Origin of the sequence: Cribrihabitans neustonicus (assembly GCF_048820895.1) — a bacterium.
GTDB classification, from domain to species: domain Bacteria; phylum Pseudomonadota; class Alphaproteobacteria; order Rhodobacterales; family Rhodobacteraceae; genus Cribrihabitans_A; species Cribrihabitans_A neustonicus.
This window is the reverse complement of the sequence record NZ_JBMERQ010000011.1, coordinates 1-88,155: the sequence shown is the minus strand read 5'-3', so window position 1 is coordinate 88,155 and position 88,155 is coordinate 1. Positions and strand designations below refer to the sequence as shown.

General features: G+C 68.4%; 64 protein-coding genes. 31 read left to right on the top strand and 33 right to left on the bottom strand.

What is annotated here, in order from left to right:
• Positions 1–369, bottom strand: a 369-nt coding sequence (locus ACOHWE_RS17310; protein WP_420667985.1) for a hypothetical protein, incomplete at its 3' end; no start/stop codon positions are given.
• A 961-nt stretch (positions 370–1,330) separates the two neighbouring features.
• Between ACOHWE_RS17310 and ACOHWE_RS17305 the strand changes: the two genes are divergently transcribed.
• The 4 genes from ACOHWE_RS17305 to purN all read left to right on the top strand — a co-directional run bounded on the left by ACOHWE_RS17305 (position 1,331) and on the right by purN (position 4,833).
• The gene (locus tag ACOHWE_RS17305; protein ID WP_420667984.1) at positions 1,331–2,179 is read left to right on the top strand and encodes a phytanoyl-CoA dioxygenase family protein; all 849 of its coding nucleotides are present in this window, start codon (positions 1,331–1,333) and stop codon (positions 2,177–2,179) included.
• 103 nt (positions 2,180–2,282) lie between these two features.
• The gene (locus ACOHWE_RS17300; RefSeq protein WP_420667983.1) at positions 2,283–3,104 is read left to right on the top strand and encodes a phytanoyl-CoA dioxygenase family protein; all 822 of its coding nucleotides are present in this window, start codon (positions 2,283–2,285) and stop codon (positions 3,102–3,104) included.
• Positions 3,105–3,157: 53 nt separating this feature from the next.
• A complete protein-coding gene (locus ACOHWE_RS17295; RefSeq protein ID WP_420667982.1) occupies positions 3,158–4,159 on the top strand; it encodes a hypothetical protein in 1,002 nt (333 codons plus the stop codon).
• 2 nt (positions 4,160–4,161) lie between these two features.
• Positions 4,162–4,833 carry a phosphoribosylglycinamide formyltransferase gene (purN, locus tag ACOHWE_RS17290; RefSeq protein WP_420667981.1) on the top strand — a complete coding sequence of 224 codons (672 nt, stop codon included), beginning with the start codon at positions 4,162–4,164 and terminating at the stop codon, positions 4,831–4,833.
• 149 nt (positions 4,834–4,982) lie between these two features.
• On the opposite strand, the gene ACOHWE_RS17285 is transcribed toward purN, so the two are convergent.
• From ACOHWE_RS17285 to ACOHWE_RS17260, 6 genes are all read right to left on the bottom strand, one after another.
• Complete coding sequence (locus ACOHWE_RS17285; RefSeq protein WP_420667980.1) at positions 4,983–5,273, bottom strand: hypothetical protein; 291 nt, start codon at positions 5,271–5,273, stop codon at positions 4,983–4,985.
• A gap of 217 nt (positions 5,274–5,490) precedes the next feature.
• A complete protein-coding gene (locus ACOHWE_RS17280; protein ID WP_420667979.1) occupies positions 5,491–6,177 on the bottom strand; it encodes a YjbF family lipoprotein in 687 nt (228 codons plus the stop codon).
• The gene (locus ACOHWE_RS17275) at positions 6,174–8,546 is read right to left on the bottom strand and encodes a YjbH domain-containing protein (RefSeq protein WP_420667977.1); all 2,373 of its coding nucleotides are present in this window, start codon (positions 8,544–8,546) and stop codon (positions 6,174–6,176) included. The genes ACOHWE_RS17280 and ACOHWE_RS17275 overlap by 4 nt, the downstream gene beginning before the upstream one ends.
• 239 nt (positions 8,547–8,785) lie before the next feature.
• Positions 8,786–10,663: a polysaccharide biosynthesis protein gene (locus tag ACOHWE_RS17270; protein ID WP_420667976.1), complete on the bottom strand. Its 1,878-nt coding sequence runs from the start codon at positions 10,661–10,663 to the stop codon at positions 8,786–8,788.
• A gap of 337 nt (positions 10,664–11,000) precedes the next feature.
• On the bottom strand, positions 11,001–11,612 hold the full coding sequence (locus ACOHWE_RS17265) for a sugar transferase (protein ID WP_420667975.1): 612 nt from the start codon (positions 11,610–11,612) through the stop codon (positions 11,001–11,003).
• The gene (locus tag ACOHWE_RS17260; protein WP_420667974.1) at positions 11,609–12,565 is read right to left on the bottom strand and encodes an NAD-dependent epimerase/dehydratase family protein; all 957 of its coding nucleotides are present in this window, start codon (positions 12,563–12,565) and stop codon (positions 11,609–11,611) included. The genes ACOHWE_RS17265 and ACOHWE_RS17260 overlap by 4 nt, the downstream gene beginning before the upstream one ends.
• Before the next feature lie 88 nt (positions 12,566–12,653).
• Between ACOHWE_RS17260 and ACOHWE_RS17255 the strand changes: the two genes are divergently transcribed.
• Positions 12,654–13,772, top strand: coding sequence for a polysaccharide biosynthesis/export family protein (locus ACOHWE_RS17255; RefSeq protein WP_420667973.1), 1,119 nt, complete (start codon positions 12,654–12,656; stop codon positions 13,770–13,772).
• A 96-nt stretch (positions 13,773–13,868) separates the two neighbouring features.
• Here the strand turns inward: ACOHWE_RS17255 and rfbA are convergent, their stop codons facing one another.
• The 4 genes from rfbA to rfbC form a co-directional block, all read right to left on the bottom strand.
• Positions 13,869–14,795, bottom strand: a complete 927-nt coding sequence (rfbA, locus tag ACOHWE_RS17250) for a glucose-1-phosphate thymidylyltransferase RfbA (protein ID WP_420667972.1) — start codon at positions 14,793–14,795, stop codon at positions 13,869–13,871.
• Positions 14,792–15,643: a dTDP-4-dehydrorhamnose reductase gene (gene rfbD, locus ACOHWE_RS17245; protein ID WP_420667971.1), complete on the bottom strand. Its 852-nt coding sequence runs from the start codon at positions 15,641–15,643 to the stop codon at positions 14,792–14,794. Before rfbD ends, rfbA begins: the two co-directional genes overlap by 4 nt.
• A 61-nt stretch (positions 15,644–15,704) precedes the next feature.
• Positions 15,705–16,757, bottom strand: coding sequence for a dTDP-glucose 4,6-dehydratase (rfbB, locus tag ACOHWE_RS17240; protein WP_420667970.1), 1,053 nt, complete (start codon positions 16,755–16,757; stop codon positions 15,705–15,707).
• Positions 16,758–16,760: 3 nt separating this feature from the next.
• On the bottom strand, positions 16,761–17,315 hold the full coding sequence (gene rfbC / locus ACOHWE_RS17235; protein WP_420667969.1) for a dTDP-4-dehydrorhamnose 3,5-epimerase: 555 nt from the start codon (positions 17,313–17,315) through the stop codon (positions 16,761–16,763).
• A 158-nt stretch (positions 17,316–17,473) separates the two neighbouring features.
• On the opposite strand from rfbC, the gene ACOHWE_RS17230 reads away from it, so the two are divergent.
• Positions 17,474–18,715, top strand: coding sequence for a glycosyltransferase family 4 protein (locus ACOHWE_RS17230; protein WP_420667968.1), 1,242 nt, complete (start codon positions 17,474–17,476; stop codon positions 18,713–18,715).
• Between the two features lie 559 nt (positions 18,716–19,274).
• Here ACOHWE_RS17230 and ACOHWE_RS17225 read toward each other — a convergent pair.
• Positions 19,275–19,952 (bottom strand): helix-turn-helix transcriptional regulator, encoded by a 678-nt coding sequence (locus ACOHWE_RS17225; RefSeq protein WP_420667967.1) that lies wholly within the window; start codon positions 19,950–19,952, stop codon positions 19,275–19,277.
• 709 nt (positions 19,953–20,661) lie between these two features.
• Here ACOHWE_RS17225 and ACOHWE_RS17220 point away from each other — a divergent pair.
• From ACOHWE_RS17220 to ACOHWE_RS17210, 3 genes are all read left to right on the top strand, one after another.
• Positions 20,662–21,747, top strand: coding sequence for a helix-turn-helix transcriptional regulator (locus ACOHWE_RS17220; RefSeq protein ID WP_420667966.1), 1,086 nt, complete (start codon positions 20,662–20,664; stop codon positions 21,745–21,747).
• Positions 21,744–22,400, top strand: a complete 657-nt coding sequence (locus ACOHWE_RS17215; RefSeq protein WP_420667965.1) for a hypothetical protein — start codon at positions 21,744–21,746, stop codon at positions 22,398–22,400. The genes ACOHWE_RS17220 and ACOHWE_RS17215 overlap by 4 nt, the downstream gene beginning before the upstream one ends.
• Positions 22,401–22,581: 181 nt before the next feature.
• Complete coding sequence (locus ACOHWE_RS17210) at positions 22,582–24,912, top strand: calcium-binding protein (protein ID WP_420667964.1); 2,331 nt, start codon at positions 22,582–22,584, stop codon at positions 24,910–24,912.
• A 51-nt stretch (positions 24,913–24,963) separates the two neighbouring features.
• Here ACOHWE_RS17210 and ACOHWE_RS17205 read toward each other — a convergent pair whose 3' ends face one another.
• Positions 24,964–25,131: a hypothetical protein gene (locus ACOHWE_RS17205; protein WP_420667963.1), complete on the bottom strand. Its 168-nt coding sequence runs from the start codon at positions 25,129–25,131 to the stop codon at positions 24,964–24,966.
• On the opposite strand from ACOHWE_RS17205, the gene ACOHWE_RS17200 reads away from it, so the two are divergent.
• The 3 genes from ACOHWE_RS17200 (at position 25,130) to ACOHWE_RS17190 (ending at position 28,848) form a co-directional block, all read left to right on the top strand.
• A complete protein-coding gene (locus ACOHWE_RS17200) occupies positions 25,130–26,830 on the top strand; it encodes a type I secretion system permease/ATPase (protein WP_420667962.1) in 1,701 nt (566 codons plus the stop codon). The genes ACOHWE_RS17205 and ACOHWE_RS17200 overlap by 2 nt on opposite strands.
• Positions 26,827–28,248 carry an HlyD family type I secretion periplasmic adaptor subunit gene (locus tag ACOHWE_RS17195; protein ID WP_420667961.1) on the top strand — a complete coding sequence of 474 codons (1,422 nt, stop codon included), beginning with the start codon at positions 26,827–26,829 and terminating at the stop codon, positions 28,246–28,248. The genes ACOHWE_RS17200 and ACOHWE_RS17195 overlap by 4 nt, the downstream gene beginning before the upstream one ends.
• Positions 28,249–28,635: 387 nt before the next feature.
• Positions 28,636–28,848: a hypothetical protein gene (locus ACOHWE_RS17190; RefSeq protein WP_420667960.1), complete on the top strand. Its 213-nt coding sequence runs from the start codon at positions 28,636–28,638 to the stop codon at positions 28,846–28,848.
• A gap of 350 nt (positions 28,849–29,198) precedes the next feature.
• Here ACOHWE_RS17190 and ACOHWE_RS17185 read toward each other — a convergent pair whose 3' ends face one another.
• Together ACOHWE_RS17185 and ACOHWE_RS17180 are read right to left on the bottom strand one after the other, a co-directional pair.
• Positions 29,199–30,221: a replication initiator protein A gene (locus ACOHWE_RS17185; RefSeq protein WP_420667959.1), complete on the bottom strand. Its 1,023-nt coding sequence runs from the start codon at positions 30,219–30,221 to the stop codon at positions 29,199–29,201.
• Between the two features lie 148 nt (positions 30,222–30,369).
• Positions 30,370–30,588, bottom strand: coding sequence for a hypothetical protein (locus tag ACOHWE_RS17180; protein WP_420667958.1), 219 nt, complete (start codon positions 30,586–30,588; stop codon positions 30,370–30,372).
• A 106-nt stretch (positions 30,589–30,694) separates the two neighbouring features.
• Here ACOHWE_RS17180 and ACOHWE_RS17175 point away from each other — a divergent pair, with 106 nt between their 5' ends.
• The 3 genes from ACOHWE_RS17175 to yghX all read left to right on the top strand — a co-directional run bounded on the left by ACOHWE_RS17175 (position 30,695) and on the right by yghX (position 34,425).
• Positions 30,695–32,110, top strand: coding sequence for an AAA family ATPase (locus ACOHWE_RS17175; protein ID WP_420667957.1), 1,416 nt, complete (start codon positions 30,695–30,697; stop codon positions 32,108–32,110).
• 74 nt (positions 32,111–32,184) lie between these two features.
• Positions 32,185–33,339 carry a ParB/RepB/Spo0J family partition protein gene (locus ACOHWE_RS17170; RefSeq protein ID WP_420667956.1) on the top strand — a complete coding sequence of 385 codons (1,155 nt, stop codon included), beginning with the start codon at positions 32,185–32,187 and terminating at the stop codon, positions 33,337–33,339.
• A gap of 171 nt (positions 33,340–33,510) precedes the next feature.
• The gene (yghX, locus tag ACOHWE_RS17165) at positions 33,511–34,425 is read left to right on the top strand and encodes a YghX family hydrolase (RefSeq protein ID WP_420667955.1); all 915 of its coding nucleotides are present in this window, start codon (positions 33,511–33,513) and stop codon (positions 34,423–34,425) included.
• A 196-nt stretch (positions 34,426–34,621) separates the two neighbouring features.
• On the opposite strand, the gene ACOHWE_RS17160 is transcribed toward yghX, so the two are convergent.
• Together ACOHWE_RS17160 and ACOHWE_RS17155 are read right to left on the bottom strand one after the other, a co-directional pair.
• Positions 34,622–35,974: a UDP-glucose dehydrogenase family protein gene (locus tag ACOHWE_RS17160; protein ID WP_420667954.1), complete on the bottom strand. Its 1,353-nt coding sequence runs from the start codon at positions 35,972–35,974 to the stop codon at positions 34,622–34,624.
• Positions 35,975–36,233: 259 nt separating this feature from the next.
• Positions 36,234–37,244: an NAD-dependent epimerase/dehydratase family protein gene (locus tag ACOHWE_RS17155; protein WP_420667953.1), complete on the bottom strand. Its 1,011-nt coding sequence runs from the start codon at positions 37,242–37,244 to the stop codon at positions 36,234–36,236.
• Positions 37,245–37,420: 176 nt separating this feature from the next.
• Between ACOHWE_RS17155 and ACOHWE_RS17150 the strand changes: the two genes are divergently transcribed.
• Positions 37,421–38,512, top strand: coding sequence for a glycosyltransferase family 2 protein (locus tag ACOHWE_RS17150; RefSeq protein WP_420667952.1), 1,092 nt, complete (start codon positions 37,421–37,423; stop codon positions 38,510–38,512).
• Positions 38,513–38,555: 43 nt separating this feature from the next.
• Here the strand turns inward: ACOHWE_RS17150 and ACOHWE_RS17145 are convergent, their stop codons facing one another.
• Positions 38,556–39,413 carry an ABC transporter permease gene (locus tag ACOHWE_RS17145; protein WP_420667951.1) on the bottom strand — a complete coding sequence of 286 codons (858 nt, stop codon included), beginning with the start codon at positions 39,411–39,413 and terminating at the stop codon, positions 38,556–38,558.
• A gap of 92 nt (positions 39,414–39,505) precedes the next feature.
• On the opposite strand from ACOHWE_RS17145, the gene ACOHWE_RS17140 reads away from it, so the two are divergent.
• The 6 genes from ACOHWE_RS17140 (at position 39,506) to glf (ending at position 47,539) form a co-directional block, all read left to right on the top strand.
• Entirely contained in the window at positions 39,506–41,134 is a 1,629-nt protein-coding gene (locus ACOHWE_RS17140) for a KpsE/RkpR family capsule polysaccharide export protein (protein WP_420667950.1), read from the top strand.
• A gap of 124 nt (positions 41,135–41,258) precedes the next feature.
• Positions 41,259–41,912 (top strand): ABC transporter ATP-binding protein, encoded by a 654-nt coding sequence (locus ACOHWE_RS17135; protein ID WP_420667948.1) that lies wholly within the window; start codon positions 41,259–41,261, stop codon positions 41,910–41,912.
• A gap of 219 nt (positions 41,913–42,131) precedes the next feature.
• Positions 42,132–43,973 (top strand): glycosyltransferase, encoded by a 1,842-nt coding sequence (locus ACOHWE_RS17130; protein WP_420667947.1) that lies wholly within the window; start codon positions 42,132–42,134, stop codon positions 43,971–43,973.
• Positions 43,974–44,089: 116 nt separating this feature from the next.
• Positions 44,090–45,250 (top strand): hypothetical protein, encoded by a 1,161-nt coding sequence (locus ACOHWE_RS17125; RefSeq protein ID WP_420667946.1) that lies wholly within the window; start codon positions 44,090–44,092, stop codon positions 45,248–45,250.
• Positions 45,247–46,335: a hypothetical protein gene (locus tag ACOHWE_RS17120; RefSeq protein ID WP_420667945.1), complete on the top strand. Its 1,089-nt coding sequence runs from the start codon at positions 45,247–45,249 to the stop codon at positions 46,333–46,335. Before ACOHWE_RS17125 ends, ACOHWE_RS17120 begins: the two co-directional genes overlap by 4 nt.
• 40 nt (positions 46,336–46,375) lie before the next feature.
• Entirely contained in the window at positions 46,376–47,539 is a 1,164-nt protein-coding gene (gene glf, locus ACOHWE_RS17115) for a UDP-galactopyranose mutase (RefSeq protein WP_420667944.1), read from the top strand.
• On the opposite strand, the gene ACOHWE_RS17110 is transcribed toward glf, so the two are convergent.
• Together ACOHWE_RS17110 and ACOHWE_RS17105 are read right to left on the bottom strand one after the other, a co-directional pair.
• A complete protein-coding gene (locus tag ACOHWE_RS17110; protein WP_420667943.1) occupies positions 47,523–49,562 on the bottom strand; it encodes a glycosyltransferase family 2 protein in 2,040 nt (679 codons plus the stop codon). The genes glf and ACOHWE_RS17110 overlap by 17 nt on opposite strands.
• Positions 49,559–50,095, bottom strand: a complete 537-nt coding sequence (locus ACOHWE_RS17105; protein WP_420667942.1) for a hypothetical protein — start codon at positions 50,093–50,095, stop codon at positions 49,559–49,561. The genes ACOHWE_RS17110 and ACOHWE_RS17105 overlap by 4 nt, the downstream gene beginning before the upstream one ends.
• A 132-nt stretch (positions 50,096–50,227) precedes the next feature.
• Between ACOHWE_RS17105 and ACOHWE_RS17100 the strand changes: the two genes are divergently transcribed.
• The gene (locus ACOHWE_RS17100; RefSeq protein WP_420667941.1) at positions 50,228–51,802 is read left to right on the top strand and encodes a glycosyltransferase family 4 protein; all 1,575 of its coding nucleotides are present in this window, start codon (positions 50,228–50,230) and stop codon (positions 51,800–51,802) included.
• A gap of 74 nt (positions 51,803–51,876) precedes the next feature.
• Here ACOHWE_RS17100 and ACOHWE_RS17095 read toward each other — a convergent pair whose 3' ends face one another.
• Positions 51,877–53,172 carry a hypothetical protein gene (locus tag ACOHWE_RS17095; RefSeq protein ID WP_420667940.1) on the bottom strand — a complete coding sequence of 432 codons (1,296 nt, stop codon included), beginning with the start codon at positions 53,170–53,172 and terminating at the stop codon, positions 51,877–51,879.
• Positions 53,173–53,556: 384 nt separating this feature from the next.
• Here ACOHWE_RS17095 and glmS point away from each other — a divergent pair, with 384 nt between their 5' ends.
• Both glmS and ACOHWE_RS17085 read left to right on the top strand, forming a co-directional pair.
• Positions 53,557–55,374 carry a glutamine--fructose-6-phosphate transaminase (isomerizing) gene (glmS, locus tag ACOHWE_RS17090; protein WP_420667939.1) on the top strand — a complete coding sequence of 606 codons (1,818 nt, stop codon included), beginning with the start codon at positions 53,557–53,559 and terminating at the stop codon, positions 55,372–55,374.
• A gap of 79 nt (positions 55,375–55,453) precedes the next feature.
• Positions 55,454–56,275, top strand: a complete 822-nt coding sequence (locus ACOHWE_RS17085; RefSeq protein ID WP_420667938.1) for a hypothetical protein — start codon at positions 55,454–55,456, stop codon at positions 56,273–56,275.
• Positions 56,276–56,335: 60 nt separating this feature from the next.
• Here the strand turns inward: ACOHWE_RS17085 and ACOHWE_RS17080 are convergent, their stop codons facing one another.
• From ACOHWE_RS17080 to glmM, 5 genes are all read right to left on the bottom strand, one after another.
• Entirely contained in the window at positions 56,336–58,393 is a 2,058-nt protein-coding gene (locus ACOHWE_RS17080; RefSeq protein ID WP_420667937.1) for a hypothetical protein, read from the bottom strand.
• Entirely contained in the window at positions 58,368–63,317 is a 4,950-nt protein-coding gene (locus tag ACOHWE_RS17075) for a glycosyltransferase (protein ID WP_420667936.1), read from the bottom strand. The genes ACOHWE_RS17080 and ACOHWE_RS17075 overlap by 26 nt, the downstream gene beginning before the upstream one ends.
• Positions 63,318–63,403: 86 nt before the next feature.
• Positions 63,404–66,865, bottom strand: coding sequence for a glycosyltransferase family protein (locus ACOHWE_RS17070; protein WP_420667935.1), 3,462 nt, complete (start codon positions 66,863–66,865; stop codon positions 63,404–63,406).
• A gap of 126 nt (positions 66,866–66,991) precedes the next feature.
• Entirely contained in the window at positions 66,992–68,524 is a 1,533-nt protein-coding gene (locus tag ACOHWE_RS17065) for a glycosyltransferase family 4 protein (protein ID WP_420667934.1), read from the bottom strand.
• A 29-nt stretch (positions 68,525–68,553) separates the two neighbouring features.
• Positions 68,554–69,894 (bottom strand): phosphoglucosamine mutase, encoded by a 1,341-nt coding sequence (gene glmM, locus ACOHWE_RS17060; RefSeq protein ID WP_420667932.1) that lies wholly within the window; start codon positions 69,892–69,894, stop codon positions 68,554–68,556.
• Positions 69,895–70,109: 215 nt separating this feature from the next.
• On the opposite strand from glmM, the gene wecB reads away from it, so the two are divergent.
• The 3 genes from wecB (at position 70,110) to ACOHWE_RS17045 (ending at position 74,063) form a co-directional block, all read left to right on the top strand.
• Entirely contained in the window at positions 70,110–71,213 is a 1,104-nt protein-coding gene (gene wecB / locus ACOHWE_RS17055) for a non-hydrolyzing UDP-N-acetylglucosamine 2-epimerase (RefSeq protein WP_420667931.1), read from the top strand.
• Between the two features lie 34 nt (positions 71,214–71,247).
• Positions 71,248–72,507, top strand: coding sequence for a UDP-N-acetyl-D-mannosamine dehydrogenase (gene wecC, locus ACOHWE_RS17050; protein ID WP_420667929.1), 1,260 nt, complete (start codon positions 71,248–71,250; stop codon positions 72,505–72,507).
• Positions 72,508–72,626: 119 nt separating this feature from the next.
• Positions 72,627–74,063: a mannose-1-phosphate guanylyltransferase/mannose-6-phosphate isomerase gene (locus tag ACOHWE_RS17045; protein ID WP_420667928.1), complete on the top strand. Its 1,437-nt coding sequence runs from the start codon at positions 72,627–72,629 to the stop codon at positions 74,061–74,063.
• Between the two features lie 33 nt (positions 74,064–74,096).
• Here the strand turns inward: ACOHWE_RS17045 and ACOHWE_RS17040 are convergent, their stop codons facing one another.
• Positions 74,097–75,281, bottom strand: coding sequence for a DUF2793 domain-containing protein (locus ACOHWE_RS17040; protein ID WP_420667927.1), 1,185 nt, complete (start codon positions 75,279–75,281; stop codon positions 74,097–74,099).
• Positions 75,282–75,557: 276 nt separating this feature from the next.
• On the opposite strand from ACOHWE_RS17040, the gene ACOHWE_RS17035 reads away from it, so the two are divergent.
• Complete coding sequence (locus tag ACOHWE_RS17035) at positions 75,558–77,840, top strand: hypothetical protein (protein WP_420667926.1); 2,283 nt, start codon at positions 75,558–75,560, stop codon at positions 77,838–77,840.
• A 190-nt stretch (positions 77,841–78,030) separates the two neighbouring features.
• Here the strand turns inward: ACOHWE_RS17035 and ACOHWE_RS17030 are convergent, their stop codons facing one another.
• Positions 78,031–78,558, bottom strand: a complete 528-nt coding sequence (locus ACOHWE_RS17030; RefSeq protein WP_420667925.1) for a hypothetical protein — start codon at positions 78,556–78,558, stop codon at positions 78,031–78,033.
• 732 nt (positions 78,559–79,290) lie between these two features.
• On the opposite strand from ACOHWE_RS17030, the gene ACOHWE_RS17025 reads away from it, so the two are divergent.
• On the top strand, positions 79,291–80,895 hold the full coding sequence (locus tag ACOHWE_RS17025) for a plasmid recombination protein (protein WP_420667924.1): 1,605 nt from the start codon (positions 79,291–79,293) through the stop codon (positions 80,893–80,895).
• A gap of 606 nt (positions 80,896–81,501) precedes the next feature.
• Positions 81,502–82,176, top strand: a complete 675-nt coding sequence (locus ACOHWE_RS17020; RefSeq protein ID WP_420667923.1) for a LuxR C-terminal-related transcriptional regulator — start codon at positions 81,502–81,504, stop codon at positions 82,174–82,176.
• Positions 82,177–82,569: 393 nt separating this feature from the next.
• Here the strand turns inward: ACOHWE_RS17020 and ACOHWE_RS17015 are convergent, their stop codons facing one another.
• The 5 genes from ACOHWE_RS17015 to ACOHWE_RS16995 form a co-directional block, all read right to left on the bottom strand.
• Positions 82,570–83,421, bottom strand: coding sequence for a glycosyltransferase (locus ACOHWE_RS17015; protein WP_420667922.1), 852 nt, complete (start codon positions 83,419–83,421; stop codon positions 82,570–82,572).
• Positions 83,418–84,734, bottom strand: a complete 1,317-nt coding sequence (locus ACOHWE_RS17010) for a lipopolysaccharide biosynthesis protein (RefSeq protein ID WP_420667921.1) — start codon at positions 84,732–84,734, stop codon at positions 83,418–83,420. The genes ACOHWE_RS17015 and ACOHWE_RS17010 overlap by 4 nt, the downstream gene beginning before the upstream one ends.
• Positions 84,731–84,937, bottom strand: coding sequence for a hypothetical protein (locus ACOHWE_RS17005; RefSeq protein WP_420667920.1), 207 nt, complete (start codon positions 84,935–84,937; stop codon positions 84,731–84,733). The genes ACOHWE_RS17010 and ACOHWE_RS17005 overlap by 4 nt, the downstream gene beginning before the upstream one ends.
• A 141-nt stretch (positions 84,938–85,078) precedes the next feature.
• Complete coding sequence (locus ACOHWE_RS17000; RefSeq protein ID WP_420667919.1) at positions 85,079–86,527, bottom strand: DegT/DnrJ/EryC1/StrS family aminotransferase; 1,449 nt, start codon at positions 86,525–86,527, stop codon at positions 85,079–85,081.
• A 415-nt stretch (positions 86,528–86,942) separates the two neighbouring features.
• A partial coding sequence (locus tag ACOHWE_RS16995; protein ID WP_420667918.1) for a M10 family metallopeptidase C-terminal domain-containing protein occupies positions 86,943–88,155 on the bottom strand: 1,213 nt, incomplete at its 5' end.

The following is an 88,155-nucleotide window of genomic DNA, read 5'->3' as shown; positions in this document are numbered from 1 at the left end:
GTCGCTGACCCAGACGTTGGAGATCTCGTAGCCGTCGGACGACCCGGCCACCCGCAGCGCGTCCCAGGCCTGGGAGACCCGCATGTCGTAGATGTCGGCGTCCAGGGTGTCGCGCACCATCACCGCCGCCGAGTTGGTGTAGAGCTGCAGCCATTCGCCGGTCAGCGGCACGGTGCCGTTGATCGTGGTGCCGTAGATGTCGATGCCGGTTTTGGCGTCGTCCACCAGGAAGGGGTAGAGGTTGGTCGGGCTGCCGGTGTTGGCCACGGTCCAGCTGGCCTGGGTGGCGTCGATCGCTTCCGCATCGCCGCCGTTGTAGCGGTAGGCGTCATAGCCGTAATCGCCGGTCAGGGTAATTTTCGAAACCATGCTCGTTAGTCCTTTTGGATTATTCCACTCGAAGGTTCGGGTTGTTTTCTGGTCCGGGGAAATGCTGTGCCGGCGGGCCTGAGGCAAGCGCAGGCCCCTGTGCCGGGCGGAACTGGCGGGCCTCCGCCATGGGCGGGGTCTTGCCCGGCCCCGGTTCCGCAATGACCTCCGGTTGAAAGGCTCCGGAACTCATTGGCTTGCGGGGCGGAGGCCGGGCCCGCCCCGCTGCCGCCGCCGGGCGGCGGGATTCCTCTGCGGCATTATGTCCACTTGCATTCACGGTTTTGAATTTAAACGCGGCGCAATATATATTGGGCAGCAAGGAGTTAACCCTGTCCGGCGGGGCGGGCAGAGCCCGGCGCCGCCCTCCGGCAAATTGCCGCTACGTCATCCTTGCAGCCCGGATTTCCCTCTGTCCCGGGCCGGAGCCGCCGCCCTGCCGGCCCTGTGCCGCGACCGGGCGGCGCGCCCCTGCCCGCCCCCTGGCCGCCCCTGGCCGCCCCCTGCCCGCCCCGGCGCCGCGGCTCAACTGCAGCGCAGCGGCGCCGCGGCTGCGCGCCGACTCCGCACCGAACCCGCCCGGGGGCCGGCGGCTGCCGCCCCATCGGCCGCCTACTCCTTCCGGGCGAGGGCCGGCCTACTCCCAAATGGGGCGCGCGCTCCAGTTGCCAGGATGCGGGGCCAGGACTACCCTCAACTTGCACAGCCTGTGCTGCGGCCGGATTTTGTATTGGAAAGCCGCATGGGAGGCCGATGGGGGGACCGCTGAGGGGGCCGCGGTTTGCACGGCCGTCCGCAGGCAGGCGTGTGAAGCAGAACGGCTTATTGGTGGAAAATGCCTTCTGCCCCGAACTCCTGAACAGGCGCGGCCGCCGGTGCCCGGAAGGTGCCAGGACCGCGCTCCGGGGGCGTGCGGGCGCATGGCCGGGAATGGCCGGGGCATGTCAGTACGAGGGATATTATGGATCAGACCGTTTCTCCGGCCGCTGCCGGCACAGATGCCGCAGCCGCCATCGACAAAATCGAAAAACACGGGTTTGCCCGCCTGCCGCAGGTGTTCAGCAAGGACACGGTGGCGGAGGCGCTCGAACGCGTCCAGTACTGGTTCGACAAGACGCTGAACGCCCAGTCCGACCGCATGCCGCGGCTGAACAAGGCGCAGCCGATGGTCTACAACCTGCAGAGCAAGGACATCTTCTTCTCCAAGCTGATCCTGGACACGCCGGTGATCGAGGGCGTGCTCAAGCATTTCCTCAATGACAAGTGGTTCTCCTCGCTGCCGGCGGAGGATCCGAACTACATCCTGCGCTCCTTCCTCGCGCGCAGCAGCAACCACCGGATGCCGATGCACATCGACTCCTTCGTGCCCTATACCGGCGACTTCCCGTTCATCATGCAGTGCTCGATCCTGCTGGAGGACCAGACCAAGGAGAACGGCTGCACCGTCATCGTGCCGCGCTCGCACAAGACCGGCCAGTATGCCGATCCCGACTCGCATGAGACCGCGGTGCCGCTCGAGGCGCAGGCCGGCGACCTGATCTTCTGGGACAGCCGCATCTGGCACGGCGCCGGCGAGAATACCAGCGGCGGCACCCGCTGGTCGATCATCGCCACCTTCTGCCGCTGGTGGATCAAGCAGGCCTTCGACATCCCCGGCAACCTGCCGCAGGAGATCTACGACCAGCTCTCCCCCCGCGAGCGGGCGGTGATGGGCTACTGCTCGGTGCCCTATGACGACGAGACCCGCGGCATCGACATGAAGCGCAACTACGGGCTGCTGCCGGAAAAGGTCGAGGACTACCGGTTCTGACACCCGGCCCGGCGGCCCCGGCAGCCCGGGGCGCGGGCGCACGGAAAAGACACGCGGACAAAGGCGCCCGGGGCGGCGCAAAAGCAAAAGGGATGGGGGTTCCATGCAAAGATTTGACATCGGCGATATCCGCCAGCTGATACCGGAGGCCGACTCCAGCACCTTCGCGCCGGAGATCTACCGGCAGACCGGCTACTTCGTGCTGCGCGGCGCGGTGCCGCAGGACCAGGTCCGGGCCTGGCAGCAGGAATGGCAGGCCTTCAACGCCAAGGTGCTGGCGGGCAAGCGCAAGGTCGATCCGTTCAACCCGGTGCACGTGCACGAGGCGACGCCCGACGCGCTGGCGCAGATCCACGCCAATCCGGCGATCCTGGATGTGATGGAGCGGCTCTACCCGGATCTGGCGCTGTTCATGCAGCGCTTCGTGATCAAGGACAGCAGCAGCCGCAAGCCGGTCTTCCCGCACGGCGACTTCGCCTATGACTACGGCTGGCCCGAGAAGACCACCGTGTTCATTCCGCTCAGCCCGTCGAACAAGGACAACGGCGGCATCTCCTTCTACCCGGGCACCAACCACTTCGGCTATATGGGCGATGCGGGCGAGGTGAACACCGATATCCTCGCGCCCGGCTGGCCGCTGATCTGCCCGGAGCTGGAGCCCGGCGACATCGCCCTGTGCCACACCTGCACCTGGCACTGCTCGCCCGCCTATTCCAGCGGGCCGGACCGGATCCTGGTGCAGGCCACCTACCAGCCCGCCTCCGATCCCAGCAGCACCCGGCTGCTGCGCGGCGAGTGGAAAACCCGCTACCGGCTCTCCGACCTGCCGCGCGAGCGCTTCTTCACCCGCTGCCGCTCGAGCCGCCTGAAGGAGCTGCAGGCGCAGGTCGACCAGCAGCAGGCGGCCGAGCGTGCCGCCGGCTGAACCGCCTCCCCCGCCGGCACCCGCCGGCACCCGCCGACAGAGGAGGCCTGCCCATGGATGCGCCCGTGGAACTGCCTGAAGACGCGCCCCGGGACCTGGCCGGGGCCGCGGCCGGACACTTGCCCGCTGGCCCGCAGGCGGTCCCGCCCGCCTGCGCCGCGCCCGGCTACCGCAGCGCGGAATACGCCGCCGCCTTTGCAGGCCTCGGCCGCCCGCTGCAGCTGCCGCAGAGCGGCGGCTGGCTGCTCGAGCGGGAGATCCCCGGCTCCGCCTTGCGCGATGCGATGGGGCTCTACCCGCTGCTCTGCTGCGCGGACTGGACGGCGCTGCCGCAGGACCTGGAGGCGGCCGGCGCCGCCGGCCTGGTCAGCGTCACCGCGGTCACCGATCCGCTGGGGGCCTATGACGAGGCGCTGCTCAAGGACTGCTTTTCCCGGGCCGCGCCCTACAAGGAGCATTTCATCGCCGACCTGAGCCAGCCGCTGGAAAGCTTCGTGTCGAAATCCCACCGCCAGAACGCGCGCCGGGCGCTGCGCAAGCTCACCGTCGAGGTCTGCGAGGAGCCGCTGCGCTATCTCGACGACTGGGTCGAGCTTTACGGGGTGCTGGCCCAAAAGCACGGCATCACCGGGCTGCGGGCGTTTTCCCGCGAGTCGTTTGAGCAGCAGTTCCGGGTCCCCGGCATGGTGATGTTCCGCGCCGCCGACGAGGACGGCACCGTCGGGCTCGACCTGTGGTACGTGGATGGCGATACCGCCCAGGGCCACCTCGCCGCCTTCAGCGGCCGGGGCTACGCCAAGAGCGCCTCCTACGCCACCAAGTGGACGCTGCTCAATCACTTCGCAGGCAAGCTCCGCTGGGTCAATTTCGGCGGCGTGGCGGGCACCGCGGGCGGCCAGGGCGGCGGGCTTGCGCATTTCAAGCAGGGCTGGAGCACCACCAGCCGCCAAACCTGGATCTGCGGCCGCATCTTCGATGAAGAGGCCTATCAGCAGCTGACGCGGGGGCTGCCGGAGACCGGCTATTTCCCCGCCTACCGCGGAGGAGAATTCTGAGCATGGCCAACGCAAAGCCCGCTTTCCTGTTTGTGCTGTCGACCACCGGGTCGGTGATGAGCCGGGTGCTGGAGACCGATACGGTGCGCCGCGCCGCCCATTCCGCCGTCGCCACCGCCGAGGGCCCGGGGCTGGAGGCGGCGCGCGCGCACGGGCTGCCCGCCACCGTGCTGCCCGGCCCCGGCAACGAGGATTTCTGCGGCCGCCTGCTGGATTACGTGCAGGCGCACGGCATCAGCCACATCCTGTCCTTCTACACCCGGTTCTACAGCGCGGAGTTCCGGCATGCGATGCAGGACCGGATCATCAACTTCCACCCCTCGCTGCTGCCCGCCTTCAAGGGGATGGACGGCTTTGGCGACGGGCTGCGCTACCACACCCCGGTCATCGGCACCACGGTGGAGCTGATCAAGGATGTGATGGACGAGGGCAAGATCGTGATGCAGTCGGCCTGCGCCAACGACCGCAGCCTGCCGGCGGAGGAGATGCGCCACCGCATCTTCGAACAGCAATGCAGGACGCTGGTGCAGGTGGTCGACTGGATCGTGCAGGGCCGGCTGTCGGTGGAGGGCGACCGGGTCAGCATAAGCGGGGCCCGCTATACCACCCCGGAGTTCTCGCCGGCGCTGGAAAACCCCGAAGCCCTGGCCTTCCGCGCCGGGCCGCGGCGGTAGCCGCCGCCCCGGCCAGCCGCAGCCAGAATCAGCCCGGCCCGCCGGCGCTCAGCCCGCTGGAGGCCGCGGATCCCGCAACGCAAAAACGGGCCCCGCCGGGCCCGTTTCCTGAACTCTTGCCCGCCACCGGCAGGCATCGCAGACCAGCCTTAGTTGGTGGTCGTGGTGCTGGAGGTGCTGCCGGTGCTGTTCGGGGTGCTGCCGGTGGTGTCGTCGTCGTCGCTGCCCACAACGCCAGCCACCACGGCGGCGGCGAGCACGCCCGCGCCGACGGCGCCGGCCATGCCCAGCCCGCCGAGGCCTGCGCCCAGGCCCGTGCCTGCACCCGCACCGGCACCGGCACTTGCGCCGCCTGCGCCGCCTGCGCCGCCGCTGGAGGTGGTGGTTTCAGCGGTGGTGGTGACGACGGCCTGGGCCGACAGGGCGGACGCCGAGGTCATGGCGGTCAGGGCAACAAGGGCGAAGAACTGCTTCATTGATCAAACTCCTTTGGAGATCTTGGCAAATGGATCCGTTGAGGCGACATTAGGGGAGCCACCTCCCCATTTCAACGCAAGGAATAGATGCAAAACCGTTGAAATCCGGTTTGCGCCGGCGATTTTCCGCAGCCGTTGCGGCAAAGCCTCTGCCCGCCTCCGCGCCCCGGCAGAAACCGGCTCACAGCCGCAGCTGGCGGATTCGCACATAGCCGGTTTCCGGCCCCGCCCATTGCCGCGACTGCCAGACCCGGCCCGCCTGCGCCCCGGTGCCGACCCAGTAGTCGTTGACGATGCTGCCGCCGCCGCCGCTGCACTGCTCCTGCAGGTGCCGGGTGGCATAGGCGAGCTCGACGATCTCGATCCGTTCCGGCCCCAGGTCCAGCAGCCGGCAGGCCATGCCGAGCCGCAGCTGGCCGTTGCCGCCGGCGCGCAGCACGTAGCTGCGGGCGCCGCCGCGGGCGGGCCCGGCGACGCCTTCAGCCGCGGGCACCTCCGCCGACAAGAGCCCGTGGCCCAGCCCGCGGGTGGCGGTCAGCATGCCCTGCCGCAGCGCGACCGAGACATTGTCGGCGGTGCGCCAGACCTCGATTTCGCCCGCAAAACCGTCGCGGCGGGTGAGCGCACGGGTCAGATAGGCCTTGGCGTCGCGGTTCTCGATCACCACTTCGATATAGGCCTGGGTCTCCCGGTCCAGCAGCGCCCGGCTCAGCTCCACGGCGGGCGGCACCGCGCGGCGGCGGGTGAACTGCTCGCCCACCGCCCGCAGCACCTGCAGCTCGGCCGAGGCGCGCTCGGGGCCGCGGGTGCAGCCCGCCAGTGCCGCCAGGAGCGCCAAAAGCGCCGTGGCTGTCCTGATCACGCTCATTCCCAGAACCTCGCGCGCTGTTCTTCCAGGCTCTTGCGGTGGGCGGCGCGGATCTGCCCGTACAGCCGGTCCGGCACAAAGACCCGCTGGCCGCCGTCGCGCTGGGTCGGGCGGATGGTGAGCCCGAGGCCGGAGCGCGAGGGCTTGCCCAGCAGCCAGTCAACCGGGATGCGGAAGCGGAAACCCTTGTCAAAGGAGCCTTCGCCGAACTCCTCGGCCGACACATCGGTGAGGGTGAAGAAGGCGCCGACCAGGAAGCCGTTGTTGAACTCGCGGGTCAGGCTGAAGGTGCCGCCGAGATCGCCCGCCAGGTAGCGCCCGGCATCGAGCTGCAGCAGATAGCCGCGGTCGAGCTCGAGATAGGCCGAGGCATGGCCGGTCAGCACCTCGTAATCGCGGAAGCCAAAGCGCTGGTCATAGTCGCGCTGCTTGACGTAATTGGCCTCCATCCCCAGGCCGAGGCGGCTGTCCGCGGGCTTCCACAGGATCTCACCCGAGACGCCGCCGAACATGGATTCGAACAGCCCCGCGCTGGTGCGGGCATACAGCGCCTCGCGCGGCTGCCACTGGCGGCTGGCGTAAAGCGACTGCAGCGTGGTGCCGAACTGGGCATATTCGACCTGGTCGGTGCGCACATGCGGCAGCACCGAGTTGGAGACCCGGCCGTTCCTCACGTTGCCCCAGATCCGCTGCCGCAGCGTGCCCGCCAGGCGCCAGCCCGGGGCCGGCGTGTAGGAGGCGGTGAGATCCGCGCCCAGGTCCAGGCGGAACGGCTGGTCCGGGTCGAAATAGGCGGGCGCGGTATAGGGATTGAGGGAGGTTCCGAAGGCCGGGTAGAGCCCCTCCGGGTGCAGCGCGCCGGCCGGCTCGGGCCCGGCTTCGGTGACCGCGGCGGCGGCAAACAGCGCATCCGCCGCCTCGGGAGCGAACTCCAGCGCCTCCAGATCCGAGCGCCGCACCACCATCGCGGCCGGCGCCAGGCCGCGGCGCAGCAGCACCAGCCGGAAGGTCTCCACCGAAGGCGGCATGGTCCGGGCAAGCGCCCGCGCGGCGCGCCCCGCAGCCTGGCCGGTGGAGCGGTAGCGCGGGTTGCGGTAGCGCAGCTCCACCACCCGCCCCGGGGCGCCCGCGGCATCGCTGGCAGGGCCGGCCGCGCCCGCGGGGAAGGCGATGCTTTCCAGCACCAGCCCGTCCGCCTTCAGCGCCTCCGCCGCCAGGTCGCGGAACGTGCGCCTCTTGCCCGCGCTCGCGGACCAGCCGGTGCCCCAATGGCTCTCCCCGGTGGCCCAGTGGCTGCGCGGCACGATGGGCTGCGGCGCGGGCACCGTCATCGGCGTCGGCGGATGGTGCGGATTCATCTGGATCTGCGCGGTGACGCCGACTTCCGAGCCGTAGAGGTAATAGGCGCCGAGCCGCACCCGCTCGGAATACTGGTACTCCACCCCGTAGTTGAGCGCGGATTTGCGCTCGAAGACATTGGGCGCGCCGGTCTCCAGCGTATAGGCGTCGGAGGAATATTCCGCCTTCAGGCTGAGCCGCTCGCCGGGCTGCCACTCGAAGCCGCCAAAGGGCGCCACCGGACCGCGGAACCACTGGTCGTAGGACAATTCCCCCCCGGTATCGCCGGCCACGAAGGAGGGCCGCCCGCCGCCGATGCTGGTGACCGCGCCATGCGAGCCCAGCCGCCCCCAGCCCAGGCCCGCCGTCAGCTTGAGCCGGCCGGCGGCGCGGCCGGCGGCGAGCGGCGGGGTGGTCAAGCGCTTGGTGGCGGTCAGGTATTCCGCCGCATAGATCCCGGTGCCCGCGAAGTCCTGCAGCCCCAGGGTCACCTCCGGGCGCCAGCGGCCTTCCCGCCAGAGCCGGGCGCGCAGGTCGAAGCCGCGGTCGTAATAAGTGGCAAAGCCGCCGATATCAGCGCCGTTGGTCTGGATGCCGTTGTAGCGGAAGGAGGCGGTGAGCCAGGGCAGCGCCTGGAAGGTGATGTTGTAGCGCGAGGTGCCGCCGAACCAGGAGTAGGTCACCGCATATTGCCCGTCCGGCAGCATCTCCGCGCTTGGCATGTCGATCAGGCCGGGGCTGCCGTAGAAGGAGAGGCTCGGCGGCGGCAGCGGTTTCAGCCGCGGCGCCGCGGCCTCGCTGCCCGGCGGCGGCGCCAGCACCCCGCCCGCGCCCGGGTCCGGCACCGGCAGCAGGGCGGCAGAGGGCTGCGCGGCGGTCTGGGAAGCGGTCTGGGCGGCGGGCGGCCCGGCCAGCGCCAGCCCGCCGAGGCAGAGCGCGGGCAGCAGGCCGAAGCGGCGGGCCCGGCCGGACAGGCTGCGGCGGGCACGGCGGGAAAGAGCCGGGCGGGAATGGATGTTGACTGCGCTCACCGGGGATCTGCCTTCTGCCCTGCCTCTGGCCGTATTCCGGGCCGGGATCTTCTGCCCCTGGCCCTGTTGCTGTGCTGCTTGCTCTGGCCCGTTTAGAGCATGGAACCGCGCGGCGGATCAATTGCGCGGGCGGCAGGCGGTGCCGGTTTTGCCGCCGGTGCAGCCGCGGCGCCGCACTCCGGCCCTGCCCTCTCCCGTTTCCGGCCCTGCTCCCGGCCGGTCTGCCGGTTTGCGGCGGCTCAGGAGCTGATGCGGCCGGCCTCGCGGACCTGCTGGAAGCCCTCGACCCAGCGCCCGATCACCTGGCGCGCGGCGGCCTCGTCGCCCGCCGCCACAGCCTGGCGCAGGCTGCGCAGGAGCACCGCCACCTCGATCTCCGACAGCACGCTTTCGCGGGCGCAGAGGATCTTCGGGTGGCGGGTGCGGATCAGCTCGCCCGAGAGGGTCAGCTCCTCCTCCAGCTTCTCGCCGGGGCGCAGGCCGATGATCTCGATCGCGATGTCGCCCTCGGGGTGGGCGGTATCGCGCACGCTGTAGCCCGCGCTCTCGATCACCTGGCGGGCAAGCTGCAGGATCGGCACCGGCTCCCCCATGTCGAGCACGAAGACCTCGCCGCCCTCGGCCATGTCGCCCGCCTGCAGCACCAGCTGCACCGCCTCCGGGATGGTCATGAAGAAGCGCTTCACCGCCGGATCGGTGACGGTGACCGGGCCGCCGCGGCTGATCTGCTCCTGGAACAGCGGCACCACCGAGCCCGACGAGCCCAGCACGTTGCCGAAGCGCACCATGGTGAAGACGGTGGCGCGGTGGCGGGTGGCGAGATCCTGCACGATCAGCTCGGCGATGCGCTTGGAGGCGCCCATCACGTTGGCCGGGTTCACCGCCTTGTCGGAGGAGATCAGGATGAAGCGCTCGACGCCTGCGCGGGCGGCGGCGCGGGCCAGGGTCTGGGTGCCGAGCACGTTGTTGGCCAGCCCCGGCAGCGGGTTGGCCTCGACCAGCGGCACGTGCTTATAGGCGGCGGCATGCAGCACCACCTGCACGCCGTGGCCCGCCAGCACCATGCGCATCTGGCGCGGATCGGTGACCGAGCCCAGCACCGGCACCAGCTCGACATCGGCCTCCGCCGCCAGCTGCGCGAGCTCCTGATGCACGGTATAGAGCGCAAGTTCGGAAAGCTCGAACAGCACCAGCTTGCGCGGCCGGCAGGACAGCACCTGGCGGCACAGCTCGGAGCCGATCGAGCCGCCCGCGCCCGAGACCAGCACCACCCGGTCCTGATAGGCCCCCGCCGCCGCCTTCAGCGGCACGTCGCGGGCGGCGCGGCCCAGGAAGGCCTGCGGCGCCACCGGGGTCAGCTTGTCGACCAGCGCCTCCTCGCCGATGAGCTGGGCAAAGGAGGGCAGCGCCTGCACCTCCAGCCCCAGCTTCTGCAGGCGCCGGGTGATCTGGGCCTGCTTCGGCTGGCTCTGCGACGGCATCGCCAGCAGCACCCGGCGGATCTGCCGCGCCGCGGCGATCTCGCCGATGCGGGCGGAGGCGTAGACCGGCAGGCCGACCAGCGTCATCCCCTGCAGCGAGGTGTTGTCGTCGGCAAAGGCAACCGGATCGATGCCGTCATGCGCCTTCAGCGCCTGCGCCAGCTGGGTGCCGGTGGTGCCGGCGCCGTAGATCAGCACCCGGCAGCGCGGCCGGGCGCGGCGGTAGATGCCCAGCACCAGCTGCAGCAGCACTGCCCGCGCCGCCACCATGGCGAGGAAATAGACGATGGCAAAGACCACATGGGTGCCCGAGGGCAGCGCCGGGCCGAAGCCGCGCGCGAGAAGCCCCAGCAGCAGCCCGCTGGCGGCCGCGAGCAGCGCGCTCTGCGCCGCGGCATGGCGCTCGTAGGCGTTGAGCTGCACATGCGGCAGCCCCAGCCACAGCGCCAGCGCCGCCGCCGCGGCAAGCTCGTAAGGCAGCACCGGCAGCAGCGCGCCGAGGGTGGCGAGGGCCGGGTCCGGCAGCGGCTGCACCGCCAGGGTGAACAGCAGCGACAGCGGCAGGAGCGCCAGGTCCACGGCCAGGAACACCCAGGCCTTCTGGCGCCGCGATAGCGCGCTGATCAGGTCAAACATACCCAGCTGCCCCTGCTGTCATCAAATTCTGTCCTGCCCGTTCCTGCCCGTGCCTGCCGTTTGCCGCAGTGTTTCCGGACAAGATAAATCATACGTAAAAGACCGGGGCCGCACCGCCGGACCGGCGGCTTGCCGCGCATAACATTGCGCGCCGCCTGCCGGCCGCCTGCCGTTTTGCACCCCTGCCGCGATCATAGCTGCTTTCCCCGCTATCACAAAACCGGCACCGGCAGAAACCCGCCGCCGCAGCGCTGCGCAAGAAAGCCCGCCACGCTTCAGCACACCATTGCAGCAAAGCCACAGCTGCGCGCCAAGGAAGAATCCTTAAAATTTGATTCTACCCGCGGCGGAACATACTGCCAATCGTCTGAAACACCAGATCAAAGTCGTAGCACATGCTCTGATGGCGCTGGTAAATCAGGTCGAGCCGCGCCTTGGCCGGCACGCAGCGCCGCAGGTAGACGGCATGGGTCTGCGCCGCGCTGCTGCAGCGCGCCAGAAGCGCCGCCTCGTGCCGGTGATAGGCCAGCGAGGCCAGCCCGGTGACCCCGGGGCGCGATTTCAGCACCTCGGCATACAGCGCAGGCTCCGCCTCGACATACTGCCGCAGCGGCGGCCGCGGCCCGACAAAGGAGATGTCGCCCCTGAGGATGTTCCACAGCTGCGGCAGCTCGTCGAGCCGCTTGGAGCGCAGCCAGGCGCCGGTGGGGGTGATGCGGGCCGCCTTGTCGCCGCCGGAGACCCCGGCGTCGCTCTCGGCCGCCGTCATCGTGCGCAGCTTCCACAGGGTGAAGGGCTGATCCACCGCCTTCATGCGCTCGCCGCCGTAAAACAGCGGCCGCCCCTCCTTCAGCAGCAGCCAGGCCAGCAGCAGCAGCAGCACGGGGCCGAGCAGCAGCACCAGGAGGCTTGCGAAGAAGAGGTCGAAAATCCGTTTGCGCCAGGTCATCCGCGGCTGTGTCCCATATTGTTCTGCCCCATATTGTTCTGCCCCATGCCGGTCTGTTCCGCGCTGGTCTGTTCCGCGCTGGTCTGCTCTGGCCCGGAATGCGGCTCCAGCGCGGCCCATTCCGCCGCCAGCCGGCCCGGGTCCGCGGGCGGCAGCGGCCCCGGCAGCAGCGCCTGCAGCCGGGCGGTGCCGAGTTCCACCGCCGGGATCGCCCCGGCCGGCGCCGCCTGCCAGCTGAAGGCGCGGCCCGCAGCGCGCAGCAGCGCGGCCATCTCCACCGCGCCGGGCTGGGCCAGGTTCAGCACCGCGGGCAGGCCGGGCTGCATCAGCAGCTCTGCCAGCACCCGGGCGAGGCACAGGGGCCCGATATAGCTGCGCCGCGGGCTCTGCCCGTCTGCAAAGCGGTCGAGCCGGAAGCCCGGCCGCCAGCCGCCGAGGATGGCATCGAACCCCGCCACATTGCCGATCCTGAGACTGGTGACCGCCACCCCCAGCGCCTCTCCCAGCGCTTGGGCGCGGGCCTCCATCTCCGCCTTGGCGGCGCCATAGGCATTGGCAGGCGCCAGCGGCGCCTCCTCGGTCAGGAGCCCCGGCCGGCTGCCATAGACCGCGGCCGAGGAGGCCAGCAGCACCCGCGCCCCCGGCGCCCCCGCGGCGGCGGCGGCGCGCACCGCGGCTTCGCCGAGGCGGATATGGGCCTCCATGCCGCCGCTGCCCCGGCCCGGCACCGGCCCGGCCAGGCACAAAAGCACCTGCGCCCCCGCGGCAAAGCGGGCGAGCGCCGCCGGATCGGCGAGCGGATCGAAGATGTGCCAGCCGGATCCGGGAGCCGGGGATCCGGGCTGCGGCGCGCGCGCCTGCAGCCGCAGATCCAGCCCCGCGGCCCCCTGCCGCTGCAGCAGCCGCCCGATGCGGCCTGTTGCCCCCAGAACCGCCACCGCGGGAAATGCCATGCCTGCCGCCCGTTGCTGTTGAACCATGCCCGCAAGCCCAGTATCCTCTGGGCAGAAAAAAATCAAAGCAGTTCCAGAGCAGGCTCCCATGCGCAAACTTTTCCTCTGTCTGGCAGCGGCCGGCCTCGCCCTTCTGCCCGCCGCCTGCAGCCGCCTGCCCGGCGGCGCCCCGGCGAGCGAGGAGCTGCTGCGCGGCGCCAGCTCGGCGGAGGCGGATTTTGCGCTCTACCAGGTGAACCGGGCGCTGCTGCCGCTGGTGGCCGCCTGGCCCGATACCGGCAAGCAGGAGCGCCTCGGCTGGCTGCCCGCGCACCAGGGCGCCCGCACCCAGATCATCCAGCCCGGCGACCGGCTTTCGCTCAGCATCTGGGACAGCAACGACAATTCGCTGCTGACCGCGCCGGAGCAGAAGATGGTGCAGCTGCAGGACATGATGGTGGCCGCCAACGGCACGATCTTCATGCCCTATGTGGGCGATGTGAACGTGAACGGGCTGACCCCGGATCTCGCCCGCGCCAGGCTGCAGGCGGCGCTGGAGCCGGTGGTTCCTTCCGCCCAGGTGCAGCTGGCGATGGCGGAGGGGCGCAACAACTCGGTCGACCTGGTCTCCGGCGTCGCCCAGCCCGGCACCTACCCGATGCCCGACCGCAACTACACGGTGATGGGGCTGATCTCGGCGGGCGGCGGCATCAGCCCGAACCTCAACAACCCGCAGATCCGCCTGGTGCGCGGCCGCCGGATCTATGGCACCTCGGTCGACAACCTGCTGAACAACCCGCATCTCGACACCCTGCTGCGCGGCGGCGACCGGGTCTTCGTCGAGGAGGATGAGCGCTACTTCCTGTCCTTCGGCGCCACCGGCAAGGAGGACCTGCACATCTTCACCAAGGACGAGATGTCGGCGATGGACGCGATGTCGGTGGCGGGCGGCTTCCAGGACGGCAAGGCCGATCCCAAGGGGCTGCTGGTGCTGCGCGAATACCCGGCCTCGGCGGTGGCGCCCGGGGTGCAGGGGCCGCGCCAGCAGCGGGTGGTGTTCTCGCTCGACCTCACGTCCGCCGACGGGCTGTTCTCGGCGCGCCAGTTCGGGATCAACCCGGGCGATCTGGTGATGGCAACGGAATCGCCGATCAACGACGCCCTCACCATCTCCAACATCTTCGGCAACTTCTTCGGCGTCTTCAGCCGCACCGGCATCATCGAGTGACAAGGGTGTGACCCGGGCCTGATCCGGGGCGCGCGCCTGCCGGGCAGGCCTGCCCCGCCTTGCGGGCCCGCGGCGCGGGGCGCGCGGCGCGGCGGCTTACTTCAGCAGCCGCTCCAGGTAGGCGCCATAGGAGTTCTTGGCAAACAGCTCCGCCCGCTCCTGCAGCTGCGCCGCATCGATCCAGCCCAGCTGCCAGGCGATCTCCTCGGGGCAGCCCGACTGCAGCCCCTGGCGCTCGTGCAATGTGCGCACGAAATTGCCCGCATCCAGAAGCGAGCCATGGGTGCCGGTGTCGAGCCAGGCATAGCCGCGGCCCATGGTCTCGACCGAGAGCAGGCCCTCGCTCAGGTACATCTGCAGCAGGTCGGTGATCTCCAGCTCGCCGCGCGCCGAGGGCTGCACCGTCCTGGCGCGCTCCGGCGCGCTGCCGTCGAGGAAATAGAGCCCGGTGACCGCGTAGTTCGAGGGCGGCTGGCTGGGCTTTTCGATGATCTCGCGCGCCCTGCCGCTGCCATCAAACGCCACCACGCCGTAGCGTTCGGGATCGGCCACGTGATAGCCGAAAACGGTGCCGCCGGTGGTCTTTTCATCCGCCGCCGCCAGCCGTTTCGGCAGCCCGTGGCCGAAAAAGATGTTGTCGCCCAGCACCAGCGCCGACGGCGCGCCGTCCAGGAAGTCCTCCGCCAGGATGAAGGCCTGCGCCAGCCCGTCGGGCGAGGGCTGCACCACATAGGTGAGCGACACCCCCCACTGGCTGCCGTCGCCGAGGAGCCGCTGGAACTGCTCCTGGTCCTGCGGCGTGGTGATGACGCAGATCTCGCGGATGCCCGCCAGCATCAGCACGCTGAGCGGATAGTAGATCATCGGCTTGTCATAGAGCGGCAAGAGCTGTTTCGACACTGCCATGGTGATCGGGTAGAGCCGCGTGCCCGAGCCGCCCGCGAGGATGATGCCCTTGCGGCCGCAGGCCGTGCCGGAAATTGTGCCGGAGACCGAGCCTCTGGCGGGCGTGCCGTCTGTCATGAAACCTCTCCCAGATCCTTCAGAATATCCCTCAATCCCTGCCGCCAGTCAGGCTGCGGAATGCCGAACACCGTCTCTAACGCGGAGCAATCGAGCCGGGAGTTCAGCGGCCGCGCCGCCGGTGTGGGATAGGCGGAGGTTGCTATATCCTCCACTTCGCAGGCAATCCCGGCCTGCGCGAAGATCTCGCGGGCAAAGCCCGCCCAGCTGGTCTCCGGCTGCCCCGCCAGGTGGTAGATCCCCGCCTTTTGCGGGTCTGCCTGCAGCTGCCACGCCAGCGTGAGGCAGGCGGCGGCAATATCGCGCGCAGGCGTCGGCGCGCCGATCTGGTCCGCGACGATGCTGAGCCGGCCGCGCTCGCGGCCTAAGCGCAGCATGGTCTTCACGAAGTTATGCCCGTGGGCCGAGACCACCCAGGAGGTGCGCAGCACCGCATAGGCGCCGCCCGCGGCCGCGGTCAGCGCCTCGCCCCTGAGCTTGGAGCGGCCATAGGCATTGACCGGCCCGGTGGCATCGCCGGGGTGCCAGGGCACCGCGCCGCCGCCGCCGAAGACATAGTCGGTGGAGACGGTGACAAAGGGAATGCCCAAGTCCGCGCACGCCCGCGCCATCGCGCCGGGGGCCGCGCCGTTGATCACGGTGGCCAGCGCCTCTTCCTCTTCCGCCTTGTCGACCGCGGTGTAGGCGGCGGCGTTGATCACGGCGGCGGGCGCCTGGGCGCGGATGGCGGCGGCGCAGGCCTCGGGATCGGAGAGATCCGCCTGACCGCGGCCCAGACAGGCGACGCCCTCATGCGCCGCCAGTTCGCGCGCCAGCTGGCCGGTCCTGCCGAAGACGAGGATGGTCATGGGTATTCTCCGAAGTCTCCCGCCGGGCCGGGCGCTGCCCTCAGTGGCACAATCACCGTTCTCACTTGCCGGTCCCCAGCCGCCGGCCGACGCCGTCGCGGTCCTGCAGCGCGCGCCACCAGCTCTCGTTGCCGAGATACCACTCTACGGTCTTCTCCAGCCCTTCCTCGACCGTGACCGAGGGCCGCCAGCCCAGTTCGTTGCGGATGCGGGAAGGGTCGATCGCGTAGCGCGCGTCATGGCCCGGGCGGTCGGTGACGAAGGTGATCTGCTCCTTGTAGGACCGCCCGTCTTCCCGCGGCCGCTTCTCATCCAGAATGGCGCAGAGCGTCTCCACCAGCTCCAGGTTGCTGCGCTCGTTCTCGCCGCCGATGTTGTAGGACCGTCCCAGCGCGCCCTTCTGCACCACCAGCAGGAGTGCCGCGGCGTGATCCTCCACGTAAAGCCAGTCGCGCACGTTGGAGCCGTCGCCGTAGATGGGCAGCGGCTTCCCCGCCAGCGCGTTCAGGATCACCACCGGAATCAGCTTCTCCGGGAAGTGGTAGGGCCCGTAGTTGTTGGAGCAGTTGGTCAGCACCACCGGCAGCCCGTAGGTCTCGTGCCAGGCCCGCACCAGATGGTCGCTCGCCGCCTTCGACGCGGAATAGGGCGAGCGCGGATCGTAGGCGGTTTCCTCGGTGAACATCACCGCCGGGTCGGCGGGCAGCGAGCCGTAGACCTCATCGGTGGAGATGTGATGGAAGCGGAAGCCCTCCGGCCGGCCCGCCTGGGTCCAGTACTTGCGGGCCGCTTCCAGCATGTTGAAGGTGCCGGTGATATTGGTCTCGATGAAATCGCCCGGCCCGTCGATCGAGCGGTCGACATGGCTTTCCGCGGCCAGATGCATCACCGCATCGGGCTGGTGGCGCTCGAAAACAGTGTCTAACGCGGCGCGGTCACGGATGTCGGCCTGCTCGAAGCTGTAATCCGGGCTGTCTGCCGCCTCGGCCACATTGCCGAGGCAGGCGGCATAGGTGAGCGCATCGAGGTTCACCACCTGATGGCCGCGCGCCACCGCCAGCCGCACCACCGCGGAGCCGATGAACCCCGCGCCGCCGGTCACCAGAAGCTTCATGGCTTATCCTTCCCAGGTGAAGGGGCTGTCGAACTCGCAGAACTTCGGCGCGGCGGCATCCTTTTCGGACAGCACCGGCGCGCCGGCAAAGCCCCAGTCGATGCCGCAGCTGTCCCAGGCCACGGCCCCGTCGCATTCGGGCGCGTAATAATCGGTGCATTTGTAGATGATTTCGGTGTCGGATGTCCTGGTAATAAAGCCATGCAAAAATCCCTTGGGCACCAGAAGCTGGCGTCCGTTTTCCGCCGTCAGTTCAATGCCGAACCATTTTCCATAGCTAGGCGAGCCCTTGCGGATGTCCACCGCCACGTCGAACATCGCGCCCCGGCCGCAGCGCACCAGCTTGTCCTGGGCATGGGGCGGGGCCTGATAGTGCAGCCCGCGCAGGATTCCCGGCGCCACCGACAGCGAATGATTGTCCTGCACGAAGTCGAGATCGATGCCGTGCTCCTGCATCCGGCGCCGGCTCCAGCTCTCGCTGAAAAAGCCGCGCGCATCGCCGTAACGCGCCGGGGTCAGCACCTTCAGCCCCGGCAATCCTGTCTCTTCCACCTTCATCGCGCCAGTCCCGCTTCCTGCTTGCGTATTTCCGCCCCCCTCCTACTCCCCGCAGGCCGCCAGCGCCAGTGGCCGCGCAGGCACAGGCGGGGCGCGGGCTGCAGAACCGGCACAGCGCCGCCTTGCATCCCGCCGGTCCGCGCGGCAACGATGGGGGCATGAAAATCCTGTTTGTGCATCAGAACATGCCGGGCCAGTACCGCGAGCTGGCGCCCTGGCTGGCGGCGCAGGGCGGCCATGAGATCGTCTTCCTGACCCAGCGCAAGGATGTGCATCTGGCGGGGATCAGGACGGTCATCTACACACCGTTCCGCACCCCCGCCAAGGACGCCTTCGGCCTGTCGAAGGACTGGGAGGCGGCGGCCGGTGCGGGCCTCGGCGCGGCGCTGGCGGCGCGGCAGCTGCGGGACGCGGGCTTCACCCCCGACATCATCATCGGCCACACCGGCTGGGGCGAGCTGTTGTTCATCAAGGACCCCTACCCGGATGTGCCCGTCATCGGCTTTTTCGAGTATTTCTACCGCACCTCCGGCGGTCTGGTCGGGTTCGATCCGGAAAACCCGCCCAACGACCAGGCCTATTTCTTTGCCGAGGCGCGCAACGCGGTGCCCTATGCCAGCATCGAGCTGGTCGACCAGGGCCATGTGCCCACCGCCTGGCAGCGCGGCCGGTTTCCGGAAAGCTTCCACGGCCGCATGTATCTCTGCCACGACGGCATCCGCACCGACAGGCTGGGCCCCGATCCCCGGGCCTCGGTCGGGCTGGGGCGGCTCGCGCGGCCGCTCACCCGCGGGGACGAGGTGGTCACCTACATCGCCCGCAACATGGAGCGCGCCCGCGGCTTCCACACCATGATGCGCGCCCTGCCGCGGATCCAGGCGCAGCGCCCCAACGCGCGCATCCTGATGATCGGCGGCAGCGAGACCTCCTATGGCGCCGAAAGCAAGCACCCCGGCGGATTGCGCGGCGAGATGGAGGCGGAGCTCGGGGACAGCGTCGACTGGAGCCGGGTGCATTTCCTCGGCAAGGTGCCGTATGACGATCTCTGCCGGATCATCCAGATCAGCCGCTGCCACATCTACCTGACCATGCCCTTCGTGCTCAGCTGGTCGCTCCTGGAGGCGATGGCGATGCAGGCCACCGTGGTGGCGGCCGACGTGGCGCCGGTGCGCGAGGCCATCACCCATGGCGAAACCGGGCTGCTGGTGGATTTCTTCTCTCCCGAGAAGCTCGCCGATCAGGTGGCGGAGGTGCTCGCCGATCCCGCCGCCCATGCCCATCTCGGCCCGGCCGCCCGCGCCCATGTGGTGGAGAAATACGATTTCCTCAGCCGCTGCCTGCCGGAGCACATCGCCCAGATCAATGCCCTCGTGCCGGAGGCACGGCGTATAAAACTCTAGCCGGAGGCACGGCGTATAAAACTCCAGCCGGAGGCACGGCGTATAAAACTCCAGCCGGAGGCACGGCGCATAAAACTCCAGCCGGAGGCACGGCGCATAAAACTCCAGCCGGAGGCACGGAACCTGAAATCCGGCCGCAGGCGCGGAAACCCCGACTCTGATACAGCCCGTCCCGCGCCGGAACCGCCTCAAAATGGCCAAGGCGTCTTGAGAGCCAGCCCTGCCGCTCAAAGCGCTTCCCAGCAAGAAAAGCACCCCGCCGGCGGCGCCCAAGGCTTTTTAAAAAGCCTTGGCAAAAGTTTTTGAAAACTTTTGCCCCGCACTGCACCGGCGGGATGCGGGCAGGCCCCCCGGTCCCGCCCGCATCCCGCCGGCGGCGCCTGCCGCCGCCCGCCTGTGGGGATCCCTGCCCCCCCGGCAGGATCGATCCGCAGGCCGGCCCCTGGAGGCCGGCGCCGGCAGTATGAGTTGCAGGCCGGCCCTGGAGGCCGGCGCTGGCAGGGTGAAACGCAGGCCGGCCCTAGAGGCCGGCGCTGGCAGGATGAAACGCAGGCCGGCCCTAGAGGCCGGCGCTGCCGCGGGCCGGGTCGGGCGCGGCGGGCGGCGGCAGCTTTTCCGAGGCCCAGAGCGCCGCCTGGGTGCGGTTCTTGGCGCCGATCTTGCGGAAGCAGGTGCGCAGATGCACTTTCACCGTCGCCTCGCAGATGCCGAGCTCATTGGCGATGCTCTTGTTGGTGGCGCCCTCGGTGAGCTTGGCCAGGATCAGCTGCTCGCGGTCCGACAGCCCGTGCTTGCGCGGCCGCGGCGCGGGGGCGGTTCCGGCCGCAGCCCCGGCCGCCGCGCCCGCCCCGGGCGGCGGGCCCGCGGCGCCATGCAGCACGATGCGGTAGCCGTCCTGCACCACCTGCAGCGCCGCGATCAGCGCATCGGCGGACTTGCGCTCCGGGATCACCGCCTCGGCATAGGCGCTGAGCCCGGCCTGGGTGGCGGCCGGGCAGCCGTCGCCGGTGACCAGGATCAGGAGCGCGCTGCCGTTGCGGGCGCGGAAGCCGCGCAGCGCGGCAAACAGCCCAGGCCCGGTGTCATGGCTGTAGTACAGCACCAGGTCGCTGCCGGGCAGTTCCGGCAGCTCCTCCAGGCTGCCGCGGCACAGGCCGGTCTGGTAATCATGCGCTTCACAGATGGCGAGAAACATGTCTCTGAGAAGCCTGCTCTCCCCCACGATATGCACAGGCATTAAATGAACTCCCTTACTCGTAACTGCCGGATGCATGCATCCGGCCTGTCCCCCGGGGCCTGTTTCCCAGGCGGCCGCACCCCTGCCGGCCGCCCTGCAGCGCTGCCACGCCCCATTCACACAACAACACCCTGCCGCCGCCCATCGGGCCCCGGCTGCGGCTGCAGCCGTGTCCTGATCATAAAAGCTAACAGTCGCGGCCCGGAAATCCGCCCGCGCCCCGCAATCCTGGGGCAAGGGCCTTGGGCCTGGCAGCGGCGGTTGGGTGTCAGACACTTCTGATGCGCACTGCTGAACCTAAAGCCTAGCGAATCCGCCCATACTTGTTAAGCAGCTTCCCCGTTCCGGCCTGCCCTTTCCGGCTGCCGGCCCCGGCCGCAGGCCGCCCGGCCCAGCCTAGCTGCTGTTTTGCAAGCATTAACTTACCATAAAATGTGCTACGCCGGATTGTATCCAGGTCCGAAACGCAGTGTTTCCAATCATTATCTTACAATTTTAAGAAAAGCTGTTTCGCGTTAAACGCAACCACAGGTTTTACGATTCGGCGCCCCCTGCCCCTCCCGCTTACGCCGATGGTGGTAAGGCGGCGCGCGCCGGCCCCGCCTCCGCGCCGCCGCGCCGCCTTTGGCGTACCCCCTCTGCCCGATTTGCCGCGCCCTGCGCCGTGCTACCTTGAAGGGCATTCATTGCGATATGCCGGGGGGCAATAATGGTTATGTTGGGCACGTCCGCCAGTCAGGCGGGCCGGTTACTATTCTCTCAGTCTCTTCAACGGCAAATCTCCTCTCTGAGCGCCAGCGCGCTGGTCCAGACCGGCAGCCGCCAGGCCCCGGTCCTCACCATTTCCGACAGCGCCCGCGGCGGCGCCGGGGCGGACCCGCGCCAGGCCAAGCTGCTGCGGCGCCAGCTGCGCCCCGGCGCGGCCTGCGGCCTGCGGCAGCGGCGGCGCCAGGGGGCGGCGGCGGCGCAGCTCGCCGCCTGCCTGCCAAAGGATCTGCAGCAGGAGTTCCTCGGGCAGGCAGGCTGGACGCTGTTCTCCTGCGCCTTCGAGGACGGCAGCGAGGACCTGATCGCCCTGAAGCTCGAGGGCGGCCCGCATGACGCCCATTGCGGCGACATCCTGCAGGCGATCTGGCCGGTGCTGCGCGAGGACGCCCTGCGCGAGCTCACCGGCGACACCCAGGCGGCGGTGACCAGCGCGCTTTTGTGGACGATCTCCGAGAAGACCGACAGCGCGGTGCTGGTGCTCTCGGCCGAGGGCGCGCTGCTGCATTGCAACGGCAGCGGCCGCGACGTGCTGAAGAGCGGCCACCTGCTGCAGGAGCGCGGCGGCCGGCTTGCCTGCGCCAGCCCCGGCGAGACCGCGGGCTTCTACGCCGCCGTCGCGGAATGCGCCCGCAGCCGCCGCGGCCGCCGCTCCCGGCCCGAACGCCCCCGCGAGCTGATCCTGTTCCTCGAGGACCGCGAAAGCGGCATGCGGCTGCCGGTGTCGCTGACCCGCTACCGCTGTGCCGGCGCCGATACGCCGCTGGTGGTGGTGATCCTGCCGCGCCAGCCCGACCGCACGCGGATCGAGATGCTGGCCCAGAAAATGGGGCTGTCGCCCGCCGAGGCGCGGGTGGCGGCGCTGATCCAGCTCGGCCTCTCCAACCGCGAGGCGGCGCATATCGCGGGCCTCAAGGAGCAGACCTTCAACACCTACGCCAAGCGGGTGTTGGCCAAGCTGCAGTCGGCGGGCCGCGCCGAGATGGCGCAGCGGCTGACCTGGCAGGCCTCGCTGGGGAGGGCGTCATGAACAAGCTGACGCTCGATGCCCCGGTGCAGGGCCCGCCCGCCCCGGCCGGCCGCCCCGGCGCGGCCGCGGCTGCGCGGCCAGCCCCCAAACCGGCCCCCAAACCCGCCCCCAAACCGGCCCCGGGCCGCCGGGAGGCGGGGAACCCGCGGGACAGCCGCGGCGCCCCGGGCCAAGCGGCGCAGCCGCCGCGGCTGAGCGCCGCGGTGCTGGCGCAGATCGCCAATGCGCTGCGCCAGGGCGGGCCGGACGCGCCGCCGCTGGCGGCGCAGGCCGATCTGGTGGCGCTGCACAAGCGCATTGCGGAGATGTTCACCACCCTCAACGAAGGCCTCGGCGCCCAGGCGGCGCAGAAGGCCGCCGCCGACCGCGAAGCACTCAGCGCCCGCATCGACCAGCTCGAGGCGGCGGTGGACCGGATGGAAGGCGCGCTCCGGATCGAGTTCGAGCCGGTGCTGAAGGCAGCCCTGGCGGAGGCGCTGGCCGCGGCCGCGCCGAAGCCGCGCCGCCGCTGGCGGGGGGGGCCGGCGGCGGCGCTTCTGACGGCAGTGGCGCTCGCCGCGCTCGCCGCCGGCGCCTGGGGGCACGCCCCCCTGCAGCAGGCGGCGCAAACCGCGGTGCAAAGCCTGGGCGGCTGGCTGGGAAGCGGAGGCTAAAGCGCTGATTTTGTCCCCATTTGGGGGCAGCGCGGCGCCCGGATCTGCGCTGCAATACGACCAGAAGGCATGACGACGCCTTTTGCGCCAGCCGCCTCAGGCGGCCGCGGCGCCGGCGGGGGCCTCACCCGGGCAGCAGGGGCTGCCCCGCCCCGAACAGTTAACGAGGAGGAAGTTTACCATGGGTAAAAAAGACCAGAACCCCGATTGGGAGGTCTGCGATCCGACCTGCGATATCCGCTACAGCGATAACAAGTTTGATCCGGACTACAACGACGGCACCACCGAATGGGGCGGCACCGACGGCAACGTGATCGATCTCAACGACCACGACGCCGGCGACAATGCCTCGGCCGGCCACGGCGATGACGCCATCTACGGCAACGAGCGCAACAACCGCCTCGACGGCGAAGAGGGCCAGGATTACATCGAGGGCCAGAACGGCCATGACGATATCCGCGGCGGCTCCGGCGACGACTACCTGTTCGGCGGCAACGCCGACGGCATCGGCAACCCGGCCGATCCCCGCGATGACGGCGACGACTGGATCGACGGCGGAGCCGGCTGCGATTACATCGACGGCGAAACCGGCGATGACACCCTCTTGGGCGGCAAGCACGGCGACAGCGTGTTCGGCGGCGACGGCGATGACCACATCTTCGGCGACGATGCCGACGGCGACTACAGCTATGCCGACGGCGACCGCGGCGACTACCTCTATGGCGAGCTCGGCGACGACTGCATGGACGGTGAAGGCGGCGACGACTGGATGTGGGGCGACATGGGCCAGTCCGGCGAGACCCGCTATGACGGCGACGACACCATGTACGGCCGCGACGGCAACGACCGCATGAACGGCCAGGGCGGCAACGACCGCATGGCAGGCGGCCTCGGCGACGACCTGGTGATCGGCGGCTCCGGCGACGACGAGATGTTCGGCGACGAGCGCCAGTCGCAGAACGACGACCTCGATTTCGGCGCCGACAGCGGCACCGGCAACAAGACCGAGCAGGTCGACGGCGACGACTGCATGCTGGGCGGTGACGGCAACGACACCATGGACGGCCAGGGCGGCAACGACACCATGTTCGGTGAAGACGACGACGACCTGATGCAGGGCGGCCGCGGCGACGACCTGATGGATGGCGGCGCCGGCCGCGACGACGTCAACGGCGGCGCCGGCCTCGACACCCTGCGCGGCGGCTCCAACAACGACGTGCTGGAAGGCGGCGCCCAGGGCGACCTGATCTTCGGCGACCACGGCGCCGTGCGGGGCTACAACATCGACTGGGACTGCTGCGACGGCGATGATGATGCAGAGGCCGCTGCCAAGAATGGCGTGAACGGGCTGAAGGAAGTCGACTGCCCGGACTGCGAAACGCCCTTCGATGACGGCCCGGAAGGCAATGACCGCATCCGCGGCGGCTCCGGCAACGACACCATGTTCGGCGAAGGCGGCGATGACGTGATCGTCAGCGGCCGCGGCGACGACCTGGGCTATGGCGGCGAAGGCAATGACCGTCTCTTCGGCAACCTCGGCAATGACACGCTGTTCGGCGAAAACGGCGACGACTGCGTGAATGGCGATGACGGCGACGACGTGCTGTTCGGCGGCAACGGCGACGACACCGTGAAAGGCGGCAACGGCGACGACACCATGTTCGGTGAAAGCGACGACGACCGCATGCTGGGCGGTGACGGCGACGACTACATGGAGGGCAACAACGGCCACGACTACATGGAAGGCGGCCAGGGCAACGACGTCATGAAAGGCGGCTCCGGCCAGGACACCATGAAGGGCAACGCCGGCGATGACTTCCTGGACGGCGAAAGCGGCAATGACCTGCAGAAGGGCAACCGTGGCGAAGACGTGCTCGAAGGCGGCATCGGCAATGACACGCTCTTCGGCAACAGCGGCAACGACTGCCTCTATGGCGAGGAGGGCGACGACCGCCTGGATGGCGGCCAGCACCACGACTTCCTGGATGGCGGGGCCGGCAATGACATGCTCTTCGGCGGCCGCGGCAACGACTTCCTGAAAGGCGGCGAAGGCAACGACTGGCTGACCGGCGGGGACGGCAAGGATGTCTTCATCATCGACCTGACCTGGGACGGCATGTCGTTCAGCTCCACCGACGGCAGCGACGATATCAAGGACTTCGATATCGACCAGGACCACGACGTGCTGCTGTTCCGTGTCACCAATGTCGGCGGCGGCCTCGGCACCTCGGCGCAGGATGCCTTTGCGGCGCTCGACGGCGGCGGCGCCACGGTCACCGACAACGGCTCCAAAACCACCATCGATGTGGGCGGCGCGACGGTGAAGCTGCTCGGCCTGACCGGCCGCGAGGCGCCGTTCACCTCGCTCGGCCAGGACGCCATCCCGATCGGCGGCGTCGGCATCAACGCGGTGTCCACCGGCGATGCGGGCTCCTACGAGGCGATCCGGGTGATCACATCCGACAGCGGCTTCGATGACAGCTTCGACAACGTCTGGGGCCACGCGATCTGAGCCATAGGAACGGCGGGCCCGGGGGCAGCCCCGGGCCCGTCCAGCCCTGGTTCAGGACAGCGATTTGGTCCCCGGCCAAGGATTGCCTCCTTGGACCAGGGCGCTGGACTCCAGATTCATCACTTCACCATCGTGCAGCCGGGGGGCTACGACAATGAAGGTAAGACGGGTATTTGACGGCCAGAGGGGGGTGATCGCCGCAATTTTCACGGCGAGCATGTTTGTCAACCTCCTGGTGCTGACAGCGCCGCTTTATATGCTGCAACTGTTTGCCCGGGTCATGGCCTCGGGCAGCATTCCCACATTGATTGCTCTGACCGCCGGCGCAGCCATTGCGCTGGCGTTTTTCTTTCTCTTCGACATGCTCCGCCAGCGCCTGGTGGCGCGGCTCGGCGCCCGCATCGAGGCGCGGCTGAGCCCGGCGGTGCTGGAAGGGCTGATCAGCGGCCCGCCCGCCCTGCGCGGCGGCGAGCCGATCCGCGACGTGCAGGAGCTGCGCGGCTTTGTCACCAGCCCGCTGTTCATCGCGCTCATCGACGCGCCCTGGGCGCTCCTGTTCCTGGCGCTGATCTTCCTGTTCAGCCCGGTGCTGGGGGTGGTGGCGCTGGTCGGGCTCACGCTGCTGTTCGGGCTGGGCCTGCTGAGCGAGCTGCTGGCGCGGGAGCCGATGGACGAGGCCGGCACCCGGGCCGCCGAGACCAATGCCGCGGTGGAGGAGATGCTGCTGAACGCAGGCCTGATCCGCGCCATGGGCAAGACAAGGGCGCAGATCGGGCGCTGGCAGCTGAAGGCGTTTTCGGCGCTCCTGTTCAACACCGCCGCCACCGACCGCACCGCGCTGATCTCCTCGCTCGCCAAGGCGCTGCGCATGGGGCTGCAGATCGCGGTGCTGGGCGTCGGCGTGGTGCTGGTGATCAACAGCCAGCTGACGCCGGGGCTGATGATCGCCTCCTCGATCCTGCTGGGCCGCGCCGCGGCGCCGGTGGAACAGTCGATCGCGGGCTGGCGCGGTTTCCTGAAGGCGCGCGCCGCGCACGGGCGGCTCAATGCCTTCCTGGCCCGGCTCGGGGAGACGCCCGAGCGCATCGCCCTGCCCGCCCCCGAAGGCCGGCTCTCGGTGGAGGGCGCCAGCGTGCTGCTGCCCGGCCGCCCCGAGCCGCTGCTCTTGGACATCACCCTGCAGCTGAAGCCGGGCCAGTCGCTGGGGCTGATCGGCCCCTCGGGGGCCGGCAAGACCACCTTCGCCCATGCGCTCGCGGGGCTGCTGCCGCTGGCGCGCGGCCATATCCGCATCGACGATGCCGCGCTCACCGACTGGGATCCGGAGCAGATCGGCCAGCACATCGGCTTCCTGCCGCAGCGGGTCGAGCTGTTCCGCGGCACCGTGGCGGAAAACATCGCGCTGATGGACCCCGATGCCAAACCCTCCGAGGTGGTGGCGGCGGCAAAACTGGCGCAGGTGCACGAGATGATCCTCGGCCTGCCCGGCGGCTACAACGCCGAAGCGGGCCCGCGCGGCGAGTATCTCTCCGCCGGCCAGCGCCAGCGCATCGGCCTGGCGCGCGCCTTCTTCGGCAGCCGCAAGCTGATCGTGCTGGACGAGCCCAACGCCAATCTCGACCCCGAGGGCGAAGAGGCGCTGGCCCGCGCCATCGACGCCGCCTGCAGCCGCGGCGCGGTGGTGGTGGCGGTGACCCACAGGCTCAGCCTGCTGCGCCGGGTCAGCCATGCGGCGCTGCTGCAGGAGGGCCGGCTGATGCGCTTCGGCGAGGCCCGCCAGGTGATCCAGGCGGCGCTGCCCGGCAGCGCCGCCGCCCACGGCGATCCCAAGATCGCGCCCTTCCGCCACCGCGGCGCCCGGACCGGAGACGGCGCCGGGAGCGGAAACGCGGCCGCCCGGAAAGGAGCCCAGGCATGACATTGCAGGAACATGATCCCGGGGCCCCGGCGTCCCAGCCCCCTGAAACGCCCTCCCGGCAGAGCGGCTTCCGCGACCTGATGCCCGCCGCGGCAGGCCCCGGCGTGGCGCTGCCCGCGCGGCCGCCGGAACGGGTGCGGCGGCTGGTGCTCTGGCTGGTGGTCTGCGGCTTCGGCCTGTTCGGCGGGCTGGTGGTCTGGGCCGCGCGCGCCGAGCTGACCAGCGCGGTGGTGGCGGGCGGCGCCTTCAACGTGGCGGGCGACCGGCTGGCGGTGCAGCATCTGGAGGGCGGCATCCTGCGCGAAATCAACGTCACCGAGGGCGCCCGGGTCGCCGAGGGCGCGGTGATCGCCCGGCTCGACGGCCGCCGCACCGCAGCGCAGCTGGCGATCCTGAACGGCCAGCTCGCCAGCCTTCTGGCGCAGCAGGCCCGGCTCGAGGCCGAGCTCGCCGGGGCCGCGCAGATGCGGATCCCGGCCGAGCTGGACGCGCTGACCGCCGCGGCGCCGGAACTGGCGCAGCTGGTGGCGGTGCAGCGCGATGTCTTTGCCTCCAACCAGGCGCTGCATGACGGCCAGATCGAGATCATCCGCGGCCGCATCAGCCAGCTCCGCGACCAGCTCGCGGGCCGCGCCGCCCGCATCCGCGCCACCGAAGAGCAGCTGGCGCTGGTGCAGGACGACCTCGCAAGCCTCACCGCGCTGTTCGAAAAGGGGCTGGTGCCGAAGACCCGCATCAGCGACCGGCGGATGCAGGAAAGCAGCCTTCTCGGCACGCTCGGCGCGCTGGAAAGCGACAGCGGCAACGTGCTCGAGCGCATCGGCGAGATGGAAGAGCGGCTGCTGCAGGCGGGCCGCGACCGCTCCGCCCGCATCGCCGCCGAAAGCCAGCAGGTGCAGGAAGCGCTCCTCGACCTGCGCCAGCGCATCGGCGCCATCCTCGACGTGCAGGAGCGGCTGGCGATCCGGGCGCCGCGCAGCGGCCGGGTGGTGGGGCTCAGCGTGAACACGCTGGGCCAGGTGCTGGAGCCCGGCCAGACGGTGCTCGAGCTGATGCCCGAGGGCACCGGGCTGATCCTGGAAACCCGGGTGCCGGTGGCCGATATCGACGAGGTCTCCGAGGGCAGCCGGGCGCGGGTGCAGCTCACCGCCTACAGCTTCCGCTCCACCCCGCCGGTCAAGGGCGAGGTGGTGATGGTGGCGGCGGGCAGCAGCGTGGATCCGCAGACCGGCCAGTCCTATTACCCGGTGCACATCCGCATCGATGACAGCGAGCTGGCGGCGCTGCCCAACGTGAAGACGCTGCCCGGCATGCCCGCCCAGGCGATGATCGAGACCGGCCGCCAGACCGTGGCCGATTACATCATCGGCCCGGTGCTGGCGGGCATGTCCCAGGCCCTGAAGGAGGGCCGCGGATAGAAGGCTTGAAGGAGGGCCGCGGCCAAGGGGGGATGGCCGCAGCCCGGCCCGGGCCCGCTCCAGCCGTGAACGGCCGGGGCGGGCCTGTTGGTATGCGCCCCCGCAGCTTTATGCCCGGCCCGGCCGGGGGTTTCCCGTCCCCCTGCCTCCGGCGCGGCGCTTTTCCCTGAATCCCCGCCTCCGGCCGCTCTCCGCGCGGACAGCCCGCCTGACCGGCCGAAGCAGCGCCCCTGCCTTCCGCACCGCCCGGCTATCCTTTTGATCAGGCGCGCCGGTCCGGAGCCGTTGCTATAAAGAAGACAGACAAGAGAACACGCAGACAAGAAGACAAGAAGACAGACAAAAAGACAGACCAGCCCCCAGCATCAGCCGAAGGAGAAACGTATCATGGCCTTTATCAGCGCAGTTTCCGGAGCCGCCGCCGCAGCCGCAGCCGCCACCGCCAGCTACTTTCTCCTCGCAGTGCCGCTGATCGCCCTGGTGGTGATCTACCCGCTGGTGGGCGAGCTGGTCAGCCGCGCCGTGCAATGGGCGCTCGACCGCAACGCCGCGGCAGGCCCCGGCCACGCCCCCCGCCTGCCCTGCCCCTACTTCGGCTGACCCGGCCGCCCTCGAAGCCGCCCCGCAGCAGCCCCTCCCGCCGAAGGCTCCCCGCCCAAGCCATCCTGCCAGACGCTCCCCAGCCTCTACCCGTCCTTCGCCCCTCTCCGGATCCCTCCCCCGGGTGCCCGGTCCGGCCCGCCGCCTCTTGCCCCCTTGGGCGGCCCGGCCGGACCGGCAAAAGGACCGCAGCGGACCCAATGTTTCGCGCGCGAAACATTGGGTCAACAATACTTACCTGAATTCAGAGAATCCCGGAACAGGCTCTAACAAGGGTCTTTCGCATCAATGCCCGCGCCGCGCTCAGGTTCTGACCCGAACCCCGCCGCTGCAGCCGGCCGCCGCACCCGCTATCCCGCGGCGCGCTTCCTGACCCAGCCGAGAAACGCCGCATCTGCCTGGCGCAGCCGCGGGCTGCCCGAGCGCAGCCACATCGCGCGCCATTCCGCCTCCAGCGCATAGGCATCGGCGCCGGGCATCAGGGCACGGGCGCGCTCCAGCGTCTCCGGCCGCAGCACCGGCAGGTTCAGCGCCGCATGTCCCCCGCCCGCCTCGGCCACCGCGTGTTTCTGCGAGAAGCGGATCAGATCGCCCGGCAGCTCCTCCATCGCGTAGCCCGGCAGCGGCTGCGCCGCGATCATGTCGCGCAGCATCTTGCGGAACACCCGCCGCGGGCTGGCGGAGCCGGATTTCTTCAAGAGCGTCTCGACCGAGATCTGCCAGCCCTCCTGGCGGCCGCAATGCTTGCGGGCGAGCTCGTAGATGCGCCGCTCCAGCGGTTTGCGCAGCCGGAAGTAATCGCGGCTGAGCGTCAGCACCGATTTCGACAGCACCGCGCGGTACAGCCATTCGGAAAGCGTCACCGCCACGCTGACCATGCGGCCGCCGCGGGCTTTCCGCACGATCTCCCAGCTCTCGATCAGCCCGAAACCGGTGGTGACCTCTTTTCCGCCGGTCACGATATTGGTGGTGATGCGGGTGCCCGCGAGCCGCTCGAAAGCCTCGCGCAACCGGCGGTAGGCATCGCCCGAGGTCTCGCGGTTGGTGGCGACCAGCAGATCATGCGCGGTCAGATGCAGCGTCCGGCTCACCTGGCGGCCGGCATTCAGCGCCGCCATCAGCTGGCTGATGCAGAAGATCAGGATGTCCTTGTCGTGGATCGTCGCCAGCCCCTTCACGCTCGGCGTGACGGTGATCTCGGCGCCATTGTGCTGGTAGCTGAGGATGCGCCGGTCCGGCCTTGTCGCGAGCGAGAACAGCGGATGCTCCATCGAGGCGAGGTCGTTCTTGGGGATCGCCCCGAAGATATCGCAGAGGAAGAAATCCCCCTGCCCCTCGGGAGGGATGCCCCCCGCCGTCAGCTCTGCCGCCATCTGCCTGCCCGTATCCTGCGCCGCGCGCCGCCGGATTTCTGTGGCTCCAGTCGACTCGGGCTTATCGTGGTTTTGATTACACTCACCCTAAAGTTATCCCCAGCGCCGCACAACGGGGGTTCGGAATCGCCGCTTCGGGGGTTCAGAGTCATTTGATCGGGGTTTCAGATTCACTGGCACGGAAAAGACGCAGCCCATCGCCAAGGAAAAAAGGGCTTTGCCGCCCCCGGTCCGCCCCTGTAACTAATAAATAACTCATAATTAACAGAGCAGAAAATTTTTCAGCGCTCTGGAGCCCGCCTTTCCGCCCCCCGCAACTGCTGGATTTGCTTAGAAAAAGCAGGCGATGTGCGCTTAATTCTTCCATGTGCTGCGTTTTTTGCTATTCTGCCCGAAACGCCGCACATCGAGGCGGGGCAAACAGTTTCAACAGGCCGGGCCGCAAGGACCGGAACAGCAGCGGGCAGATCCTCATGGCCAGAGATATCCTCAGGAAAGACCCCTCGAAGGGCAGCGGCAGCCTGCCGCCTTATTTCAACATCGACCCCGACGCGGCGCTTGCCGAACTGGGTTCCCCCGCCGACACCCAGGGCTTTGCCGCCATCGCCGAGGCCTGCGCCCGCGGCCGCGCCGATCTCGCCAGCCGCGGCCTCAACGAGGATGGGCGCAAAAGCTTGCGGCTGTTTTCCACCTGGGAGATCACCCGCTACCTGATCCCGGTGGCCCAGGCGCATTTCCGCCGGGTGCTGAAGGCCAACCCCGATCTGCCCCAGGGCCGTTCGGAGACCGAGGGCGGCGCCAAGTGGTTCACCCTGGACGAGGTGCTGCGCCTGCGCGCGCATTTCGCGGCGCAAGGATCGAAGGCCAAGGACTACCGCCCCTACCGCCCCGAAGGGCTGCCCGCCAAGATGGTGGCGGTGGCCAACTTCAAGGGCGGCGTCGGCAAGACGTCTACAGCTGCGCATCTGGCGATGTCGGCCGCGCTCGACGGCTACCGGGTGCTGGTGATCGACCTGGACTCCCAAGGATCCATGACCTCGATCTTCGGCGGCAAGGTCGAAGACGAATGGCAGACCGCCTTCCCGCTGCTCGCCCGCCACTACGGCACCCACCTCAGGCTGGAGAACCAGCGGCGGCTCGACCGCGGCGACCCACCCCAGCCGCTCGACGCCGCGCTCGATGCAGCGATGGAGATGACCGCGGCGGACGTGATCCAGAACACCCACTGGCCCAACATCGACCTGATCGGCGCCCAGCTGAACCTCTACTGGGCGGAGTTCCAGATCCCGGTCTGGCGCATGGCGGCGCGCTCGTGGAAGCTGTGGGATGCGCTCACCGAGCGGCTGGAGGCCGATGGGGTGCTGGAGCAGTACGACGTGATCTTCATCGACACGCCGCCGGCGCTTGGCTACCTGACCATCAACGGGCTCTCCGCCGCCGACATCCTGCTGGTGCCGATGGGCGCGTCTTTCCTGGAGTTCGACTCCACCGGCCGCTTCTTCGACATGCTGCATTCCACCTTTGCCTCGATCGAGGAAGGCGAGAACCTCGCCGCGCGCGCGCTCGGCCGCCCGGGGCTGGCGTTTGAATGGGACGCGGTGCGCACCGTCATCACCCGCTACGACAGCGCCCAGCAGGGCGAGCTGGCGGCGCTGATGCAGGCCTACATGGGGCCGGTGCTCTCCCCCCACAAGCAGGACTACACCGCCCTCATCGGCCAGGCGGGCGAGCAGGTCTCGGGCATCTACGAGGCCGATTACCGCGACTTCAACCGCGAGACCTACGCCCGCGGCCGCGAGACCTTCGACGAGACCTATGCCGCCTTCAAGCGGCTGCTGCTCGGGGTCTGGCGGCGCGAGGAGCTGCAGGAGCAGCGCGCGGCCGAGTAACGCGCAGGCAAGCCCGCTGCCGCAGTCTCGCGGCGGCCGGGCAGATGTGACGACAGGACAGGACGGACCCGAACATGGCAAAACGCAAACGGCTCACCCCGGCGCAGACCGGTTTTCTCGCAGCAGCGCCCGACCCCGGCCCCCTTGCCCCGGGCGTGCCCGGCAGCCGCAGCGCGGGCCTTGGCGCAGGCGCGGCGCCGATTGCCCAGGTGGCGTCCGAGGCCTCGGCCCAGGCCGCGCTCGAGGAGCTGAGCAGCGAGATGGAGCGCGCCCGCGCCCGCGGGCTGATGATCGCCGAGCTGCCGCTCTCCGCCATCGACGAAAGCCACCTGGTGCGCGACCGCATCGAGCAGGACGAGGGCGAGCTCGCCGCCCTGATGGCGTCGCTCAGCGCCCGCGGCCAGCAGACCCCGGCCGAGGTGGTGCCGCTGGAGGAGCCCGCGGGCGGCATGACCCACGGGCTGATCTCCGGCTGGCGCCGCCTCACCGCGCTGCGGCGCCTTTATGAGGAGACGGGCGATCCCCGCTTTGCCACCCTGAAGGCGCTGGTGATCCGGCCCGAAAGCGCCCAGGACGCCTACCTCGCGATGGTCGAGGAAAACGAGATCCGGGTGAACCTTTCCCATTATGAGCGCGCCCGCATCGCCGTGCGCGCCTGCAAGGAAGGGGTCTTCACCAGCCGCAAGTACGCGCTGCAGGGTCTGTTCGGCAACGCGACCCGGGCCCGGCGCTCGAAGATCGGCAGCTTCATCACCGTGGTCGAGGCGCTGGACGCGGTGCTGTTCTTCCCCACCGCGATCAGCGAGAAGCTGGGCCTGGCGCTGGCCCGGCTGATCGAGGCGGATGCGGGCTTTGCCGCCCGCGCCCGCGCCGCGCTGCAGGCCGCCCCCCGCCCCGATGCGGAGGCCGAGCTGGCACTGCTGAACCAGCTGGCGGAGGGTGAAGAACAGGCTCAAAAGCCCGTATTAGAGCCTGATACCGCCTCCCCTGCCCCCGAACCGGCCCCCGAGCCGACTCCGAAACCCGTATCTGAGCCGCCGCTCAGCCGCCCGCGGGTGCGCGGCACCAACGATTGGGACGCCGCCCAGCCGGGCGAGCGCATCGCGCTTTCCGCCCCCAAGGGTCTGAGCGCGGGCTATGTTCCCGGCGAGCAGCGCATCGAGATCCGCGGCGAGGGCGTCAACGCCGCCTTGGTGGAGGCGCTGCAGGACTGGCTGAAGCGGCTCTGAGCCGCACCAAACGCAGGGTCTTTGCAAAGGGGGGGCACGGCAGCCCCCCTTTTTCATGCGCGCTCCGGGGGCAAACCGGCGGTCCGGAAACGGCCCGTGCAGGACCGGGAATGCCAATGGCCGGGCCGCAGGCGCGGGCTACCTCTGGAGGACCTCACAGGGAGACGCATCATGCACGGACAGACGCCGCCGCGCCGCCTCACGGCCGCCGATTTCGACCAGGAACTCCTCGACCTCTACGACTACTACGCGCACGGAAAGATCTCGAAACGCGAGTTTCTCGACCGCGCCGGGAAATGGGCCGCCGGCGGGCTGACCGCCGCTGCGATCCTCGGGATGCTGGCGCCGGACTACGCCCTGGCCCGGCAGGTCGCGGAGGACGATCCCGCTATCCAGGGCGAGGAGATCACCTATCCAAGCCCGCAGGGCACCGGCGATATCCGCGCCTATCTGGTCCGGCCCGCGCAGGCTGACCCGGAGCGCCCGCCGGGGGCGGTGCTGGTGGTGCATGAGAACCGCGGGCTCAACCCTTACATCCGCGACGTGGTGCGGCGCCTCGCAAAGGCGGGGTTCGTGGCGATGGGCCCCGACGGGCTGTCCTCCCTGGGCGGCTACCCGGGCAGCGACGATGAAGGGCGGGAGATGCAGCGCAGCCTGGACCAGGAGGCCCTCCTGAACGACTTCTTCGCGGGCTTCGAGTACCTGCAGGCGCTTGGCGGCACCAACGGCAAGGTCGGCGCGACGGGGTTCTGCTATGGCGGCGGCGTGGTGAACAAGCTGGCCGTGGCCTATCCCGGAATGGCCGCGGGGGTGCCGTTCTACGGCGCCGCCCCCGACAGCGCGCAGGTGGCCCGGATCGAGGCACCGCTGCTGATCCAGCTCGCGGCGCTCGACCAGCGGATCAATGCGATGTGGCCCGCGTTCCAGAAAGCGCTGGAGGAACACGACAAGAGATATGAGGCATATATCTACCCCGGCGTGAACCACGGCTTCCATAATGACACCACACCGCGGTACGACCAGGCGGCCGCCGCGCTCTCCGAAGAGCGCATGGTGGCGTGGTTCCACACCTACCTCGCAGGCTGAGGCACGGCGCTGCCGGCGGCGGGCCGGCCCGGCCGGCAAAGGGATTGCAGACCCCCCTGCCCCTTCCTCCCGGCAGACAGACCCGGGCCGCCAGCCGCCATTCAGAGACTAACCCGGGCATGTGCGTGCCGCAGGAATTTAGGTCAGTATGAGTGACCAAATGTTTCGCGCGCGAAACATTTGGTCCGGAACGGCCCTATTTGCTGTCCGCCTCTCCTCCGGCGTCCAGGCTCTGCGGCGCGCGGCCGCGGCCGACGCCGGCATAGATCTCGAAGCCTGCGCGCTGCGCCGCTCTGGCGGAATAGATGTTGCGCAGATCCGCCATCCGCGGGCTGCGCATGGCGGCAGCCATCTTCTTCAGATCGAGCGCGCGGAACTCGTTCCACTCGGTCAGGATCACCACCAGGTCGGCGTCTTCCGCCGCGGCATAGGGATCGTCCTCCCAGATCACGCCCGGCAGCAGCGCCTCGCCCTCGGCCCGGCCCTGCGGGTCGACCACCCGCACCCGGGCGCCGCCGCCGATCAGCGCGGGCACGATGGTGAGGCTCGGCGCCTCGCGCATGTCGTCGGTATTGGGCTTGAAGGTCACCCCCAGCACCGCCACCGTCTTGCCGTTGAAGGAGCCCCCGCAGATGTCGCGCAGCTTCTCCACCATGCGCGCCTTCACCTCGTCGTTGACCCGCATCACGGTCTCGGTGATGCGCATCGGGAAGGCGTGGTCCTGGCCGATCCGCGCCAGCGCCGCGGTGTCCTTGGGGAAGCACGAGCCGCCATAGCCCGGCCCGGCATGCAGGAACTTGTTGCCGATGCGCCCGTCGAAGCCGATGCCGCGGGCGACTTCCTTCACATCGGCGCCGGTGCGCTCGCACAGTCCCGCGACCTCGTTGATGAAGGTGATCTTGGCGGCGAGGAAGGCATTGGCCGCGTATTTGATCATCTCGGCGCTTTCCAGCCCGGTGGTGAGGATCGGGAAGTCGCGCAGGTAGAGCGGCCGGTAGATCTCCGCCATCACCTCGGCGGCGCGTTCGCTCTCGACGCCGACGACCACCCGGTCGGGGCGCATGAAATCCTCGATCGCAGCACCCTCGCGCAGGAACTCCGGGTTGGAGGCGACATCGAAGGCGGCATCCGGGCGGACCCTGGCGATCAGCTCCTGCACCTGCCGGTTGGTGCCCACGGGCACGGTGGATTTGGTCACCACCACCGCGTAATCCGTGAGCGCCGCGGCGATTTCCCCGGCCGCCGCCATCACGTAGGTCAGATCGGCATGGCCATCGCCGCGCCGCGCCGGGGTGCCGACCGCAATGAACACCGCCTCGGCCCCGTCCACCGCGGCTGCCAGGTCAGCGGTGAAGCTGAGCCGCCCGGCGGCGACGTTCTTCTCCATCAGCGCCTCCAGCCCCGGCTCGTAGATCGGCACCTCGCCCGCGGTCAGCCGCGCCACCTTGCGCAGGTCCTTGTCGACGCAGACCACGTCATGGCCGAAATCCGAAAAACACACCCCCGAGACCAGGCCCACATAGCCCGTGCCAATCATCGCAATGCGCATGCGCTGTCCCTTTTCCCCGCAAGTTTTTCCGCCGCACCAAGGCGGGCGGCGGTTTCCTGTTGACGTAGAAGGATACAGGCGGCTGGAAAGGGCGGAAACCGGAATCTGACGCCGCGCTGCGCGGATCGGGGAAAGGTCCGGTCCGGACCAAATGTTTCGCGCGCGAAACATTTGGTCACGCGTGCTGACCTATTTCGCGCCGGCCTCGGGGGCAGGCTTCGAGGCCGGCGGGGCAGGCAGGGCAGGGCGCCCGGCACGCTCAGGCGCCGTAATACTCCCGGTACCAGGCGGCAAAGCGGGCAACGCCCTCCTCGACGCCGACCTGAGGGGTGAATCCGGTGAGCTGGCTGAGCAGGCTGGTGTCGGCCCAGGTGGCGGGCACGTCGCCGGGCTGCATCGCCATCATGGTCTTCTGCGCCCCGATCCCCAGCGCAGTCTCAAGTGCGGCGATATAGTCCATCAGCGCGGTTGGCCGGCCCGCGCCGATATTGACCACCCGGAAGGGGGCGACGGGGCTCAAGCTGTCCTGGTCCGAGACCGGCTCCGTGCCCGGCACCGCCCCGATCAGCCCGGTGATCCCCGCCACCAGGTCGTCGATATAGGTGAAGTCGCGCTGCATTTTCCCGTGGTTGTAGACCTCGATCGGGCGCCCCTCGAGCATTGCCTTGGTGAATTTGAACAGCGCCATGTCGGGGCGGCCCCAGGGGCCGTAGACGGTGAAGAAGCGGAACATGGTGACGGGCAGGGCATAGAGATGGGCATAGGAATGCGCCATCGACTCGGTGGCCTTCTTGGTGGCGGCGTAGAAGGACATCTGGTGGTCGGCCTGCTGCCGCTCGGTGAAGGGCATCGCCGTATTGGCGCCATAGGCCGAGGAGGTGGAGGCCATCAGGAGATGCCGGGGGGCATGCGCGCGCGCTGCCTCCAGCAGTTCGAAACTGCCCGCGAGGTTGGCCTCCAGGTAGTCGCGCGGCGCCTCGATCGAATGGCGCACCCCGGCCTGGGCGGCGAGGTGGATCACCGCCTGCGGCCGGTGGCGGGCCAAGAGGTCCATGAGCAGCCCCGGGGTTTCCAGCTTGCCGATCACCGGGGTGAAGCCTGCATCCTGCTCAAGCAGCGCATGGCGGCGCTGCTTCAGGGTGACGTCGTAATAGGGCGACAGGCAGTCGAGCCCCACGACCTGCCAGCCATCGGCCAGCAGCCGGGCGGACAGGTGATAGCCGATGAAGCCGGCCGAGCCGGTGACGAGAGCGGTCTGGGCAGTTTGCATGGGGTTCAGGTTGCGGTTTCCGGAGCGGCTGTCAAATGCTTCCTGCCGGGGCAGGGGAGAGGCAGGGGAGAGGCAGGGGAGAGGCAGGGGCCGGCAAAGGGTTTGACAGCGGCGGGCATTTGTGAGTTTTGCCCCAGCAATCCCGCAGGCCAGCCATCAGGAGCAGAGACCCCATCGTGAGCACAGCAGACGCACTGAGCCCCGCAGCGCAGCCGGCAGCCGCGGAGGCCGCCAGCGCCCCGGGCACGGCAGGACAGGGCACGGCAGGACAGGGCGCGGCAGGACAGGGCGCGGGCCGGCTGGTGGCGGTGGTGGTGACCCACAACCGGCTGGACAAGCTGAAGGTGACGCTGGCGCGGCTGCTGGAGAGTCCGGAACGCGAGCTGGCGGCGGTGGTGGTGGCCGACAATGCCTCCACCGACGGCACCGCCGCCTGGCTGGCGGCGCAGGGCGATCCGCGGCTCGATATCTGCACCTCGGGCGAAAACCGCGGCGGCGCCGGCGGTTTCGAGATGGGCATGCGCCGGGCGATGGAGCGGCACGCGCCGGACTGGCTGGTGGTGATGGATGACGACGGCCGCCCCGCGCCGGGGGCGCTGGCGGCATTTCATGATCTGCCGGCGGGGAAATGGGATGCGGTGGCGGCGGCGGTCTATTTCCCCGACGGCCGCATCTGCGAGATGAACCGCCCCTCGCGCAACCCGTTCTGGCACGCCCGCGAGTTCCTGCGCACCCTGTTCGGCGGCGGCCGCGCGGGCTTCCACGTGCGCCCCGCCGATTACGAGGGGGCGGGGATGCAGATCGATGTCACCTCCTTTGTCGGCTTCTTCATCTCAGCCGCGGCGGTGCGGCGCATCGGCTACCCGGATCCGGAGCTGTTCCTTTATGGCGACGACGGCATCTACACGCTGGGGCTGACCGCCGCGGGCGGCCGCATCGGATTCGAGCCCGGGGTGCGCTTCGAGCATGATCTCTCCACCTTCCAGGCCAAGGGCGGCGGCACGGAAGCGCAGCGCGGCCGCTTCGTGCCGCTGTGGAAGGCCTATTACTACCACCGCAACCTGCTGCTGCTGTACCGGATGGCGGCGGGCTGGCTGTTCTGGCCCGCGCTCTGCGTGGTGCTGCCGAAATGGCTGATGAAGGCGCGCCAGCACGGCGGCGACCGGCGCGCCTTCCTGCGGCTGATGGCGCAGGCGGTGCGCGACGGGCTGCTGCGGCGCACCGCGGTGCCGCATGCCCGGGTGCTGGAGCTGGCGGGCAGGGACTGAGCCCGGGCCGCGGCTCCGGCGGGCGGGCGGCGGCTGCCGCGGCTCAGCGGTTCAGGATGTCGCGGTGGAAGCGCCCCATCAGCACCAGCCCCAAGGCCAGCAGCACCAGGCTGGTGAGCAGCACGTAAGGAACGTTCACGAAAGCCGCGCTGTAGGTGGGGTAAAAGCCGGTGCGCATCAGCCCGGTGATATGCATCACCGGGTTGTACCACAGGATGTCCTGCCCCACCGGCGGCAGGTCCTCGTAGAGGAAGAACACGCCCGAGGCGAGGAACAGCGGCCGGGTGAAGATCGACCAGGCCACGTCCCAGAGCGGGTAGAGCCCCGTCAGCACGCAGTTGAGCGTGCCCACCCCGAGGCCCAGCCCCATCGCCAGCGCCATCGCCAGCACCGCGGGCGGCAGGTCCAGCACCGTGCGGCTGTCGATCACCAGGAGCACCCCGGCAAGCAGCAGCACCGCCACCAGGGCACCGGTCAGGCCGTTGAGGAAGAACCGGGCCAGCACCGCGTCCAGCCAGGTCACCGCGGGGAATTTCAGCAGCGGCTTGGAGAAGCTGATCGCCCTGGCGGTGGTATTGGAAATCGTGTTGTAAAGGTCGAACGGCAGGTAGCCGGTGGCGTAGAACAGCAGGAAGCTGGTGCCCAGCGACGGGGTGCGGATCACCAGCGAGAAGCCGAGGCTGAGGAACAGGATCGCTGCCAGCGGCTCCAGCACCGCCCAGAGATAGCCGCCGGGGGTGCGCCCGTAGCGGGTCGACATCTCGCGCAGCACCAGCGCCGCGATGGTGCGCAGAGTGGCAAAGCGGCGCGCCCGGCCGGCCGCGGGCGGGACAGCAGGCGGGACTCCGGGAGGAACTCCGGGCGTCTGGGCAGGGGCGGCTGCGGAGGTGGTGCTGGTCATGAATCCCCATTGTGAATATGCGCCGTGCAAGCGATAAGTATGAAAGAAACACGAGGCAATGACAAACGGCCGCAGGCTGGGAAACGCAGACTATGACACAGGATCGCCCGGCAGCGCGCAGGGAGGCTGCCGTCCAATTCCGCAGCGGCCGCAAGGCCGCCGGCAAACACGCCGCCGTGCCGGAGGCAGATGCGCCCGGCGCAGAGGCGCAGGACGCGGATTCCCCGGACAGCGCCGGAACCCTGGACTTCCCGCAGGCCCGGAAGGCGCAAGGCCCGGGCCAGGCCCCGGGGCGGCGCCGGGCGGCGGCAAAGGGGGCGCGCAAGGCCGGCCGGCGGGCCGGGCAGGCCCCGGGCCGCGGAGCCCGTGACAGCGCCGGCGGCGGGGCCGGCGGCGGGGCCGATGACCGGGCTGAGGACTGGGCTGAGGACGGCGCCGGTGAGGGGGCCGCTGGCGGCGGCGTCCGGGGCGGCGGCAAAAAGCTCAAGAAGCTGCGCCGCAAGGTGCAGGCGGCCGAAGCCGCGCAGGCGGCGCTGGAGATCAAGGCGGCCGGGCTGGAGGCGCAGATCGCCGGCACCCCGGCCTATCCGCTGGCCCGCCCGGCGCATATGAAGCGCCGCCACCGCGGGCTGATCGCCAGCTTCTTCCTGATGGTGCTGGCGCCGCTGGCGGCGGCGGTGTTCTACCTGTTTGCGGTGGCCGAGGACCAGTATGCCTCCACCGCGGGCTTCACCGTGCGCAGCCAGGAAAGCTCGGGCGCCAACGACCTCCTTGGCGGGCTGGCCAATTTCGCCAGCAATACCGCCGCCTCGGACAGCGACATCCTCTACGAGTTCATCCAGAGCCAGGAGATGGCGGCGGCGGTCAGCGCCCGCATCGACCTGCGCGGCCATTACAGCCGGCCCTGGCCGGACGACTGGGTGTTCGCGCTCTGGCCCGAGGCCACTTTGGAAGAGCTGGTCTGGTACTGGCAGCGGGTGCTCAGCATTTCCTACGACAGCGGCTCGGGGCTCACCGAGGTGCGGGTCACCGCCTTCGACCCGGAAACCGCCCAGGCCATCGCCCAGGCGGTGGTCGAGGAAAGCCAGATCCGCATCAACGCGCTCAACGACCAGGCCCGCGCCGATGCGATGCGCTATGCCGAGGCCGATCTGGAGGAGGCGCTGGAGCGGCTGAAGGCGGCGCGCGAGGCGCTCACCCAGTTCCGCACCCGCACCCGCATCGTCGACCCCGAGGCCGACATTCAGGGCCGCATGGGGGTGATGAACAACCTGCAGCAGAAGCTGGCCGAGGCGCTGATCGAATACGACCTGCTGCGCGGCTCGGTGGCCGAGGGCGATGTGCGGCTGAAGAAGGCGCAGCAGCAGATCGAGGTGATCCGCGAGCGCATCGACATCGAGCGCCAGACCTTTGCCTCCAGCAATACCGACACCGGCGCGGTGGGCGAGGACTACCCGTCGCTGATCTCCGAGTTCGAGCGCCTGACGGTGGACCGGGAATATGCCGAGGAAGCCTACCGCGCCGCGCTCACCGCGCTGGAGACCGCGCGCGACGATGCCGCCCGGCAGAGCCGCTATCTTGCCACCTACATCAAGCCGGCCCTGGCCGAGCAGGCGGAATACCCGCGCCGCTTCGTGCTCTCGGGGCTGATCGGGCTGTTCCTGCTGCTGGCCTGGGCGATCTCGGCGCTGATCTACTATTCGGTCCGCGACCGCAGCTAGGGGCAATGGGAAAGGAGGCACGTGTGATGCGACGGTTGCCTGAGACCGGGACAGGGGAGGGGCGCCTTCCGGGCAGTGTGCCGCCCGCCCCTGCCGGCCGGCCGCTGCGGGGCGGCGGCCCGGCATGATCCGCTTTGAGAACCTGACCAAGAGCTTCCGGCTCAAGGGCGAGCGCAAGGTGGTGATCGACAACCTGAACCTGACACTGCCCGCGGGCAAATCCCTGGCGCTGCTGGGCCGCAACGGCGCGGGCAAGTCGACGCTGCTGCAGATCATCGCGGGCACCCTGCGCCCGGATTCGGGCCGGGTGGTCTCGGACGGCTCGATCTCCTGGCCGGTGGGGCTCGGCGGCTCCTTCCACAAGGACCTGACCGGCGCCGAGAACGTCCGCTTCATCGCCCGCATCTACGGCGTCGATACCGATGACCTGGTGAACTTCGTCGATGATTTTGCGGAGTTGGGCAAGTTCTACCACATGCCGATGCGCAGCTACTCCTCCGGCATGCGCTCGCGGCTCACCTTCGGCGCCTCGATGGGCATCCGTTTCGACACCTATCTGGTCGACGAGGTGACCGCGGTGGGCGACCGGTCGTTCAAGCGCAAGAGCAGCGCCGTCTTTGCCGACCGGATGAAGCATTCCAGCGCCATCATGGTGAACCATTCGATGAACCAGGTGCGCCAGTTCTGCGATGCGGGCATCGTGCTGGAGCGCGGCCGGATGCGCTATTTCGACGACCTGGAGGAGGCCATCGCGGTGCATGAGGCGATGCTGGGATGACGCCCCTGCGGGGCGATGCTGGGATGACGCCCTGCGGGGCGATGCTGGGATGACGCTTCTGCGGGGGAAGGCCGGAAGGAAGCGCTGCCGCAATGGGCATACCGCGGCCCGGAACGGCACAGAGGCGGCAAATCCGCCGCAGAGCGGCAATGAGCAATTTATTTTCCGGCCCGGCTCCAGTATGCAGCCTGCAGTCCGGAATAGTTGATGGGGTAGGGCGTGACGGTTTTGGCGGAACAGGCAGGCGCGGCGGAGCTTACCACGCTGCAATCACTGATGTGGCCGGAATTCGGCATTTGCACCGAACATGACCTTTACCTGCGGGCAGATGGGCCGGTAGCGGTGTCGCCGGAGCAGCGCGAGCTGCGTTTTTCCGCGGGCGGCCATGTGTCCTTCGGCACCTGGTTCAACCTGTTCAGCCTGGAGAAATGGCAGCGGGAGTGCGGGCTGCAAAGCCTGGCGCTGCAGCTTGAGGGCGAAGGCGCCTTTGAGCTGGCGGTGATCCTGGCGCCGCGGACCCAGTCCTGGGACCGGGTGGTGAGCCGCTATGTGGAATTCCCAGAAAACGGGCGGCTGGAGATCAGCCTGGACCAGGTGCTGGCGCCGGACGTCAGGCCCGGGCTGCTGTTCTTCGAGCTGCGCGCTCTGGGGCCGGGGCGGCTGACCGGGGCCGCCTGGCAGACGCTGGACGCGCCGCGCCGCCAGCCGCAGCTGGCGCTGGCGGTGACCACCTTCAAGCGCGAGGCGGCGGTGGCGCGCACGGTGGAGCGGTTCTGCGCCTTCCGCGAGGCCTCCTGGATGAAGCCGCATGTGCAGATGATCGTCACCGACAACGGCCAGTCGGTGGAGCTGGCGCCGCAGGAGGGCGTCACGGTGATCCCGAACGAGAACCTGGGCGGCGCCGGCGGTTTCACCCGCGGCCTGCTGGAGGCCCGCGCCCGCGGCGCCTCGCACTGCCTGTTCATGGATGACGACGCTTCGATCCACATGGAGAGCCTGGAGCGCACCTGGATGCTGCTGGCCTATGCCAAGGATCCCAGGACCGCGGTGGCCGGCGCGATGATCAGCGAGCAGCACCGCTGGGCCATCTGGGAGAACGGCGCCCGCTTCTTCACCCGCTGCCAGCCGCTGCACATGGGCACCGACCTGCGCGACATGGGCCAGATGATGGCGATGGAGCATGCGGCGGCGCAGCCGGTGCCGGAGGATTTCTACGGCGGCTGGTGGTATTTCGCCTTCCCGCTGGCGCAGGCGGAGCATCTGGCCTTCCCGTTCTTTGTGCGCGGCGACGATGTCAGCTTCTCGCTGGCCAATGATTTCAATATCATCACCCTCAACGGGGTGGTGTCCTTCCAGGAAAGCTTCACCGAGAAGGAAAGCCCGCAGACCTGGTACCTCGACCTGCGCAGCCACATGGCGCACCACCTCAGCCTGCCGCAGCTGGAAGTGGGCGCCAGGGGGGTGCTGAAGATCGCCGCCTGGTTCTTCCTGCGCAACCTGCCGCGGATGCATTACGATACGCTTGCCGCGATCAACCTCGCGGTCGAGGACGTGATGAAGGGCCCGGAGTTTTTTGATGAGCACGCCGGCATGGCGCAGCGCCGGGCCGGCATCAAGGCGCTGACCGGGGCCGAGGCCTGGCAGGCGCTGACGCCGGACACCCCGCTGCCGCCGGTGCGCCACCACCCGCCCGCGGCCTGGCGGCGGCACCTGATGAAGCTCAGCCTCAACGGGCTGCTGCTGCCGGGCTTTGCCCGCTTCGGCCGCCGGATCACGCTCGAGGCGCAGAACCGCAGCCACATCGGCTATGCCTGGGGCGCGGCGGAGATCACCTGCCTTGATGCCGGGCGCACGAAATTCTACACCGTGCGCCACTCCAAAGCCGCCGCCTGGCGCGAGCTGAAGCGGTTTGCCGCCAACGCCCGCGCCTTTCTGAAGAATTACGACCAGCTGGCCGCGGACTACCGCGGCCGCTATGGCAGCCTGACCAGCGAGGCCTATTGGCAGGGCAAGCTGGGCCTGGGTGCAGACAAGACGATGAAACGGGAAGCCGCCGAGTGAAGATGATCCGCCGATTGCTCCGCCCCCTGGCCGCCGCCGCGGCACAGGGCTCCGCCCTGCGCTCCAGGACTGGCGGACCCGCCCTGCCGAAGACCGCGCCGGCCGCGGCCGGCGCAATGCCGTCCCGGCCGCTGCAGGTGATCCTGTTCATCGGCCACCACAAGGTGGGCTCGACCTCGCTGCAGGACTACCTGTCGCGCAATGCCGCGGCGCTGGCGCGCAGCGGCATCCTCTATCCTTACGTGGATTTCGAGGGCATGGCGCATCAGGCCGCCGCCGCGGCCGGCCATGGGCCGGGCGGCGAGAGCCTGCCGATCAACGTCCGCGAGCCGCATAACGCGCTGGCCTTCCGGATGCTGGCGGCCGGGGCGGGGGGCCGTGTGCCGTCCTACCACAAGCGCCTGCCCGCGCTGCCGCAGATGGTGCATGCCATCCATCAGCAGATCCGCTTTACAGAGCCGCATACGGTGATCCTGGCAGCGGAGGTCTTTGCCAATTTCAACGCCGCCGCGCCGCGGCTGATCAAGCAGCTGGCAGGCTATTTCCCGGGCGCCGAATTCACCCTGGTGGCGACGCTGAGGCGGATCGACGAATACCTGGCCTCCTGGCACGGCCAGCGGCTGAAATTCGGCCACGACGTGGCGCCGCTGCGCGAGGACGGGCTGGACGGCTATCTGCAGGGCATCCACTTCGACTACCGGCTGATGCTGGAAGGCTGGCTCAAGACCCTGCCCAAGGCGCGGCTGGTTCTGCGCGATTACGCCGACGTGCGGGCGGGGGGCGGCTCGGTGGCGGATTTCATCGCCCAGACCGGGCTCGAGCTGCCCGCCGGGCTGGCGCCGGAGCGGCGGGAGAACGACTCCATCCACCGCGGCGTCTACGAGATCGCCCGGCGCGGCAACGCGGCGCTTCCGTCCGGGCAGTCCGGCCGCCTGCGCCGGGCCCTGCGCGAGCTGACGCCGGCGCTGGACCTGCCGCCGAGCAGCCGCATCGAACTGTTCGGCGCCGCCAACCGGGAGCGGATGCTGGAGCGCTTCCGCCCGCTTGATGCCTGGCTGGGCGAGACGGCGGGCCGGACCGGGTTCTTTGCGGATCTGGAAGCGGTGCGCGAGGCGGAGCCGGTGCCGGAAGAGGAGGTCTTCCGCGCCGCGCTGAGCAGGATCTGCAGCCGTCATCTGGCCGGGCTGGAGGAGGAAACCGCCGCTTTCCTCACCGCGCTGCAGGCCGGGCAGAAGGAAACCGGCGCCAAGGCCGCCACAGGAGAACGGATTGCATGATCAACGAGCTTGTCATTCATCTGGGGGACACCAAGACCGGGTCCACCTCGATCCAGAAGGCGCTGGTGCAGAAGGCCTATGAGCTGCCGGGCAAATCCATCTGCTATCCCACCAGGAACAACCATATCGCCATGGCAAAGACGCTGAGCCAGGCGCGCCGGGCCGGCCAGCGCGAGACCAGGTTCCGCCGGGTCGCCGCCGCGCTGAGCCGCAGCGATGCGGACTACGGGGTGATCTCGGCCGAGCATTTCCAATTCGTCGATCCCCAGGTGTTCGCCGAAGCGATCGAGGCCTACTGGCCGGACTTCAAAGACCGGATCCGCCTGGTCGCCTATGTGCGGCCGCATCCGGACAAGCTGGTGTCGGCGTTTTCCGAGCGCGTGAAGCTCGGCAGCGCCATGGAGTCCTTCACCGATTTCTGCGATACCCTGTCGGAAAAGCGGGCCATCGAGTATCTGCCCCGGTTCCGGAAATGGCGGGAGGTTTTCGGCAGCCGCTTCACCCTGCGCCCCTTCGTGCGCGAGGAATTGTTCCGCGAGGATGCGGTCAGCGATTTCTTCCGTGTCCTGCTGCAGAACGAGGATTTCCGGATTGCCGGCGGCATCTCCGCAAACACCTCCCTGACGCTGCCGCAGCTGGCCCTGCTGCGCGAGACGCACAAGACCTTCACCGCCCGGCTGAAGGCGCGGGACCTGTCCCGGACCGCGGAGATCATCGAGGCGCGCAGCGCAATGGGGCGGACCGTGAGCGAGCGCCTGCGGGCCAGCGGCCTGGGCGGGAACGGAGCGAAGTTCCGGATTCCGGAGCGGCTCGCCGCCGGGATCGCGCGCCGCTACAGGGAGGATGCCGAAGCTCTGGACGCGGAGTTCTTTGCAGGCACGCCGATGGCGGATGCATTGGACAGGATCGCGTCGAAGACCACCGCCGCGGCGCAGAGCCTGAATGCCGGCGATCACTTCTCCCAAGACACCGTGGCCAGTTTCCAGATATTTGCGGGCCTTCTGAGCGACATGCTTCTGGACGACCCCAAGGGCTTTATGAAGAAAGCGGGCCAAACCCGGATCATGCTGGCCGCAGCAGAGTGACGGACGGCGGCAGGCCAGACACAAGAGGACGAACAGACAGATGAACTTTCTATGCGTGGGGGCCGGGCTTTCCGGCGCGGTGATCGGGCGGCATCTGGCCGAGGCGGGGCATCAGGTCACGGTGGTGGACGCGCGCGGCCACATCGGCGGCAACTGCCATACCGAGCGCGACGCGGAAACCGGGGTGATGGTGCATGTCTACGGGCCGCACATCTTCCACACCGACGACGCCGAGGTCTGGGACTACGTGAACCGCTTCGAGAGCTTCAAGCCCTACAAGAACCGGGTGAAATCCACCACCCGCGGGCTTTCGGGGGAGCGCGAGGTGTTCTCGCTGCCGGTGAACCTGCACACCATCAACCAGTTCTTCCGCAAGACCCTGCGCCCGGAAGAGGCGCATGATTTCATCGTCAATGAACAGGCCGACACCTCGATCGAGGATCCGCAGACCTTCGAAGAGCAGGCGCTGCGCTTTGTCGGCAAGGATCTCTACGAGGCCTTCTTCAAGGGCTACACCATCAAGCAGTGGGGCATGCATCCTTCCGAGCTGCCCGCGAGCATCCTGAAGCGGCTGCCGGTGCGCTTCAATTACGACGACAACTACTTCTTCCACCAGTTCCAGGGCATGCCGGAGAACGGCTACACGCCGATGATCGAGAAGATCCTCGATCACCCGGGCATCACCGTGCAGCTGGAGACGGAATTCACCCCGGAAATGGGCGCGGGATATGACCACGTGTTCTATTCCGGGCCGCTGGATGGCTATTTCGGCTACGAGCTCGGCCGCCTCGGCTACCGCACCCTGGATTTCGAGCGCTTCACCCATCAGGGCGACTACCAGGGCTGCGCGGTGATGAACTACGGCGAGGAAGAGGTGCCCTATACCCGCATCACCGAGCACAAGCATTTCGCGCCGTGGGAAGAGCACGAGGGCTCGGTCTTGTACCGCGAGTTCTCCCGCCTCGCCGAGCCCGGCGACATCCCCTACTACCCGATCCGCCAGGTGAAGGAGAAGGCGCTCTTGGCCGATTACGTCAAGCTGGCCGGGGAAACCCGCGGCGTCACCTTCGTCGGCCGCCTGGCGACCTACCGCTATCTCGACATGGACGTGACCATCCGCGAGGCGCTGGACACGGCGCGCGGCTTCACCGCCTGCCTGGAGAAGGGCGAGACGGCGCCCGCGTTTTTCAGCGCGCCGCTTTGAGGGGTGTGTTGCAGGCCACGAAGGCCCGCAGCTGGGCCCGGTCCTCCGCATCCAGCAGCTCGGCGCGGGCCCAGCCCCCCGGCCCGGCGCCGGTGCGGATCTCGCAGAGACCGCTGACCGCCGTGGAGAAGTTCCGCTGCAGCTCCGCGCGTTCGCTTTCGATTTGCCGGGTGATGGCGGCAGCGGTGTCTGCGCCGATGTGCAGCGTGGTGCCGCGGCGGCTGGCGGTCTCTGCCCCGCGGGCAAAATCCTGCTCCAGCAGCTGGGGGCGCAGCCGGGCATAGCTGTCCTGGTCCGTCAGGGTCTGCACGTATTCGAGCTCTGCGAGCTTGCGGTTGCTGAACCTTTGGTTGCGCCGTCCCGTGCCGCCCGGGAGCGGCAGGTCCAGCAGGCTGCAGAAATCTGCCAGCATGTCCGGCTGCACGAGGTCCTGCGGTTCAATGGAGCGCAGCATCAGAACCTCGGGCGGGAAATGCGCCATCAGCAGGCGCGCCCAGCCCAGGTTTGAATAGAGCGGAAACCCGCGGCTGTCTTCGAAACAGGCGAGGAATTTTTCGATCGAGGGCGCGCCATCGGCATAGAACCTGTGCCGGCTGATCTGGAACAGCCCGGCGCGGATGTATTGCGCGTAGCAGGATTCCACGAAGTCGTAGGGGTTGCGGAGATAGGCGGCGATCCGGACTTGCCAGCCCGGCAGCTGTGTCCGCAGCGCCTTATAGAGCTGCAGCAAGTTGCTGCCCGGAAAGGCATTGGCCCAATGCTCGCAGGACAGCACAATGCGGCTGCACTCCCGGTCAAGCGCCTCGGCAGTGATGTCTGCCAGGGCTTGCGGCAGCTTCCTTGACGGCAGCTTTGCCAGCGGCAGGTGGTTGCGGTAGCCGTCCGCGCTGCGCCAGGCCTGCGGGTAGCAGACGCCGTGGGCCTGATGCGCGCTGCCGGCGGACGCCATGTGCCGCTGGATGGTTGTCGAGCCGCATTTGGGCAGGCCGATATGCAGCCAGATCTGGCGCCCGGGCGGGCTGCTGCGGACCGCGGGCGCCAGATCTGGCACGGATGCCGGAGCTGGCGCGGCCTGCTGCAGCGCGGCGGCCAGGCGGCCGCTTTCACATTGGGCGAGATAGGCCCGGACCGGCGGCGGCACCTCGCCGGCAAAGAAGGCCTGGGCCTGGCGCCTGAATTCGGGCCGCAGGTCCGGCCGGATGAAGCTGCCGATCCAGCCCAGCAGCCCGGTCGTGAAACTGTAGAAGGGTACTGCGAAGGCGCTGAGTTCTCCGCGGGAGCGGAGTTCCGCGGAGACGCGGGACAGGGCGGTGAACACCTGCAGCCGTTCCGGGCCGTTGCGGTTGGTCAGCCGCCCCTGGCCGGGGGCAACGTAGTGCATCACCCCGATCCGGTCGCTGGCCAGGATGGTCCTGGCATTGAGAAAGCTGCGCCAATGCAGCTCGACGTCATTGTGGACTGCGATCTCGGTGCAGCGGATGCCGTGTTCCTGCAGGAAGCCGGTGCGGTAGATCTTGTTCCAGGGGTAATTGGCGGTCTGGCACAGGTTGGCAGCCGCGGCAGGGGACACGTCCGAAAGGGCGCCGGTCTCCGTGCCGGCGGCACGCCACAGCGCCTGGTCGGCAGGCATCTGCCCCCAGCGGCCCTCGGGGCCGCAGCGGCTGTCGTGATGCTGAAAGATGCAGAAATCGAAGTCCCTGGCTTCCAGATCCCTCAGCAGATCCGGCAGGTCGCGCAGCGGCAGATCGTCGGCGTCAAGGAACAGGACATGCTCGGTGGCCACGTGCTGAAGCGCCAGGTTGCGCGCCGCTCCGGCGCCGCGCGGGCGGTCCTGGCGCAGCAGGGTGATCCGCTCCGGCGGCAGGCCGGCGGCGGCGGGGAGCGGCTCGAAGGCGATTGCGGGGTCCGAGCCGTCGTCCGCGATGATGATGTGGCTGGCGAACTTCAGCTGGCGGATGTGCCGCAGCAGGCGGTGCAGGGGAGCCTCGTCATTATGCGCAGGGATAATGACGGTCAGCTTCATACGATGAACAGGCGCAGGTCGTGCAGGTCCAGGCGGAAGCTGTGCAGGGGCAGGAAAAGGATCAGTTCACGCCACGGCGCTTCCGGCGGCAGCTCCGGCTGCAGGCTGATCTGCAGCGCATCCAGGTGGCTGGACGCCTCTGGATGGGTCAGGATGCGCTTGGGAAAGAAGCAATCGTCAAAGCCGCCTTCGGGGCGCCCTGAGCGGATGCAGGCGCGCACCGCTTCGATCGATGGCGAGGTGCCGCGGCAGGCGATGCCGATGAGCCCGGCTTGGGACAGGTTGAAGCCGCCGAGGCGCATGTGCAGCCCGAACCAGCCGCCCTCGCCGCCGGCGGTGGCTTCCAGTTCGAGCAGCCGCCCGGCCGGAGAGCGCCAGGTACCGCCCGGCTGCAGCGCCGGATCGGCATGCAGGGCGATGCCGGGGTGGATTTCGGTATGCGCCTGGATTTCTCCCTCTGCCTGGCTGTTGCGCAGCAGCTGCAGGGCATAGTTGAAATCTGCGTCCGGCCCGGTGGCCACATTGTCAGTCATCGCTGGCATCCCGGCTTATTTCCAGTTGAAGCCTTGTGTGCCGTCTCCGCTTTGGTTTGTCCATCGGGAAAACAGGGCGTAAAGCTCAGCTGCCCAGGGCGTGCGCGGGAGATGGCTGGAGAGGAGAGACCAATGCAGGAAGACGGGGGGGCGGTGCAAGGCTATGTGACGGCGGCAGGGCGGCTGGCGTCCCGGCAGCCCGAATATGAGGCCGGTGGGGTGTTGCGCCGGGCGCTCGCGCAGGCGCAGGCAGAGAACAGCCTCCAGACCCTGGCGGCGGCGGCGCTGGACCTGGCCGAGCCGGACTGCGCCGAAGCGGCGCTGGCCCGGCTGCCGCCGGGGCCGGAGCGGAAGGCGCTGCAGCAGCGGGCGGAGCGGATGTTTGCGCTGGCCCGGATGCCGCAGCCGGTGCCGCCCCGGGGCTGGGCGCCGGTGCCTGGGCGGGTGGCCAATGTGCTCTACAGCAGTTTGCCCTGGCTCTCCACGGGCTATGCGGTGCGCTCGCAGCGGCTGGCGCAGGCGCTGCGCTGCGCGGGCGCGGATCTCTATTGCCTGACCCGGCCTGGCTTTCCCTGGGACGAAGATCCGGCGGCGCTGCTGGAGGAACTGCCGCTGGCCGCCATGCGCAGCGAAGAGATCTCCGGGGTGCCCTATCTGCGCAGCCCGGAGCCGCAGTTTGGCAGCTGGCAGAATTACCCGGCCTATGTGCGCGGCAGTGCCGAGGCGCTGATGGCGCGCTTCCTGGACCTGCGCCCGGCGGTTGTGATGGCGGCCTCCAACCACGCCTGTGCGCTGCCCGCGCTGATCGCGGCCCGGCGTCTCGGGCTGCCCCTTGTCTATGACATGCGCGGCTTCTGGGAGCTGAGCCGGGCCGCCCGGGAGCCGGGCTTTCTGGGCACGCCGCAATACCGCTATGAGCGCTGGCTGGAAACCCAGGTGGCGCGGCAGGCGGATCATGTCTTTACTCTATCGCAGCCGATGCGCGGGGCTCTGGAGCGCCGCGGGGTGGCGGCAGAGCGGATCACTTTTCTGCCGAACGGCTGCACCGCGGAGAGCTTTGGCCCGCAGGGGCGCGGCCGCGGGCTGGCGGCGGAACTGGGGCTGCCGGACGGGGTGCCGGTGATCGGCTATGCCGGGAGCTTCCCGGCCTATGAAGGGCTGGAGGATCTGGTGGCCGCGGCGGCGGCGCTGAAGGCGGCGGGGCACCGGTTCCGGCTGCTGCTGGTGGGGGATGAGCATGGCACCGGGCTGCGCGGCATGCCGGTGACACAGGCGCTGCGCCGCGAGGCGGCGGAACGGGGGCTGGGGGATTGGCTGATGATGCCGGGCCGGGTGCCCCCGGAACAGGTGCCGGACTGGCTGGATCTGTTCGACATCTGCGTCTTCCCCCGCCGCCCGCTCCTGGTCACCGAAATGGTGGCGCCGCTGAAACCGGTGGAGGCGATGGCGGCGGGCAAGGCGATCGTGCTGTCGTCCGTGGGCGGGATGCAGGGACTTTTGCAGGACGGCGAAAGCGGGCTGATCTTTGCCAAGGGAGACAGCGCAGACCTGCAGCGTCAGCTCGCCCGCCTGCTGCAGGATCCGGAGCTGCGCGCCCGCCTGGGCCGGGCGGCCCAGGCGCGGGCGCGGGCGGATTATGGCTGGTCCAGTATTGCCGGCGTCATGGGGGACAGGCTGCAGGCGCTGGCGCAAGCCGCCGTGCCGTAAGCGCCGAGGGATGGCTTTTGGCCCCTGGAAGCGGCTGCGGTGGGGCTGCCGGTCAGGATCACCCAGTCAGGGGCTCAGGCGCGTTTGAGCGTCAAGACGGCTTTGCGCAGCGGCGCGGTCACTTTCCAGGAGGTGCTGTGCTCCAGCGCCCGCACCCGTTCCGCAAAGGCGTCGCGCTGCTCTTGGGCGGCGGTAAGCTGCTCCTTCAAGGCCGCGAGCTCCTTCAGCTGTTCTTTCAGCGCCGCGGCCTCCTGCCGGCTGGCATCGCGCTCCGCGCGCAGCGCGGCTATTTCCTTTGTGTTTTCCTGAATTTCAAGGCCCAGAGCTGCGATGTCGCTGTAGCGTTCGGCCAGGGCTTCTTCCTGCTCCGAAAGCAGTTTGCGCAGGCTTGGTACTTCTTCCTCCAAGGTCGGAAGGCGTGTTCTGATCCGCTCCAGCTCTTCCTGCAGCAGGCTGTTCTGCTGCCGGGCGTGCGCGAGCTCCCTGCGCAGTTTGGGAAGCGCCTCCTCCTGTCCGGCCCGGGTCTTCAGTTCGGCTTGGGCCTTTTGCAGTTCGGCAGCGCTGAGGGCGGCGCTTTGGCGCGCCTGGGTCAGCCCGGCGTCCGCCTGCTCCAGCTCGATGCTCTTGCTGTGCAGTTCCCCCAAGCGCCGGAACACGGTGCTGGCAGCTACGAATCCGGGGCGCCCGGGCTTGAGCCGCACCAGTCTCTGCAGCCGTTCGGAATGATCGCCGCCGCGCAGGACTAGACTGACACCTCCATGCTGCCAGAGCGTGAACGTTTGCTCGTCGGCCGCGAAGGCAGTGTGGAAAGCCTTCGCGGCCTCCGCCTCCGGCTCTTGCAGGAACAGCAGGATGCCCTCCTCCGCCATCCGGGGCAGCCAAGCGGTGCTCAGAGCCGTGATCATGGCCTTAGAGGCGGGCCGGGCGACGATTACCATATCGGCTTTGCTGCCGGCCGGGAGACAGTCTTCCGGCGCCTCTTCCGATGCTCGGCAAAATTGTGAAAAGTCCGCGTAGTTCCGCTGGTTGAACTGGGCCGCATCCGGGTTGAGCGGCCTGTCGTCCACGCCGATGCACAGGCTGTCCAGCCCGAGCTTGTCCACCGCCTGGCAGAGCGCGAAATGCGGCACCGCATCTGCTGCCCCCAGGGTGACCGCAATGCGCGGCCGGACGGTTTCGGTAAGCCAGAACAGCAGCGGAATGTGGCACAGGGCGGGCGAGGCTTCGAGATAGCGCGCGCGCCAGAACAGGGAGCGGCTGGCCAGGGGCGTGAGGATATCCGTGCCCGGCTGCTGGACGCTGCCCGCACGGGAGGCGGTCAGGCTGTGCGCAGCGTCCTGCTGCGGTTCAGAATGATCGGCGGGTTTCATTGGCGGGCCTGTATATGCGTTATCTGGAGGGTGCCTGTTGTTTATGGGGCCGGCAGGGAGGGGGCAAGGGGGAAGCCGCTTTTTGCGTGTATTCCGGAACGGCAGTACAGCTTTCTTGGCTTTCCGGCCACGAACCGTTAATCCCGGTGAAACGGAAGGATGTTTGAAACGGAGCCGGCATGCCCATTGCAGAAGCTGCCCTGGCCGCTGGCCGCGGCCTCCTGGGAGTGCATGCATGTTAAACGTCTCCCCCATTGCAGGCCTGCCCGCGCCGGAGCACGCAGTGCAGGCTCGGGCGGACGGGGGCAGGCGGAGACCGGAGGGCATCCAAGGCACAGAACCGCGGCCGGATAAGCGCCCGGACCATTGCAGAGGGATGAGAGCATGTGCGGAATTGTTGGGGTTTTGGGACGCCACCAGGCGGCCCCGGTTCTGATTGAAGGACTGAAGCGGCTGGAATACCGCGGCTATGACAGTGCGGGCATCGCCACCGTGAACGAGGGGCGCCTCGGCCGCCGCCGGGCGGTGGGCAAGCTGGTCAACCTGAGCGACCTTTTGGTGCATGAGCCGCTGGCGGGCACCGCGGGCATCGGCCATACCCGCTGGGCCACCCATGGCGCCCCCTCCCTGCAGAATGCCCACCCGCATGCCCGCGAGCGGGTGGCGGTGGTGCACAACGGCATCATCGAAAACTACCGTGCGCTGCGCGCCTTCCTGGCGGAGCAGGGCCTCGAGGCAGAAACCGAGACCGACACCGAAACGCTCGCGATGCTGTGCGACTATTACCTGCATCAGGGGCTGGCGCCGGTGGCGGCCGCCCGCAAGACCATTGCCCGGCTGGAAGGCGCCTATGCGCTGTGCTTCCTGTTCGAGGGTGAGGAGGACCTGATCGTAGCCGCCCGGCAGGGCAGCCCGCTGGCCATCGGCTGGGGCGAAGGGGAAATGTTCGTTGGCTCGGACGCTTTGGCACTGGCGCCGATGACCGCTGAGATCACCTATCTGGAAGAGGGCGACATGGCGGTGGTAACCCGGGCGGGCTGCGCCATCGAGGATGCCGGAGGCAGCCCGGTGGAGCGCCCCCGCAGCGCGGTCGCCCAGTCGGTGGCCGCCGTGGGCAAGGATGGCCACCGCCATTTCATGGCCAAGGAAATTTCCGAGCAGCCCGCGGTTCTGGGCGCCGCGCTCGACTATTATCTCGACGGCGGCGCTGGCCAGCGGGCCCTGGAGCAGATCGACTTCACCCGCTTCGACCGTGTAGTGATGGTGGCCTGCGGCACCGCCTCTCTGGCTTGTCTGACCGCCAAGTACTGGTTCGAGCAGATCGCCCGCTTGCCGGTCGAGGTCGATATCGCCTCGGAGTTCCGCTACCGCGAGCCGCCGGTCTCGGAACGCACCCTGGCGCTGTTCGTGTCGCAGTCGGGGGAGACCGCGGACACTCTGGCGGCGCTGCGCTACTGCGCGGGCAAGGCGGGCATGATCCTGTCGGTGGTGAACGTGCCGGAAAGCTCGATCGCGCGGGAAAGCGGCTTGGCGCTGCCGATCCTGGCGGGGCCCGAGATCGGGGTTGCCTCAACTAAGGCCTTCACCTGCCAGCTGGCGGTGCTGGCGGCGCTGGCGCTGGAAGCCGCGCGCCAGACCGGGGCACTGCCGGCGGGGCTGTTGCAGGAGCATGCGGCGCAGCTGCGCCAGGTGCCCGGCCAGGTCGCCGAAGCCCTGGCCTGCGAGCGGGAGGTGCGCGGTGTGGCGTCGCAGCTGGCCCGCTTCAGCCATGCGCTGTTCCTGGGCCGCGGCGCGCTGTATCCGCTGGCGCTGGAGGGTGCGCTGAAGCTGAAGGAGATCAGCTACATCCACGCCGAGGGCTATGCCAGCGGCGAGCTGAAGCACGGCCCTATCGCGCTGATCGACGAGGAGATGCCGGTGGTGGTGCTGGCGCCGCATGACGGGCTGTTCGGCAAGTCTGTGTCGAATATGCAGGAGGTGATGGCGCGCGGCGGCAAGATCGTGATGGTGAGCGATGCCAGGGGGCTGGAAGATGGTGGGGAGAGCATCTGGCAGCCGGTCCGCATGGCGCCGGTGCCGGGGCCCTTTGCCGCGATCCCTTACGCGGTGCCCCTGCAGCTTCTCGCCTATCACACCGCGCTCGAGAAGGGTACCGACGTGGACCAGCCCCGCAACCTCGCAAAATCGGTGACGGTGGAGTAGGGGGAATGATAGAGCATGAAAAAACGGAAACCCACTGAAGTCCTATTGGTCCTCGTTGGAATAAAAAAGGAGCGAGGCAGTGAAAGCTCAGAATATTGCCACGTATGAGTTAGGGCATGGAGATGAAGAAAGCCTCATTCTTGATTTGTCCAGGAAGGGCGTCTATTCGTTTCTTATTGGAGGAATGAAGGTCGATGCCTACATCGTGGCACGCCCGTTTTCGAAGTCAATTTTGTGGTGCGGTCAGAGCGCAATTACAGCAGCCGGCCGCGAAAACCTTCCATTGTTTCACCGGCTGACTTGGGAGGAAAGTTTCACCTCTTCATTCGTGACCTTTAACGATCCTACTCTTTACCTATACAAAGATCTTTTGGGTGGGTGGTCGCAGGGTGTTCCGGGTGATTTTGGAATTCGCGCAATTTATCGGGTGGTTAATGCCATTAAGGTGAATATTAACAGGCGTGCGCGATCGGTTTATTACGGTTCATCCGCGGGAGGGTTCTGGGCCTTGATGACAGCGGCACTTGATAAAGCGCCGTGTATGGTTGAAATTCCGCAAACCGACATGTTTTCTTATCCTTGGACCCGTCATCGAGAGGCTTTGTTCGCCCGGTGCTACCGTGATCATGGATTAAGCCCTGACGCTTATCCTGACAGGTTGCGAGTCTCTGACTGGTTCAAGAAAATCGGGGCAATGCCAGAGCGAATTCTCTACCATCAGAGCAGCCGGGATTATGATCATATAGAAACGCAGATGAAGCCATTTCAGGCGGAAATGAATGCTTTCGGTTACCAGGGCTTGAATGTGGAAATTTACGATCTTCCCGAAACTGCTAGCGGGCACTCTCCTAGGAACAAAGGAGAAAGCGTTGCAAGGTTGCGGGAGCTTTTGCAAGAGTAATCAGCCAGATTGAACCGAGCGCCGGCAGTGAGGGGCGCTAGCGTTCCCTGAGTTGCGGCGTCACCATGGCGGTGGCCCCTTATAGAGGGCTTCCGCCTGTCCATCGTGGAATGTCCCCCCGGCGAATTGCTTGATTAAAAAAGATAGTTCCTTCTTGGAGGTCATGTTGGGCTCGACATCGAACCGGGCCATACGCCCCACAAGTTTGGTAGGACTAATAATCCGCTCAATTTCCTGATACAGCGGACGTACGCAGTAGTCATCAAACAGCACGGTGACCGGCTGGGTGCAGCGCAACAGAACCATGGCCATGCAGGCATTCCGCAACCGCCCGTCGATCAGCACCGTGTCGGGATGGCGGAAAAAAGGTTCCTCCCAGACATCCAAGGGATACCGGAAGAATTTACGCCAGCTTCGAGTTTCTAGGGGCCTCCCCCAGGGGCCGGTTGGGCCTATGTCGGCATGGTAGACTATTACCCGTGATGCCGGTTTTGAGGCATTAATCTCATGCTGGAGGGAGGCGGCCCACTTCTTGTCGCTCTCGACGCTGATGGTGTATTTTCCGGGCAGGCTGGCGGCAATTCTTGTGGTGCCCCCCGACCCATATTCCAGGATTGTCTCTGCCTGCTTGTACATTTCTGTGAGATACTCGGTTTCCGCATTCGGCATGAATGGCATTCCGTCATCGGATAATTGGGACGTATCCACTTTGGCGGAGGGGGGAATGATGCTGGGCTTGCGGAAAATGAAAGGAGATCTCAGGAGTTCCGCTGCATAGGCCGTAACAGGGCCAAACGTCTCTTTCAATGCGGAAAGAGCTCCTGCAAATTCGATCAAGGACGGCGTTTCCCGCTGATATCCGATTGAATCCAACTCGAAAGCTGGAAACTTACCGCCGTGTTCCTCCAATTTGCTGAACTGGTCGTCTAACCGCGCTGAGGCCGTTTGGGCCCAAATGCGGGCGCACTCCCAGTGAGGAAAGGATAGAGCTGTGGCCAATAGCGCGAGATCCTGGAGCCATGCGTGACTGTGGTAGCGTGTGCGCTGGTTCCATGCATAGAAGACTTCCGAGGCCAGAAGCCGGGCGTGGCGGAAGATCGCGTGCCGCAGCCGGTCCTTACAGCGCGTATCAAAGCCATGCGCTTGGCCAAGGCCAAAAAGCTGCAGCATGGCCAGGCAGCGTTCAGCGGCCCCATGATCGCTCCAGGTGTACATGGGGTTAGCTTCGGCCGTTTCCTTACTGCGCTCCAGCCAGCTCATAACAAAGTCGCGGGCGGCAAACAGCGGGCCGGTCTCGCCGGTGTCCTGGGCATAGAGCATCAGCATCACCGCCGGGTGCAGGGCGTGCCAGGAAAACTGGTAGGTGCCGGTCTCCGGCAGGGCGGGCGGCAGCACCGCGTCCGCGGGCCAGTCCAGAAGCACATCTCCGTAGAGCGGGCATTTTCCGTCTTCCATGAAGGCCCGGGCCTGACTCTGGTAGCTGCGGAAGCACTTGAGCTCATAGGCGCGGATGGCGTGCAGGACCCGCGGCGGCAGGGGCAGGTCCTGGCCGGCCAGTGCCTCCCCGTCCAGCGGCGCTTCCCGCCACAACAGCATGTCCGCTACATGCAGATGCGCGCCCTCTCCCGGCGTGCCCTTGATGTAGAGCCGGATATCGGGGGCATGGGCGTCCTCGGGATGATCCCACCCGTGCTGCCAGCCCCAGGCGAGATCGCCGTGGCCCGCGGAGAAGTCGAACCATTGGTCCTGCGCCGGGTTGCTGGCTTTGACGTGCTCAAAGCCGTCGGCCCCGGTGTAGCCGATGGCGATGTAGCTGATCTGCTGCCAGCCGCGCAGCCGGATCCGCGCCGCGACGCCATTGGCCAGGACCGCCTCCGGCAGGCTCAGCCGCAGCTGGTAGCTGCCGAGCTCCCCGGAATAGCGGGCGGTGGCATGGCCGTCCTCCAAGGTGATGTCGCCATCCCCTGAGAGCATCTCCCGGGAATAGTGCTCCCCGGCGTCCTTGAGACTGTAGTGCCGGTACTCCAGGATCTGCCGGCCCAGAAGGCATTCCGGCAGCTCCTGAGGGTCCTGTTGAGCGGAGGGGCGGGCGTCAGCGGGCTGCAAGTCCGGCATCATGGCCTGGTGTTTCCTCTTGGTCTTGGCGTGTGGCAAACAGGCGCAGTTCTTGTTCAACGATGAGATCCCCGCCGGACTGGCGGCGCACGCGGGCTGCGGCTGCGCCAGACATTTGCTGAAAGCGGGCGGGGTCGTGATACAGCGTTTCGATTGCTGCGGCGAGGCCGGCGGCATCTTCCGGCGGGGCGAGGAAGCCGCAGCTCTCGTCCACGAATTCCGGGATCGCGGCGACATCCGTGGTTACCGGCACCAGCCCCGAGGCCATCGCTTCGTCCCGCGACACGCCTTGGCTGTCCATGCGGGACGGGCACAGGAAGATGCCATAATCTTTGTGGAGCCTAGCGATTTCAGGCTGTGTCAGGAAAGCCTGTTCTAGAATCACGTTCTTGAAATCCCGGACAGGGGCCACGGTTTCCTCGAACAAGGGCCCGCGGCCGACCAGGCGGAACTCCAGATTGTTGAAGAAGGGCTTATCCTTAAGAGTCAGGATTGCCCGGACGGTCAGATCGTTGGCATAGGTTCGCGAGGCAAACGGGCGGATGGACAGGATCTTGCAGCGCTGCTCCGCGTCCTTGCCGTTATAGCTGAAGAGATCGCACTTGATCGGATTGTGAACGATCGAGGTGCTGGCCGCAGGCAGCCGGAGCTGGAGATCCTCCTCCACGGCGTTGCGCAGATATTGCGACACGAACACCAGGTGCAGGCTTGGCGGGATATCCGCCAGCACGCGGCGCCAGAAATCCAGCCGCTTGCTGCTGGCGGCTTTTGCGGCTTCCAGTTCGGCTTTGGTCTGGTAGTTGAAGGCGCGCCGGTGCCAGGGCTGCACCTCGGAACCGTGCAGCCAGACGACGACGCGCAAGCCCCGGCGCACATGCGGCTCCAGCACCTGCCACATGTCCTCGTCCAGGAAATGCACCAGCACCGTGTCATAAAGCCCCTGCGGCAGCATCGCGTTGAGCTGCTGGCGGCTGCCGGTCATGCAGTCGACGCCCTCGAATTCGTGGAAGGCCAAGTCCCGGCCGGGGCGCAGGCGGAAGACGTCCACAGCCTCGCCTTGCTCGCGGTAAGCTTTGACCCGGCTGTGCACGAAGCCATTGCGGTAGATGTCTTCCCAGGAGGGGTAGTGGTTGGTCAGCACCAGATGGCGGGCCTTGCTGAGGACCGGAACCGGCTGCGGCGCGCGTTCGTCCAGCAGCAGGCGTTTGACCACGGCCTGGCCGCCCGAATAGATCCGCAGGCCGAAGCGCACCCAGGCGGTGCCCTCCGGCAGGTCTGCCCGGGTGTTCTTGTTCATCGGAGCCATGACATGGCCCAGCCGCTGTTTGTCCTTATCCAGGAACAGAGCGGCACATTGCAGATTCAGCCCCGGGTTCGCTTCCAGATGCAGCCGCAGCTGGCCGTTCCGGCTCACGTCCGTCACGGCATGCTCTCCGGGCTGGTAGAGATAGACATGCTTGCCGTCCGGAAGGTTCGAGGTCAGCAGGAGTCCGCCGGTCTCCTCTTCCCACGCGACGCTGCCGTCCGCCGGGGCGCGGACGGTTTCCATAAGCTCCGCGGCGGCGATGCCGGGGGCGGTGGTGGCGGCAGCCACAGCCGGCCGGCAGGTTTCGGCCCGCTGTTCCAGGTCGGCCAGCGGATAGCCGCAGTCCAGCCCCGCCAGGTCATCCACGGCGGAGGCCACGCCGGGGTAGGGGCTGCCGTCGGGCAGGCTGCCGTCCTGACAGTAGTTGTAGGGGTCGATGGCTAGGATTTGCACACCTTCCGCCGGTATGCTGGCGCCGGGTAGGCTGTCAAGCAGCTGCGCCAGGCTCTGCCCCTGCAGCAGATGCGGCGCCAGGAGGGCGCGGCGCAGCGCTGCGGCCTCCGCCGGGCGGTAGGCCTGGCCGTCTCCGGCGAGAAGGACCTGGCCGTCCTCATACCGGTAGTGCGCCGCCTTGCAGAACACCGCGGCCTGGCTGTAGCGCGCCGCCAGCAGGAGATCACGCAGGTAATTCGGCCCGTAGTAGTCCGCCGCCGTCATGCAGGCCGCCCAGGCGCCCGCGGCACTGGCGTCCTGCAGCGGCAGCGCGCCCGCCTCCGCTGCGGGGACGGTGCGGATGTTATGATCCTCCAGCGCGGCGGCGAGATAGGCGAGGCTGCTGTCCAGAACCAGCAGCAGGGCGGCGTCCACCCCCTCCTGGCGGCGGAAGTGCGCGGTGAGGGACAGGGCTTCGGTCTCGGTCCGGGCCTCGGCCACCACGGTGACCGGCGGCAGCCGGCAGGGATCTTGTGCCAGCCCGGCCTTGCGGGCGACATAGTTCAGCCGCACGCCATAGGTGTGCTCGCTCATGACCTTGCGCAGCCCGGCTAGGCGCAGCTTGTCCGGATCGGCGCTTTGCAGCCGCTCCAGGATGTCCTGGCCGTTGTCGCTGGAGATCACCAGATCCCCGAACATGTGCCGCAGCCCGCGGGAGTAATTGGAGACCGTGGCGGTGTTCGAGCCCAGCAGTTCATAGACCCGGCGGGCAAACATGGTTTGCGAATTCTTGACCGAGTTCAGGTTGATGCCGAAACGGTACCCCTTGTAGGCCCGGTCGATCTGTTCCGGCGGCAGCGTGCCGACGATGAACGGCTTGTAGGCGTCCGGGAACATGTAGTCGGGGTGGTCCTTGCCGAAATTGCGGTCGTAGATCTCGAGCGGGCGGAACTTCGGCAGCGTGTCCACGAAGCTCTCCAGGTCCCGGGTCCGCTCCGGATAGCGCACGTAGTAGGCGCCGGCGAAGCAGAAGGCGTCCTGGCGCTCCCAGGTTTCGATCGGGTTGTGGATCTTTGGCTGGCAGGCAAACGGCAGGAAGTAGACCCGGTCATGGCCGAGCCGCGCCTTGTAGGCGCCGACGCGGTCCAGGTCGGTGGTGCAGACGATGTCGAATTGCGCCGCCGTGGTCAGGAAGGTTTCGAAATGAACCGGGTCTTCCTTGTTCCAGAACACTGTCGGGATCTGGTGTTCCTTGCACCAGGCCACGATGCCGCGCACCTCGGGGCTGAGATGGCCGACCTTCGGCCCCCATTTTTCATCCTTGCCGCGCCAGGCGGATTCGATGAACAGCATCTGCGGGCGAAAGTCCCGCAGTTCCTGCTGCCAGTCTTCCGGGGTGAGCTGCAGGAGGTCGCATTCCGGCGCATAAGACGTGTAGGTGAAATCGTCCATGATCGCGGCAACCCGCAGCTGCGGTTCCGCGTCCGGGCTTCCGGTGCCGTTCAGCAGTGCCTCGATCCTGCGCTGCTCCCCGGATGAGACCCCAGGGTAGCCGGTCTCCGCCAAGGGGGCAAGCAGGGCCTCGGCCTGCGTGCGCAGGCCGGCCTGCAGCAGGCGGAAGCCATGCATCCGGTCCGTGCGCGGGCCCGGGGCCAGGCGTTGCGCGACGGAGCTGAACAGGCAGGCCGCAGCCGGATCGGCCGCGGCGGCGGCGCCGGACACCTGCAGGCATAGGCTGGCGGCTGCGGCGGCTTCCGCCTCCAGGTCCGCGGGCAGGGCGTCCAGGACGCGGCGCCAGCCAGCGCTGTCCGCCTGGACCGTGGCAGGCTGCGGTTCGGAGTGCGCGGCCGGGGTCTCTTGGTGCCGGGCGAGCTGCGCCTCCAGGTTCCGGTTGTCCGCTTGCAGCGCCGCGATCTGCGCTTCGGCCTCGGCCAGCCGGGCAGCGGCGGCTTCCGTTTCGGCCTGCGCCGTGCCGAGGGTATCTTGCAGCCCGGCTTCCCGGATGCCCCAGGATTCCTGCTGCCGGACGTGCTGCGCCTTAAGGTCCCGGATCTCCGCCTGCAGCGCCGCAATCTGCGCCTTGGCTTCCGCCAGCCGGGCCGTGCTCTGATCCTCGCTGGCCTGCCGGGCGGCTACGGCCGCCTGTTCCTTGCCGCGGGCGTCTTGCAGCTGGGCCTCGAGGGCGGCCCGGATCTCCGCCGCGCTGTCTTGGCCGGAGCCGTATTCCACTTGCAGGCGAATCAGCGCGTCGCGGGCCTCGCCGGCCTCTTCCCGCGCGGATTGCAGCTGGGCGCTCAGTTTGCGCACCTCGGTTTGCAGGCCCCGCAGCTTGTCCCCGGATGCCTGGGCCTCCGCCTGCCAGGTGGCGAGCTCGCGCTCCAGCAGGGCCTGCGCCTGTTCGCCGTGCACAGCGGCCTGGCGGGCAGCGGCCAGTTCCGCCTCCTGCTCCTGCCGGGCTTGGCGGAGCCGATCCCGGCTGGCCTGCAGTTCGGCTTGCAGCCGCAGGGCGGCCGCTTCGGTTTCGGCCAGCATCTGCGGGGCGGGCAGGGGGGCGGGCTCCGCGCCGCCGGCCGTCTTGGTAAGGACTGCCAGAATGTCGCCTTCTTCGATCCGCATCACCTCCAACTTCCCGTAGGGCTGCAGCAGCGCGCCGAGGCCGCCCAGGCAGGAGGCCTCCCCGCGGCGCCTGCCGCCGGCCGCGCCGAACGGCGTGGCCACCACTGCGCGGCCATTCTCCTTCAGGCGGGCGAAGGCTAGGCGCAGGACGTTCGGCACATTGCTGACGCCGGCCAGGGTGCCGTTTAGGACAATGGTGTCGAAAAGGGCGTCGAGCCCGCCTTGAAACAGGCTGCCGTGGCGGAATTCAACGCGCTCGCGGACCGTTTCCGGCTCCGCGGCGAGGGCGCTGTTGGCATGATCGATGGCTCCGGCATCAAGGTCCAGGCCGACAGCGTGAAAGCCTTCCCGGCCCAGCAGGAGCGGCAGCGCGCCATCTCCGGTGCCGATGTCCAGGACGGTCTCTCCCGAGACCTGAGAGGCAATCCAGTGCAGGCGGTCTCCGCTCCGCTGTCCGGGTCCGCGGTTCGCTCCCGCCGCCGCGCCTGGGGCGGACGCGGCCGTCTGGCCGGCCGGGGCGGCAGGCTCCGGCAGGGAGGCAGAAGCAGGGGAATCCGTAACAATCTTGCGCATGGTGTCGTGTCTCAAATCTCGAACGGGTTTGCCTGTGGGTACAGGAGCAGGACGGGTGAGGAAAGCGGTTGGCGGCGGATATCTGGTCATAGGGTTCTGATCAGGGCAATTTCGCGTGCGATGGTGTTCTGAAAGCCGGATTGCGCCCGCACCCGCGCCGCGGCGGCCTGGGACAGGCGCAGGAACAAATCCGGATCCGAGGACAGGCTTTCGATGGCCTCTGCAAGCGCCGCCGCATCTTCGGGCGGGGTGAGAATGCCGCAGCCTTCGTCCATGAATTCGGGCACGGCGGCGGTGCGGGTGGAGACCGGGACCAGGCCCGAGGCCATGGCTTCATCCCGGGACACGCCCTGGCTGTCCCAGCGGGTCGGGGTGAGGAAGACCCCGTGGCCGCGGTGCAGTGCCGCGATCTCCGCATGAGTCAGAAAGCCCTCGCGCAATGTCACGTTGGGAAAGTGCCGCAGCGCTTCGGTCTCCGCCTCGAAATCCGGGCCGCCGCCGGCAATGGTGATCGCGAAGGCATCGAAGCCCGGCCTGCGGGAGAGGACGGTGATGGCGGCTGCGGTCAGGTCGTTTGCGTATTTGCGTCCGGCATAGGGCCGGATGGACAGCAGGCGGAAGCGGTCTTCGGCAGACTTGGGAACGTGGCGGAAGATCTCTCCATCGATGTAGTTGTGGATGACCGAATGGCGGCCCTGCGGCGCTGGCCGACCGACATCCTCGGTGGCTTCTTCCAGCAGAGAGCGCGAGACGAAGACGAGATGCAGATTTGCTTCCGGGCTGGAGAAGACTTCCCGCCACATGTCAAGGTATGCTCCGGCCTGCTGTTTCTTCCGCTCGACCTGGGCGGCGGACAGGCGGGGGAATTCGAAGGCGCGCCGCCGCCAATGCTGGATCTCGGCGCCGTGGATCCAGATCGTTACCCGGATCCTGTGCAGATGTTTCTTCAGCACCTCCCACATCTCCGGGTCCTGAAGGTGCACCAGGACATGCCCATAACGGCCGCTGCGCAGGGTAGCGTCCAGAAGCGCGGCATCGCCTGTGGCGACGTCGATGTTCTCGAACTCGTCATAGGGTGCCGCGCTGCTGGGGTTGAGGCGGAAAACGTCAACCTCAAGCCCCTGGCGGCGGTAGCCCCGGATCCGGCTGTGCAGGAACCCGTATTTGTAAAGGTCCCCGCTGGAGGGGTATTGTTTGGTCAGGACCAGGATGCCGGAGCGGCCCGCGATGACCGGGGGAAACTCCGCCTGATCGCCGAAGGTCAGATCCGACAGCGCCAGCGTTCCGGCGCCGCACAGCCGCAGGCCGAAGCGGACCTGGGTGCAGGCTTCCGGCAGCGCCAGGGCATGGCGCCCGCCCTTGGCGAACAGCGAATGGCCGATTTCGCGGCCGCTGCTATCATAATATCTGCAGATCAGCTGGCCCTGCGGCAGGCTGCGTTCGAGGCTGAAGCGGAACCAGCTGTTGCGCTCTAGATTGAGCGCCGCACGCGGATATTTGCGCGCCATCCAGATTTCTGCGGGCGTGATGCTGTCTTGCCGCGAGGTGATCACGAGCCGCCCGTCCTGCAGATGCTTGGCCAGGGGCTTGTTGGCGGGCAGAATGGCTTCGTCGCAGAATTCCGCAGCGGTCAGGGCGGGCGCGGCTTGCGGGCGCGGCCGTGGTTTGGCGGCGGGCAGCGCCTCCGCAATATCATAGAAGCGGCCCAGCGGCGCGCCTTGGCCGGGCAATTCCATATCGCGGGCCAGCGCCTGTGACGCGGAATCCGCAGCACCGTTGCGGCAGTAGTTGAACTCGTCGATGGCGAGGATGCGCAGGTCCCCGGCGGTGGCCGAAGTCGGGTCGCGCAGACAGTCTGCCAGCAGGCTGCCGGTCAGGTGTCGGCTGCGCAGCAGGCCGGCGGCAAGCCGCATAGAACGGGTGTAGGAATAGCGCAGGTTCGCGTCTTGCAGGGCGGCGCCCTTGCCTGTGGCCTGGAAATGGCAGCCCTTCGAGAACCCCTCCGCATCGCTGTAGCGGGGCGCGAGCAGCAGGTCGGTCAAATAGTGCTCACCGTAGAAATCCGCCGGGTCGAGACAGCCTACAAAGGCAAATTCGCCGCGCCGCTTTTCAAACGCCGCCAGCAGGCTGTCCGCCCCGCGGAACACCGAGACATCGCTGCCGTCGGCGGCGTGGCTTTCGGGAGCGAGCAGGAACAGGTGCTTGCGGCGGTGAGCCTGGGCCCGGAAGGCGGCAGTCAGCCGGCCAGCCTCCTCTGCGGTGGCGGCCGCGGCGATCAGGGCGGCGGCCGGCAGGCTTGGTGCGAAGGGCCGGCCGGTGACCTTGGCGAGGACGTAGCAAAGGCGCGCGGCATAGCTGTGCTCCTGCAACACCTTGCGCAGGCCCAGCAGCCGGAATTTGCGGTATCTCGTGTCATCCGCAGTGAGCGCATTCAAGGCTTCGGACAGCCGGGCGGGCTGATCCGAACAGATTGTCAGATCGCCGAACAGCATCCTTTGGCCGCGGGAGAAGTTGCTCGCCACTACGGTGTTCGAGGCCATCAGTTCGTATACCCTGCGGGCAAACATGGTCTGCGACTGCTTGATGGTGTTGATGTTAATACCGTAGCGATAGCTCTTGTAGGCCGCGCTGATCGCGGAAAACGGCAGCGCGCCCAGGATCATTGGCCGGTAGGTGTCCGGGAAGGCGTAGTGCGGGTGATCCTGGCCGTGGTGCCGGTCGTAGATCTCTACCGGCCGCAGGGCGCGGGCGGTTTCGACCATGGTGGCAAGGTCGCGCTGGCGCTCGGGGTAGCGCAGGTAGTAGGAACCGGCGAAGTTGAAGGCGTCCTTGCGCGGCCCGGCGGCGACCGGGTTGTGCATTTGGGGCTGGGCTGCAAACGGCAGGAAGTGGATCCGCTCGTGCCCCAGCGCGTCCTTGTAGGCGGGGATCCGGTCCAGGTCGGTAGTGAAGACAAAGTCGCACAGGCGCGCGGCCGCTAGGAACGTGTGGAAGTGAACCGGGTCTTCCTTGTTCCAGAACACCGATGGAATGCCGTTCTGGCGGCACCAGTCAAGCATCGCGGTGAGCGGCGGCGCGGGGGTGCTGATCATGCGGTTCCAGGCGCCGCCACTGCCGTGCCAGGCGGATTCGACAAATACCAGCGCCGGGCGGAACTGCGTCAGCTGGGCGATGCTGCGGTGCGGATCGAGGGGCAGATACACGCACTCCGGGGCAAAGCTGGCGGCGGTGAATTCATCCATGATGCCGGCAATCCGCGGTGTGCCGGTATTCCAACCGGAGTCCACGCAGATGTGGCGGCTGCTGCGGATCCGGTCCATTTCGGGGCTGTGCGGGCCGAGGATGTCTTCCAGTTGCTGCAAGGCTGCCTGGGCCGTTTGCAGGTCTTGCCCGCGTTCAGCGGTCTTTTGCAACGCGCGCAGAAGGGCTGTGTCGCGGCAGCCTTGCGCCGTAGCCTGCAGTAGCGCGATAGCGGAGTCCGCCCGTCCCAGATGCTCCAGCGTCCGGGCGGCCTGGATCAGCCCGTTGCGGGTCTCTTCAGAGTGCATGATGTGAGGCGCCCAAGCTGTAGCAATGAGAACGGCCCGTGTCCGGTTTGGAAATGGTTCGGCAAGAGGCCTGCCCTGGATAGCCTTTGCCGCGCAGGCCGTAAACCGCTCCGGGGCACAGCCCGCTCATCGCAGGGTCCCCCCCTCGGCGGAGCCGCCGAGCGTGCGGGCCATCACCGCGGCGGTTTTTTCCCAGCTGCGCTCCCTTGCCACCCATGCGCGCCCTGCCTTGCCCAAGCGGGCGGCGAGCGCGGGATCGGCGGTCAGCCGGGCCAAGGCGCGGGCTAGATCTTCCGTATCGCCTTTCCTGAAGACAAGGCCGGTTCTGCCATCCGTGACCATTTCAGCAAGCGGCTGCACAGAGGAAACCACCACCGCCTTTTCCATCGCCATCGCCTCCAGCGGCTTCAGCGGCGGCACCAGTTCGGTGACCGGCTGCGGCTTGCGCGGGAAGGTGGCGATGCCGATCAGCGCGTAATGCGCGGCGACCGCCTCATGCGGGAGCTTTCCGGGCAGGATCAGCCGGTCTCCCAACCCGGACTCCGAGGCAGCACGCAGGATGTCCCCTTCATCCGGCCCGCTGCCCGCCAGCAGCAGGCGGAAGTCCTGGCCCTGCTTCTGCAGCAGGGTGCAGGCGCGGATCAGATCGTCCAGCCCCTCATATTGCACGAAGCTTCCGATGTAGCCGATCACCGGCACCCCCGGCGGGATGCCGTATCGGTCCGCCAGCGCGGTGCCGTGCAGCTGCGGGTTGAATTCCGCGCTGTCGCAGCCGTTGGGCGCCAGGGTGATGCGCTCCGCGGCCACGCCGCGCCGGATCAGCTCTTCCCGCATCGGGGCGCCCAGGGTAAAGACATGGTCCGCCTGCGCCGCGGTGCGGCATTCCAGGGCATGCTGCAACCGGTAGAACAGGGTGCCCGCGAGGCCGGGGTCGGCCGACAGCTGGGTGAGTTCCCAGAAGCCGCGCACCTCGTAGCAGAACGGCAGGCCGAGACGCCGGGCGGCGATCAGCCCGGGCAGGGCAATCTGGAAGTTCGAGGCGGCAAGCACCGCCTGCGGGCGCAGAGCGCGCAGGCGGTGCTCCAGCGCCCGCGCGGCGGCGGCCAGATAGGGGGAAATCCCGGAAAACCCCTCCAGCACCGGCAGCGCCTCGTGCAGGTATTCAACCCCGGCCACGCGGTCGGCGGGGCGGAAGGCTTGCGGCGGGGAGCGGTCGAGGGGGAAGCCCGGCCGGGTCAGGCAGACCAGATCAACCCCGTGGCCTTTCAAGGCGGCGGCAATGGCCTGGCCGCGCAGGGTGTATCCGTTGACCACCTGCGGCAGGGCATAGTTCAGCAGGTAGGCGGCCCGCCCGGGGACGGGATTCAGCGGTCCGGGGGGCGGGGCGGGGAGGCTGTCCGCCAGGTGCAGGGCGGCCACCGGCTCCTGCGCCAGGATGCGGAGGGCTTCAGCAGCGGCCGCGCCTCGCTCCGGCTCCAAGACCGCGAGGAGATCCCGGTAGAGCGCGAGCGCGGTGTCAGGATCGCCTGCGTGCTGGGCTTGGTGCAGCAGCCGCCACAGGCTGCCGGCATCGCCTGCGCACCGGTAAGCGTGACGCTGCAGCTGCAGCTCCGATGCCAGGCGGCCGCGGGAGCGCAGTACTTCCGCGGCTGCCTGCAAACCAGACCGGAAATCTTCCGGGCTGCGGCTCACCCGGCCTCGGCTACTGTCTGTGCCACATTGGCGACGACTTGCTGCAGCAGCGCCTCGTCCGGGCTTTCGCCCATCACCCGGATCAGCGGCTCGGTGCCGGACTTGCGGATCAGCAGGCGGCCGCTGCCGTTCAGTTCGGCCTCGCCGCGGCGGATTGCGTCCTGCACCGCGGCCTGGTCCAGCGGGTTCTGCCCCGGCGCGTAGCGGACGTTCTGCAGCAGCTGCGGCACCGGGGTGAACTGGCTGGCGAGGCGGCTGGCCGGCTCGCCGGTTTCCTTCAGCAGCGCCAGCACTTGCAGGCCGGCCAGCAGCCCGTCTCCGGTGGTGGTGTTGTCGGTGATCACGATGTGGCCGGATTGCTCGCCGCCCATGTTGAAGCCGCCCTGGCGCATTTCCTCGACCACGTAGCGGTCGCCCACTGCGGTGCGGCGCAGGGTGATGCCCTGGTCCGCCAGATAGTTCTCCAGGCCGAGGTTCGACATCACCGTGGCCACGAGCGTGTTGTGGTTGAGCTGCCCCCTGCGGGCCCAGCTGGAGGCCAGAAGCGCCATGATCTGGTCGCCGTCCACCACCGTGCCGGTTTCATCCAGCATGATGATGCGGTCCGCGTCGCCGTCCAGGCAGATGGCCAGGTCGGCTCCGGTCTCCAGCACCGTCCTGGCCGCGAGCCCGGGGCTGGTGGAGCCGCAGCCGTCGTTGATGTTGTAGCCGTTCGGGGTGACCCCGACCGGGATCACTTCGGCGCCCAATTCCCAGAGCACTTCCGGCGCGGCCTTGTAGGCGGCGCCGTTGGCGCAATCGATCACGATCTTCAGCCCGTCCAGCCGGGTGCCGCCGGAGAGGGTGGTCTTGGCATATTCCACGTAACGCGCAGCGGAATCGTTCAGCCGGGTGACCTGGCCGAGATGGTCCGTGTCCGTGGAGCCGGCTCCGGCTTTCAGAATGGCCTCGATCTCCTGCTCGGCGGCATCCGACAGTTTGAAGCCGTCGGGGCCAAAGAACTTAATGCCGTTATCGTGGTGCGGGTTGTGGCTGGCGGAAATCATCACGCCGAGGTCCGCACGCATCGAGCGGGTCAGCAGGCCCACGGCCGGGGTCGGCAGCGGGCCGAGCGCGAAGACGTCCATGCCGGCCGCAGTGAAGCCCGCGGTGAGGGCGTTCTCCAGCATGTAGCAGGAGCGCCGGGTGTCCTTGCCGATCACCACCCGCCGGGTCTGAGAGGTGGCGTTGAAATACTGGCCGACGGCGGCAGCGAGCTGAACCATGAAGGGCGCGGTCATCGGACCTGTGTTGGCCCGGCCACGGATGCCGTCGGTGCCGAAATACTGCCTTGTCATAGCTGCCGATCCTTTGTACCTGCTCTCCTGCAGCCCGGTGCCGGGCCGGTTATTCCGGCCTTCTACTAGCGGCAGGCTGGCCGCTTCGCAATCCGCCTGGCCTGTTTTTGCGCAAGGTAATTGCGGAAATATGCTAGCTTGCAATTCAATCTAGGGTTGATAATAGACGCACGATTCGAACGTGTTTCAGTGAGGGGCAGAAGTTGAAAATACTCATGGTGTTTGGCACCCGCCCGGAGGCCATCAAGATGGCACCCGTCGTGAAAAAATTGCAAGCGACGGAAGGGCTTCAGGTCGACGTGTGCGTGACTGCACAGCACCGCGAGATGTTGGACCAGGTGTTGCAGCTGTTCGGAATCACCCCGCGGTTCGACCTGAACGTGATGAAGCCGGGCCAGGACCTGACCGACATCACCTCCCGAATCATCCTCGCGTTGCGGGACGTTCTAAAGGAAAATCATTACGACCGGCTGCTCGTGCATGGCGATACCACGACCACGATGGCGGCAGCCATGGCGGCATTTTACGCCCAGGTGAGCGTCGGCCATGTCGAAGCCGGGCTGCGCACCGGGAATATCTACGCGCCCTGGCCGGAAGAGATGAACCGCATGCTGGTGGGACGGATGGCCGACCTGCATTTCGCCCCCACCGAAACCGCTCGCCAGAGCCTGCTGGCCGAGAATGTGGCGGACAAGAATATCGTGGTCACCGGCAATACGGTGATCGATGCGCTGCAGCAGGTTGTAGCCCAGTTCGACAATGATGCGGCGCTGGACGAAGCGGTGCAGGCCCGTTTCCCCTTCCTGGAGGAGGGCAAGCGGATGATCCTGGTGACCGGCCACCGGCGGGAAAACTTCGGCCAGGGGTTCGAGAATATCTGCCAGGCACTGCGCGGGATCAGCGAAGAGAGCGATGTGCAGATCGTTTACCCGGTGCATTTGAACCCCAATGTGCAGGAGCCGGTGAAGCGGATCCTGGGAGATGCCACGGCGGTGCATCTGATCGAGCCGCAGGATTACCTGCCCTTTGTCTGGCTGATGCGGCGGTCGCATTTCCTGATCACCGATTCCGGCGGTGTGCAGGAAGAGGCGCCGAGCCTCGGCAAACCGGTTCTGGTCATGCGCGACACCACCGAGCGCCCGGAAGCGGTCGATGCAGGCACCGTGCGCCTGGTCGGAACCGACCCGGAGAAGATCCGCAGCGAGGCGCTGCGGCTGCTGACCGATCCGCAGGCCTATGACGAGATGGCCCGCGCGCTGAATCCCTATGGCGACGGCAAGGCCTCCGAACGGATTGCCGCTGCGCTGACCCGCGACTGAGCAGACTACAAAAAAACCGGAGAGCGAGGGCAAGATGTTTGACCGTATTTCCATGATTGGCCTGGGCTATATTGGCCTGCCGACCGCCGCCCTGTTTGCCGCCAGGGGCATTGAAGTCATCGGAGTGGATGTCTCCCCCAAGGTGGTGGAAACGATCAATGCGGGCAAGATCCACATCGTCGAGCCGGAGCTGGACGGGATCGTGCATAAGGCGGTCACCGACGGCAAACTTCGCGCCACCCTCGAGGCTGAGCCGGCCGAGGCCTTTGTCATTGCGGTGCCGACTCCCTTCAAGGAAGGCTACGAGCCTGATCTGAGCTATATCCAGTCGGCGGCCAACATGATTGCCCCGGTGCTGAAGGCGGGCGACCTGGTGGTGCTGGAAAGCACCTCGCCAATTGGCGCCACCGAGCAGATGGCGGCCTGGCTGGCGGAAGCGCGCCGGGATCTGAGCTTCCCGCAGGACGCCGGCAATGCCGCCGACGTGCAGGTGGCCCATTGCCCCGAGCGGGTGCTGCCCGGCCATGTGGTGCGCGAGCTGGTGGAAAATGACCGCATTATCGGCGGCATGACCGAACGCGCCAGCGAGATGGCGATTGCCATGTACAAGAAGGTGGTGCAGGGCGATTGCATCGTCACGGACGCGAAGACCGCCGAGATGTGCAAGCTTACCGAGAACAGCTCGCGCGATGCACAGATTGCTTTTGCCAACGAGCTGTCGGTGATCTGCGACAAGTTCGGCATCGACGTCTGGGAGCTGATTTCGCTGGCCAACCGACACCCCCGCGTCAATATCCTGCAGCCGGGCGCCGGTGTCGGCGGCCACTGCATCGCTGTGGATCCCTGGTTCATTGTGGCCTCGGCGCCTGATGAGGCCAAGTTGATCCGCGCCGCCCGCGACGGTAATGACGGCAAGCCCAAATGGGTGCTTCAGAAGGTGCGCGAGGCGGTCCTGGACGTGCTGGCGGCGGACCCGTCCCGGTCCATGGAAGACATCAAGGTGGCCTGCCTGGGCCTGGCGTTCAAACCGGATATCGACGATCTGCGGGAAAGCCCTGCCCTGGGGATCACCTCGGAGCTCAGCAAGCTGGGCTGCCAAGTGCTCGCGGTGGAGCCGCATATCGATGCGCTGCCGGGCAATTTGGGCGAAGGCGGCATCGTGCTTTCGGATCTGGAAGCGGCGCTGACGGCTGCGGATGTAGCCTGCGTGCTGGTCAAGCACTCAGCATTTGCAGGTCTGAAGGGAAAATTGCCGGAGGGGCTGAAGTTGATCGACGTGGTGGGGTTGGCGTAAGCGGCACCGCACTGGGGAGACCGGCTGAGCCGCTGCAGCCCACGTAGTGATTGCGCGGCTGCCCTGGACCTGCGAACCTGAGCCCAAATACAGGCTCAAAGAAAACGTCGGGGCAGCTCATGATCACCCCCATTCTTCTCTGCGGCGGCTCCGGCACCCGGCTGTGGCCGCTGTCGCGGCAAAGTTATCCCAAGCAGTTCGTGCCGCTGACCCGGGACAGCACGCTGTTTCAGGCCTCGGCCCGGCGGCTGTCGGGGGAGGGGTTTGCCGCGCCTATGGTGCTGACCCATTCGGACTTCCGCTTCATCGTCACGGAGCAGCTGGCGGGCGCAGGCATCGATCCCGGCGCGGTGCTGATCGAGCCGGAGGGGCGCAACACCGCGCCCGCGGTGCTGGCGGCGGCGCTGCAGCTGGAGCAGAGCGACCCCGAAGGCCTGATGCTGGTGGCGCCTTCGGACCATGTGGTGCCCGACGCGGCCGCCTTCCGTGCCGCGGTCGAGGCCGGCGCGGCGGCGGCGCGCGAAGGCCGCCTGGTCACCTTCGGCATCGCCCCGGACCGGCCCGAGACCGGCTATGGCTATCTGGAGCTGGCCGGGGATCCCGGCGGCTTTGCGCCCCGTCCTCTGGCGCTGAAGCGCTTTGTCGAAAAGCCGGACCGGGCCAGTGCCGAAGCGATGCTGGCCTCGGGCCAGTACCTGTGGAACGCGGGCATCTTCCTGTTCTCTGTGCAGGCCATCCTCGCCGCCTTCCGGCAGCACGCGCCGGAACTGATGGCGCCGGTGGAGGCGGCGGTGGAACAGGCCCGCCCCGATCTCGGCTTCCTGCGGCTCGACCCGGAGGCCTGGGCCGGGGCGCCGGATATTTCCATCGATTATGCGGTGATGGAGAAGGCGGAGAACCTCGCGGTGGTGCCCTTTGCCGGCGGCTGGTCGGATCTGGGCGGCTGGGACGCGGTCTGGCGCGAAGCGCAGCCCGATGCGCGCGGGGTGGTGGCGCATGGCAATGCCACCGCGATCGACTGCGCGGACAGCCTGCTGCGCTCGGAGGACGCCGGGCTGGAGCTGGTCGGCATCGGGCTGGAGAATATCATCGCGGTGGCGATGCCGGATGCGGTGCTGGTGGCCGATGCCTCCCGCGCCCAGGATGTCAAGCAGGCGGTGGCGGCGCTGAAGGCCACGGGCGCCCCCCAGGCCACCCGCTTTCCCAAGGACCACCGGCCCTGGGGCTGGTTCGAGAGCCTGGCCGTGGGGGACCGCTTCCAGGTCAAGCGCATCCACGTGCACCCGGGCGCGGCGCTGTCCCTGCAGAGCCACCATCACCGGGCCGAGCATTGGGTGGTAGTCGAGGGCACCGCCAGGGTGACTGTGGAGGGCGAGGCGGTGCTGGTAAGCGAGAACCAGTCGGTCTATGTGCCGCTGGGCGCCAAACACCGGCTGGAGAACCCCGGCAAGGTGCCGGTGGTGCTGATCGAGGTACAGACCGGCGCCTATCTGGGCGAGGACGACATCATCCGCTACGAGGATGTCTATGCCCGCGGGCAGGGCGCCAAAGGGTAGCACGCCAGGGGGGGAAGGCTCCCGGCCGGGGGTTCAGCGCACCAGCCATTCCTCCACCTCCGGGGTGATCTCCCGCATCCGGATCCAGCCCGGGGCGGCGGGCTGGCCCCGGCGCAGGCGCAGCTTGCCGAGAAGCCCCGCCAGTGCCCATCCGGGGCGCGCCGCGCGCGGCTGATAGGGCTGTGACGGATCATAGGCGGGGTTTTCCAGCGGCTTTCCTTCCGGATCGCGCAGCAGGCTGCCGTAGGCGTCGCGCAGCCAGCGGTGCTTCCAGCCGCCCAGATCGCCGTCGCCGATCACCGCCGGGTTGCTGCTGATCACGCCGATGGGCGTTTCGCCGGGCTGCGCCGGGCGGATCTTGGCGCCCTCGAGCACCACCGGCAGCCCGCGGCGGTCTTCGGCGCCCGGGTTGCCGTCGGCCCATTCGAACCATTCCGCATAATCGGCGCCGCCGCCGGTCCAGGCGCCCGCGCAGGCGCCGTTGCCATCGGCGCCGAGCCGGAAGGCGGGGGTGCCGCCGCCGGCCAGCAGGTAGTCGCCGCTGCCGCCCGCGATCTCCAGATGCGCGCCGGGGCTGGCGGTGCCGAGGCCCACATGGCCGCTGGCGGCGGCCACCGTCAGCGCCTCGCTCCAGGCGCTGCCGTCGGCGGAGACCTTGATCGAGAAATCGTCATTGCCCGCCAGCCCCATCTCGGCCCGGCCGCTCCAGTTCGACTGGAACAGCAGCGCGGCGGTCTCGGCGGGGGCGGCTTTGTTCACCTTGAGCTGATGGCCGCCGCCGCCATGGCTGAGCAGCGTTGCAGGCCCTGCCACCGACAGCGGGTTGCCGGCATCGGCGCTGGTGCCCACCCCGAGCCGGGCGAGGTTCTGGGTCTCCGCGGGCGGCAGGATCCAGGCGCTGCCGTCCCAGACCCTGAGCTCGCTCCCGGCCAGGCCCCAGGCGCGCCAGCCCGGGCGGGGGGCGAGGAACAGCCAGCCCTCGCCCTGCCAGACCGCGATTTCCGCCGCGTGGCCTGCCCAGGCGGCCTGCGGCGCGGCCCCCAGCGCATAGGCCGCGCCCGGGGCGGGGCTCGCCGGCGGCACCTCCGCGCCGAACTCCGCGACGGCGAGCTGCACCAGCGCGTCGAGCATCCGCAGGGCTTCGTTGTGGGTCACGTGTTTCTGCGCCTGGGAGGGCATCAGATAGGGCAGGGCGAGGATCGGCGAGGTCTGGCTCATCGGCGGGGCTCCTGTGGCGCGGCGGGCCAATTAGGCCCGGGCGGGGGCAAGGGGATGGGCGCCAGACTGGCGCAGCCTGCCTCAATTCCGCGCTAAGCCGCCGCCCGGCCGCGGCGCAACGGGGCGGGGGCAGGCGGAGAGCCCTGCCGCCGCGTCCCCTGCAATTGTCGTCAATCTGTAAACAATCGCCCCGGTTTTGCCTGCTTTGCTGCCCGCAAACCGGTCTGTTGCCCCCGCAGGTTGCGCTCCGAGGACGCATGCACGGGAGCGCGCGCAATGGCATTGGCATTCACCGGACGGCTGGCGGCAGGGGATCTGCTCTTTGGCACCGATCTGCGCGATCTGGAGATCGCGGTGCAGGACGGCGCCGCCACGCTTTATGCCATCACCGGCATCAACGGCGGCATCAGCCGCTGGCAGCTTCAGCCGGGCGGCGGGCTGGCCGCGGCGGCGGGGCAGAGCCTGCATGGGGATGCCGACCTGCAGACCGGTGCGTTCCAGCTCGCGGAGGCGGGCGGCGGGCTGCGGCTGATCCGGGAAATGACCGGTCAGGGCGAGCTCATCTTCCACCGGCTGCTGCCGGGCGGCGGCCTCGCGGATCAGGGCGGCCAGGCCCTGGCGGGGGCGGACGCGGCGGGCTTTGCCGCCCTCGCCGTGGCGCAGCTGGAGGGCGGCAGATGCGCCGTCTACGGCACCGGCGCGGGCAATGGCCGGCTGCAGGGCTGGCGGCTGGATGCGGCGGGCGGGGCCGGGGACCGCACCGGGGCGGCGGGGGGCGAGGCGCCCTACGCGCTGCCCGGCGCCGCCCGGCTGGCGGTGGCAGAGACCGCGGACGGACCGGTGCTCCTGGCCGCGGACAGCGCAAGCGGCGGGCTGGTGAGCTTTTGCATCGATCCCCGCACCGGCGCGCTCAGCCCGGGCAGCCAGCTGGGCGCGGCGGAGGGGCTGGCGGCAGCGGGCCTCACCGCGCTGGAGGTGTTCGAGGCGGAGGGCCAGGCCTGGGCGCTGCTGGGCGCGGCGGGCAACGGCAGCCTCACCCTGGTGCGGGTGGGCGGCGATGGCGCGCTCAGCTTTGCCGATCAGATCAGCGACACGCTGGCCACCCGCTTTGGCGGTGTGCAGGCGCTGGAGGTGGTGGTGGTGCAGGGCGAGGTTCTGGTGCTGGCGGCGGGCGCCGACGACGGGCTCAGCCTGCTCAGGATGCTGCCCGGCGGGCGGCTGGTGCATGTGGAGAGCCTGGCCAATGCCGCCGGGCTGGGGCTCAGCAATGTCACGTCGCTGGAGGCCGCGGTGCTGGACGGCGCCCTGCAGGTCTTTGCGGCCTCGGGCCAGGGCGGCATCAGCCAGTTCAGCCTGGATCCCGGGACGCTGGGCGAAACCCGCACCGGCGGCGCCGGGCGCGAGGCGCTGCGCGGCACGGATGGCGATGACGTGCTCGCCGCGGGCGCGGGCGGCGGCTGGCTGACCGGCGGCGCGGGCGAGGATGTCTTCGTCATCGGTCCCGCCGCGGCGCCGGTCACGGTCCGCGATTTCACCCCGGGCGAGGACCGCCTTGATCTGTCGCTGTTTGAGGGGCTCTACAGCCCGGCGCAGCTTGGCGTGCGCGAGAGCGGGGACCGCCTTGTGCTGCAGGTGCAGGACACCCGGATCGAGCTCCTGCACGCCGATGGCCAGCCGCTCACGCTTGCCGGCGTCTTTGGCCCGGCGCTGCAGTTCGCGGCCCCGCACCGGATGGGCCTGGCGCCGCCGGTCGGCCAGGAGGGCGGGCTGCGCTATGGCACCGGCAGCGATGACCGGCTGGCGGGCGGCGCAGGCGGCGACCGGCTGGACGGGCTGGGCGGCGATGATGTGCTCACGGGCCACGGCGGCACCGACCGCCTCTGGGGCGGCGAGGGGGCGGACCGCCTCTGGGGCGGCAGCGGCGCGGACCAGCTCTGGGGCGGGGCGGAGGACGACCGCCTCTGGGGCCAGGGCGGCACCGACTTGCTCTCGGGCGGCGCGGGGGCGGACCGCCTGCGGGGCGGCGGCGGCGGGGACCGGCTCAAAGGCGGCGAAGACGGCGATTTTCTCTGGGGCAATGGCGGCGGCGACCGCCTCTGGGGCGGCACGGGTGCGGACCATCTGCGCGGCGGCGCGGCGGCGGACCGCCTCTGGGGCGGTGCGGCGGAGGACCGGCTCGAGGGGCAGGCGGGCGGCGACCGGCTGAAAGGCGGGGCGGGCGGCGACTGGCTGGCGGGCGGCGGCGGCCAGGACCGGCTCTGGGGCAATGGCGGCCGCGACCGGCTCGAGGGCGGGGCCGGTGCCGACTGGCTGGCGGGCGGTGCGGGCGCGGATGTGTTTGTCTTCACCCGCGGCCACGGCACCGACCGGATTGCGGATTTCACCCCCGGCGCGGACCGGATCAGCCTTTCCGGCCTCGGCCGCAGCGCGGCGCAGCGGTTTGCGGACCTGGAGATCAGCCGCCAGGACGGCGGCACGCTGATTGGTACCGGCGCGGGAGAGATCCTGCTGGAGGACCTGCGCCCCGGCCGGCTCGATGCGGATGATTTTCTGTTCTGACCCGGCGCGCCTGCGCGGCGGCGGCCGGGCGGGCAAGCCGGTCACCCATTGAGCGGAGCCTCCGCGGGCCAAAGGAAAGGCAGGGGCTGTGTCCTCCCGCGGGCCAAGGGGGCAGGGGAAACTAGGCTGCCCCATCCATCTCATCCGTCGAGCCTCCATTTCTTTCTCCCCGCTCTCCCGGTCCACTGGGTTAGTGAACCGGGACTGCCTCCGGGCCATGGCTGGGCACTAAGGCCATTTCGATATCGCAATATGCGCTCATCCTCTGAGCGGCTTGCAACAGCATGGGCCTGCGCGCGCACTTGACGATCGCGAGCGCCTCATCCCGGTACGCTCCCGGCGCATTGCCGGCAATCATCTTCTCCGTGATCACCTCCCAGCCGTGGAGCTCATCCAGAATCGAGTCCAGCTCGTGAGGGCACAGACCGGTTACCCGCTGGATTTCCTCGAGAATTTCGATCTCGTCTGCGGAGAGCGTGCGGGGGCTGGCCAAGCCATGCTTCAGGCTTTCAATGCCGCAGTCATCGGGCTGGATCTTCTCCTCTTCGGCTTCCTTCAGCCAGGTCATGATGGTCCAGCGGGGCTGCCAGGCGGCGGACCAGCTGGCTTCGTCCGGGTTCCATGCGACCGTCTTGAAGACCGATTTGTCACTCTCGCTGAAATGCACGGAGATTGCGATACCGCTGCCTTTTGCATCGCTGATTTCGAATTTCGCCATATCAATTGTTCTCCTGCTTTTTTTCGTTTGCCTCACGATTCTGGCGGGACCGGTCGAAAAAAGTAAGTAGGGCGGAACTCTGCGGAGCGGGGTTTGGGGGGTGTTTTCGGCAGTTATCCACATTTCCGGAGCCCTGAGGGCAGCGGAAGAGGTGCGGCTGAGTCCAGCCCGGCGCGAATTCCAGGAGGTGCGCGGAAAATCCGGATTTTCCGGCTGTCGTACGGGGCCGCCCGGTCAATCTGCCCTATGCCATGGCACGTCGGGCCAAGCGAAGCCGGAGGGGCGAAAGAAACGGCTTGTTCTTACGTATCGAGGGCGCTTTCGCGCGTGTTTCACGTAAGTGCTTGAAATACATGAATAAAATTTAAATGTAACGGTGTAGCGGCCGTAACGCTGGAGAAATGTGTTTGTAGAGATGACTCTATATGCATGAGAGTCTCTCTCTCTATATATATATTTATCTGTTACATAGATACATACATACATTAAAATAAAAGAAATCAATGGCTTGCGGGTGTATCGCGGCGTGTTGCACTTGCGTTACGCGGTTACCTCATTGGAACTCGATTTTCATGAGACTTCATCGCTGGCACGCCCCTTGGCGGGCATCCTGTGCCAGATAGGCTTGCAACTTGCCTAATGAGTACAAGACTTTCAAAATCAAAAAAGGCTGTCGGGATTTTCGCCGTCTTCGCGGAGACTTGGATCAGAGAAGCAGATCCGTGATGCAAGATGACCCTACAGCCCAAATTCACCCAAGCCCCGCCCGTAAAGCTTGACCAAGCACCTGTCGTTCTGCGGTTCCAAGGGCTGTTCCCACGGGAATTGGGCAAGTTCTCGATGCATGACAAGCGCCGCGGCGGAGATCTGGACCACGTCGCTCGGGGGCTGTCCGGATTGAATCAGGTCCTCTCCGGGGAACCGGGGTGGCAACAGCGGATCCACGAAGAAGTTGCCGGGATGCGGGAGCATAATTTTGAAGAGCAGCTACGCGCTTTGAGGGCCAGGTCGCGTATCAGGGACGCCGTGAAAGTGGAGGCGCTGGGGCCGGTGGACCCGTGGCGGACCTGCCGTGCGGGACCTCTGCGCGAAGGGCTGCTGTCGGTCAACAAGGCCTGGTGTGGTGGGGCTGGGGTGTTGGAATGGGATCCGGAACGTGCCGCTCTCTTCCGGGACACGGCCATAGAGTTCCTGACCCGGCATTTCCCTGGCGGCCAGCTGCGCTATGCCGTGTCTCACGCCGATGAGGAGGCCTGTCATATCCACTTCATCGTGGCGGTCTGGGCAGAAAAGCGATCCGCGAACCGGGGCCGCCAGATCCTCCTGCAGCCCTCAATGAATCCGCTTCTGAAGAACTATGAGCATGCTCAGGATTTGGCTGGGCAAGCCTTTGGGAAAATCGGGATCATCAGGGGAGAGCGCCGGGCCGCGGCCCGGCGCGGGGCGCGCGCAGAAGGCAGGCCGCTGCCCGAAAAAAGGCGCCATGTACCGCCATCGCAATGGCGCGTGGAAGAGTGCCGCAGGGCGCGGGCGGAAGCGGAACAAACCGCCGCGGACGGACGGGCTCTGGCCCAGGCCGCGATCAAGAAGGCGCGCGAGCGCGCAAACAGGGAGACGCGGGCCCGTATGAGGCAGGCCGCGCTGGAAACGGAGCAAGCCAACCGCCGCCGGGATGCAGCGGAGGCTGAGGCGCGGAGGTATGAAGCGAGGGTGGAGGAGGCAGCGGAAAACCACCGGTTTAAAGTGGCTGCGAGGAAGGCGGAGGAAGAGAAGTTAGAACGGATGTCCGGTGAGCGGAACCGCCTGGAGCAGGCCCTGGCCGCGAAGAAGGAAGAAATCGCAAGTCTGGCCGGGAAGCAGCGGCAGCTGATCCAGCGCTGCCGTGCAGAACAACTTTCGGTTTCTGAGGCAAGGGCTGCCCGGCTTGCCGGGGAAAAGCGGCTGAAAGAGGCTGAAGAAAAGGTCCGGCTGGCGGCGGCTGAAGCGGAAGTCATCACCGCCGCCATCGGGTGCGGACTGGACCTGGTCGCCGATGGCGCCCTGTTCTGGCGGGAGGCGGCTCCCGGTCAGCAGCCGTATCTGGCCTGGGGGGCATCGGCACCCAGGACCAAGGGCGGGCGGAACGAAACGCTGAAAACGATCAGGCCCTCCCTGCCGATGGTAAAACGCCTCGCCCAACTGGTGAGGCGAACTGTCAGGCGCATCCTGGTAAAGGAACGGGTGCGGCTGCGGGCGGATGCGGAATATGTCCGCGGCCTGCGCGCGCAATGGGAGCCGGAGGCAAGCACGCGCCTGGAGAGGATCATCCTGGACGAGCCAGGGAATGGGCCAGGGTGAGAAGGCGTTTCCAGCTGACCGCCGCGGGAACCGCCCGGCAGGCCTTTCTTTGCAATGTCCGCCTGTGACGGGCATCTGAACCGTTGATCCTATTGCCTGCAGGGGCGCCCGGGGACTTCCGTATCGCCTTTTTCCGGATCGCCCCGGCCGGCTCGATGCGGATGATTTTCTGTTCTGACCCGGCGCGCCTGCGCGGCGCCGGAGGATGGGGTGCGGCCGTTTTGAGAGGCCGCATCCCTTTTTCTTTTCTTCCGGCAGGATAGGGGAAATGCCGCGGGCCGCTTCGGGCCCTGCGCCCGGGAGCGGATTGGCGCCCTGTAATCCGCGTTATGTTGATAAAGCGCCCGTCCGGCACCGGGAGCGCCCGGCGCCCGGGATGGCGCCGGGTTTGTTTTACGGCCATTTCGGGTTATCATGTAAAATTGTCTGTACCGGAATTCACCGGTGAGGGTTCCACGGCGGCCAGCAGAGCCGAAGTGTTTGTGTAAATAGTGTGGGGGCGGAAAGTTGAGGGGGAAGGTTATTGACTCCCGCAGTGGGGAGCCTGTTTTGGCGTCCGCTGCGCGGAAGGTTCTGAACGATGGGGATAGTGTTCCAAAGACAGCGGTGCCCGGGAAGGGGCCGCGGCGCGCGCATTTCGTCATCGTCGAGAAGCAGCGGCTCTGGCAGGAATGCCTGTCGCACAGTATCGGGCTGCTGCATCCGGGCGTGAGCCTGGCCTGCTGCGATTCCATTGACGGCTACCTTGCGGCGAGCCCGCCCGGCCGCACGCCGGATGCGGTCATCCTCTGCCTCACCCAGGCCGAGATGCGCGAGGGCGATAGCCTGGCCGCCGCCCGGCGGCTGGTGAAGGCTGCGGCGCCGGTTCCGGTGGTGGTGCTGTCGGACTGCGAGGAGATCGGCCGGATGGCGGCGGTGCTGGAATGCGGCGTGAACGGCTACATTCCGGCCAGCATCGGGCTGAAGGGCGTGGTGGATGCGATCCGCACCGCCGCCTCGGGCGGCTTCCTGCTGACCGGGCCCGCGCTGGAGGATCTGCGCCAGGCGATCCTGAAGGAGAAACCGGCGGCGCCGCCGCCCTGCACCGACCGGCTGACCTCGCGCCAGTCCGCGGTGGCCGAGGCGCTGCGCCAGGGCAAGCCGAACAAGACCATCGCCTTCGAACTGGGCATGTGCGAGAACACCGTGAAGGTGCATGTGCGCAACATCCTCAAGAAGCTGAATGTGGTGAACCGGACCGAAGCGGCGTTCAAGCTGAACCAGCTGCATACCCGGCATTAGCCGCCGCCGGGCTTCTGTGCCGGGTCTCTGTGACGGGCCCCTGTGACGGGCCCCTGTGACGCCCCCGGGGAGGATCCCCTGGGGCGCGCGCTCCCGTGACAGGTGCCGGTGACAGAGGCTGGTGACAGGGGCCTGGCCCCTGTGCCGATTCCTGTGCGGTTCCTGCGCCGGGCCCCGTCCGCAGGGGCCCCGGGCGGCCGCGCCGCGCGCAGACACCCCCTGACACCCCCTTGCCCCTCCTGCCACCCCCTGCCCCTCCTGCAGATACGGCATCACCCGGATCCCGGATGCGGGACGCGCGCGTCAGGGGTCTTTGGGGGCTGAACGCGCGCGCCCCTGCCCGTGCCTCCCTGCCCGGCTTGCGGAGCGGGAAGGCGCGGGCGGCGGGTGGCCTCAGACGCGCGGCTGCGGCCGGGCGAGCTCGTTCAGCCGCTTCAGCACCTGGAAGGCGCCCGGGGTCCAATGCGCGGCGCGCCGCTTCCACAAAAGCTGGCGGCGCAGCTGCTGCAGTTCGCGGCGCTTCTGCGGCAGGCAGGGCTGCAGTACGGCGATTGCCCTCAGCTTGTCCGAGAGCATCCGCACGGCGCCGTGGTTTGCCATCACGCTGGCGCCGTGCATGCGGTGCACCGCCATCACCTGATCGAGAAAGCCGATCTGCCCGTGGCGGCCGGCCAGCACGTTCAGCAGCCAGTCCGCCGAGGCGACCCTGGTGCTGCGGTACCAGCCGGGCAGGTCGGCGAGCGCGCTGCGGCGCACCATGGTGGAGATCTTCGGGGCGAAATTGCGCAGGATCAGGGCGCCGACATCATAGCTGCCGGTGCCCCGGGGCGCGTTGGGCGACAGGGCGCTGCGGCCGTTGTCGTGCAGATGCTCGACCCGGTGGGCGCAGACGGCGCAGTTGGGATGGGCATCGAGGAAGTCCACCTGCTTCTGCAGCTTGGCGGTATCGGTCCAGTAGTCGTCGCCGTCCAGGAAGGCGATATATTCGCCTTCCGCGGCGTCGATCGTCGCCAGCACATTGGTCAGCCCGGCATCGCCGGCATTCCCGCGCCGCAGCAGCGTCTTCACCGAGGCGGGGGCAAAGCGGTGGTAGCTCTCCAGGATCTCCCTTGTGCCGTCGGTGGAGGCATCGTCGCCGATCACCACCTCGAAATCGAAATCCGTTTCCTGCAGCAGCACGCTGTCGACCGCCTGCCGCGCGGTCTTGGCATGCTGATAGGTGACAACCGAGACTGAGACTTTCATGGCTGGGACTCCGTGTGCGGGGCAGGCTTCCGGGCCTGCGGTTTCAGGGCCTGGGCCAGGGCGGCAAGGACGATGGCGAGCTGCACCGCAAAGACCAGCACCATGGCGGCGCCGGCCCCGGGCAGGCCGTAGCGCGGGATCAGGATCAGGCAGGCCGCCACCGCCACCAGCGCCGCGGCGCCGTTCTGGGCGCCCAGCCACCAGAAGCGGCGCGCGGCCACCACCCCGTAGCGCAGGATGTTGGCGGCGCCGCGCAGGGTGGCCGCCACCATCAGCCAGACCAGCAGCGCGTGCTGCCCGGCATAGGCCTCGGTATAGACAAAGCGCAGGATCTCGGCGCCGAACAGGGCGCAGAGCAGCACCCCGGCGAGCCCGCCGGCGGTCACCCCCAGGGTGAGCGTGGCGAGCAGGCGCAGGAACTCGGGGCGCCGCCCGGCGGCGAAATGGCGGGCCAGCCGCACGCTGGCGGCAATGCCCATGGCGTTGATCAGCCGGTCGGGCGCCATCGCCAGCGCCAGGATCGCCGCAAACAGCCCGAGCTCGGCCAGCCCCAGCGCCCGCTCGACCACGAGCCGCGGGAAGTAAAGCGCAACGATGATCAGCAGGGTGGCAAAGGTCAGCGGCAGCGCCAGCCGGGCCAGCCGCGCCAGCTGGGCGGGCTGCCAGCGCGGCCGGAAATCGTCGCCCCGGATCCGCGCCCGCTGCCGCCCCCGCGGCAGGTCGTAGAAGCCCAGCACCGCCAGATGCGCCGCCAGCTGCCCCAGCACCGCAACCGTCAGCGAGCCGGTGAGCCAGTAGCCGCCCGCCAGCATCAGCAGCGACAGCGGCCCCAGGAGGCACAGCGAGCGGCCGATGTACTCCATCCGCTCATGCGCCTGGAACAGCCCGTAGATCATGTCCGAGACCAGCTCGGCGCAGCGCGCCAGCGCATAGAGCAGGATCAGCAGCATCACCGCGGTCCCGCCGGTCTGCACCAGCCCCGCCGCCAGCATCAGAAGCAGCGCCGCGGCAGCGGCGAGCAGCCGCAGGCCGAGGTAGTCGCCGAAGCCGAACTCCTGGGCGGTGTCGCTGGAGCGCACCTCGCGCAGGCTCATCTTGGCGGTTTCGGCGATCGGGATGCAGAGCGCCTGGGCCAGCGCGTAAAGGCCGACGGTGGCCGGATCCGACAGTTTGGCCAGCACCGCCAGCGCCATCCAGACCGACAGCGCCGAGACCAGCCGCCCGGCAAACACCGCGCGGAAGTTGCGCAGCCCGAGGCGCCGCGCCTCCGCCGCGGCCATTGGCCCGGCGCCGGGAGAGGCCGGGGCCGTCATGCGGTCTCCGGCCGCTGCCCGGCCGCGGCGCCGCAGCCGCCGCAGTTGCGGCAGGCGCCGCAGCGCGCCGCCCCGTCCGCGCCGGGCAGGCCCGGCGCATGCGCCAGCCGGCCGGCGGGCCCGTCCCCGGGCCGGTCAGCGGAGGCGCCGGCGGCCCTGGAGCCCTGGGCGCCCTCCGGTTCGGTGTGATCCGGTGCAGTCATCCTTCGTTCCCTCCCCATGTTCCGCGCATGCCCGTTCACGCATGCCCCGGCCGCACCTGCCCGTTCACGCAGGCCCGGCCGGACTGGTTCCGCCGCGCGGGCCAGGCCGCGCGGACGCCGCCGCAGGGGGGCAGCGGCGGTTCAGTGGTGCCCCGCCCGCAGCGGGGCAAAATGCGGCAGGCGCGGGTCCTCGCAGTGTTTCAGCGCGGCGCGCACCGCCGGTGCCTGGCGCAGCAGCGCCGCGATGCGGGCGCACATCCTGGCCACGTCCTGGCGGCTGATCTGGGTGCCGGTCGGCAGCACCATCACCCGCTCCGACACCGCCTCGGTGACCGGCAGGGTCTGGCCTGCCCGCGGCGACAGCCCGGCATAGGGCTGCATGCGGTGGCAGCCGGGATGGAAGTAGCGCCGCGCCACCACGTTTTCCAGCCGCAGCGCCGCCACCAGCTCGTCGCGGGTGAGCCCGGCCGCCTCCGGATCGATCTCGGTCACCACATACTGGTAGCTGTGGCGCCGCGCCGCCGCCCGCGGCATCAGGCTGAGCCCGGGCAGGCCGGCCAGGCCTTCGGCGAAGGCGGCGTAATTCTCCCGGTTGTGGCCGAAGAAGCGGTCCATCGCGTCGATCGAGGTGAGCCCCATCGCGGCGGAGGCCTCGTTCATCTTGCCGTTGGTGCCCAGATGCGCGACCAGGTCCTCGCCGGCAAAGCCGAAATTGACCATGTAGCGCAGCCGGGCCGCGACCTCGTCGTCATTGGTGACGATGGCGCCGCCCTCGAAGGCGTGGATGCATTTGGTGGCGTGGAAGCTGTAGACCTCGGCATCGCCCAGATAGCCGTCCTGCGGCCGGGCGGGCTGGCAGCCGAAGGCATGCGCCGCGTCGAACATCAGCTTCAGCCCGTGCTCGCGCGCCAGCTCCCGCAGCCGCTCGCTGGCGCAGGAGTTGCCCCACAGATGCACCCCGAGGATGCCGGTGGTGCGCGAGGTGATCGCGGCCTCGACGCAGTCGGGATCGAGGCAATGGGTGACCGGGTCGATGTCGCAGAACACCGGCCGCACGCCCTGGCGCCACAGCGCATGCACGGTGGCGATGAAGGTGAAGGAGGGCACGATCACATCCCCCGCCATGCCGAGCCCGCCGATTGCCAGCTCGAGCCCGGTGGTGGCGTTGCAGGTGGCGATGCAGTGGCGGGCGCCGGCGATCTCGGCGACGCGGGCCTCGAATTCCTGCACCATCGGCCCGCCATTGGTGAGCTGGCCGCTGCGGAGCACCTCCTGGATGCGGCCGAGGAAAACCTGCTGGTCGGGCATGTTCGGCCGCCCCACGTGCAGGGTGCGGCGGAAGGCGGGCGCGCCGCCCAGCACGGCGGCGCTGAGGCGCCGGGCGCGGGCCGGGGAAATGACCGGGGAAACCGCCGGCGCGGCCGGAATGGCCGGAATCTCCGCCCCCGCGGGCGGGGCTGCCACCCCTGCTGCCGCCCCGCGGGCAGCGGCTGGCGCTGCGGCCCCGCGGGCAGCGTCCGTGGCACTTGCCACCGGCCGGCTTGCGGCGGCGCGGCCTTTCTGCGGCTGGTTGTCCATCAATACCCCCATATGCTGAACTCCAGTGACCGGGCGGCTGCGCGGGCCGGGTTTCGGGGCTCTTGGAGGTCCGGGGGCGGGTGCTGTGCCGTGCCGCCCGTCTGAAATCCCTTGGAACAATTCCTTAAGAACCCGAATGCCGGGCCACGGAGTCCGTGGTCCTGTGCATTCAGTCTGCGGTCCGGGTCCGGTCTTTGAATAGTTATCCTTTTGACGTAGGTCCCTGCTCGTCCGGAGGCGGCGGCGGGCGCTGGCCGGCCGCAGGCGCCAGGAGGATGAGGGGAACACGCCTAAACGGATTAGGGCGCCGGAGGCCGGCGCCCAAGCCAGGGCTCTGCCCGCCCCGGGAGGGGCGGCGGTCCGGGCGGTGTGCCCCGCAGGCCCGGGCGCGGGGGGCGCGGGGCCTGCGGGGGGCGGAAGCCGCCGATCACATCAGCAGGAAGTCGTCGGCGCCGAGGTCCAGCCGGGTGTCGAGCTGGGCAAACTGCACCTGCGCGCCGCGCCCGGAGCCGTCGGCATCGTAGAACAGCTCGCCGGTCTTCCACTTGTAGATGATGTGGTCGTTGCCCGCTTCGGCGCTGGAGCCGGTCTCGAAGGACGCTGCGGCAAGCGTGTCCCCGCTGCCCCTGAGGCTGGTGAACACCGAGGTGTCGAGCACGATCTTGTCGGTGCCCGGCTTGAAGTCGGTGATGGTGTCCACATTGCTGCCATCGGGCGCGGTGCCGAAGATGAAGGCGTCCCTGCCGGCACCGCCGGTCAGCACGTCCTCGCCGGCCCCGCCCTGCAGCGCGTCGCTGCCTTTGCGGCCGTGCAGCGCGTCCTCGCCTGCGCCGCCCTGCAGCACGTCGCCGCCGGCGCCGCCGTAGATCGCGTCATCGCCGCCGCGGCCGTGCAGCTCGTCGCTGCCCTTGCGGCCGCGCAGCACCTCGCCGCCGGCGCCGCCGGCCAGGTCGTCGTCGCCCTTGGTGCCCTTCAGCGGCCGCGCCCCGCTGCCGTCCTTGCTGCCGTCCTTGCTGCCGCCGCTGTCCTTCGGCTGGTCCGTCCCCTGCTCTTCGGGCTGTTCCACCGGCTCCGGGGCCGGGCCGGCATCCCGCGGGTCCTCTTCGCCGCGGCTGGCGATCCAGTCGGCGCGGGCCGTCTCCCAGTAGTCGCGCGCCTCCTCGCCCTGCAGCACGGTCCAGCCGGACGGCGGCATCGGGTAATCGCCGGGCAGCGGCTTGTCGGAGAGGTTCAGGAACACGTTGTTGGAGGAATGGATGGTCTTGTCCCAGGCGGTCTGCAGCCGCGAGTCGCCGACGTGATCGACGTCGTCGATGGCAAAGACGCTGTTGGAGATGCTCAGCTGCGGGCTCTTGCCTTCCATCTTGAAGGGCGACTGGTGGGTCATGTCGCCCTTGAACAGGTAGGATTCCATCCGCATCAGCACGCCGTCGAGCTCGAGCACCTTGTGGGAGGCGTCGCTCATGTTCGGGTGGCCGAGGCTGATGCCGGAGAACACGCCGTCAAACAGGCTGTCGCGGATGCTGCCGTTGGAGGGGGTGTCGTTTTCAAACGCGTCGTCGCGCACGTCGCTGACCCAGACGTTGGAGATCTCGTAGCCGTCGGACGACCCGGCCACCCGCAGCGCGTCCCAGGCCTGG

Coding starts and splice junctions, on each gene's coding strand:
- ACOHWE_RS17305 (WP_420667984.1), top strand. CDS start 1,331: ATGGATCAGACCGTTTCTCCGGCCGCTGCCGGCACAGATGCCGCAGCC.
- ACOHWE_RS17300 (WP_420667983.1), top strand. CDS start 2,283: ATGCAAAGATTTGACATCGGCGATATCCGCCAGCTGATACCGGAGGCC.
- ACOHWE_RS17295 (WP_420667982.1), top strand. CDS start 3,158: ATGGATGCGCCCGTGGAACTGCCTGAAGACGCGCCCCGGGACCTGGCC.
- purN (WP_420667981.1), top strand. CDS start 4,162: ATGGCCAACGCAAAGCCCGCTTTCCTGTTTGTGCTGTCGACCACCGGG.
- ACOHWE_RS17285 (WP_420667980.1), bottom strand. CDS start 5,273: ATGACCTCGGCGTCCGCCCTGTCGGCCCAGGCCGTCGTCACCACCACC.
- ACOHWE_RS17280 (WP_420667979.1), bottom strand. CDS start 6,177: ATGAGCGTGATCAGGACAGCCACGGCGCTTTTGGCGCTCCTGGCGGCA.
- ACOHWE_RS17270 (WP_420667976.1), bottom strand. CDS start 10,663: ATGTTTGACCTGATCAGCGCGCTATCGCGGCGCCAGAAGGCCTGGGTG.
- ACOHWE_RS17265 (WP_420667975.1), bottom strand. CDS start 11,612: ATGACCTGGCGCAAACGGATTTTCGACCTCTTCTTCGCAAGCCTCCTG.
- ACOHWE_RS17260 (WP_420667974.1), bottom strand. CDS start 12,565: ATGGCATTTCCCGCGGTGGCGGTTCTGGGGGCAACAGGCCGCATCGGG.
- ACOHWE_RS17255 (WP_420667973.1), top strand. CDS start 12,654: ATGCGCAAACTTTTCCTCTGTCTGGCAGCGGCCGGCCTCGCCCTTCTG.
- rfbA (WP_420667972.1), bottom strand. CDS start 14,795: ATGACAGACGGCACGCCCGCCAGAGGCTCGGTCTCCGGCACAATTTCC.
- rfbD (WP_420667971.1), bottom strand. CDS start 15,643: ATGACCATCCTCGTCTTCGGCAGGACCGGCCAGCTGGCGCGCGAACTG.
- rfbB (WP_420667970.1), bottom strand. CDS start 16,757: ATGAAGCTTCTGGTGACCGGCGGCGCGGGGTTCATCGGCTCCGCGGTG.
- rfbC (WP_420667969.1), bottom strand. CDS start 17,315: ATGAAGGTGGAAGAGACAGGATTGCCGGGGCTGAAGGTGCTGACCCCG.
- ACOHWE_RS17230 (WP_420667968.1), top strand. CDS start 17,474: ATGAAAATCCTGTTTGTGCATCAGAACATGCCGGGCCAGTACCGCGAG.
- ACOHWE_RS17225 (WP_420667967.1), bottom strand. CDS start 19,952: ATGCCTGTGCATATCGTGGGGGAGAGCAGGCTTCTCAGAGACATGTTT.
- ACOHWE_RS17220 (WP_420667966.1), top strand. CDS start 20,662: ATGGTTATGTTGGGCACGTCCGCCAGTCAGGCGGGCCGGTTACTATTC.
- ACOHWE_RS17215 (WP_420667965.1), top strand. CDS start 21,744: ATGAACAAGCTGACGCTCGATGCCCCGGTGCAGGGCCCGCCCGCCCCG.
- ACOHWE_RS17210 (WP_420667964.1), top strand. CDS start 22,582: ATGGGTAAAAAAGACCAGAACCCCGATTGGGAGGTCTGCGATCCGACC.
- ACOHWE_RS17200 (WP_420667962.1), top strand. CDS start 25,130: ATGTTTGTCAACCTCCTGGTGCTGACAGCGCCGCTTTATATGCTGCAA.
- ACOHWE_RS17205 (WP_420667963.1), bottom strand. CDS start 25,131: ATGCTCGCCGTGAAAATTGCGGCGATCACCCCCCTCTGGCCGTCAAAT.
- ACOHWE_RS17195 (WP_420667961.1), top strand. CDS start 26,827: ATGACATTGCAGGAACATGATCCCGGGGCCCCGGCGTCCCAGCCCCCT.
- ACOHWE_RS17190 (WP_420667960.1), top strand. CDS start 28,636: ATGGCCTTTATCAGCGCAGTTTCCGGAGCCGCCGCCGCAGCCGCAGCC.
- ACOHWE_RS17185 (WP_420667959.1), bottom strand. CDS start 30,221: ATGGCGGCAGAGCTGACGGCGGGGGGCATCCCTCCCGAGGGGCAGGGG.
- ACOHWE_RS17180 (WP_420667958.1), bottom strand. CDS start 30,588: ATGGAAGAATTAAGCGCACATCGCCTGCTTTTTCTAAGCAAATCCAGC.
- ACOHWE_RS17175 (WP_420667957.1), top strand. CDS start 30,695: ATGGCCAGAGATATCCTCAGGAAAGACCCCTCGAAGGGCAGCGGCAGC.
- ACOHWE_RS17170 (WP_420667956.1), top strand. CDS start 32,185: ATGGCAAAACGCAAACGGCTCACCCCGGCGCAGACCGGTTTTCTCGCA.
- yghX (WP_420667955.1), top strand. CDS start 33,511: ATGCACGGACAGACGCCGCCGCGCCGCCTCACGGCCGCCGATTTCGAC.
- ACOHWE_RS17160 (WP_420667954.1), bottom strand. CDS start 35,974: ATGCGCATTGCGATGATTGGCACGGGCTATGTGGGCCTGGTCTCGGGG.
- ACOHWE_RS17155 (WP_420667953.1), bottom strand. CDS start 37,244: ATGCAAACTGCCCAGACCGCTCTCGTCACCGGCTCGGCCGGCTTCATC.
- ACOHWE_RS17145 (WP_420667951.1), bottom strand. CDS start 39,413: ATGACCAGCACCACCTCCGCAGCCGCCCCTGCCCAGACGCCCGGAGTT.
- ACOHWE_RS17140 (WP_420667950.1), top strand. CDS start 39,506: ATGACACAGGATCGCCCGGCAGCGCGCAGGGAGGCTGCCGTCCAATTC.
- ACOHWE_RS17135 (WP_420667948.1), top strand. CDS start 41,259: ATGATCCGCTTTGAGAACCTGACCAAGAGCTTCCGGCTCAAGGGCGAG.
- ACOHWE_RS17125 (WP_420667946.1), top strand. CDS start 44,090: ATGCCGTCCCGGCCGCTGCAGGTGATCCTGTTCATCGGCCACCACAAG.
- ACOHWE_RS17120 (WP_420667945.1), top strand. CDS start 45,247: ATGATCAACGAGCTTGTCATTCATCTGGGGGACACCAAGACCGGGTCC.
- glf (WP_420667944.1), top strand. CDS start 46,376: ATGAACTTTCTATGCGTGGGGGCCGGGCTTTCCGGCGCGGTGATCGGG.
- ACOHWE_RS17110 (WP_420667943.1), bottom strand. CDS start 49,562: ATGAAGCTGACCGTCATTATCCCTGCGCATAATGACGAGGCTCCCCTG.
- ACOHWE_RS17105 (WP_420667942.1), bottom strand. CDS start 50,095: ATGACTGACAATGTGGCCACCGGGCCGGACGCAGATTTCAACTATGCC.
- ACOHWE_RS17100 (WP_420667941.1), top strand. CDS start 50,228: ATGCAGGAAGACGGGGGGGCGGTGCAAGGCTATGTGACGGCGGCAGGG.
- ACOHWE_RS17095 (WP_420667940.1), bottom strand. CDS start 53,172: ATGAAACCCGCCGATCATTCTGAACCGCAGCAGGACGCTGCGCACAGC.
- glmS (WP_420667939.1), top strand. CDS start 53,557: ATGTGCGGAATTGTTGGGGTTTTGGGACGCCACCAGGCGGCCCCGGTT.
- ACOHWE_RS17080 (WP_420667937.1), bottom strand. CDS start 58,393: ATGATGCCGGACTTGCAGCCCGCTGACGCCCGCCCCTCCGCTCAACAG.
- ACOHWE_RS17075 (WP_420667936.1), bottom strand. CDS start 63,317: ATGCGCAAGATTGTTACGGATTCCCCTGCTTCTGCCTCCCTGCCGGAG.
- ACOHWE_RS17070 (WP_420667935.1), bottom strand. CDS start 66,865: ATGCACTCTGAAGAGACCCGCAACGGGCTGATCCAGGCCGCCCGGACG.
- glmM (WP_420667932.1), bottom strand. CDS start 69,894: ATGACAAGGCAGTATTTCGGCACCGACGGCATCCGTGGCCGGGCCAAC.
- wecB (WP_420667931.1), top strand. CDS start 70,110: ATGGTGTTTGGCACCCGCCCGGAGGCCATCAAGATGGCACCCGTCGTG.
- wecC (WP_420667929.1), top strand. CDS start 71,248: ATGTTTGACCGTATTTCCATGATTGGCCTGGGCTATATTGGCCTGCCG.
- ACOHWE_RS17045 (WP_420667928.1), top strand. CDS start 72,627: ATGATCACCCCCATTCTTCTCTGCGGCGGCTCCGGCACCCGGCTGTGG.
- ACOHWE_RS17040 (WP_420667927.1), bottom strand. CDS start 75,281: ATGAGCCAGACCTCGCCGATCCTCGCCCTGCCCTATCTGATGCCCTCC.
- ACOHWE_RS17035 (WP_420667926.1), top strand. CDS start 75,558: ATGGCATTGGCATTCACCGGACGGCTGGCGGCAGGGGATCTGCTCTTT.
- ACOHWE_RS17030 (WP_420667925.1), bottom strand. CDS start 78,558: ATGGCGAAATTCGAAATCAGCGATGCAAAAGGCAGCGGTATCGCAATC.
- ACOHWE_RS17025 (WP_420667924.1), top strand. CDS start 79,291: ATGACCCTACAGCCCAAATTCACCCAAGCCCCGCCCGTAAAGCTTGAC.
- ACOHWE_RS17015 (WP_420667922.1), bottom strand. CDS start 83,421: ATGAAAGTCTCAGTCTCGGTTGTCACCTATCAGCATGCCAAGACCGCG.
- ACOHWE_RS17010 (WP_420667921.1), bottom strand. CDS start 84,734: ATGACGGCCCCGGCCTCTCCCGGCGCCGGGCCAATGGCCGCGGCGGAG.
- ACOHWE_RS17005 (WP_420667920.1), bottom strand. CDS start 84,937: ATGACTGCACCGGATCACACCGAACCGGAGGGCGCCCAGGGCTCCAGG.
- ACOHWE_RS17000 (WP_420667919.1), bottom strand. CDS start 86,527: ATGGGGGTATTGATGGACAACCAGCCGCAGAAAGGCCGCGCCGCCGCA.